Source organism: Burkholderia humptydooensis (assembly GCF_001513745.1).
Lineage (GTDB): Bacteria > Pseudomonadota > Gammaproteobacteria > Burkholderiales > Burkholderiaceae > Burkholderia > Burkholderia humptydooensis.
On record NZ_CP013382.1, the window covers coordinates 1,601,639 to 1,713,599 of the forward strand.

The following is a 111,961-nucleotide window of genomic DNA, read 5'->3' on the forward strand; positions in this document are numbered from 1 at the left end:
TCGGGACACAGCGCAGCGGCGCAGTCGGCGTCGTCGAGCCGAAGCCGACGTCGGCAAACCATGTGTCGCCATCCAGATCGATCCGCAGCAGCATGTGCGTCTGCGGCGTCGACTGTTCCGGCGGACGCTGCCAGCGCACGCGTGCGATCAGCGGCGTCACGCGAAAGCCGAGCTGCACGAGCACCGCGTAAAAGAGCTTGTTCTGCTCGAAGCAGTAACCGCCGCGACGCTGCTCGACCAGCTTGTCGACGATCGATTCGAGATCGAGCGCGACGCGCGCGCCGGTGAACGGATTGAGATTCTCGAATGGAATCGACTGCGGATGCAGCCGTTGCAGTTGGCGAAGGACATCGAGCGTCGGCTCCGCGGGGCCGCGATAGCCGATGCGGGCGAAATAACGGGAAAGATCGACTGCGTCGCGCATAGGGGCAAACTGATGGTGACGGAACGCCACCATAGCATTGCGCGGATAACCTCATTCGACGCAAGGAAAAGCGCGCGCCGGCGAACGCGGCGGCGCGCGCACCGGCCAAGCGCGTTACGGCAGCAGCTTGAGCGCCGAGGATGCGACGGACGGCACCGAAATCCCGTGGCTCATCGCGTACTGCACGGCAGCGCCGAGCGTGCCGCCGATCGACTGGAGCTGGCTCGGCGCGTTCTGCGCGATGTACGACGCGGCCCTCAGATTGTTCGGGTCAAGCCCCGATTGCAACAGCGAAGCCGGATTCGACGCGCCCAGATTCCCGAGCCCCGACTGCAATTGAGAATACTGCGTGACGCCTTCGCCGAGCGACGCGAGGCCCCGCGTGAAGGCCGCCTTGTCGACGCCCGCGCCCGATGCGGCGCCGCTCGCGCCGCCCGACGCGAACGCCTGCGTCAGCGCCTGCGCGACCGATTGTTGCGCGCCGCCGACCTGCGACAGCGCGCCGGGCGTCAGCGCGCTCGCGCCGCCGCCGGTCAACAGGCCCGCGGCGTGCTGCGCCTGCCCGGCCGCGCCCGTGAGCCCCATCGCCGATGCGAGGCTCGCCTGCCCCGCGAGCACCTGCTGGTTCGCGCCGACGTACGACTGCAGCACCTGTGCCATGCCGGATGCGCCGGATGCGCTCGCCTGCTGCGCCGCGCCGCCGCCGAGCAGCGATGCGCCGAGGCTTTGCAGATCGACTTGCGCGAATGCGGCGCCGCTCGCCAATACGCTGCCTGCGCAACAGACGAGCGCGGCTCGCCTGGCGAAGCGATTGATCGTTTTCATCGACACTCCCTGTGAATTCTGCCGTGCGAAATTGTCGAGGCGAGCACACGGCGAATGCAATCACGGATACATATCGAAACGTATTGACAGGCTTCGTTGCGGATACGCGCATGAGAGCGACGATGGGGCGGAAAGCTTCGGCCGAAGCGACGATCGCCCCTTTCCTTCGAAGACCTTATCGAAGCCAATACGACGGTTTTCCGTCATTCGTTCAATCGGGCATCGCAAAAACTTCAATCGACGAATTGACCAATCGCATCAAATTACCTAGGTTAACCACGTCGACACGCTAAAAATTTTATTATGGATACCTCAACAAAAGATGCCGAAGCGATCGCCGCGAAACTCGTCAACGATATCTCGCCTCATCCGCCTCAGTGGGTCATCGATCTGTACGCGGCAACGCTCGTGCAAAGGCATGGCTTCGCGCGGACAGGCGATGAAATCAGGCAGGCGCAAAAGGCGTTTTTCGAATCCAGGCAGGCGATCATCTCGGCACTATCGACGTACCGATCCCGTTCCGGCTGACCCGAACGGAAACCGGAGCCGGGCGACTGCGATCGATCGGCTTCCGACTAACGCCGCCCGTTCGCATTCGGGAATGCGGGCGAACCCGGCGCGGCGCCCGCTCGGCCGCGCCGACGGCGCCGGGCCGATCGCCCCGCGCATGCCGCCTGCTTCGTCAGCCGGCCGCCGCGATGCCGGACCGGCGAAACGCGCTGTCGAGATCGGCGATCAGATCCTCCTCGTGCTCGAGCCCGATCGACACGCGAATCAATCCTTCCGACACGCCCGCCGCCTTGCGCGCCGCCTCCGGCACGCCGGAGTGCGTCGTCGACGCCGGATGGCAGATCAACGATTCGGTGCCACCAAGGCTCACCGCGGACTTGAACAGATGCAATGCGTTGATGAACCGGAACGCTTCGGCGCGGCCGCCGTTCAGCACGAACGCGAACGTCGAGCCGGCGCCAGTGCATTGCCGCTCGTACACGGCCCGATAAGCATCGTCGGCGATCAGCTCCGGGTGGTACACGTCGACCTTCTGATACGAATTCGTCGCGAGCCACTTCGCGACCGCCGACGCGGTGCGCGCCGCCTGCTTCATCCGCAGCACGACCGTTTCCATCGAACGGATCAGCATCCACGACGAATGCGGATCGAGCTGCGAGCCGAACGCGCTGCGCACCGCGCGGACCTTCGCGACGAGATCCCGCCGCCCCGTCACGCCGCCCCCGACGAGATCGCTGTGGCCGCCGACGTACTTGGTCAGCGAGTACACCGACATGTCGACGCCGTGCTCGCTCGGCTTCTGGAAGATCGGCCCGAGCAGCGTGTTGTCGCACACCGAAATCGGACGATAGCCGTGGCGCGCTTCGAACGCATCGAGCTCGCGGCGCATGCCGTCGAGGTCGATCAGCGCGTTCGTCGGATTCGCCGGCGTCTCGACGTAGCAGAGCCGCACGTGCCCCTGCTGCGCGGCGGCCTCGAGCGCCGCGCCGATCGCTTGCGGCGACAGACCGTTGTCGATCGGATGCGCACCGACGCCCCATTCGCGGAAGTATTTCGCGATCAGCGTTTCCGTGCCGCCGTACAGCGGCACCGATTGCACCAGTTGATCGCCCGGCCGCAGGAACGCGAGAAAGATCGCGCTGATCGCCGACATCCCGCTCGACGTGACGACGGCCGCGTCGGAGCCGTCGAGCAGCGCGAGGCGATCCTCGACGATCTCGAGATTCGGATGATTGAAGCGGCTGTAGACGAGGCCCGCCGCTTCGCCTTGCGGCAGCGGCTTGCGGCCCGACACGACGTCGAAGAAATCGGCGCCGTCCTCGGCCGAGCGGAATGCGAACGTCGACGTGAGGAACACCGGGGGCTTCACTGCGCCTTCGGACAAAAACGGATCGAATCCGTACGACATCATCTGCGTTTCCGGATGCAGCGGGCGGCCGTCGATGTCCTTCCTGTGATAGCTCGAATATGTCATGCGGTGGCTCCTTTGTACGATGGATGCGATTCCGGCCGCCGGCATGCGGCAAGCCGCGCGGCGCCGATCGCCAATCGACTCAGTGTAAAAAAGCTAGCAGGAAATATGCTTTCCATTTCATTTCCGCACGCCCCTATAATCAAAAGAATCTTTCCTCTTTCATTCCTTCCATAAAAAGGCGATCGGCATGAAGCTCGACGAAACAGATCTGAAGATTCTGAAGATCCTGCAGGACAATGGGCGCCTCAGCAACGCGGAGCTGGCCGATCGCGTCGCGCTGTCGGCGGCACCGTGCTGGAAGCGCCTGCGCCGGCTCGAAGCCGACGGCTTCATCTCGGGCTATCAGGCGATCCTCGATCGGCGCGCGCTCGGCTACGAGATCGTCGCGTTCGTCAACATTTCGCTCGACAGCCATACCGAGAAAACCTGCCGCGCGTTCGAGGCGGGCGTGATGGCGATGGCAGAAGTGGTCGCGTGCCACAACACGACCGGCCAGCACGACTATCTCGTGCAAATCGTCGCGAAGAATTTCGATACGTTCTCGAGCTTCGTGCTGAATCGGCTCCGGTCGCTGCCGGGCGTGAAGGAGCTGCTCAGCACGATCTCGATGCGCGAATTGAAATCGACAAGCCGGCTGCCCGCTGGCGAATTGAGAACAGCGAAGTAAGTTACGTCGATCTGACGCATCGGCCGGCGTCAATTATTTTGCACCGCGAAACAATTGCCCGACTCGATCCAGCCTTGGTACGCACGCATCCGGCGCGCCTATTCGATACGTGCGCCGGATAGCGCGGGCGGGCGCGCATTCACCCAGTCCCGCTCCTTTTCGTATGCATGCGCAAGCTGCAGCACCGCGAGGTCGTCGCGCGGCCGGCCGATCAGTTGCATGCCCATCGGCAACCCCGCCGCACCGAACCCGACCGGCACGCTGATCGCGGGGCAGCCGGCGAGCGTCCACGGCACGACTGTTTCCATCCAGCGATGATATGTGTCCATCGCGCGCCCGGCGATCGCCTGCGGCCAGCGAAGGTGGACGTCGAACGGGAAGACCTGCGCGGTGGGCGCGGCAATGTAGTCGTAGCGCTCGAAGAACGTCGTCAGCGCCCGATACCATGCGCTGCGCGCCGCGCTCGCATCGTAGATGTCGGCCGCACCGAGCGCGAACAGGCCCTCCGCTTCGTAGATCGCTTCCGGCTTCAGTTGCGTGCGCCGCGACGGCTCGCGGTAAAGCGTCAGCAGATTCCCACCCGAGAGCAGATGACGGTGCGCGAGCCACGTCTGCCAGATCCGTTCCGGAGAGAACGCCGGCAGCGCCGCATCGACGTCGCAGCCGATCGCGCGCAACGCATCGAAGCTCGCCTCGCACAGCTCGAGCACGCCCGGTTCCATCGCGAGATAGCCGTTCCAGTCGCCAACCCACGCGATTCGCTTGCCCCGCAAGTCGGCCTCGAGCGACTGCGCGAAGCGCAGCGGATCCTCGGCGAGCGACAGCGGATCGCGCCGGTCATAGCCCGCCTGGATCGCGAGCAGTTGCGCGACGTCGACGACCGTGCGCCCCATCGGCCCTTCGGTGCCAAGCTGCTGGACGAACACGTCGACGCTCGGCCAGCGCGGCACGCGTCCTTGCGACGGCCGAAAGCCGTAGACATTGCAGAACGCGGCCGGATTGCGCAGCGAGCCGCCGAAGTCGCTGCCGTCGGCAACCGGCAGCATCCTCGCCGCGAGCGCGGCCGCCGCGCCGCCGCTGCTGCCGCCCGCGCTCTTCGATAGATCGTACGGATTGCGCGTCACGCCATAGACTTCGTTGAACGTGTGCGAGCCCAGCCCGAACTCCGGCGTGTTCGTCTTGCCGATGAACACCGCGCCCGCCGCGCGCATCCGCTCGACGACGATCGCATCTGCCGTCGGCGTCATCGTGCGAAAGATCGGCGAGCCGAGCGTCGTCACGATGCCCTTCGTCATCGCAAGATCCTTCGGCGCCTGCGGCATGCCGTGCAGCCAGCCCGCATACTCGCCGCGCGCGAGCGCCGCGTCCTTCTGCGCGGCCTCGGCAAGCAGCGCATCCGGCTCGCGCAACGCGACGATCGCATTGACATCGCCGTTCACGCGCCCGATGTGCGTGAGATATGCGCGCATCGTCTCGACGCACGATACGTCCTTGCGCCGGATCGCCGCGGCGAGCGCGTGCGCGGGCATGTCGACGAGCGGATCGAGCGGCATGGACGTTGAGCGGGGCGATGGAGAAATGCGTTCGGACATGCGGGGCTCCGTGCGAACAGGTGGGCCGGCCGGCGGCAAAGCGCCCCACCGCACGCCGGCGCGCCGGCGCGCCGCCTGTGGCGGGGATGTCGACGATTATATAAACGCAACGGATCGCGCTGCGACACTACCGCGATTCCGCGCCGCGCATGCCGCACCGCAACAAATCAACGAAGCAATCCGGCTACCGATTCAATCGGCGTACCGCGCTCGCTGCGTCGGCGCCGCAATGAACGAAGCCGCGCGTGACGACGCGCCGCGCCGCCGCACCCGTGACATGCGCCGGGCATCGAGCCGGCGTCGCTACGCGAGCCATCCGAAGACCCGGATTCGTCACCAATCGACCCGTCCCTTTATGCGCATAAATTTATATTTCTTATATTTTTTATAAGGTGAGGCGGGGAAGAACGTTTACGACATTTTTATGCCGCCCCCGAATTTCTTTAGACCGCACCGACACTGGCGAGACTAGCCTACTGTCATCGCGTTACCGAACAGGTTTTCCCATGCTCAAACTCCTGGTTCCCGTCGGCCATTCGCAGCGTTCACTGCAGGCCGTGCGGCACGCCGTCTTTCTGTATCACGAGCGATGTGCATCCGAAGTCGTGCTTGTCAACGTGCAGCCCCCACTCGAATCCACCCGCCTCGAAGCCTTCCACTCGCTCGCGAAGCTCCGCCAGATCGAGCATGATTTTTCGGAAAGCGAACTCACCCAAGCCATCGGCATCCTCAAGGACGCCAACGTCAAATATTCGGTCGCGATGAAAGTCGGTCCGATCGCCGACACGATCGCCGCGTGCGCGACCGAGAACGGCTGCGACGAGATCGTCGTCGTCGCGCCGCGCCGCGATCCCGTCCACGCGCTCGCCCATTTCTTCCATCGCAGCATCCTCGATCGCCTCGTGCGCATCGCAAGCGTGCCCGTCACCGCCGTGCGCTGAATCGCACGCCGATGCTCGCCGCAACTCGCGGACGGGCCGGCCCGCGCATCGAACGGCCGTCCGTCGTACTCAGCGCCCGCGCGAAACGCGCAGGTGCCGCGATGGGCGCTGAGGCAGGCGTCAATGCGGCCGACATAGCCGACACAGCCGGCGTCGCAGCCGGCTTGAGCCGCGCCCGCCGCGAGACTAGCGCCGCTCGCCGGCGACGTCGATCCTGACGCGCCGGTCCGGCGCGAGACACGCGATCGCCTCGGCCGACCGTCCGGCGGGGCAGCCACTGCTGACCGGATCGGCCATGCCTAGCCCTTGCGCGACGATCAGATCGCCGGGCAGGCCGCGCGTCGTCAGGTACGCGCGGATCGTTTCGGCCCGCGCGAGCGACAGTTGCCGGTTGTATGTGTCGGTGCCGAGCCGGTCGGTATAGCCTGTGACCCGCACCGAGCGGATGTGCTGGTATTGCTGCTGCAGCGCGGCCGCGATCCGGTCCAGCTCCGCGCGACCGGCCGGCAGCAGGTCGCGCAGCGCCGATTTGTCGAACGGAAACAGCAGTGGGTAATCGAGCGTGAACTGCTTCACGTCGCCGCCCGGCGGCGCCTGCACGGCGGGCACCGGCTTCGGGCCGTCAGCAAGCGCCTTGCACGCCGGCTCCTTCCAGTACGTCGACTTCACGCGATAGTGGTCGTCATACTGGATCTGGTACTGGCACGTCACGACGTCGCTCGCCCCCGGGCCCGTGCGGAAATCGAACACGTAGTTCCACACATGCACGCCGACAATGCCCTCGCTGAAATGCGGCTCACCGATCAGCGCATAGACCTGGTTCTTGTCGAGACCGGGCCCGATCTGGCGCAGGTTCTCGGCATTCACGAACGTGCCTTCCTTCAGCCACGCGCTGTCGCGCGCCGGAAACCCGACCGAGCCGTCCGGCGCGGTCGTCGGCGCCATCCCGCATCCCGCCAGCAGCGCCCCGCAGATCCCGGCGGCCGCCACATATTTCGATATCCTGTTCATTTTCATATTGGATTCCTTATCGTCTCATCGGCCGGACGTACGCCGGCCGTTGCACGCGACTCACGTCACCACTGTCACCACTGATAGCCGGCCCCGAGCACCGCGCCCGTCCCGCCGCGCGTGCTGGTCGTGAGCGCCCCCTTGTACAGCCACTTGCCGTTCTCGGCAATCGTCGATACGCCGAGCGCGAAGCCTTGTTGCCCCTGCCACGTCGAGCCCGCGAGCGCGACCATGCTCTTGCCCGGCGCGGTCGGCTGCGGCAAGCCGGCCACCGCCATCGCCGCCGCCACGCCGCCGTTCATCTCGCGCCGCAGATGGTCGACCTTCTGATCCGTGTACTGATTCGCCTGGCTGAGCGCATTGCCGATGCCGCTGTTCAACTGGTTCACGTTCACCGCATCGGTGCCGTTCACACCCAGCGCGACATTCGAGATCGTCCGCTCGTTGCCGGCCGAGCCGACCGACACCGTGTTCGGCGCGCTCGCAACCGAATGGGCGCCGAGCGCGACCGAGTTGTTGCCGGACGCCGACGCACCGTCGCCGATCGCGACGCTGTTCGCGCCGGACGCGACACTGCCGCTGCCCGCGGCGGTCGAGCCGATGCCGCTCGCCACCGGCGGCGTATAGGTCGACGGGTTGCCCGTGATCCACTGGCCCGACACGGTCTGCCCGGAGTTGTTGCCGTTGTTCCCCGAGTTCGACCCGTTCGTGATGTTCTGGATCGACTGGTTCAACTGCGCAATCGCGCCTTGCAGTTGGCCGACGTTCACCGCGTCCGTCGCCTGCGTGCCCGCCGCGACGTTGGTGATCTGGCGCAGCGATCCTTCGAGGCCGACCGATACCGCGCCGAATGCGGTCGTGAAGCTGCCGCCCGTGATCGGATCGGTGTACGTGCCGGCCGCGCGATTCGCGACCGACCCGGCGCCGAGCGCGACGCCGCCCGCGGCATTGACCGACGCGTTCGCGCCGAGCGCGAGCGAGCGGCCACCCGTCGCTTGCGCGCCGCTGCCGAGCGCGACGTCGCCGGCGACCGCCGGGTTGCCGCTCACGCCCGCCGTCGCGTTCGTGCCTTCGGCGATCGAGTCGTTGCCGTAGGCGAGCGCGGCCGGGCCGACCGCGACGCTGTCCGCGCCCGCCGCCGTCGAATCGGCCAAAGTCGAATTCGCGTGGAAGTACTTGATCCCGCCGCCGTTCACCGCGCTGTCGATCGTGCTCGCAACCGCATACAACTGGCTGCCGTTGACGGCGTCCGTCGACGTCGGCGTGATGCGCCCCGCCGCGACGTTCGTGATCTGGCGTTCGGCGCCGGGCGCTCCGACGCTGACGACGCTCGTCGGATTCGCGCCGGCAAAACCGGACAGCGTCAATTGACCGCCCGACGTCGTCGTGATCGTCGCGCTGCCGGTCGGGTTCGCCGCCGCGACCGCCGCGCCGTTGCCGAGCGCGACCGAGCCGTCGAGTCCCGAGCCGATCCGCACGTTGTTGCCGAGCACGAACGCGTTGTTCGCGTTGATCGTGTTGTTGTTGCCGAACGAATACGAGCCCGTGCCCGTAACTGTCGACGGATCGCCGAACGCGCCGGCGTTCGCGCCCGACACGACGTTGCCCGTGCCGATGCTGATCGACTGGCTGCCCGTCGCCTGCGCGCCGGAACCGACCGCGATTGCGTTGATGCCGCTCGCGCTCGCATAGCCGGACAGTGCGGTCGCGTCGTTGACGCTCGTCGCGCCGCCGATCGCCACCGCGCCCTGCGCGGTTGCTTCGGCGCCGCCGCCCACCGCGACCGCGCCCGCACCCGATGCCTTCGAATACGAGCCTAGCGCATTCGCGTAATAGGCGGACGACGCAGCGCCCTCGCCCAGCGCCACCGCGCCGCTCGCCGTCGCGACCGTGTAACCGCCGAACGCATTCGGCGCGGACACGTGCAGCGGATCGCTGTTGTCGCCCTGCGCGAGCGCGCCCGCGCCGATCGCGATCGTGCCGATGTCTTCGCGGCCGGGGATCGACTGCCCCGTGTCCTTCAGCGCCTGCGCGTTCGTGCCGATCGCGATGCTGAAGTCCGGCAGCGCCCGCGCGCTGGCGCCGATCGCGGTGCCGCCGTCGCCGGCCGCTTCCGAATAGGCGCCGAGCGCGGTGCCGATGCGCCCCTGCGCCGTCGCGTGATCGCCGTAGGCCGAGCTGCCCTCGCCGTTCGCATACGCGTAGTTGCCGACCGCCGTGCCGTACAGCAGCGTGCCCGCGCTGAAGGCCGGGTTGTAGAACGCCCACGGGCCGGTATTGCTGCCGGGGCCGGCATAGGCGTTATAGCCCGCCGCATAGCTGACCTGCGCCGCGGCGTCAGTCGCCATCCAGCCCATCGCCGCGCTCACCGACAGCGACATCAAGCCGAGCTTCACCCACGACGGGCGCGATCGGCGGGAAGCCGCAACATGTGCGGCGACGCCAGGCGCCGCCCTGGCGACTCGCGTCGTCGAACCCTTGCCATTCGATCCGGAAAATTCGGAAACCGCAATCAATTGGCCTCGCACCCGACTCCAGACAACATTGTAGATTTTGTTCACTCAATATCCCCTGTGATTTCAATTCGCACGGGCCGTCAGCAGGGTCATTTCCGAGTGCGCAGTCCGCAGGACGTCGCCGTCGAATACGAAATCATGCATTGCGATTAAATGTCAAAATCATTTATACGATTTCCGGGACATCAATCGCGAACCCCAATCACGCCTCGCAGGCAGGGATATTAATAACTTTCCACCTTGGCAAACCTCAAATACTCAAAAACAGTAATCCATCGAACACTGACGAAAGAATGTGAAAAATGTAATCCAGACAACATTGCCCGAAATGCAATATAAGCGGATTCCTATTCATCAATAAATGTTTTAAACCGGCCATTAATAAATCCAGAAAACACGACTTATCGAATGCGCGCGGAGACACGCCGATGGCCAGCCGGCGCGGAACCGCCGGACGCATCGGCCGGCGTGCTCGATGCCGCCGTCCGGCCGCTTTCGGATGCACGCGCAAAAAAGCCCGGAATATCCGGGCTTTTTCTGCTGCACTACTGCCAAACGTTGCGAAAGCGCCGCGCTATGCCTCGAGTTTTTCGAGCACCTGCCCTTTCGTCTCGATGCCGACGAAGTGCACGGTCAGCGCAGCAATGAGCGGCACCACCGCGAGCAAGTAGAACGCCGGGCTCAGATTGCCGCCGACGATCGCGCGCGGCACCGCCATCGGCGCGACGAACGACGCGATCTTCAGCCACGCGCTGCCGAGTCCGCAGCCGGCCGCGCGGATGCTCGTCGGATACTGCTCGGGCGTGTACACATAGGACGTGATGAAGCCCGACGCCATCAGGCCGAGAGCGAACGAGCAGAACGTCGCGACCACGTACACCGACGACGCGTGAAAGAGCCCCGCGAACACGAGCGACAGCGCGCAAAGCACGAACGACCATACGATCACCGGCTTGCGGCCGACCACGTCGACGGCAAGCGCCGACACGAGCGAGCCCACGACGCCCATCACCGAGCCGATCACCGCAAGGTTCAACGCGAGCTGCAGCGGCGCGTGATAGAAGTTCTTGTAAATCGTCGGCAGCCAGGTCGACAGCCCGTACTGGATGAATCCACACGTCGCCCACAGCGTCGCGACCGCGAGCGTGCGCTTCAGATACGCGGGCCCGAACAGGTCGATCATCCGGCGCTTCGGATGGCTGCGCACGAGCGCGTCGAACTCGCTCGCATGCGCGACGGGCGGCAGCGGCTCCTTCGCCGCGGATTCGAACGCATGCAGCGCGTGCCCCGCTTCGTCGAGCCGCCCGCGCGACGCGAGCCAGCGCGGCGATTCCGGCACGAGCCGCGCAAGCACGAGCGCGAGCACGAGCGGCATCCCGCCGATGAAATACATCACCTCCCAGCCGAAGCGCGGCACGAGCCATGCGCCGAGCGCCATCGACGCGAGCAGGCCGATCGGAAACACGATCTCGTACAGCAGCACGAAGCGCCCACGCCCGTGCGCGCGCGTGATTTCGTTGATGTAGGTCGCGGCGACCGGCAGCTCGCCGCCGAGGCCGAGCCCCTGCACGATCCGCAGCAGCACGAATGCTTCGAACGTCGAAGCGAATCCGCACGCGATGCTCGTCACGCCGATCACGGCCGAGCTCCACGCGATCGCGCGCACGCGGCCGTGCTTCTCCGCAAGCGCCGGGAACAGGAACGCACCGAGCAACTGGCCGATCGCGCCGGACGCGATCAGCATCCCGACCTGATTCGGCGACAGCCCCCACTTGTGGATCAGGAGCGGCAGCGTCGCCGCGATCGTGATCACGTCGAAGCCGTCGAAGAAGGTCGCGGCGCCGATCAGCACGCGTGCGCGGATCTGCATCGCGTTCGCGGGCAGCCGCTCGAGGCGCGCGATGATCGCGCCGGGTGTCGCGGCGCTCGCCGCCGTGTCGGCCGCGGGCGCGCCCGCGATCGCGGTTTCCAGTGTGCTCATGCGTGGGTTCTCCTCCATGTCGTCGTTCTCGTGGTCAGGCAAGCGCCTTCGTCGCGTCCGTCAGCGCGGCGACGTCGATTGCGCGCCCCTGATTCATCCATTTGCGCGCGAGCTTCAGGTCGCGCGCCGAGTTGATCGCGATCACGCCGCGCAGCGCGCCGTCCGTCGCGAAGAACAGCGTCGCGCGTTTCGCGGCGATGTCGCCGCGCACGACGCGCTGCGCGTCGGCGGGCAGATCGCCGAGGATCTGCAGGTTCACGTCGTATTGATCGGACCAGAACCACGGAATCTCCGCATACGGCGCACGCACGCCAAGCACCGCCTTCGCGGCCGCGATTGCCTGGTTCTGCGCGTTCGCCCACGATTCGAGCCGCACGCGGCGCTTGAGCCACGCGTTCGGATGGTTCGCGACGTCGCCGCACGCGAAGATCGCCGGATCGCTCGTCGCTCCGTATTCGTCGACGACGATGCCGTCGTCGACGTGCAAGCCCGCTTCGGTCGCGAGCGACGTATTGAGCGCGAGGCCGACTCCCGCGACCGCGAAGTCCGCGTCGACGGTCGCGCCGCCGGCGAGCGTCGCGCGTACGCGATTCGCGTCGTCCGGATGCGCGCCGAGCGACGCGAGCGACGCGTTCAGCCGCACGTCGACGCCGTTCGCGCGATGCAGATCGAGCAGGAAATCGGACACCTCGCCCGGCACCGAGCGCGCGCAAAGCCGCGGCGCACCCTCGACGACGACCGCGTCTACGCCGAGCTTGCGCGCGGTCGCCGCGACTTCCAGCCCGATCCAGCCGCCGCCGATCACGAGCACGCGGCGGCTCGCGCGCAGCCGCTCGCCGAGCGCGACTGCCTCGTCGAGCGTGCGCAGGTAGTGAAGATGAGGCGTCCCGACGATCGCATCCGGCAGACGTCGCGACGCGCCGCCCGTCGCGATCACGAGCCGGTCGTATTCGATCTCGCGGCCCGATGCGGTGCGCACGATGCGCCGCGCGCGATCGATCGACGCCGCGCGTTCGGGCTGCCACGCTTCGATGCCGAGCGCGCCGAATTCGTCCGGCTGCACGACGCGCACGGTCGAGATGTCGGCATCGCCCGCGAGCACCGCCTTCGACAGCGGAGGCCGCTCGTACGGCGGATGCGCTTCGTCCGCGATCATCACGATGCGTCCGGCAAAGCCCTCGCCGCGCAGCGTCTTCACCACCCAGCCCGCCGCCTGCCCGCCGCCGATCACGACGACGGTGCGCGGCGCGGCACCCGCGTCGGCATTCGCATGCTCAGTCATCCTTGCGCTCCGTCATGAACCTGCCTTCCGGCGCCTGCGCGTTCTTCTGCCGGCGCGTATTGCCGTCGAGGCCGCCGTCGATCGCCCACTCGGCGAACACGGTCGGGCCCGGCTCGAACTCGCGCGGCTGCCATGCGGGCGTCAGCATGTCCTCGTCCGCGTAATACTCGATGAGGCCGCCCGCCGGATTGCGGAAGTACCAGAAGTACGCGGACGACACCGGGTGCCGCCCCGGCCCGAGCTGCGTCTCCCAGCCGCGGCGGCTCACGTGCATCCCGCCGCCGAACACTTCGTGGATGTCGCGCACCGTGAACGCGACGTGGTTCAGGCCGCGCTTGGCCGTAGGCAGCGCGAGCAGGAACAGGTCGTGATGGCCGCCGTGCGGCGCGCAGCGCATGAACGCGCCGCGGCCGGGGTAGCGATCCGACGTCTCGAAGCCGAGCAGCTCGTGATAGAACGCCTCCTGCTCGGCGAGCCGGTTCGTGAAGAACACGACGTGGCCGACCTCGATCGGCTCCGCACGCTCGTAGATAGCGGCCGGCTGGTCGACGCGCAGCGTCTCGCCCCACACGTTCGGCAGCGAGCCCTTCACGTCGACCTGGCGCCTGCGCGTCACTTCGATGCGGATCGCCATGCCGTTCGGATCGATGCAGCCGATCGCGTCGTCGGTCTCGTAGTGGCCCGGCTGGCCCGCGAGCCGGCCGCGCAGCGCGTCGAGCTCCGCCTGCGTGCCGACGCCCCACGTGACCTCGCGCAGCGTCGGGCCTTCCTCGAACGCGGGCGGCAGCGACGGATCGCGCGCGTCGACGACGCGCACCGTGCAGCCATTCATCGTCTCGAAGCTCACGTATGCTTCGCCGCGCGCGACTTCGTTGAGGCCCCAGTCCGCGAAGAAACGGCGGCACGTCGCGAGATCGGTCACGCCGTAGGTAATCTGTTCGATGCCGAGAATGCTCATGCGATGATCCTTTCCGTCAGTTCCATCAGTTCGCCCACGGCAGCGGCGAATCGTTCAAGCCCCAGTAGAGGCTCTTCTGCTGCATGTACTCGCGAATCCCGAGGCTTCCCTTCTCGCGCCCCATCCCGCTTTCCTTGCGGCCCGAAAACGGCGTCGAGATCGAGAACTGCTTGTACGTGTTGATCCACACGGTGCCCGCGTCGAGCGCGCGCGCGACGCGCCATGCGCGCTTGTAGTCGCGCGTCCAGATGCCGGCCGCAAGCCCGAACACGCTGTCGTTCGCTTCGGCGACGAGCGCCGCCTCGTCGTCGAACGGCAGCGCGACGAGCACCGGCCCGAAGATTTCTTCCCGGCAAATGCGGGCCCGGTTCGACAGGCCGTCGAGAATCGTCGGCAGATAGAAGAAGCCTGCGTCGCGGCCTTCGCCCGTCGGCCGCTCGCCGCCGCACAGCACGCGGCCGCCTTCGTCGCGGCCGAGCGCGACGTAGCGCTCGACCGTGCCGCGATGCTGCGCGGTGATGAGCGGACCCATCTGCGTGCGCTCGCTCGCCGGATCGCCGACGCGCAGCTTGCGCGCCGCGTCGACGAGGCGCGCGACGAACGCGTCGTAGATCGCGCGCTGGACGAACAGGCGCGAGCCCGCGATGCACGATTCGCCCGACGAGCTGAAGATCCCGAACAGCACGCCGTTGACCGCGTGATCGAGATCGGCGTCGTCGAACACGATCGTCGGCGACTTGCCGCCCAGCTCGAGCGACAGCGGCATCAGCTTCTCGGCCGCGAGCCGCGCGATCCCGCGGCCGACTTCGGTGCCGCCCGTGAACGACACCTTCTTCACGAGCGGATCGCGCACGAGCGCGTCGCCGATCACCGAGCCCTTGCCCGGCAGCACCGAGATCACGCCGGGCGGCACGCCCGCTTGCTCGCATAGGCGCGCGAGCGCGAGCGACGCGAGCGGCGTCACCTCGGCCGGCTTCAGCACGACCGCGTTGCCCGCCGCGAGCGCGGGGCCGAGCTTCTGCGCGTCGGACGCGATCGGCGAATTCCACGGCGTGATCGCCGCGACGACGCCGAGCGGCTCGTGCACGCTCATCGACAGATAGTCGCCGCGCGATGGCGTCAGCGCGTCGTCAAGCGTCTCCGCGCACGCGGCGAAATAGCGGAACGTGTTCGCCGCGCTCGCGACGAGCGCGCGCGTCTCGCTGATCGGCTTGCCGTTGTCGCGCCGCTGCAACTGCGCGAGCGCCTCGTGATTCGCGTGAATCAGATCGGCGATCCGGTGCAGCACGCCCGCGCGCTGATGCGGCTTCAGGCCCGACCAGTTCGCGCGGCGCCACGCGGCGTCGGCCACCTCGACCGCCTCGCGCGCGTCGGCCGCGTCGGCCATGTGAATCTCGGCGTTGAGCGAGCCGTCGGCCGGATAGAAGTTCGGCGTCGTCGCGCCGCGGCCGCAGCGCCACTCGCCGCCGATCAGGATGTCGCCCGACGGCACGAGCGATGAGTCGAATGCAGTCACGATGGTTGTCCTGACGTTGAGCAGTTCAGATCACGCAGCACGACGCGCGGTTGCGCAGCGCGCGAATCGCGCTGAACGCCGTCAGCGCGGACGTCTTCGGGTTGTCCGGCAGCGGCTTGCCGCTCATCTCGATCGACATCTCGCCGAACGCGCCGCGCGCGACGATCCGGTGCACGTTGCGCGTAACGGCCGGATCGGCGATCAGGCGCACCTTCGTCGCGTCGAGGCCGACGCCCGCGAGCGCAACCGTCGCCGCGACGTTCGCGTTCTTCGGATAGCGCTGCGCCGCGTCGCGCGCGCTTCCTTCGAAGATCGTCTGCTCGGCCGTCATCGCGCGCAGATCGCAGATCGCCTCGGCCGGCGTGCCGAGCCAGCCGAGCGGCGGCTTGCGGCCGATGTACAGCACCTCGTCGAGGCCGCCCTGCTTCGCGGCCGCGAGCGCGTCGATGCCGCCGATCGCGCCCGACAGCAGCGTGAGCGTCGCGCCGCCTTCGTCGGCCGCGTCCGACAGCGCGCCGAGCAGCGCGAGGTCCGACAGCGCGCCGATCGATGCGACCGCGCAATCCGTGCCCGCCTTCAGCAGCGGCACGACGTGGTCGGCAAGCGCGCCGTGCCCCGCGCACTCGAGCGCGAACTGCGGACGGTACGCGAGCGAGCCGACGGACGACACGACGTCGACGCGCTCGCCGAGCGCGCCGCGCACCGCATCGCACTGATGCTCGGGCACGATAACGTGCGCGACGCGCAGCGCCGCGTCGTGCTCGACCGCGCGATAGACGGCCGCGCCGATCGCGCCGAAGCCGATCATCGCGACGTCGACGGGAGCGTGAGCGTTACGCATACTGGCGCTCCGCGGGCGTGTCCTTCTTGACGGGTGGGCCGGCGAACGCGGTCGCGAACGCGCCGACCGACAGCATGTCGACCTCGACGAGCACCGGGCCTTCGTGCGCGAGCCCTTCGCGAACGATGCGCTGCGCGTCGTCGAGCGACGTGAGCCGGTGATGCGCGAGCTTCAGGCTCGCGCAGAACTGCGCGAAATCCGGCTGATGCAGATCGACGTAGCAGCGGCGGCCGCCGTACTGCGCGTCCTGGATGTTGCGGATCACGCCGTAGCACTGGTCGTTCATCAGCACGATCATCACGTTCACGTTCTCCTGCACGGCGGTCGCGAGCTCACCGACGTTCACCATCAGGCCGCCGTCGCCGACGAGGCACACCGTCTTCGCCGCCGCGCCCGCCAGCGCCGCGCCGATCGCCATCTGCATCCCCTGGCCGATTCCGCCGCCCAGCGCATGCACGCCCGCGCGCGGCTCGAAGATCCTCAGCAGGCGGTTGCCCCACGTGCTGTTCGAGATCGTCACGTCGCGCACCCAGTTGTAGTCGCGGCCGAGCGCCTGCTGCAGCGTGTCGACGAGGCGCTTGTACGGGCCGAGCCCCTTGCCGACGTCCTCGACGGCCGCCTCGCGCGCGGCCTCGAGATCTCCGGCGAAGCGCGGATCGGCGGCGAGCTTGCCTTCGAGCCGGTCCGCGAGCTCGGCGAGCACGCGCTTCGCGTCGCCGTGCACGAACAGGTCGTTGCGATAGCCGCGGTTGTCGGCGAGCGCGTCGGCATCGACGCGGAACAGCGGGCTCGGCAGCGCGAGCTTGTACTTCAGCGTCTCGTTGCCGCGCAGCCGCGAGCCGACGACGACCACCGCGTCGCACGTCTTGTAGAAGCGCTCGACGGCCGCGTGCACGTTGAACGCGCCGAGCGTCGCCGGATGATCCTCGGGCAGCACGCCGCGGCCCTGCACGCTCGTGACCACGCCGAAGCCGAGTGCGACGAGCCGCTCGACTTCCGCGCGTGCGTGCCGCGCGCCGCCGCCGAGCCACAGCAGCGGCCGGCGCGCGCTCGCCAGACGCTCGGCGAGCTGCGCGACGCGCGCGCTGTCGTGCTCGCGCACCGCGACGTGCGGCGGCGCGAGATCGTCCGGCCACTCGATCCCGGCCGCCTGGATGTCGATCGGAATCTCGACCGACACGGGGCCGCTCGGCGCGGTCATCGCGACACGCACTGCCTCGCGGATCGTCGGCAGCACGGATTCGACCGTGCGCACGCGATACGCGGCCTTCGAGATCGCATTGAGCATCGACAGTTGATCGGGCGCCTCGTGGATGTACGCGAGATCCTGATCGAGGTACGGCGTCTCGATCTGCCCGGTGACGTGCACGAGCGGGGTGCCGGCCGTCAGCGCCTCGACCATCGCGCCCGCCGCGTTGCCCGCCGCGGTGCCCGTGCTCGTGAACGCGACGCCGAGCCCGCCCGACACGCGGGCGAGGCCGTCGGCCATGTTGACGGCGCCCGCCTCGCCGCGCGCGCCGACATAGCGGATCTTGCCGCGCGTGTGGATCGCGTCGAGGATCGGCATGTTGTGAATCGAGATCACGCCGAAGGCGGTCTTCACGCCGCATTGTTCGAGGAAGGCGGCAATCAGCTCGCCGACCGTGGTCGTGGTTTTGTTAGACATGGCGTGCAAAGCCTCCTGATACGTCGATATGGCTGCCCGTCGTGTACGACGACAGATTCGTTGCGAGATAAAAGAGCGCCCACGCGGCCTCGTCGGGCCGGCCGAAGCGCGCAAGCGGAAGGTTCTTCTGCGCGGCGAGCGCGGCCGTCCACGCTTCCCACGATTCGCCCGGCGCGGCCTGCGCGTGGTAGCGCCGCCGCCACTGCCCCGATTCGACGATGCCGATCAGGATCGAGTTGACGCGGATGCGCTCGGGCGCGAGCTCGTTCGCGAGCGATTTGACGAGGCTCAGCACGCCCGCGCGCGCCGACGACGTCGCGACCATGTGCGGCTCCGGCTGCAGCGCGAGCAGCGAATTCACGCAGGTGATCGCCGGCGCGGCCGACGCGCGCAGCAGCGGCAGAAACGCGCGCGTCGGGCGGATGATGCTGAAGTACTTCAGCTCGAGTTCGTCGCGCCACGCGTCGTCCGTCGTGTCCGCGAACGTCGACACGCGGCCTTGGCCCGCGTTGTTGACGAGCATGTCGGCGCCGCCGAAGCGCTCGGCCACGGCCTGCGCGAACGCAGTCACGTCGGCTTCGTCGAGCACGTCGCAGCGCGCGGCGAGCACGCGCTCGCTCGGGAACTGCTGCGCGAGCCGCGCATGCGCGCTCGCGAGCCGTTCGTCGCTGCGCCCGCATATCGCGACCGACGCGCCCGCGCGCAGAAAAAGCTCGGCGCAAGCGTAGCCGATGCCGGACGAGCCGCCCGTCACCACGGCGACCTGCCCGCTCAAATCGATCTGGATCATCGCAATCCCAATGCCTTCAAATAGGTGTTTTCGTCGTCGGCCCGGTAGTTGAGCCGCCGCGACAGTCCGCCCGCCGCGCGCACGACCTTCTCGATCAGCCCGTCGGCGACGAGCGCCGCATCGATCTCCGGCCGCGGCACCGTCACCGTGACGACCGCGACGATCCGGCTCGCCTCGTTGCGCACGGGCGCCGTGACGACCGAGATATCGCGCTCGAACGCCGAGTTGCCGATGCCGTAGCCGCGCCGCGCATCGGCGCGAATCACGTCGAAGAGCGCGTCGACAGTCTCGGGCGTCGCCTTCGTCACGCGTTCGAGCTCCCGCTCCGGATACAGCGCGCGCAACTCGGCGAGCGACAGGTCGCCCATCAGCACGTGGCCGTGCGTCGTCGCGTGCGCGGGCAGGCGCGTGCCGACGTTCACCCGCACCGAGCCGAACGCGTGCCCCGCGTTCTGCGCCTTCGCGACGAACACCACGTCGCGGCCGTCGCGAATCACGATGTGCGCCGTGAAGCCCGTCGCATCGCGCAAGCCTTCTATCACCGGCAAGCCGAGATCAGTCAGCTCGAGCGAGCTCAGGTATTCGAAGCCGAGGCGCAACACCGCGACGCCGAGGCGATAATTGCGATCCTTGTCCGCGCGCTCGAGAAAGCCGAGCGACTCGAGCGTCTGCAGCAGACGGAACACCGTCGTGCGCGGAATGCCGAGCCGCTTCGACAGCTCCGGCGCGCCGAGCACCGGCTCGCGCGGCGAGAACTCGGCCAGGACCCGCAGCCCGCGCTCGAGCCCCGGTACTACGTAGGTCGAATCATTCTTCGCGTTGTCGGCGTCTTTCAGTAGCGGTTCGCTCATGTCGCGCCTCGCGATCCGTCACATTGACGGCAAAAAGCGTCGATCAACGCGCTGTACGCATCGGGCGCTTCAACGTAGCCGGCATGGCCCGCACGGGGAATCACCTGCAGCCCAACACGCGCCGCGCGCGCAATCCGCTCGCATGCGGCGGGCGGCGTGATCGCGTCGTCGCCGCCGACGGCGACCGCGACGCGGCCGCGGTAATGGACGAGATCGGACGCGAGATCCGCGTTCGCGAGCAGATGCGCCGCTTGCGCATAGCCGGCGGGCGCGATGCGCGCCATGTTCCAGTGCACCCACGCGCGCGCCGTGTCGCTCGCATGCGCGGACAACATGTTTGCGCTGCGCTCGTCGGCGAGCCCTTGCGGGCCGAGCGACGCGAGCAGTGCGAGACGGCTGTCGCGCCGCTCGGCCCGCACGTCGGCGGGCGCGCCGCCGTAGCCGCCGGCAGGAGAAATCAGCAGCAATCCCGCAAGCCGCTCGCTCGCGATCCGCGCGAACGCGCCGGCGACGATCGCGCCGAGCGAATGGCCGACGAGCACGCAGCGTTCGATGCGCAGCGCGTCGAGCCACGCGGCGAGCGACGCCGCGTAGTCGGCCGCGACGGGCGAGCCGGCCGCGACGCGTGACGATGCGCCATAGCCTGGCGCGTCCCACGCGAGCGCGCGACGCGTCGCGCCGAGCGCGTCGAGCTGGCGCACCCACGACGCCGCACCCGATCCGATCCCGTGCAGCAGCACGACGGGATCGCGCCCGGCTTGCTCAGTGCGCTCGCCGTACGATTCGCCCGCCTCGCGGTAGCCGATCGTGCCCGCGTCGCCCGCCGCCGCGTGTCGCTCGGCGAAGCGTTCGAGCAGCGCGGCGAAAGGCATCGCGCTCGCGCCGGCTGTCGTCGTGGAAATCGCGCTCATCGTCGTCGTCCGTGCATCAGCGCTTGATCTTCGAGAGCGGCGAATCCGGCGGATACGTCGGCGTGATCGGCTTCGGCGAGCCGAGCATCACGCACATCAGCGCGTCTTCGTCGCCGATGTTGATTTCGGTCCGATAGACGCCCGGCGGCACCGAGATCAGGTCGCGTTCGCCGAGCACCGCCTCCCACGTCTCGCCGTCGCGCTCGCAGATCACCTTCATCCTGCCGCGCAGCACGAAGAAGATTTCCTCGACGTCGATATGAATGTGGCTCGGGCCGACGTTGCCGGCCGGAATCACCATCGTCGAAAACGTGAAGCCGCCCGCGGGCACCGTGTTCGCATCCTTCGCGACGCCCGTGCCGCCCGTGCCCACGTAGCGCATTTGCGCGCGGCGGTATTTCGGATCGAAATCGGCCTGGAATTTCAGCGCGTCCCAGTCGTAACGGCGCGTCTCGAGGCGCGCGACGCGCCCGTCCATCCATTCGGCGAAGCTCTCGCCCGCCGTCTGGTCCCACGATTTACGCTCGATATCGGCGTCCGCCATCGTCATCTCCTTCAAGAGTGCTAAGTGCTAACAATCGGTCAATGCATCACGAAGCCGCCGTTCACGGGCAGCAACTGCCCCGTGACGAAACGCGCGGCATCGGACAGCAGGAACAACATCGGCCCCGTCACGTCGGCCGGCACTTGCGCGCGCGGCAATGCGCGGCCCTGCAAGTAGTATTGGCGTCGCTCGGCCGGCACGTATGCGGTCGCCTCGACCTCGGTCAGGCCCGGCGCGATCGCGTTGACCGTCACGCCCTGCTCGCCGAACTCGCGTGCGAGCGTGTGCGTCATCGCGATCACCGCGCCCTTGCTCGCCACGTAAGCGAGCAGCTTCGGCGCGCCCCACAACGCAGTGTCGGACGCGAGATTCACGATCGCGCCGCGGCCCGAGCGCGCGAGATGGGGCAACGCCGCGTTGCACGCGAGCCAGACGCCGCGCACGTTGACGTTCATCACCGCGTCCCACGTGTCGATCGAAAGCTCGGTCGCGCGCTTGCCGCCCGAGTTCGTGATCGCCGCGTTGTTCACGAGGCCGTCGATGCCGCCGAGCACCCGCGCGCCTTCGTCGACGAAAGCGGCGACGCTCGCCGGGTCCGCGAGGTCGAGCGCGACGAAGTGCGCGTCATGGCCCGAGTCGCGCAAGCGGTGCGCGAGCGCGCGGCCTTCGGCTTCGAGCACGTCGCCGAACGCGACTTTCGCGCCCGCCGCGACGAGCGCCTCGACGAACGCCGCGCCGAGCCCGCGCGCGCCGCCCGTGACGAGCACTCGGCGGCCGGCGAGCGCGATCGCCTGCACGGGCGCGCTCATGCGCGCTCCGTCGCGGGGGCCTGCGCCGCGCGATGCGCGCCGAGCGCGGCGAGATGCTCCTGCGCGCGCTGGCGCAGCATCCGCCGCACGCGCGTGATGCCGACGTCGTGCTGATACAGGTATTCGTGATCGCGCGCGTTCGGCGCCATGCTTTCGAGCACGTAGCGGTCTTGCTCGAGCACCGCCCAGTGCAGCCCTTCGAGACGGTTCCGATACAGGAAGCGCCACACGTCGCGCTGCCAGCCCGCAACCTTGCGGGTGCGCCAGAAATAGACCTGGCAGTGGTCGTCGTCGATCGGCGTCGCGAAGCCGACGATGCCGAAGCTGCCGCCCGGGCCGAACTTGCGCTGATACGGAATCGCGAGGCGCAGCCAGATGCAGCCCGTCTCGCCGAGCTCCACCCAGTCGAAGTTCACGTCGCGCTGGTTGACCTTCTCGAACATCAGGCCCGTCTCGGTCTTGTGCACGCGCATGTCGGCCTGCTTGTCGCCTTCGGCCATCGAATGCGACGTCGCGTGCAGATACGCGCCGTGCATCGGGTCCATCACGTTGTCGATCGCATACTGGTAATTGCAGGTCCAGTTCGACACGCAGACGAATTGCGCGTACTCGGGCCCGACGAGTTCGTCGGGCAGCACGAGCGGCGCGGGCTCGCGATGCGCGTCATCGCCGAACCACAGGAAGATCGCGCCCGCGCGCTCCTCGACCGGGTACGACTTCACGCACGACTGCCCTTCGAGCGGACAATTCGACACGGCCGGCACCTTCGTCACGGTGCCGCCGCCGTTCACTTCGACGCCGTGATACCAGCACGCGACGCGATCGCCGAGATTCCAGCCGAGCGACAGGCGCGCGCCGCGATGCGGACAGCGGTCTTCGAGCGCGTGCACGTTGCCCTGCCGATCGCGCCACAGCACGATCTGTTCGGACAACCGAGTGATGCCGACGGGCGCGCTCGACACCTGCCAGCTCGGCGCGACGGGATACCAGTAGTTGCGGATGCCGCGGTCGAGATACGCGCGCACCGGATCGGCGCCGGGGTTCGTTTGGGCGGAAGACGTCATCTGTTTGCTCCGGAAGCGTTTGAGGGCGGCTGCGTCATTCGGCGAGCGCGGCGAGTTCCGCGCAGAAGCGCTCAGCCGTCCATTCGGCGCCGTCGGGCGTGCGAAAGCCGATGCGGTTCAGGCCCGCGACGACGTCGGCAAGCTCGGCCGCGCCGCCTTCGAACACACGTTCGAGCGCGTCGCCGAGATCGTTCTCGTACTGCGTCGGCTCGGCCTTGCGCGTCTGCCACACGAGATTCGGCATCTGCCCGGGGATCTCGATCTGCCCCTTGCCCGCGACGTTGTTCGGCTGCGGCGCGCGCCACGGCGTGAGGAACGGATTGAAGTTCACGGTCGTCTCGTTCATGTCATTCCACCTTGATCTGGATTTCCTCGCCGGCGAGCCGCACCGCGTACGTCTTCAGTGCGCGGCCGCCCGGCCCTTTCAGGCACTGGCCGGTCCTGATGTCGAACACGGCCTCGTGCAACGGGCACTCGACCGTGCCGTCGTCGACGAAGCCTTGCGTGAGAAGCGCATACGCGTGCGGGCAGACGTTCTCGAGCGCATGCAGTTCGTCGCCGACGCGGTAGATCCCGATCTCCACGCCGTCGGCGCGCTTGAACTCGATCGGCGAATCCTCGGACAACGCGCCGGCGTGTCCGGCGCAAACCCATTGTTCAGACATCTCACACCCTTTCTTCAAGTCGATCCGCTTGTTTGTTCCAAATAAGGAACGTCAGTTTATAGATGGTGATTATAGGAGCGTGTTTCGAAGATCAAAATAAAAAGCTGCAACGCCTAGGGAAAATACCGAGACCGCGCTTCCGCCCGATGCGATCCAAGCCACGCGGGATGGGCACGGAGTGGAATTTTCAGGCTTTCCGTCGATCTTTCAATGCGTTATCGGCATGTCGTCGGACGAATCGCGGGCTTCGCGCCCATTCGAAAATTTATTTTGTTCCAGCCGATTTCCACCCCTATACTCGATTCCGCCAAAGGCACGAAGTTCCATACATGGAACAAAAGAAAGCCCAATATTCATGCGCGGGAACGCGCGCGATCGGCCGTTTCGCGCATGGCCACCACCCGCGTCATTTGGAGCAAAGGTCAGGAGATCAGATGGTCAAGCATGCGGTAGCAGCATTGCTCGGCGCGGGCGCCGTCGCCGGCGCGTGGGCGCAGAGCAGCGTCACGCTGTACGGCAGCCTCGACGCCGGCGTCGCGTACGTGAACAACGTCGGCGGCGGCGCGAAGTGGTCGATGATTCAGGGCAACACGCAGCCCGATCGATGGGGATTGAAGGGCGTCGAGGATCTGGGCGGCGGCCTGAAGGCGATCTTCCAGCTCGAAAACGGCTTCTATACGAACAACGGCCAGATGGCGGCGGCGGGCACGATGTGGAACCGCCAGGCATTCGTCGGCCTGAATTCGGACAGGCTCGGCACGCTGACGCTCGGCCATCAGACGCCGTTCAACTTCGACTGGCTCGACCCGCTGTCGACCGCGTTCCTCGCGCAGAGCTGGTACGCATTCCATCCGGGCAACCTCGACCAGCTCGCGGACACGAGCTCCGTGCCGTTCAACAACTCGGTCAAGTACCGGTCGCCGACCTACGCGGGCTTCACCGTGGGCGCGATGCTCGGCTTCGGCAACACGACGAACTTCTCGAACGGCCGGACGATGAGCTTCGGCGTCAACTACGCGAATGGCCCGCTCAAGGCCGCCGCCGTCTATTCGAACGAGCACGACCAGGCGTTCTCGATGGCGACCGTCGGCGGCATCGCCGGGCCGGGCGGCACGTTCCAGGGCATGCCCGTCGCGAGCTACGTCGCAAAGAAGGCGGAGAACATGGGCGCGGGCCTGTCGTATCGCTTCGGCCCGCTGCTCGTGCACGGCCTCTACACGCACGTGAAGCTGCAGGCGAATGGTCACTCGGACACGTTCCAGAGCTACGACGCCGGCGCGAACTACCAGAGCTCGCCGTTCAACGTGATCGCGGGCGGCGCGGCAAGCTCGACGCTCGCCGGCCGCCGCTGGACGCAGTTCGAGCTCGGCGACACGTATTCGCTGTCCAAGCGCACGCAGCTCTACGCGAACGTGCTGTACGAGCACGCGAGCGGCAACGCGAAGGCGGCGTTCTTCACGGCGGGCGCGTCGAGCACGGCGAATCAGGTGATCTTTCTGGCGGGAATTCACCACTCGTTCTGAGCGCGGCGCGGCGCATACCGCGCGCATCGATCGACGCGATCAGAACGCCTTCAGAACAACGCGACCTTGTGCCGCGCATGCGCGGCGGTCGGATCGCTGTCGAGCGGCCGATAGTTCAGGCGCTGCGACAGATCGACGGCCGCGCCGCACACGAGCTCGACGAGCCGCTCCTTTTCTTCGGCGGAGCCGATCTCCGAGCGCGGCACCGTCGCGGTGATCGCCGCGACGATCGAGCCGGAATGGTCGCGCACGGGCGCCGTCACCGCCGAGATCCCGCTCTCGAACGCACCCTCGCTGAGCGCGTAGCCGAGACGCGCGTAATGGCGCACACGCTCGTACAGCGCGTCGACGGTCGCGGGCGTATGCTCGGTGAACGCCTCGAGCCGCTTTTCCGGATAGAGCTGGCGCATCGCGTCGCGCGTCAGGTCGCCCATCAGCATATGGCCGTGCACGGTCGCGTGCGCGGGCAGCCGCGTGCCCACGTGCACCTTCACCGAGCCGAACATCGGCGCGTTGCTCTGCGCCTTCGCGACAAATACGACGTCGCGGCGATCGCGGATCAGCAGATGCGTCGACAGCCCGGTCGCGTCGCGCAAGCGCTCGAGCACCGGCGCGCCGAGGTCGGTCAATTCGAGCGAGTTCAGATATTCGAAGCCGAGGCGCAGCACGCCGACGCCGAGCCGGAAATGGCGGTCGCCGTTCGCGCGCTCGATGAAGCCGAGCGCTTCGAGCGTCTGCAACAGGCGGAACGTCGTCGTGCGCGGGATGCCGATTCGCTTCGACAGCTCGGGCGCGCTCAACACCGGCTCACGCGCGGAAAATTCGGACAGGATGCGCAACCCGCGCTCGAGCCCGGGAACGAGATACGACGATGCGCCGCCCGCGGCTTCGTCGTCGGCCGCGTCAGGCGCGGCGGGCGCACCGGCCGGGGCGCGGCGCGGCTTGCCCGATGCGGCGCCGGCGGCATGCTTGCCCGCGGCTGTCGTAGTGGTTTTGGCCATGTCGGCTGCAGTGGACGGAAAGAAATCGAATCATAACGCGAAGGCCGCGCGGTTTCGACGCGCGGACGCGGCCCGCCTTCATCCGCGCGGACGCGGCCTCGCGCGGCGCGCGTCCGCGGGCGGCCCGTTCACCCAGCGAAACGTCAGGTTGATCCGCTCGCCCTGCACGGCGGGCTCCTTCGGCACGCGGTGCCGCCACTCGCGTTGCGTGCGTCCGCGCATCACGAGCAGGCTGCCGTTCGTCAGCCGATACGCGTGCGCGACGCCCGTTTCGTTGTGCCGCAGATCGAACACCCGCGTCGCGCCGAGGCTCAGCGACGCGATCACCGGCTCGGGACCGAGCTCCGGCTCGTCGTCCGCGTGCCAGCCCATGCTGTCGAAGCCATTGCGATAGCGGTTCAGCAGCACGCTGTTGAAGCGCGCGCGGCTCGCCGCCTCGACCATCCGCTTCAGCTCGAGCACGGCGGGCGTCCACGGCGCCGGCTCGTTGCGGATGCCCGAATACACGTAGACCGCGTCCGGCTCACCCTGCCACGCGGTCAGGCGCGGCAGCGGCAACAGGCCGCGCGGCGTGTGCATCGCGTCCTGCCGCCACGCGACCTCGTCGACGAGGCGCGCATGGAACCGGTCTGCATCGGCGGGCGCGAGCCAGTCCGGACGCCAGTCGACATCGGGTTTCGGCAGGTTGTCGAACAAATCGAACATCATCGGTCAAAATCTCGGCATCCGGCTATCATCGCGGAATGGCGCGAACCGCAACCCGCGATCCGCGCCGCCCTGTTCAAATTCTAGCCGCGCGAACGCCAGACCGTTTGCGCGCTCATCCGGATCCCGACATGACTCTTTCCGATTCCGCTCTCGATCAAATTTTTCGCACCGCGCGCACGCATAACGCCTGGCAGCCGAAACCCGTCGACGACGCGCTGCTCCATCAACTGATCGAGCTCGTCAAGTGCGGCCCGACGTCGGCGAACTCGAGCCCCGCGCGCTTCGTGTTCGTGAAGTCGCAGGAGGCGAAGGCGAGGCTCAAGCCCGCGCTGTCCGAAGGCAATCTCGCGAAGACGATGGCCGCGCCCGTCACCGTGATCGTCGGGATGGACATGGAATTCCACGAACATCTGCCGAAGCTCTTCCCGCACGCGGACGCGCGCAGTTGGTTCGCCGGCAACGACGCGCTGATCGAAGCGACCGCGTTCCGCAATTCGTCGCTGCAAGGCGCGTACCTGATCGTCGCCGCGCGCGCGCTCGGCCTCGATGCCGGCCCGATGTCCGGCTTCGACCAGGCAACCGTCGACGCCGCGTTCTTCGCCGGCACGTCGATCAAGTCGAACTTCCTCGTGAACCTCGGCTACGGCGATCCCGCCGGACTGTTCCCGCGCAGCCCCCGCTTCTCGTTCGACGAAATCGCGCGCATCGAATAAGCGCGCAACGGCGGCGCGTTCGCGCGCCGCCGCCCCTCGGCTTCCCCCTGTTTCCTTCCGCCCATGCGACGCGTTTCATCGTTTCTGTTGCGCCTGACGATCATCGGCGTGCTGCTGCATGTGTACGTCGGCTTCCGTCTCCTGCCCGACCTCGCGTCGCCCGCCGCCCGCTACGCGGGCGCGCTGTGGCTCGTCGCGTCGTGCCTCCTGATTCCGCTCGGCATGCTGTCGCGCATGTTCGAGCGGCAGCCGCTCGGCGATCGCGTCGCGTGGGCCGGGCTCCTCGCGATGGGTTTCTTCTCGTCGCTGCTCGTGCTCACGCTCGCGCGCGACGTGCTGCTCGCATCGCTCGTCACCATCGACGCGCTCGCGCCCCGCGCGGTGTCGCTCGCGCACTGGCGCACGCAGACGGCGGCCGGCGTGCCGCTCGCGGCGCTCGCGGTGAGCGTCATCGGCTTCGTCAATGCGCGACGCCGCGCGCGCGTCGTCGACGTCGCGGTGCCGATCGACGACCTGCCCGCCGCGCTCGACGGCTTCACGATCGTGCAGATCAGCGACATCCACGTCGGCCCGACGATCAAGCGCGGCTACGTCGAGGCGATCGTCCAGGCGGTCAACCGGCTCGAGCCGGACCTCGTCGCGGTGACGGGCGACGTCGTCGACGGCACCATCGCGCAGCTCGCGGGCCACGCGGCGCCGCTCGGCCGGCTGCGCGCGCGCCACGGCGCGTTCGTCGTGACGGGCAATCACGAGTACTACTCGGGCGCCGACGAATGGATCGCCGAGTTCCGCCGCCTCGGCCTCGAAGTCCTGCTCAACGAGCATCGGACGATCGACCATGGCGACGGCCAGCTCGTGATCGCGGGCGTCACCGACTACTCGGCGGGCCACTTCGACCCCGCGCATCGGAGCGATCCGGGCGCGGCGCTCGCGGGCGCGCCGGTCGACGTGCGCATCCGCGTGCTGCTCGCGCACCAGCCGCGCAGCGCGAGCGCCGCAGCCGACGCGGGCTTCACGCTGCAACTGTCCGGGCACACGCACGGCGGCCAGTTTTTCCCGTGGAATTTCTTCGTGCGACTGCAGCAGCCGTTCACCGCGGGACTCGCGAGGCTCGGCGGCCTGTGGGTCTATACGAGCCGCGGCACCGGCTACTGGGGGCCGCCGAAGCGGCTCGGCGCGCCGTCGGAGATCACGCGCGTGCGGCTCGTGCGCGACGGCGTCCGCCACGCTGAGCGCTGAACGCAACGTCGACGACGAACGCGCGATGCACCCGCGCGTTCGCCGCGGCCGCCCGCGGGTTGACTCGCGCGACGGGTCGCGCCTAGAATGCCCGCCATCCATTCTTTCAGGAACCGTCGTGGACAGTAGCAGCGCAACGTCCGCACGCCGCTTCGCCTGAACGCCTGCCGGCCGATTCGCCGCCGCGCGCGTTCGTCGGAACGCGTGCGATTTCCCGTTTCACACAATCGCATCGATTCGCGCGCTAAAGTGTCGCGCGAGTACGCAGATGCACGCGCGCCCGCAAGGGTCGCCCGCGCCGCCGCTCCCGTCGCGCGGCGCATTCGGCATGGCAGAACACCAATGACCTTCGAATTCGCACTTCGCCTCTTCACCGCGTTCGCCTGCGGGGTCGCCATCGGCCTCGAACGGCAGATCCGCCAGCGCACGGCCGGCTTGCGCACGATCACGCTCGTCGCGAGCGGCGCATGTCTGTTCGTCACGCTCGGCGTCCTGACGGGCAACGGAATCCCCGGCGTCACGCAAATCGCCGCGTACGTCGTCTCCGGCGTCGGCTTTCTCGGCGGCGGCGTCATCATGCGCGACAAGGGCTCGATCCAGGGCATCAACACCGCGGCGACCCTCTGGTGCTCGGCCGCGGTCGGCGTGCTGTCGGGCGCCGGCCACTACCTGCCCGCGCTCGCGGGCACGGGCGTCGTCCTGCTGACGAACACGCTGCTGCGCGGCGTGAGCCAGGCGATCAACGCGACGCCCGTGTCGAACGCCGATCTCGTGCGCGAATATCAGATCATGGTGATCTGCCTCGCATCGGACGAAGTGCACATCCGGACGCTGCTGTCGAACTCGATGTATGCGAAGCCGCTGTCGTTCCAGAGCCTGACGAGCGAGGACGTGCCGCGCGAAGCCGATGCGCCCGAGCGCATCAAGGTCACGGCGACGCTGAAGCTGCACCCGAAGGATCAGCAGAAGCTCGAGCAGATCGCGAGCCGGATGAGCATGGAGAAAAGCATCTCGAGCGTGAGCTGGACCGCGAAGGAAGCCGAGCCGATGATGGAGTGACGCATCGCGCGCGGCGCGGCCGCGCCGCTCACGGCGCGTCGACGAGCCCCATCGCGATCGCCTTCACGACGGCCTGCACCTTGTTCGTCGCGCCGAGCTTGTCGAGGACGTTGTTGACGTGGAAGTTCACCGTGCGCTCGGAAATGCCGAGGATCTGGCCGATCTCGCACGCGGTCTTGCCTTCGCCCGTCCAGCACAGCACTTCCCGCTCGCGGTGCGTGAGCGCCACGCCCGATTCGGGCGCGAGCTTCGGCACGAGGAAGCGGCTCATCAGCGAGTGCGACATGTTCGCGAGCCAGTTCGTCTGCAGCGTCAGATGGTTGATCTCGGCGATCGTCAGGCGGTCCGTGTGCCGCGCGATCGTCAGGAGGCCGAACACACCGCGCGATGCCCAGCTCGACTGCGCGACGCCCACCGCAAGCCCGTGATCGCGCGCGTCGCTCCACAGCGACGTCGCGTCGCAGGCGCTCGCCTCCGGCCAGACGATCATGTTCGAGCTGAGCGCGCCTTCGCGCACGGTCGGATCGACCTCCAGGTAGTTCATTTCCTGGTAGCGCTCCATCCAGCCGTTCGGATAGGTATCGAAGATCGCGACGACCGGCCTCGAGATGGGCAACGGCACGCGTATGCCATAGCAGCAATATTCGAAGCCGAGCCGCTTCGTATACGCTGCGATCTGTTGGAAGAGCTGCTGCTCGTTCTCCGCGGCGCTAAATTGAAGATAGGCATCTTGCCAGCGCAGTTCCATTCGTTCTCCAGCAGCTTCACGCTGTCATACTTGCTAGGTTTCAGCACGCGCGCGGACTGATACATTCCGCGGCATGAATTCACCATTGCTCCACCGCTTTCGCGGCCCATCCACCGACGGCTACGTGCGCCTTCCCGCGCACGCGTTCGCCGAGCTGCAACTCGTTCACGTATCGTCCGGAATCGATTCCGGACTGCTCGGCGAGCTGCGCGCGAGCGACATCGACGCCCGCATCGCCGGCTACACCGAGTGGGAGCGGCCGTCCGGCATGGGCACGGCGCACCTCACGGTGGGCTGGGACTGGTACATCGACGGCGCCACGGGCGCATTCGTCATCGCATGGAGCGACGTGCGCAGCAACGTGATGGGCATCGACGACAACGGGCGCGACATCGGCATGGATTCGACGTCGGCCGCGCTGTCGCGCCGGCTCGCCCAGTTGAACTGGCCGTCCGCCGTCGCCGCCGCGATGCTTCGTCGCGGCGATTTTTCACATGCGGGCCCTACCCTGCAGTGATGCGCGTCGGCGCAATCGGTGCATATTGTCCAATTTTCCTCGAACATTGCGGATTGACAAGCAAATTATCGAATCTTTGCAGTCCGGCACTGCCGAAATCCATTCCCCCCTCACCCGCTTCGCTTTCCCGACCCTGTAAGGGTTAACAGTTACCTGTCCTCGGAGCGCGCGATGTAATGCGCCCATTCCAAAGCACACGCACGAGGACGACACCATGCGAACTTTCGTTCATGGCGACGGGCGCCTGCCGAGCGACTTGGCGGCTGATCTGGGCCTTTATCGGCACCGCGTTTTCGTCGAGCAGCTCGGCTGGAAACTGCCGTCGGCGAGCGAAGGGTTCGAGCGGGATCAGTACGATCGCGACGATACCGTCTACGTGTTCGCCCGCGACGACGACGGGGAAATCTGCGGCTGCGCCCGGCTGCTGCCGACGACCCGCCCCTACCTGCTGAAGGAGCTGTTCCCGACCCTGGTCGCGAACGACATGCCGCTGCCGCAGTCCACCGCCGTCTGGGAGCTGTCGCGCTTCGCCGCGAACGCCGAGGACCCGGCCGGAACCGGCAATCCGGCGTGGGCGGTGCGGCCGATGCTCGCCGCCGTCGTCGAGTGCGCGGCGCGGCGCGGCGCGAAGCAACTGATCGGCGTGACGTTTCTCAGCATGGAGCGCCTGTTCCGCCGGATCGGCGTGCACGCGCACCGGGCCGGGCCCGCGCAGCAGATCGACGGGCGCATGGTCGTCGCATGCTGGATCGACCTCGATGCGCAAACGCTCGCCGCGCTCGGTCTCGATCCGCTGCTGGGCGCGCCGCGCGCCGAGGCCGCCTGAGAGCGCGCCTGATCGACGGTCCGCGGAACCGGGCTGTTCGTCATCCAAGGAGACTTCTACACCGTGGACCATTCACCGGTATTTCGCGCGATGCTCCCTACGTTCGATGCCGGCGAAACCCGCATCGCCGTCGCGTTCCCGTCGTTCGCCGAACGCCTGCCGCTCGTGCGGCTCGGCAGACAGGGGCTCGTATTCCGCGCGCGCGGCGCGATGCCGCCCGTCTGCGGACTGCCGCGCTCCGCAACCCTGTATCTCGACGACGAGCCGCTCTGCACGCTGCGGCTCGTGATTCGCGAAGTCGAGCATTGCGACGACGGCGCGCATGATCTGACGATGCAGCCGTCCGCCGCGAACGGCGACGCGCTGCTCTGGCACGCGCTGCGCACGCGATGCCGGCGCGCGCACGCCCCGCTCGCGCAGCGAGCGCCGGGCGAGCGCGCGGCAACGGCGGCGCAGGCGGCGAGTCGCCGGCACGACGCCGCGACGCGCTCCGAATCGGGCGCGCCGCATGCGGCCGGCACCGGCATGCGCGTGACGCGCAGCGCCGCGTTTCGCCTCGCGGATCGCGGTGATGCGCTCTTTTTCGCCGATTGGCTCGAATACCACTTCGACGAGTTGCGCGCGCTCGCGCAAGGCCTGTCGCCTCGGCTGCATCTGAACGAGCTCGAGCGGAACCTGGCGGGCGACGAAGTGGACGTGCACTTCGTCTACGACATCGACGGCCATGCGGACCGCCAGATGCTCACCGATTGCGCGCGGCAGGCATGCGACTGGATCGCGGCCGAGGTGCGCCACCGCTTCGATCTGCCGATCGCCGAGCAGCGCTTCGGCGCGCGCAAGCCACGCCGCGCGGCGCGCGCTATTCGTTTTCGTCGAAGTAATAGTGGCCGAACTTGAGCTGCTTCGTGCGAATGTAGCGCTCGTTCTCCTCGCGCACCGGCACGGCAAGCGCAACGCGCTCGCAGACCGGGATGCCGTGCCGCGCGAGCGTGTCGAATTTCTTCGGATTGTTGCTCATTAAGCGCACGGACGTGACTTTCAGGATGCGCAGGATCGCGGCGGCGGAATCGTATTCGCGCGCGTCGTCGGGCAGCCCGAGATCGAGGTTCGCCTCGACGGTGTCGCGCCCCTGCTCCTGCAGCGCATACGCGCGGATCTTGTTGCTCAGGCCGATCCCGCGGCCTTCATGCCCGCGCAGATACAGCAATACGCCGCGCGCTTCGGCCGCGATGTAGCGCAGCGCGAGATCGAGTTGCTCGCCGCAATCGCATCGATATGAGCCGAACACGTCGCCCGTCAGGCATTCGGAATGAAGCCGCGTCAGCACCGACGGCTGCTCGGCGACATCACCCATCACGAGCGCCAGGTGCTCGGCATCGCCGCCCGCGACGCGAAACGCATACGACGTGAAGGTGCCGTAGCGGGTAGGAAGCGTCGCGGTGGCGACGAGCGTCACGCACTCGAGCGCGGCGCCGTCGCCGGGTTGCGGCGATTCGGGATGCGAAGACTTCATGGAATGCATCAAACGAAAGAATTAAGGAATGTTCTGGATGGCGAGTGCACGAAGTTTACCGCTAATCTGAGAACTGGACGCACCCGCCCGCGGACGCCGATCTATACTGGATTTTTGACCCGACGCGGCGGCCGCGCGCCGCTTTCCGTGAATCGCCCAGCCAAGGGAGACAGCGTATGAGCCTCACCGTCGCACAGATTCTCAGGTCGAAGCCCGATTCGGGACGCACGATTCACACGATCGAAAAGTCCGATTCCGTCTACAACGCGATCAAGCTGATGGCCGAAAGGAGCATAGGCGCGCTGCTCGTGATGGATGGCGCGAACATTGCCGGCATCGTGACGGAACGCGATTACGCGCGCAAGGTGGTGCTCCTCGACCGTTCGTCGAAAGCAACGCGCGTCGAGGAAATCATGACGGCGAAGGTGCGCTACGTCGAACCGACGCAAACCAGCGACGAGTGCATGGCGCTGATGACAGAGCACCGGATGCGTCACTTGCCCGTCCTCGACGACGGCAAGCTCATTGGTCTCGTGTCGATCGGCGATCTCGTGAAGAGCGTGATTGCCGACCAGCAGTTCACGATCGATCAACTGGAGCATTACATCCACGGAATTCCGGCCGCCGCGCATTTGCAGTAGTCGCGCGCCGCGACGTCCATCAAAAAATGCCCAAACGCATCGCGTCTGGGCAAAGCCGCCTGAATGCGGCGACGGAGGTTCGGCTCCCGACCCGCGAGCCCTGCACATCGCGCGGGCTCGCGGTTTATGGAATCGACCTCTTCACGTTTGCTGGCGGACGCCCGGCGGCCCCGGGCGCCCATTCGGCCTGACGGCTCGATTCGGTCAGTTGCCGAAGTAGACCGAATGACTGAACGCCGGCGAAGTCGGCGACTTGCTCGCGCGGCCGCCGGATTCCGACGCGCCGGCCGGCTGGACGCCATAGCCGCTCGTGTCGGCGTGCGTGAGCGTCTGCTGCGCGGGTTGCATCCGTTGCGACGCCGCCTGCACGTTCGCCGGGTACTGGGTGTCGCCCGATTCGGGCTTGTAGCCGTTCTGTTCGAGCTGGACGAGTTCAGACTTCACTTGCTCGCGGGTGAGCGGCTGTTGTTGGTCGGCCTGCGCGAACGACGCAAGCGGCGCGGCGAGGATCGAAGCGGCAACGGCTGCGTAGACGAACGATTTCATGGTTGACCTCCGGAATGTTGTATTTGCGTCGCTCCAGGCATCCTTGCCGGAAGCGATTGATTCCAGTCTAGTCACCGGTATAACAAGGGGAAACCCCTAGTTTGAACATACAGCGTTGCGCCAACGACAAAAATAGCAAGTTGCATCTCGACCGAAAGCCCGTTAAAAGCACCATATGGGCAACAATGGAGGAGCGCTTCGCAAAACCGTCTGTCGGCTGTCTGAACGGTCGTTTTGTTGTATATTTGTAAAGTTTATCCCGTCTTTCGCCATTCGTTTTATCGCCTCGCTCATGTGCACGCCGACCTTCCACGCCTTTCTTGCGCACCGCACGCGCGGTTCGCGCGCGGCCGTGGTCGCGGCGGCGGCGCGCTCCCTCCTTCGAAGCACGCTTGCAGCGCCGCTCGCCGCGGCCCGGCGCTTGATCTGACGGCAGCCCCATCCCGGAGCCGCGTCAGCCAGGCTCCGGGCGATCCCGCAGGTTGGCCACGCCACCCAAGCCGATCATTTGGAGACTGTCATGAGAAACAGGATTTACCAACTCACCGAACTCGACGTCGCACGCCTCGAAAAGCATGCGGAACGCAACCCGCGCTATCAGGAAATGCTCGACACGCTGCTCGAGCGCGCCGATATCGTCGAGCCGGACAAGATTCAGGCAAACGTCGTCACGATGAACTCGCAGATCAAGCTGCTCGACGAAAGCGCCGGCCAGGACATGATCTGGACCATCGTCTATCCGGACGCGGCCAATTTCGAGCAAGGCCGGTTGAACGTGTTTTCGCCGGTCGGCATGGCGCTTCTCGGCGCGCGCCGCGGCGAACGGGTGAAAGTGACGCTACCGGGCGCCGCGGACGCGACACTGAAGATCGTCGAGATCGTCTATCAACCGGAAGCGAGCGGCAATTACACGTACTGAGCCTGAACGACGGATCGGCTGATGCGGCAGGGTTGGCCGCCGAATGACCGTCAGCCCGCGTCGCCAGCCGCACCAAAAAAGCGAGGATGCATGCGCAAGCCTCGCTTTTTTGTTTTCGTGCAATGTGCGTCGTGCTGGCACGGCGCATAAAAAAAGGCGCCCGAAGGCGCCTTTTCGAGACTGGACGAGCCAGCCGTCATGCTTAGAAGCGGTGACGCAGACCAACCGTTGCTGCGGTTTGGTTGATCGACGTGCTGAACGGCGTGCTGAGGTCGCCGTTGTAGATCGACGCATTCGCGTTCTTCGACGAACGCTGGTACACAGCTTGTGCGTACACGTCGGTGCGCTTCGACAGCGCGTAGTCGGCCTGGACGCCAACTTGGTTCCAGTGAGCGCTTTCGCCGTTCGCCTTCGCGTTCGTGTACGTGTAAGCAACGCCCAGACCCAGAGCCGGCGTCAGGTTGTACTTCACGTTAGCTTCGTAGTTGTCGGCACGAATGGTCGGCGTGCCGTTTGCCAGGTTGTCGAGACGCGATTGCGTCCAGAGCAGGCCGCCTTGCAGCGGGCCGTAAGCGTAGCTTGCGCCGGCACCGTACACGCGCGAACGGCCCTGGATGCTTGCTGCGTTCGTGCCGCCGATGTTGAAGCCGGTCAGCGGATCCGTTGCGCCCGTGGTGTTCGCGCCAGCGTTGTTAGCTTGCGAGTACGCCGCACCGACCTTCAGGCCTTGGAACTGGTACGAAGCGCCCGCGCTGTATGCACGGTTGTTCGCGAATTGCGAGTTGTTCGAGAACGAGTACGTGCCGCCGAATTGCAGGCCGGCGTAGTTCGCGCTCGTGAACTTGACCGTGTTGTTCACTGCAACGTCGCCGTTCGTGTTCAGGCGGTCGTTGTTGAGCGGGTGCGCGAAGTACGTGCCGCCCCAGGTGCCCGTTGCCGACAGCGGCGACAGGTAGTCTTGGGTTGCGTCGTACTGACGGCCCAGCGTGACGGTGCCATAGTTGCTCGACAGGCCGACGAACGCTTGACGGTTGAACATGCCGCCACCGTTGTTGAAGCGGCCGTTACCGATGTTGAAGCCGCTTTCCAACGTGAAGATCGCCTTCAGGCCGCCACCCAGGTCTTCCGAGCCGCGCAGACCGAAACGGCTTTGGTCGACGCCCGAGCCGACCGACCACAGCGACTTGCCCGAGCCCGACGGCGTCGCGACATTGCTTTGGTACGTGATGCCCGCGTCGAGCACGCCGTACAGCGTGACGCTGCTTTGCGCGTGTGCGACGGTTGCGAACGATGCAGCAACTGCTGCAACAATCAGAGTCTTGTTCATGCGTGGAGCTCCCTTTTAAAAAAGGTAGGCCTTGCGACCTCGTTTCGATAAACGGTCCGCAACCGCCCGGAAGCGCCATATCGGTTTGCAAGACTACCTGCATGGCCGCGCCCGGATGGTTGCCCGTTCTGGGAACCGTGAGTTTAGGGGTGTACCCTAGGGCCGCCATTCGCGAATAAAGAAATAAGCTTTTCCAGAACTAGAAATAATAGAAATGCAATCCTCTTATAAGTATTTGTTTTAATAGACGTTTTTGACCTCTTGACAGGGTCTTTTTGGTGGGATCGACACGATCATTCTTCTGTGTCAGCGTCTTGACGGTTGCGTATAAACAACAAACAGCTTCGCGCGAACTCAGCGAAATCGGCATTTTTTACTTGTCCGATCGAGACCGCCGTCATGAATACGAAAGACTATCGGCAAACAGCCTCCATAGATTTCTTCCATCTCCACGCTCCACTCGACTGTCGGACGCCGTAACAGCCGTTACAGGATTCGTAACGATGGCCGACCACTCAGGGCGTTAACGTCGAACCTGTGCAGCCATATCGGCTCGCGCCGCTTCCGGCCCATCCTTTGGAGCAACCATGAATCGACGTCATTTTCTCCGCACGCTGTCGCTCGCCGGCGCCTCGCTTGCCGGCGGCCTCGGCTTCGGCCGCGATGCGACGGCTCAGCAGCCGCCCGGGCCGCCGCAATCGCCGCCCGGCTATCGACCGCCGATGCAGCCTCAGCCCGCCCGGCCGCCGTATCCCGGCCGCCCGGACCGCCCGCCTCCGCCGCTTCGGCGCGAGCGCCGCCCCGCGCCGCCGCGTCCGCGCGGCTATGTCTGGACGAACGGCTATTGGGGCTGGCGCGGCGGCCGATACGCATGGATACCCGGCCGCTGGATCGCGCAACGCCCTGGCCACCGCTGGGTGCCCGGCTATTGGCAGCAGCGGGGAGGCGCGTGGATCTACATCGACGGACGCTGGAATTGAGTGCGTCGCGCGACGGGCCGCTGCCTGCCGCAAAACCGCGTCGGGTGCGTGAAACGGGGCGGTCGCCCGCTGCCGCTGCGGCGCGACGGTCCTTCACGGGCGTCGCTATCGCATCGATTGCCGGATTCAATCACCCCTAGTCAATAGAGTGTTGCTGTTTATATCGTCATTGGTCGATCTAAGCTTCGGAAAACGACGATTCGCGATTGCACCGCGCCGCCCATGACCTTCGATGCCGACGCCATTCACAAAGCGCTTGCCAGCCCCGTCCGCCGTGCGATCCTTGCGTGGCTCAAGGAGCCCGACAAGCATTTCCCCGCAGCGCACGCGGGGCCCTTTCCGCAAGGCGTCTGCGCAGGCCAGATCGACGCGCTGTGCGGATTGTCGCAATCGACCGTGTCCGCGCACCTCGCCACGCTCGAGCGCGCCGGGCTCGTCACGTCGACCCGCGTCGGCCAATGGGCGTTCTTCAAGCGCAACGACGCGGTAATTCAAGCATTTCTCGATTCACTGCAGCGCGGCCTTTGATTCCGCCCACTCGCCGCAAGGGCTTAGCCACACTCGAAGAGGTCCCCTCATATGCCTTCTCTGTTCGATCCGCTGACCATCGGCGACCTGACGCTTCCGAACCGCATCATCATGGCACCGCTGACCCGCGCCCGCGCCGGCGACACGCGCACGCCCAACGCGCTGATGGCGCGGTACTACGCGGAGCGCGCATCCGCCGGGCTCATCATCAGCGAGGCGACGTCGGTCACGCCGCAAGGCGTCGGCTACGCGAGCACGCCGGGCATCTGGTCGCCGGAACAGGTCGACGGCTGGCGGCTCGTGACGGACACCGTCCACGCCGCCGGCGGCCGCATCTTCCTGCAGCTCTGGCACGTCGGCCGCGTGTCGGATCCTGTGTTCCTCGACGGCGCGCTGCCCGTCGCGCCGAGCGCGATCGCACCCGGCGGCCACGTGAGCCTCGTGCGTCCGCAACGGCCCTACGCGACGCCGCGCGCGCTCGAGCTCGACGAAATCCCGGGCGTCGTCGCCGCGTTCCGCCGCGGCGCGGAAAACGCGCGCGCGGCCGGCTTCGACGGCGTCGAGGTGCACGGCGCGAACGGCTATCTGCTCGATCAGTTCCTGCAGGACAGCTCGAACCGCCGCACCGATGCATACGGCGGCTCGATCGAGAATCGCGCGCGCCTCTTGCTCGAAGTGGTCGACGAGGCGATCGACGTCTGGGGCGCGGCGCGCGTCGGCGTGCATCTCGCGCCGCGCGGCGATGCGCATACGATGGGCGATTCGGACCCTGCCGCGACGTTCGGCTACGTCGCGCGCGAACTCGGCCGCCGCCGCATCGCCTTCCTGTTCGCGCGCGAATCGTTCGGCGCCGATTCCATCGGCCCGCAGCTAAAGGCGGCGTTCGGCGGGCCGTTCATCGCGAACGAGCAGTTCACGCTCGACAGCGCTCAGGCGGCGCTCGACGCCGGACAGGCGGATGCGGTCGCATGGGGCAAGCTTTTTATCGCGAATCCGGATCTGCCGCGCCGCTTCGAGCTGAAGGCGCCGCTCAACGAGCCGAATTTCGCCACGTTCTACGCTGAAGGCGAAGCGGGATATACGGACTATCCGGCGCTGGAAAGCGCGGCGTAAGGGGGTGTCGGGACCGGGGCGTTGCCGTTCGGGGGCGGGTCGGCCCCGGGCCTCGGGCCTCGGCGTCCGGCAAACAATGCCAAGTTCCAGCGCCGGCTCAGACGCTATTCGCAGATCACGCGCGCCATGAACACGCGCTGCGATTCGTCGAGCCCGTGCGCGACATGTGCTGCGCGTATCGCCGCCAACGCGGGATCGAGCGTATCGTCGTCGAGATCGACGAAGCCAAGGCGACGATAATACGGCGCATTCCACGGCACCTGCCGGAACGTCGACAGCACGACCTGCCCCGCGCCCGCTGCGCGAGCGCGCGCCACGACAGCCTCGATCAGCGCGGAACCGATCCGCCGCCCCGCGTGCTCGGGCGCCACGTCGATCTCCTCGAGATAGAGACGCGACGCATCGAGCATCCTGTATATCGCAAAGCCGACGATGCGCGCGTCGTCGGCATCCAAGGCATCGAAGGCGACGAGCGCGCGATCGTCGCCGATCCGCTCGCGCAGATCGGCGAGATCGGTCGGCGGGCTTGACGCGATGTGCGGCATGCCGATGCCGTCGAAGCGGCGCGCGGCGGCGGCTTCGACGGCGGCCATCAGCGGCGCTTCGTCGGCGCGGGCGGCGCGGATGCGGATCGGGGATGGTTGCGTGGCGGGGTCGTGTGCGGTCACGGTCGAATGGCAATTGGTCGGATGCGAATGCGAGTCGCCGCTACTATAATTAATTCCTCATATCGATCGCCATCGCGAATCGCACCGGGAGAGTCGACATGTCGCTGTCCAGCCTCACCATCTTCGCCGCCGCACTGCTGATCGCCGCCGGCTCGCCCGGCCCGAGCATCGCTGCGCTGGTCGCGCGCGTACTGACGAACGGATTCCGAGACGTATTGCCGTTCCTCGCGGCGATGTGGCTCGGCGAAGTGATCTGGCTCACGTGCGCGGTAGCCGGGCTCGCGGTGGTCGCGCACACGTTCGCGGTCGGCTTTCTCGTGCTGAAGTTCGCGGGGATCGCCTATCTGCTGTTTCTCGCGTGGAAGATGTGGTTCGCGCCTGCCGATGCGCCGTCCGGCAACCTCCCGAGCGGACAGTCGCCGTTGCGCATGTTTCTGGCCGGCCTCGCGGTGACGCTCGGCAACCCGAAGATCATGATCTTCTACGTCGCGCTGCTGCCGACGATGGTCGACCTGTCGCGGGTGGGCGGTGTCGCGTGGCTCGAATTGACGTTGACGCTGCTGACCGTGTTGATCGCGGTCGACTGCGCATGGGCGTTGCTCGCGGCACGCGCCCGCAAGCTGCTGACGAGCCGCCGCGCGGTGAAGGCGGCCAATCGCGCGAGCGCGGCCGCGATGGCGGGCGCGGCCGTCGCGATCGCAACGCGTTAGCCGGCCCGGCGGCACGTCAGAAATCCACCTTCACCCCCGCTATCACCGCGAGTTGCCGGTTCGAATCGCTGCTCGCCAATACGGGAATCTGCGCGTAATTCGCGGGATCGCCGTTCGAGTCGCTGCCGAGCCCGCGCCCCGACGCGATCTGTCCGATCGCGACCGCATACAGCGCGGTCCGTTTCGACACACTGTAGTTCGCGCCGACGTTCAGTTGATGAAAGCGCGTTGACCCCCGGCTATCGGCCTTCGCGTTGTTGAAGATGTAAGCAACGCCGCCACGCAGCATCGGCGTGAACGCGTATGTCGCGTTCAGTTCGGCAATGTCGAACCCGATCGACGCTCGCTGCGGATGCGCGGCGGTCGCGAAATACGCGCTGTCGTCGAGGCGGGTGTGCGTATAGGTCAGCGCGACGGTCGCGTCGCCGAGCGCAACCGATCCGCCGACGCCAAACGCCTTCATCGACACCGCATCCTGCAACAGGCAGTACATCGCGCCCGCGTTGCTGCACGCGAAATCGCCGATGTATCCGTTCGCGCCGCCGAGCGCCGCGTCGAGCGGCTGCCGCAGGTTCAGATAGCCGATGCCGAGCGAAATCGGCGCACGGCTGTAGGCGGCGGCGACCGAATAGCCGCGACGCGCGGAGAAATCCCCCGCCTGCCCCCCGAAGCTGAACGTGCCGCCGAACGTCAGCCCCTGGAAATCGGCGCTCGTGAACTTGACCGCGTTGTTGAAGTTGAATGCCGCATTCAGATTGTCAACGTCGCCGAGATGCGAGCCATACGGCGTCGCCCAGCCGTTGCTCGACACGTACGCGCCGAGCATATCGGTGTACGAATCGTATTGGCGCCCGACGCCGAGCGTGCCGTATGCGTCGTGGCGCAGGCCGATCCACGCCTGGCGGCTGAACGCCGCGCCGCCCTGCAACGCCTGGCCGCTCGCCGACAGGAATTGCTGCTCGAGCGCGAACACCGCCTTCAATCCTCCGCCGAGCGCCTCCGCGCCCTGCAATCCCCACCGCGAAGGCACCAGGTTTCCGCCGCCCATCTGCCACGCATGGCCGCCGCTCACGCCGCCGTCCGCATGCGTGACCTGCTGGTTCGTCGAATAGATGACGCCTGTATCCACCGTGCCGTACAACGTGACGCTGCTTTGCGCGCAAGCAGGCGCGACGGCTGCGCCGGCGACGCCGGCCGCGATCCAGATTCCGACTTTCATGCTCCACCCACTCCCGTCATTGATTTGGATTGCAATCGATCGGCCGAACCACCTCGATCGGCAGCAGTGGAGGAACTCTATCCAGCGAAAATTTTGGCCCTGTATCCCAAATCGGCAAATGCGTCAGCGCCGCGCGCAACGCATTCAGGATCGCGAACGAACCCGTCGCTTCGCGCGTGCGGCGCGCAACGCGCGGGCTTCACGGCAGGACATGCGCGATGCCGGCACTCAGGACAGACGGCGCGTCTGTGACGGCAGCTCGCCGAACAGGCCGCGATACTCGCGCGCGAAATAGCCGAGATGCGTGAAACCCCAGCGCGCCGCGGCCTCGCCGACGCCCAGCGCATCGGCGGACGTCGTGCGCAGCAGACGGCGCACGGCGTTCAGACGGATCGTGCGCAAGTACGTGACGGGCGTCACGTCGGCGACGCGCTGGAAGCTCGTCTGCAGCGTGCGCCGGCTGCAGCGCAGCGCACGGCACAGCTCGAGCACCGTCACGGGCTCTTCGGGGCGCGCCCACAGATAGCGCTCGCAACGTCCGACGATGTCGCTGTACGTCGCGTGCGTGATGTCGCGCCGTTCGTCGCCGACCGCGCCCGCGAGCGCATCGAGGAACACGCCGAGCATCGCGTCGCGAAACATCTTGCGGGTTGCGTCGTATTCGAGCCACGCCGGGTTGCGCTGCGCATCGTCGATATGCGACGACAGGCGCGCGCCGAGCGCCGCGCCCTGCTCGTCCGTCAGCCGGATCACATGCCGCGGCGCGCGATTGTCGCGCGTGCCGAATTCGGCTTCGCACAGCTCGTCGATCATGTCCGGCGCGGCGCTGATGCCGACGAGCCGCATCCCTTCGGGCGTGTGGAACTCGAAGTCCTCGCCGGGGCGCAGCGCGAGCAGCGCGTAGCCGTCGACATGCCGCCGCTGGAACGTCCCGGACAGCGGCGCGAGCACCGGCACCGCAAGCGACGTGCGCCCCTCCGGGGACACGCCCGTCTGCGCGACGCGGCGGTTCGTCGTTTCGCGGAAGAAATGGAAATCGTCGTACAAGACCTGCGTGACCGTGCCCTTGAAGCGGCCGGGCGTCATCTGCCGGTAGACCTGCCGCCAGCCGGCGATGGCGAGCCCGTGATCGTGGACGTCTTCGAGCGAACGCGACTGGAACAACATGGATGCCTCCAGAGAATTCCGATGCGGCGCGACGGCCGGCGCCCACGGCAACGCGGCGCGGCCGCCAGCCGCTCGTGCGGCGTCAATCGCCCGGCGGCAGGCGCGCAAGCGCGGCCTCGAAGCCGGCGAACGCCGCGCGCAGCGCGTCGCGCTGCGTATCGGCAAGACGCACGTAACGCCGGAACGACGGCATCCTGCCGGCCACTTCGCTGCCGCCGAACGGCGCGATGCGCAGCGTCCAGCATGGGCCGCGCGCGACGATCGCACAGTATGTCAGATCGAGCGCCGCCAGCGGCGCGCCGAGCGCGGGCGCGGCGAGCAGCGCCGGGACGAGCGCGCCGAATCGCGCGTCGGCATTGCGCTCGACCGCCGCGACGGCCGGCCCGCGACGCACCCAGCCGCTCGCGGCGATCGATGCCAAGCCGTGCGCGTCGGGCCCCGCGAGCGTCCGTTCCAGTTGCACGCTGACCGTATGCAGCAGAAATTGCCGGTCGACGCGCTCGGTCGCACGCAACTCGACGCCGTCGTCGAGCGCCATTCGCGCGGCCCCGCCGTCGTCCGCCGCAGCGAGCGCCGCGCCCAGATCCGCGGCGACGCGCGCGAGCGTCGCGCCGCGCCGATAGCCGGGCGCGGCCTCCGGCGCGAACCGGCGCCGCCATCCGGCCATCGATGCCACCATCGATGCAACGCGGCCGATGGCCGTCGATCGCCCGCTCATCGCACGTGCTCGTTGCGCAGCACCTCTTCGACGGGCACCGGCCGGAACGGATGCTTGCGCTGCACGACCACCGTCCAGAACAGCGCATAGAGCGCAGTGAGCCCGAGCATCGTGCCGAACGGCACGTAGATGTCGCGGCTGTTCATCCCCGGCGGCGCGATGTACCAGATCGCGAGCACGATGCCGACGCTCGACACGATCTGCGGCAGCGGAAACCAGGGCGACCGGTACGGCCGCGGCAGGTCCGGGCGGCGAATCCTGAGCATCACGACGGACAGCGTGACAAGCAGGTACGCGGTGCCCCACGCGCAGGTCGCGGCGAGCACGAGGTGCATGATGCTGTCGAGATCGCCGTGGATGATCCACGCGTGCGCGATCGGCACGACGGCCGCCGCGACGATGCCGACGACCGGCGTGCGAAAGCGCGGATGCAAATACGCGAAGCATTTAGGCAGCGCGCCGTCGACGGCCATGCCATACAGGATCCGCGGCAGTCCGGCCATCAGCGTGTTGATCGTCGCCGCGCCGGCGAACAGGAACGCGACGCCGAACCACACGCGCCCGAACGGGCCGAGCACCTGCAGCGCGAACGCGGGAATCGCGCCGGGCGTATCGAGCAGATGCGTGAGGCCGTCGGCCGTCACCGCGACGTTCGGCACCTGGCGCTTGATCGCCGCGCCGTAGAGAAACATGCAGACCGCAACGCCCGCGAGCCCGAGCGCCATCGCGCGCGGAATCGTCTTGCCAGGCGCCTTCATTTCCGGCGCGAGCGGCGTGACGAACTCGCAGCCGACGAACATGAACATCGCCATCCCGACGAGCGACAGCACGGCGGGCGCCGACGCGCCGGCCTCCGAGCGTCCGAACCAGCCGTCGAGCTGCACGGCGGGCGCGGCCGCGAGCCCGAGCACGCCGAACGTCATCAGCGACAGCCACATGCCGATCGTCAGCACGATCTCGAGCTTGCTGAACACCTTGATGCCGATGATGTTGGTGAACGCGAAGGTCGCGACGAGGCCGACGCCGACGAGCCACGCGCTGTTGTGCCGCTCGAACGCCGCGTTCAGCGATTCGAAGTTGACGAGCGCCATGATGCCGCTCAGGATCGTCTCCGCCGTGCCGGCGAACACGTGGACGAGGAAGTACGCGGAGATCGTGCCCGTGATCGCCCAGAAGCGGCCGAGCCCGCACGACAGGTAGTCGTAGACCGAGCCGGCCGTCGGCAGCATCGCCGCCGCCTCGGAAAACGTCGTCGCCTGCGCCTGCATCATCACGAACGCGATGACCATGGCGACCGCGAACGCCCAGCCGCCCATCCCGAAGCCGGACGTCGCGGTCAGGATCACCGGGCTCGCCATGATGAGGCCGACCGCGCTCGCGAGCGCGGTCGGAAAGCCCACCGCGCCCGCCGCCAGCGCGGGCCGGCCGTTCGCGTCGCCGGGCGGCGTTCCCGCCTGCGCATTCGAATACTCCGACCAATCCGACATCCTCGTCTCCTTTGCGATGCGTCAATGTCGAGAAAATACGGAGGCCAAAATTCCCGCATGTAGCGCAAATCGGCAAAACGGCCGGGGCCGCGCGCATGCCGCGCCGGCCGTCAGCCGTTCCGCAAAAGTTCGTCAGGCATTCGTCAGCGGATCTTCAGCCGCGCGTCATCGGCCGCCCGGAAACGGCGTCGCGTCAAAGCCGGCCTCGAGGCCCGCAACGATCCGGTCGATCTGCTCGCGACGGATCACGAGCGGCGGCGACAGGATGATCTTCGTGCCGACCGGCCGCACCAGCACGCCGTTTTCTCGCGCGACTTCGGCGACCGCGTTCGCGTAGCCCGACATCGGATCGATCGGCGTGCGCGTCGCCTTGTCGGCGACGAGGTCGAGCGCGACCATCAGCCCCTTGCCGCGCACTTCGCCAACCGCGTCGAAGCGCTCGACGAACGGCCGCAGCGCGTCGATCAGATGCGCGCCCTGCTTCGCCGCGTTCGCGGGCAGGTCTTCGCGCAGCACGATGTCGAGGCTCGCGAGCGCCGCCGCGCACGCGACCGGGTGCCCCGAGTACGTGTAGCCGTGCATGATCGCGCCGCTGAAGTCCGCGTTCGACGCGAACGCGTCCTCGATCCGCGCGTTCACCGCGGTCGCGCCAAGCGGCACGTAGCCGGACGAGATGCCTTTCGCGAGGCACATGATATCGGGCTTCACGCCCCAGCCGCGGCTGCCGAACAGGCTCCCGCTGCGCCCGAAGCCCGTCACGACTTCGTCGGCGATCAACAGCACGCCGTAGCGGTCGCAGACTTCGCGCACGAGCGGCCAGTAGTTCGCTGGCGGCACGATCACGCCGCCCGCGCCCTGGATCGGCTCGGCGATGAATGCGGCGACCGTGTCCGGGCTCTGGAACAGGATCTCGCGCTCGAGCAGCTCCGCGCAGATGCGGCCAAGCGCTTCGGGATCCTGCGTGAACGGATTGCGGTAGAGCCACGGCGTCTCGACATGGAAGCAGCCTGACAGGTTCGGTTCGTAGTTGCGCCTGAACACCGTGTTGCCGTTCACCGACGCGCCGCCGAAATGCGTGCCGTGGTAGCCCTGCTTCAGCGAGATGAACTTCGTGCGGTCGGCCTGCCCGCGCACTTTCCAGTACTGGCGCGCGATCTTGAGCGCGGTCTCGACCGAATCCGAGCCGCCCGAGCTGTACAGCACGCGGCGCATGCCTTCGGGCTCCATCATGTCGATCAGCTTCTTCGACAGCTCCTCGGCGCGCGGATGCGTGACGCCGTCGAACAACTGGAAGTATTCGAGCTCGTCGAGCTGGCGCACGATCGCTTCCTTGACCTCGGCGCGGTTGTGGCCGACGTTGACGTTCCACAAGCCCGCGACGCCGTCGACGAGCTGACGCCCGCGCTCGTCGTACACGTGGCAGCCGTCGCCGCGCACGATGCGGATCGGCGCGCGGCGCTTCATGTCGTTCGGGTGCAGCATCGGGTGCCAGAAACGGGAATCGTTGTAGCTCATTGCATTGCTCCGGGGAAAAATCGAACGGTCCGCGCGTTCAGTGCGCGATGCAGACGGATTTGGTTTCGGTGAAGCCTTCGATCGCGTATTGGCCGAACTCGCGGCCGATGCCCGATTGCTTGTAGCCGCCGAACGGCATCGACGGATCGAGCGGAATGTGGCAATTGACCCAAACGGTGCCCGCCTCGATCCGCGGCACGAGATCCAACACCGCCTTCAGGTCGTTGCTCCACAGGCTCGCGGCGAGCCCATACGGCGACGCGTTCGCGAGCCGCACCGCGTCGGCCGGATCGTCGAACGGCAGCACGACGACGACCGGCCCGAACACTTCGTCGCGCACGATCGCGCTGTCGTGCGCCGCATCGGCGATCACGGCCGGGCGCACGAAGTAGCCGGGCAGATCGTCGGCGCGCGTGCCGCCCGCGAGGAACGTGAGGCCGTCGCGGCGCGCTTCTTCGATGTGCTGCACGACCTTGTCGCGATGGTGCGCGGACACGAGCGGGTTGATCTGCGCGGCCGGGTCGAGCCCCGGGCCGAGCCGCATGGCCGAGGCGACGCCGGCGAGCCCGTCCGCGAGCCGGCGAAACTTGCTGCGGTGCACGTAGATGCGCGACGCGGCCGCGCACACTTGCCCCTGATTGAAGAACGCCCCCGCCGCGACGCCGCCGAGCGCCGCGTCGACGTCGACGTCCTCGAGCATTACGATCGGATTCTTGCCGCCGAGCTCGAGCGAGAAGCGCGTCATGTTCTGCACGGCGGCCGCGCCGACGAGCTTGCCCGTGGCGGTCGAGCCGGTGAACGATATCTTGCGCACCGACGGATGGCTCGCGAGCGCGGCGCCGCACTCGCGCCCGCCCGTCACGACGTTGAACACCCCCGCCGGCACGCCCGCTTCGAGCGCGAGCTCGGCGAGCCTGAACGCGGTGAGCGGCGTCTCGGGCGACGGCTTGAGCACGACCGTGCAGCCCGCCGCGAGCGCCGGCACGAGCTTCCAGACGGCGATCATCAGCGGAAAATTCCACGGCACGATCGCGGCGACGACGCCGACCGGCTCCTTGCGCGTGTAAGCGGTGTAGCGCGCGCCGGGCGGAAACGGAATCGACACGTCGAGCGTCTGCCCGGTGATCTTCGTCGCCCAGCCCGCCATGTAGCGGACGTATTCGATCGTCGCGCCGACCTCGACGCCGCGCGACACGAGAATCGACTTGCCCTGATTCAGCGTTTCGAGCTGCGCGAGCGCTTCGGCATGCGCTTCGAGCAGGTCGGCGAGCTTCAGCAGGATGCGCTCGCGATCGGCCGGCCGCAGCCCGCTCCATGCGCGCGAGTCGAATGCGCGCTTCGCGCTAGCGACGGCGGCCTCGACGTCGTGCGCATCGGCGTCGGGCACGCGCGAAAGACGCTCGCCGGTGGCGGGATCGAATACGTCGAGCCGGCGCGGCGAATGCGCGGCGCGCATCGCGCCGTCGATGAAGATGCCGAATTCGCGTTCGGTGAACGTGCGCACCGTGTCGGCCACGGCGACGAGGTCGGTCTGTGTCATGTGCGTCTCGTGTTGGGATGTGATCGTTCATGTGATCGCTCGGCCCGCGCCGGACGATGGCGGCGCGGATCGGTCGCACCACTGTAGCGACGCGGTTTCGCGGCGGGTTAGCGCAAATTGGCAGCTTGGCGGGCGGGACCGGCGCGCGGCGGCGTCGCCCGCCCGTCACAGGAACAGCGCGCCGACGAGTTCGGTCCGGTTCGACACGCCGAGCTTGCGAAACATCCGCAGCAGATGCGTCTTGACGGTCGGCTGGCCAAGCGCGAGATCGCGCGCGATCGCCTTGTTCGACCGCCCGTCGCGCACGAGCCGCGCGATCTGCTCCTCGCGATGCGTGAGCCGCGCGCCGCACGCGATCCGGCGAATTCCGCGCACCGCGCGCAGCGGCGGCAGCAGCGCGACCTCGACGACCGGCTGGACCGCATGCAGCGCCGCGATCTCGGCCGCCGAGTAGCGGCCGTCGCCCGCCAGACGCAGCAGCGAGAACGCGGCGACCGCCGCGCCGCAGTCGCGCAGCAGCACCTCGACGACATCGGCGACGCCGTGCCGCCGCAGGAAGCCCGTCCAGTACGACGACGCGTCGCGCCGCTCGTCCGGCAACTGCGACGCGAGCGTGACGACCGCGCCCGGCTGCGACGCGCAGCGCGACGGGTGCAGCGGATCGAGCGGCCGGTAACGGCTCACATACGCGCGATGCATCGCGGCCGTCATCCCGAACAGCTCGAAATCGACCGGCTCGCCGCTTGCGTCGATCCGGTAGAACACCGTGGCCGTCGGCCGCGCGAGCGCCTGCAGCGACGCCACGCAGGTTCGCAGCGCGTGCGCATACGACGCGGGATCGGCGTCGGCATCGGGTCTGGCTGGGTCGTGCGTCATGGCGGCGGGCATCTCGATCGCGATCGGGCGGCCCCGGCAGCGTAGCCGCGCCGCCGACGCCGCGATGAGCCCGAATCGGCAAATCGTGCAGGCGCCCATTCAGCCGAACGGCCGATACCGCGACGAACGCGCGGCCCGTACACTCGTTCCGCATCCCCATGCCGGACGCCGATGGACGGCTTCGGCGCGGCAGCCGGCGCGCCGGCTTCCATGCCGGCCCCGCTATCCGGTCGCCGCCGCGGTCTCCGGCAGCGTCGCGCCGCCGTCGACGACGATCGTCTGCCCGGTGATATAGCCCGCCGCGTCGGACGCGAGGAACAGCATCGCGGCCGCGATGTCCTCCGGCTCGCCGAGGCGGCCGAGCGGCACGCCGCGCGCGATCCGCTCGCCGTGCGCCGCATCGCCGAGATTGCCGGCGGCCGGCGTGCGGATCATCCCCGGCTCGACGCCGTTGACGGTCACGTTCCGCTGCGCGAGTTCGAGCGCCGCCGCGCGAATGAAGCCGTTCACGCCGGCCTTCGACGCCGCGTAGTGCGCAAGCCCCGGGTACGCGACGCGCGGCCCCGTCACCGACGACGTCGCGAGCACACGCCCCTGCCCCGCGCGCTCGAACGCCGGCAACGCCGCCTGCGTGAGCCAGAACAACGCGGACAGATTGACGGCGAGCGTGCGCTCGAGCACGTCGGGCGCGATCGCGTCGAACGGCGTCAGCGGGAAGTACGCCGCGTTGTGAACGACGATGTCGAGCCGCCCGGTATCCGCCTCGACCTGCGCCACGAGCGCGAACAGTTCGTCGCGCCGCGCGGCGTCGACCCGGTGCGCACGCACCGTTTGCCCGCCGGCGGTGCCGCGTGCGGCCAGTCGCGCGGCGAACGCGGCGGCCGCGTCGCCCTGCAAGTCTGCGATCGCGACGCTCGCGCCGGCAGCGGCGAACGCATCGGCGATCGCCGCGCCGATGCCTTGCGCGCCGCCCGTCACGAGCGCCGTGCGGCCGCGAAAATCGGCGACGAGCCGGCCGCTCGGCGGCGCCGCGCGCGTCGAACCGGCGCCGTTCATCGCGCGAGCGGATGCACGGTTTCGTTCAGCACCTGGGCATGAGCGCCGATCGGGAAATTCGACAGCGCGCCGAAATCTCCCTCGCGGTAGCCGAAGATCTTGCCGTCCGTCCTGCACCGGTCGAGATCGATCAGCACGACGCCGAGCGTCGGCACGATCTTCTCGCGCCAGACGAACAGGTACAGCGCGTCGGCGAGCTTGAAGCAATGGCAGCGGTCGACGTCCGCGAGCCCGCGCTCGACGCCGGCGAGGCAATGCCACGCGTAGAACTCGTCGTTCAGGTAGATGTGCTCGTAGCACTCGGTCGCGCTGTAGCGGTACATCGTCCGCTTGCCGACCAGCTCGCGCGTCGGCGCGTGCAGCGGGCCGGGCGCGGCCGCGCCCACGATCGCGCCGTGACGGAACGTCGCGTCGACGCCCGTCAACGGCAAGCCGCGGGCGACGCGCGAAAACGAATCGACGCGCACGTCGTCTTCGGCCGGCAGCACGCCTTCGACCGACGTCCAGACGCCCCGCGGCAAATCGAGCACGAGGCTGACCGATGTCGCGCGCCGGGTCGGATCGACGTAGTCGACGAAATAGATGCCGTCGCGCAGTTGCGTCGCGCGGTACGCGGCCTCGCCGCTCGCGCCCCCCGCATCGCGCGCACGCCCCGCATCGCGCGCCGCTTGCCGCTCGCGCCAGCGCAGCGTCGATCGATCGGCGAACGTGTATTCGCGCGTCGCGCCGTCTGTCGCGGCGAGCGCGAGCGTGCGTCCCGCGAGATCGTCGACGGGCGCGAGTATGTGGCTGCCGGGCGCGAAACCTTCGGCCAGCGCGCCGACTTGAATGAAAACCGGATCTGCTCCCATGCTTTCCTCCGATTGGGCGACGGCGCGAACGAGCGCAATCGCGAAACAGGCGTCATGGTGCCCGCGCGCCGGACCGCGCGGTATCGACCGAAAGGTTGAATGGCGTCGGCGAGATCGGACGCGAACGTCCACGCCGCACGGGCGGCGTGGACGCGACGCGGAAAACGCTCCCGCTTACGGCGCGCTCGCGTCGTCGAGCTGCCGGATGTCGTCCGCGTCGAGCTGCAGCCGGATCGCCGCGCCTAGCGCGCTCAACTGCTCGATCGACGTCGCGCTCGCGATCGGCGCGGTGATGCTCGGCCGCGCGATCTGCCAGGCGAGCGCGACCGACGTCTGCGTCGAAGCGTGCTTCGCCGCGACCACATCGAGCGCCGCGAGAATCCGCAAGCCGCGCGGGTTCAGATATTGCTCGACGCGCCCGCCGCGCGCACTCTTCTTCAGGTCCGCCTCGGACCGGTACTTGCCCGACAGGAAGCCGCTCGCGAGCGCGTAATAGGTGACGACGCCGAGCTTCAGCTCGGTCGCCACCGGCTCGAGATCGCGCTCGTATTCCTCGCGGTCGTACAGGTTGTATTCGGGCTGGATCACCTGATACGCGGGCAGGCCGGTGCGCCGGCTCAGTTCGGCCGCCTCGCGCAGCCGCGCGCCGCTGTAGTTCGACGCGCCGATGATCCGCACCTTGCCCTGCTCGATCAGCGTCTGATACGCGCCGAGCGTTTCCTCGAGAGACGCGGTGTCGGCGAGATCGCGGTGCGAGAAATAGAGATCGATGTAGTCGGTCTGCAGGCGCCGCAGCGAATCGTCGGCGGCCTTCAGGATGTTCTCGCGCGACAGGCCGGCCCGCGCTTCGAGCAGCCCGACCTTCGTCGCGATCACGACCTGGTCGCGCTTGCCCGAGCGCTTGAGCCACTTGCCGATGATCGTCTCCGATTCGCCCCCCTGGTTGCCGGGCGCCCATGCCGAATAGACGTCGGCCGTGTCGATGAAATTGATGCCGGTATCGGCGAGCGCGTCGAGCAACGAGAACGACGTGTTCTCGTCGGCGGTCCAGCCGAACACGTTGCCGCCGAACACGAGCGGCGAAACTTGAATCGCCGAGGTGCCAAGTGAGCGTAGTGCCATCTTTTCTCTCCGTTCGATGATGAGCGTCCGGCCGGCGCGCGTGGCGCGTGGCGCGTGGATTCAATCGTCGATGCTAACGCGCGGCCGGCGCGGCTCAAACCGATTAAACCTGATTTCGAAAGACCCTGCGCCGACCAGGGGCCGGCAAGCTGACGGCGGCCGCCGTCACGCGGCGTCGCCCGCCCACGGCGGCGCCGGCGTGAAGCGCCCGACGAGCGCGTCCACCGTCACGCGCACCTTCGGCGCGAGCGCGCGCGAATGCGGCCACAGCACGTTGATCGGCATGTCGTCGATCGCGCGCTCCGCCAGCACGGTTTCGAGCCGCCCGGCGCGCAACGCGTCGGCCGCGAGCCACGTCGACAGATACGCGATGCCCAGGCCCGCGACGGCCGCGTCGAGCAGCGCGTCGCCGTGGCCGATGGTGTGCGCGGCCCGCACCGCCGCCGCCAGCGGGCTGCCGTTGTCGTCGGCGAGCAGCCACGGCGCGACGCGGCCGCCGCGCGCGAACACGATGCAGTCGTGCTCGCGCAGTTGCTCGGGCGTTCGCGGCCGGCCGCGCCGCGCGAAATACGCGGGCGACGCGCACGGCACCGAACGCTGCCGGCCCAGGCCGCGGCACGCGAGGCTCGCGCTGTCGCCCGGGTCGCCGATCCGCACCGCGAGATCGATCCCTTCGTCGACGAGATCGACCGGCCGATCGGTGAACGACAGATCGAGCCGCAGCAACGGATGCCGTTCGGCGACGTCGAGCAGCACGGGCAGCACCCAACGCCGCCCGAACGACACGGGCAGGCTCACGCGCAGCGGGCCGCTCGCCTGCTGGCGGCGGTGCGCGAGCGCGGATTGCGCGTGCGCGAGTTCGTCGAGGATCTTCGCGCAGCTCGCGTAATAGAGACTGCCTTCCGCCGTCAGGCCGAGCGAGCGCGTCGTCCTGTCGAACAGGCGCACGCCGAGCTGCGCCTCGAGCTTCGCGACGCTCTTGCCCACCGCCGATTTCGACACGCCCATCCGCGCAGCCGCGGCGGTGAAGCTGCCCGCACTCACCGCATGAACGAAGGCCAGCATGCCTTGCAAATGATTCAGCCGCGTGATGTTCATCCGGTATCCGATTGGAGACTTTGGAGATCCAGTGTTGCGAAAACATAGCGCAACTGGAGCGCAGATGTCCTCAATAGAATGCGTCATCGCGACTCGCTCCGCGGCGAGCCCATTCAATCGATCCAGCGAGGGGAACATGACGGACACCATGCGCGTATGGCAATTGCCCGAATTCGGCATCGACAGGCTCGAACAGGCCGAGCGCCCGATTCCGTCGCCAGGCGCGGGGCAACTGCTCGTGCGCGTCGCCGCCGTATCGCTGAACTACCGCGACAAGCTCGTCGCGAACGGCGAGTTGCTGCCGCAGCGGCCGCCGATGCCGTTCGTGCCCGCATCCGACATGTGCGGCGAGGTGGTGGCGACAGGCGCGCGCGTCGCGCGCTTTCGCGCGGGCGACCGCGTGATCGGCAACTTCTGGACGCAATGGCTCGACGGCGCGCCGCCCGCCGAGATGCACGAGCACGGCCTGTCGCTCGGCGGGCCGCTGCCCGGCGTGCTCGCCGACTACGTCTTGCTGCACGAATCCGCGGCGGTGCGCGCGCCCGACACGCTGTCCGACCTCGACGCGTCGACGCTGCCGATCGCCGCGCTGACCGCGTGGGTCGCGCTCGTCGAGGACGGCGCGTTGCAGCCGGATCAGACGGTGCTGGTTCAGGGCACGGGCGGCGTCGCGCTGTTCGGCTTGCAGATCGCCGCCGCGCTCGGCGCGCGCGTGATCGTCACGTCGCGCGATGCGGCGAAGCTCGCGCGCGCCGAAGCGCTCGGCGCGTGGGCGACGATCGACACGGCCCGCACGCCGGCGTGGGCCGAACGCGCGCTCGAGCTGACGCGCGGCCGCGGCGTCGACCACGTGATTGAGCTGATCGGCGGCGATAACGTCCGGCAGTCGGTCCGCGCGCTCGCGGACGGCGGCCGGATCACGCAGGTCGGGCTGCTCGCGTCGCCGGAGATTCGGCTCGACGCGGTGCCGCTGATGTTGCGGCGCGCGACGCTGCACGGAATTTCAGTCGGCAGCCGGCGCGCGCTCGAAGCGCTCGTTGCGGCCATCGACGCGCATCGGCTGAAGCCGGTCATCGATACGGTCTACGCGTTCGGCGACGCGCGGCGCGCGTTCGCGCATCTCGAGCGCGGGCCGTTCGGCAAGATCGTCGTCCGCGTGCGCGACTGAGCGGATGTCGCCCGCGTCGGCGCGCCGGCCCTCGGGCGGGGCGGCGAACAGCCGATCAGGCAATCGGCCGACTACCCGACGCCCGACGCCCGCGTCAAGCCTCCCGCAGCACGCGCTCGACCGCCGCGACGGCCGCCTGCGCGCCGCCGTACAGGGTCGCACCGTGCAGCACGTAGCCGCGCTCGCCCACCGTCAGCAGCAGTTGCGGCACGCCTGACGCGCCGAGCCGCTGCATCGCCTGCTGCGTGCGGGCGATGCGTTCGGCCGTCGCGCTCGCGAGCGCGGCGTCGGTGTCGATCCGGCGCGCGAGCGCGTCGGCGTCGATCGTCACCCCGCCCGCCCGCGCCGCGACGTCCGCCGCGACGCGCGCGAGCACGTCCGGGCGCGCGGTGTCGAGGCCGTCGACGTAGCGCGCGAGCTGGATCGCTTCGAGCAGCGGCCGCTCGAGCCGCGCGTCGATGCCCCCCAGCGCGGTCAATGCGCGGTTCGCGGGCCCGGAATCGAAACGCACGCCGCCGCGCTGCAGCACCTGCTCGCGATACGCGTGCGTGAAGCGCTGGCCCGTCATCTGCGCGATGCGCTGATCGTTGCGCCACGCGTACTCGCCCCATTCGGGCGTCAGCTCGCGCGCGCCTTCGCCGGTGAAGAGCCCCGACGGCATCAGCTCGAGCACGCCGGGGTGCGCGGCGTCGAGCCCGGCGAGCGCGGGCGCGCTCGCATAGCACCAGCCGCACAGCGGATCGAAGAAATACTGAAGCAGGAATTGGTTCATCGCGGTCGCTCGTTTGCCAAGACAAGGAAAGTGGAGCGAGTCTATTCGATATCCATTCGATCAAATAGAATGTACGAGTCGACAATTTGTTGCATGGATTGAGCGAATATGGACCGAATCACCGCGATGCGGGTGTTCGTCGAAACGGCCGAGCGCGGCAGCGTATCGGCCGCCGCGCAGCATCTGGACATGTCGCGCGCGATGGCGTCGCGCTACGTCGCGTTCATCGAACAATGGACGGGCGCGCGGCTGCTGCACCGGACGACGCGGCGCCTGACGCTGACCGCGGCGGGCGCGCAGATGCTGCCGCTCTGCCGCGACATGCTCGGGCTCGCCGATCACGTCGCGACCGTCGTCGCGGAGCCGGGCGACGCGCCGCGCGGCGCGCTGAGGATCACCGCGAGCGCGATCTTCGCGCAGACGCACGTGACCGACGCGGTGCTCGACTACCTGGCCCGCTACCCGGCCGTGTCGGTCGATCTGCTCGTCACCGACCGCACCGCCGATCTCGTCGACGAACGGATCGATCTGGCCATCCGGATCACGAACGAGGTCGACCCGAGCCTGATCGCGCGGCGGCTCGGCACGTGCCGCTCGGTGCTGTGCGCGTCGCCCGGCTACCTGGCCGAGCACGGCGCGCCGAAGCGGCCGCACGATCTCGCGCGGCACAACTGCCTGACGTATGCCTATTTCGGGCAGAGCCTGTGGCACCTGACGCGCGACGGCGAGCCGGCGACGGTGCCCGTGCAGGGCAATCTGAGCGCGAACGACGCGCTCGTGCTGTTGCGCGCGGCGATCAAGGGCGGCGGCGTCGCGCTGCTGCCGACGTTCGCGGCGGCCGAGCCGGTCCGCGCGGGCGCGCTCGTGCGCGTGCTGCCCGACTGCGCGGCGCCCGATCTCGGCATCTACGCGGTCTACGCGTCGCGCAAGCAGATGCCGCTCGCGATGCGCACGATGATCGATTTCCTCGCCGAGCGTTTCGGCGACACGCCCGCGTGGGACGCGTAGACGCGCGGCACCGCGTCCCGGCGGTACGGCGGCGTGAAGCGGCAAGGTGACGCGGCAACGTGAAGCGGGACGAATCATCGCGAACCGGGCAAGCGCCGACGCAAGGCCCGGCCGCGTCCGCACGGCGTCGGAGCATCGACAAAACGCGCGACGACACCAAAACGAAAAACGGCGGCCACGCGCACTACCGCCGCGCGTGGCCGCCGCCGAGACGAGACGCCAAGGCTCGCACCGCGCGAACCCCGGTCTTCCCGCAGGAGCGCAGTACACCGGGCCTTGCCCGCCGCGCCCCCGTTCGCGTCACTTGTTGTTCGCGAGCGCGCCCGAGCTGTTCGCGCCGCCGAACAGTTGCGTCAGATAGTTGGTGTTCTGCTGCATCCGCGCCATCAGCGCGTCGAGCGCGGTGAACTGCGCCTTGTACTGCGCGGTCAACTGCGTGGCGTAGGTCTCGAGCCGCGCCTGCCGCTGCGCGATGCTCTTCATGTCGCGGTCGATCGCATTCGAGCGGATGTCGAACGAACCGTCCTTGCGCAAATGCACGTCGAGCGCCTTCGTGACCTGCGCGCCGATGCCGTTCGTCTTGTTGAAGAGCGCCTCCACCGCCTGCGGATCGTTCTGCAGCGCTTCGTTCAGCTTGGCCTTGTCGACGATCAGCGCGCCTTCCGGCTGCTTGTCGCCGGGGCGCGCGAACGTGATGCCGAGCGCCGCGAGCGACGCGCGCTTGTTGTCGCCGTGCGGCACGCCGCCGCCGACGATGTGCGCAAGCGAATTGCGAATGCCGTTGAGCATCGAATCGCCGATCATCGGGCCGCCCTGCTGCCCCGGCTTCGCCGTCTTGTCGAACGACGTGAGCTGCCCCATCGTGCCGATCATCGAGTTGTACAGGTCGACGAAGTTCGTCACCGTGCGCGCCTGGCCGTCGATGTCGCGGGCGATCGACAGCGTCTGCGGCGCGCCGATCGCCTCCTCGGTCACGTTGATCGTCACGCCCGCGATCACGCCCTTGACCGCGTTGTCCGCGCTGCGCGCGGTGATCACGCCGCCCACCGTGACGATCGCATCCTGCGCGAAGTCGCTTTGCTTCCATGCGTCGCCCGCCGACGTGATCGCCGACTTGCCGCCCTTGCCGTCGGCCGTCGACTGGACCGCGAGCCCCGACAGGCCCGCGTCGTCCTTCACGTTCGCCACGCTCACGTTGATCACGTTCGCGCTGCCCGACGCGCTCGAGCGCAGCACGAGGTGCGCGCCGTCGGTGCCCGTCACGACCGTCGCGGTCACGCCGGGGTTGTTCTTCGCCGAGTTGATCGCGGCCGCGATGCCGGCGGGGGTGTTGTTCGCCGCGTCGATGTCGATCGACGTCGAGCGGTCGCCGACCTTGAGCGTCAGCGTGCCTGAGCCGAGCTGCTGCTTCGGATCGAAGCCGGCCGACACGAGCGTCTGCGAGCGCGCGATCTGCTTGACCTCGACCTGATAGCTGCCGGCGACCGTGCCCTTGTCCATCGTCGCGGCGAGCCCCTTGCCGCTCGCCTTCGACGTGAATTGCTGCGCGAGCATGCCGTCGGACAGCGGCTCGACGCCCGTCTTCAGGTTGCTGAGCGCGAGCTTGAGCGCACCGAGCGCCGAGATCTGCGTGCTGTTCCAGGCCGCCTGGTTCTTGATCTCCGCGGCCTGGCCCGCCGTCTTCGCGTTGACGAGCACTGACACGAGCCCGCTCACGTCCATTGCCGTCTTGCCCGTGGCGCCGTTGATCAGCGACTGCGCGGCATCCTGTATTTGCGACCAGACATCGCTTTGCGTACTGGCCGCCAGCAGCGCATTGGTCCCCGTTTGGGTGATCGCCATCGAATTACCCCCGTTTGTGTGGTTGGTTTATTTCATGGTCATTCGTAATATGAAAGCATATCGCAATTATTGGAATCAGTTTGTGAAGATTGTTGTAAGCGTTGATTCAGGCGGTCACCGCGCCGCATCGCTTGCCCCCGGGTTCGCGCGCGCGCCGGCGGGCGACGATGCGGCGGCATCCCGATCGGGCGTCGGCGGGGATGAGGGACGAGCGCCCGGCGCGTCGCCGGCCGCCCGGGATTCCGGCGAAGACCTCGTTCGAAGCCCCGGCGACGACTCCGTCGGCCCGGTCGACTCGCGCGTCTGCGTCTGTGCCTCCGTCTGCGCCTGCGCTTCGCCCGCGCCGCCCCGCCCCGGCTCCGCCATCCGGTAGCGAAAATCGCAATGCGTGCCGCCCTGCATCAGCGTGCGCGTGCGCGTCAACGCGATGCGCGGGTCGTAGCCCTCGATGAACACGCTGTCGCGCGCGCAGCTCAGCAGATGCCCGATCTCGGCAAGGCCCATCTCGCGATACATCTGCGCATACGCGCAGCGGCGCACGTCGTAGTCGTAATGCGTGTCGTCCGCGTGGCGCACGTCGACGTCGAGCGCATCGTCCTTCTCCCACAGCGCCTGCAGCGCGGCGAACGACGCGATGCTCGTGCCGCCCAGCTCCTTCGCTGCGAACGCGCGACCCGCGTCGAGCGCCGCGCCGCGCACCGCCTCCGCGATCACCGCCTGCGCGCGCTCGACGCCGAACTCGCGCTTCATGATCTCGTAGATCGGCTTGATGATCTCCGCCTCGATGCGCCGCCGCGCGAGGATGCCGAGCGGCTCGCCGTCCGCCGCGCCGCCCGCGGCCGGATGGATGGGAATGATCGTCATCGGTGTGTCTCCTGGATTGCCGTCATTTCGATGCGTTCGCGACTTTCGTCGAGTCCGTCGAGTCCGTCGAGTCCGTCGAGTCCGTCGAACCGGGCGAGCCCGATTGCGCGCCGCCCTCAGCGTTGCCGTTCGCGCCGACGCCGCCCAGCACATCGACCGCCCCCCACTTGCCGCCGCCCGCGCGATAGATCGTGAACGCCGGGTCGCGCAGATTGCCTTCGGCGTCGAACGCGATCGCGCCGCCGTTCGCGTCCACGCTCTTCACGAACCGATCCGCGAGCCCCGCGCCGAACGCGGTGCGCTCGTCAATCACGGCGATCCGTTTCGCGCCCAGCGTCTTCACGACGTACGCGCCCGCATACGCGCCGCTCGCGTCGTCATGGCCGACGATCCGGAACGCGGTCGGATAGCCTTGCCGCGTGTACTGGCGCCCCGTCGACGCCGATCACCCGCCGCTCGACGAGCTGCTGCGCAACCGTCACCGCGGCGCGCGGGTCGGACTGGTCGTCGGCGGCGACGAGCCGGTACACGACCGGCTTGCCGCCGAGCGTCGAATGGCGGCTGTTCGCGTCGTCGAGCGCGAGCTGTGCGCCGTTCTGCAGATCCTTGCCGATGCGCGCCGACGGGCCGGTCAACGGCGCGGCGAGGCCGATCAGCACCGTCTGCGGCGCGAGCCGGCCGACCTCGCCGGATTCAGCGGATTCGGCTGCGCGGGCAGGCGCTTGCGCTTGCGCGGCGGACGCGGAAAAGACGGCGGCGCCCCAAAGCGCGACGCCGGGCGACAACATGGCGGGAAATTTCATCTGGGAGCGGAACCTGGAGATCGAAGAGAAATAAGAAGAGCGCGCACCACACATGAAAAATATTAAATATCTGGAATCAATGTCTGCAAATATTCAATTGTTCGATATTTATGCCGATACCGCGCCAGCGCATTAAGACATTGTATTCAAGCCAGTTTTTTTCATTTTCGCAACGAAAGACGTTTCGATAAAATTCGATACATGAAAAAATATCGAACGATTGACCAATGATCCGCCATTGCGCGCCGTGCGCGCGTTCGAGGCGTTCGCGCGGGTCGGCTCGGTCACGGCCGCGGCGGCCGAGCTCGACATCACGCCGTCCGCGGTCAGCCACCAGTTGCAGTTGCTGGAGACTTTCGTGCAGACGCCGCTCACGCTGCGCGACGGCCGCACGCTCAGGCTCACCGACGAAGGGCGCGACTACTACCGGTCGATCAGCGCCGCGTTCTCGGTGCTGCGCAGCGCGACCGGCTCCGTTCGCGACCGCTCGTCGCTGCGGCAGATCACGATCAGCCTGATTCCGCTGTTCGGGACCGGCTGGTTCGTCCCGCGCCTGCACGCGTTCCTCGCGGAGAACCAGGACGTCGACGTGACGGTGCTGTACGCGCACCACCGCAACTACCTGAGTGACGCGTCGGACCTGTCGATCCGCTTCGGCGTCGGCGACTGGCGCGGCTATCGGTGCGAGCGGCTGGTGTCGGGCGCGGTCGTGCCCGTATGCAGCCCCGCGTTCGCGCGCCGCCAAGGGCCGTTCAGGCGGCCCGCCGACCTCGCCGCCGCGCCGCTCGTGCACGACGAGGATCGCAATACGTGGGTCAACTGGTTCCAGCGCGCGGGCGTGAAACACGTCACGCGCACGGTCGGCCCCCTGTTCGAGGATGGTCAGTTGACGCTCGCCGCAGCGCGCGCGGGGCTCGGCGCGGCGCTTTTGCGCGTGCCGCTGATCGAGCGGGAACTGGCGAACGGCGAACTCGTCACGCTGTTCGACCACACGCTCGACGACGGCCGCGACTACTATCTGTGCACGCGCGCGAATGCGGACCTGCCGGACGGCGCGCAGCGGCTCGCCGACTGGTTGAGGCAATCGATGGGAAAGCGCGAAGCGGGTTGAGACGCCGGGCAGCTCGAACGATGCCGCGCATGCCGCACATGCCGCACGATGGGCGATCCGCGCGGCCGTCGCGTCAGCTCAGCCGCCACCAGCGCGGCAGCAGCAGCCGCACTTCGCCGCGCCGGAAGCGGTCGTCGATCAGATGCAGCACGCCCTCGTCGTGCTCGGTGCGAATCACCCGCCCCGCCGCCTGCACGACCTTGCGCAAGCCCGGAAACAGGTAGACGTAGTCGTAGCCGCGGCCGAAGCGCGCATCCATCGCGCGCCGCATCTCCTCGTTGACGTCGTTGACCTGCGGCAGCCCGAGCGTCGCGACGAACGCGCCGATCAGCCTGTCGCCGGCAAGATCGACGCCCTCCGAGAACGCGCCGCCCAGCACCGCGAAGCCGATGCCCTGCCCGTTCGGCTCGAAGCGCGCGAGAAACGCGTCGCGCGCGGCCTCGTCCATGCCGGGCGCCTGCTCCCAGACGGGCAGCGCCGGATGGCGCTCGCGCAGCCGCGCGACGACCTGCTGCAGATACTCGAAGCTGCTCAGGAATCCGAGATAGTTGCCCGGCCGCGCCGCGTACTGCGCGGCGATCAGCGCGACGATCGGCTCGAGCGAGCGCTCGCGGTCGCGCCAGCGCGTCGACACGTGCGACGCGACCTTCACCGTCAGTTGCTCGGCGCGAAACGGCCCGTCGACGTCGAGCGTGCCGGTGTCGTCCGGCAACCCAAGCGTGTCGCGGTAGAAATCGAACGGGCTCAGCGTGCCCGAGAACATCACGGTCGCGCGCGCGGCTTCGTGGCGCGGCGCGAGGAAGTCGGCGGGAATCACGTTGCGCACGCAGAGGATCGACGCGTTGCCGCCGCGGCGCGGCGCCGGCGCGCGCACGCGCGTCGCATCGAAGATCGAATGCGTGCCGAACTGCTCGGCGAGCGCGACGAAATGAATCGCGTCGAAACAGAAGCGCAGCACCGCATCGTCGAGCGCGAGCGGCACTTGCGCCGCGAGCTCCGAGAAGCGCCCGATCAGGTTCTGCGCGGCCGACAGCACGCGCGGCGGCACGTCCGGATGCACGACGTACGCCCCCGCCTGCTCGCGATTGAGCGCATTCCATTCGCGGTTCAGGCGCTCGAGCGCCTTCGCGAGCGGCGCGGGCGCGAGCTTGCGCACGCCGGCGAGCTCGCGCTGGTCGAGCGCCGCGCTGTACATCCCGCGTGCGCGGTCGAGCAGGTTGTGCGCCTCGTCGACGAGCACGCCGACGCGCCACTGGTTCTGCTGCGCGAGCGCATGCAGCAACGCGCTGCCGTCGTAGTAATAGTTGTAGTCGCCGACGACGACGTCGCACCAGCGCGCGAGCTCCTGCGCGAGATAGTACGGGCAGATGTCGTGCGCGAGCGCGGCCGCGCGCACCGTCGCGCGATCGAGCCGGCCGTGTTCGAGCGCGGCGGCGCGCGCGGCCGCGAGCCGATCGTAGAAGCCGCGCGCGAGCGGGCACGATTCGCCGTGGCACGCGGCGTCCGGATGCTCGCACGCCTTGTCGCGCGCGACGAGCTCCAGCACGCGCAGCGGCAGCGCGCCGTCCGCGGCCGCGCGCAGCGTGTCGGCCGCGTCGAGCGCGAGCGCGCGGCCGGGCGTCTTCGCGGTCAGGAAGAAGAGCCGGTCCAGATGCGCTTCCCCGCACGCCTTCAGCAGCGGAAACAGCGCGCCGAGCGTCTTGCCGATGCCCGTCGGCGCCTGCGCGAGCAGCGCGCGGCCGTCGCGCGCGGCGCGATAGGCGGCGACCGCGAGCTCGCGCTGGCCGCTGCGAAAGCGCGCGTGCGGAAACGCGAGCGCGCGCAGCGCCGCATCGCGCGCGACGCGATGCGCGTCCTCGCGCGCCGCCCAGTCGACGAAACGCTCGCATTGCTCGGCGAAGCACGCGTTCAGCGTCGCGGCCGTGTGCGTTTCGGTCAGCACCGTCTCGCGCAGCGTCCCGACATCGAAATAGACGAGCGCGACGCTCAGCTCCGCGAGCCCTCGCGATTCGCACAGCAGATGCCCGTACACGCGCGCCTGCGCCCAATGCAGCGCGCGCTGGTTCGCGGGCATCCTCGCGAGATCGCCGCGATGCGTCTTGATTTCCTCGACGCGGTTCAGCGCCGGATCGTAGCCGTCCGCGCGGCCGCGCACCGTGAGGCCGCGATGCTCGCCCGACAGCGCGATCTCCTTCTCGTAGCCGGCGCCGCGGCGCGCCGCGACCGTCGCATGCCCGGCGATGCCTTCGAGCGCGCTCGGCGCGGGTGTGAAGCGCAGATCGAGATCGCCCTCGCGCGCGGTGAATTCGCACATCGCGCGCACCGCGACGACGTAGCTCACGCGAGCGCCTCCTCGTCCTGCGACGACGCTTGCGCGTCGCCGCTCCAGCGCACGTCGATCACGCGCACCGGCATTCGGTGCCGCACGCAGTAGTCGAGCCAGCGAATCTGATTGTCCTGCAGCCTGTCGCCCGGGCCCTTCACTTCGATCAGCTCGTAGCGGCGCTCGGCGGGCCAGAAGCGCACGAGGTCGGGCAGCCCCGAGCGGTTGCCGCGCACGTCGTCGAGCAGCCGCTCGAACCACAGCCGCAGGTGCTCGGCGGGCAGGCACGCGAGCGCGTGCTCGAGCAGCGTGCCGTCGAGCACGCCCCAGAACACGAACGGCGACTGCACGCCCATCTTCTGCCTGTAGTGCCGACGGATCGTGTCGCGGTATCGCGCGCCGTCGAGCTGCGCGAGGCATGCGTCGAACTGCGCGGCGCGGCGCGCGCGGAAATCGGGCGCGTGCAGGTCGGCCGGCCCGCGCTGGAACGGATGGAAGAACGCGCCCGGCACCGCGGCGAACACGGGCTCCCAGCACAGCAGCCCGAACAGCGAGTTGATCAGCGCGTTCTCGACGTAGAAGACGGGCGCGTCCGCGCGGCTCAGGTGATCGCGCGCAACGTATTCGACCGGATACGGCACGCCCGGATGCGCGAGCTCGATACCGTCGCGCGGAATCTCCTGCGCACGCGCGGCGCGCACGGCCGGCAAGCCGACGCGCCGCCGCAGCCGCGGCAGCATCCGCGCGATCTGCTGCGCCTCCGCTTCGTTTTCGGGCGTGCGCGCCGCTTCGTCGGCGAGCGCGAGCGCCGCGCCGAAGCGCTCGCAGCGTTCGAGCACGCGCACGCGCCGCTGCCGGCTGCCGGGCCACGCGCTCGAGGCATACGCGGCGAGCGCGCCGCCCCAGTCCGCGCGGCGCTCGCACGCCTGGCCGATCGCAAACGCCAGCTTCGCGCGGCGCATCGCGAGCCACGCGTTCCCGCAGTCGACCGCGGCCGCCGCGTCGACGAGCGGCGCAAGCGGCGCGTCAACGGGCCAGGCTTCGAGCTGCTCGCGGCATGCGTGCAGTTGCAGATACGCGTCGACGTCGCCGCGCCGCTGGAACGCGCGCGACGACGGCGCGAACGCAACCGTCTCGTACTGCAGCAGCCCAAGGTCGGCAAGCACGAACTCCGACCAGTCCTGATGCAGATTGCCGAAGAACATCAGCCGCAGCCGGTTGCAGAGCGCATCGACCGTCACGCGCAGCACGCGATCGTCGATCGACGGCAGCCATCGCGCCCACGGGCGCTCGCCGTCGTAGCGCGCGCGCAGCGCGTCGAGCCAGTCGGCCTTGCGGATCGCGCCGCTCATGGGCGCATCGGGAAACGCGTCGCGCAGCTCGGGCTTCGTCGCGAGCGCGAACAGCGCGTCGAGCGAAAGCGCCGGCTCCGGATCGATCCAGCCGAGCGCGACGAGCGGCGCCGCAGCCGCGTGCGGACAACCGATCTCGTCATAGACGAGCTTGCTCGCACGAAACATCGGCCCCTTGCGCATCAGCATCCGCACGAGCAGCGCGCGCGACGCGCGCGGCAGCGTGCCGAACGCGGCGACGAACGCGTGCTCGTCGGCGTCGAGCACGTCGTCGTAGCGCTCGACGAGCCACGCGAGCGCACGCTCGAAGTTCGACAGGTAATAGAACGCGGGAGGAGACGACGGATCAGGCGGCACGGGCTTCGGCGGTCAGGATCGGCCAATGGCGCCGCCCCGATTACGGGGACGGAAAACCTCGGCCAGACGGGGCATCCGCGAATGATAGCGCACGGCCGGCCGCCGGCGCGCGCGTGCAATCGCTTCGCGTCGCGCGGCTTCGCGAAGCGCACCCGCGATGCGGCGCCCGATGCGGCGAGCCGTTCAGAACCCCCGTGCTGCACCCGATCGAACTGTCCGAGCCGCTCGCGCATGTGACGCCCGGCACCGGCTTCTCGATCGCGATGCCCGGCCGGCCCGGCGCGCCAGGCGACACCGTCCGGCTCGGCCATCGGCCACGTCGAGCCGGCGCGCCCCGCTCGCCCAACCGGCCGCCGCACGCGTCTCCGACAGGCGAATGCGAGCGCCCGCATCGATCGCTCCGCATCGCGTTCGCAAAAACAATTGAGCGCGCGCCGTCGATGTGATTCCATTCGAATGCGACCGCCGCAAGGCGCCCGCCCGACGCGCGTTCGACGCGCGTTCAACAATCACGACAACACTTCCCTTCCGAGGACACGACTGATGGAGACGATCACCGTCATCGGCAGCAACATGGTCGATCTCGTGACCTACGTCACGCGGATGCCCGCCGACGGAGAAACGCTCGAAGCGCCGAACTTCGAGCTCGGCTGCGGCGGCAAGGGTGCGAACCAGGCGGTGGCCGCGTCGAAGCTGGGCGCGCGCGTCGCAATGGTGTCGAAGGTCGGCGACGACCTGTTCGCCGACGACACGCTGCGCAACTTCGAGCGCTTCGGCGTCGACATCGAGCACGTGCGCCGCGTGCCCGGCGTATCGAGCGGCGTCGCGCCGATCTTCGTGAGCCCCGATTCGCGCAACCGGATCCTGATCGTCAAGGGCGCGAACCGGCACCTGCAACCGGCCGACATCGACGCGGCCGCCGCGCAGATCGAGGCGAGCCGCCTCGTCGTGCTGCAACTCGAGATCGACATCGAGACGGTCTACTACGCAATCGATTTCGCCGCCGCGCGCGGCATCCCGGTGCTGCTGAATCCCGCGCCCGGCGTGCCGGATCTCGACTTCGCGCGGCTGGCGAAGCTCGAGTTCCTCGTGCCGAACGAGACTGAGCTCGCGCTCGTGTCGGGCATGCCAACCGATACGCCCGACGCGATCGAGCGCGCAGCGGGCTCGCTCGTCGAGCGCGGGGTGAAGCACGTGATCGTCACGCTCGGAGAAAAGGGTTCGCTCCTCGTGTCGCGCGCGGGCGTCGTGCGCGTGCCGCCCGTTGCCGTCGACGCGCGCGACACGACGGGCGCGGGCGACGCGTACATCGGCTGCTTCGCACGCCACTACGCGGCGGCGCTCGACGTGCCCGCCGCGATGCGGCTCGCGTCCGCGTACGCCGCCCATTCGGTGACGGGCTTCGGCACGCAGAAGTCGTACGCGGATGCGGCGACGTTCGAGCGCTTTCTGCAGGCGATCGGCTTCGGCGCGTGACGGGCGGCGGATCGCGCGCCGCCCGTCAGCCGATTAGCGTCTTGCGGTAGAGCGCGAGCATCGCGTCCGCGTCGACGCCGATGCACACATCGCGCGACGGCCGTCCGTCCCAGTCCGGCGCGGGCACGGTCATCGTCGCCGGCTTCTGGATCGTCTCGCCGGCCGCGATGCCGCTCGTCAGCACGCGCACCGGGCCCGTGCGCGTCCTGTACAACTGGGGCGCGACCACGTATGCAACCGCCGACGAATCGTGCACATAGATCCCGGCGAGCCCCGCGCTCGCGCGATGGAACGCCTCGTAGTGGCGCGACACGTCCCACACGAAGCGGCCGGCGTCGCCCGCTTCGTCGCGCAGCGCGGCCAGATACTCGGCCGTCATGATCGTGGCCTGGGTGACGTCGAGCCCGACGATCGCGAGCGGCCACGACGCCGACATCACGATGTCCGCCGCGTCGGGGTCGCCCGCGATGTTCGCCTCGGCGGCGGGCGACACGTTGCCGAGCACGCCCGCCGTGCCGAACGCGCCGCCCATGATGACGACCTGCTTGACGAGCGTCGCGACTTCCGCATCCTCGGCGAGCACGTGCGCGAGGTTCGTGAGCGGCCCGACCGCGAGCAGCGTGACTTCGTGCGGATGCGCGCGCACCGTGTCGATGATGAAGCGATGCGCGGGCCGGGCGTCGAGGTTCGGCGCGCGCGCGGCGTCGACGGACAGGGCGAGGCCCGTGTTGCCAAGGCCGTCGTCGCCGTGGATGCCGCCGAGCGGCTCGGGCGCCGGCCGCCGCAGCGGCGCGGCCGCGCCGCGCGCGACAGGCACGCCGGGCGCGAAGCGGCCCGCGAGATAGAGCGCGTTGCGGGTCGTCGTGTCGATCGTCGCGTTGCCGAACACGCTCGTCACGCCGAGCAGCTCGATGTCCGGATGAAGCGCCTGGAACACGAGCGCCATCGAATCGTCGACGCCCGGGTCCGTGTCGTAGATGATCTTCTGCAGGCTCATGGGTATCTTGTAGTGAGCGCGGCATGCCGCCGCCGCACGAGGGTGGGAAGCGTCGAATGATACCCGTGCCGCCGTTTCGCTGCGCGACGGTTTGCGCGCCGCGCGGCGAAACGGCGAAACGGCGAAACGGCGAAACGGCGCACGCGGAAACGGTCAATGAACAAAGGCCCGCCCGGGCGAGCCGAGCATCACGCGCGTTCGCGCGCCCCCGCGCTCACCGGCCGAGAAAGACCGAGATGGTCGCGCAGCGTCGCCCCTTCGTATTCGGCGCGAAAAAGCCCGCGCCGCCGCAGGATCGGCACGACGCCGTCGACGAAATCCTGCAGCCCGCCCGGCAGCACGTCGGGCATCAGGTTGAAGCCGTCGGCCGCGCCGGCGTCGAACCAGTGCGCGATGTCGTCGGCGATCTGCTCGGGCGTGCCGACGATCACCCGATGCCCGCCGCCGCCCGCCATCGCGCGGATCAGCTCGCGCACCGTGTAGCCGTGCCGCCGCGCGCTCGCGAGCGTCGCATGAAAGAACGTGTGGTTGCCGTTGCCGCCGTCCGGCAGCACGAGATCGCCGGGCAGCGGCGCATCGGGCGCGAGCCGCTCGACCGGCACGCCGAGCGTGCCCGCGAGCCGGTTCAGGCCGTAGCGCAGCGGGATCAGATCGATGAGCTCGTCGCGGCGGCGCTGCGCATCGGCCTCGGTCGCGCCGACGATCGTCGTCAGGCCCGGCAGCACCTTGATGTCGTCGCGGCCGAACCCGGCCGCCGCCGCCTTCAGCTCGCGCGCGTAGCCGAGCGCCTCGTCGAGCGATTGCGATGCCGAGAACACCGCCTCCGCGTGCCGCGCCGCGAACGCGCGCCCGTCGGCCGAGCCGCCCGCCTGCACGAGCACCGGATGCCCCTGCGGCGGACGCGGCAGGTTCAGTGGCCCCTGCACGCGGAAATGCGCGCCGCGATGCGCGATCGGCCGCACCTTCGCCGTATCGACGAAGCGGCCGCTCGCCTTGTCGCCGACGAGCGCGTCGTCGTCCCAACTGTCCCACAGCGCCTTCACGACATCGACGAACTCGGCCGCGCGCGCATAGCGCGCCGCATGGTCGGGCACCGCGTCGAGGCCGAAATTGCGCGCGGAGCCGGCGTCGGCCGTCGTCACGACGTTCCAGCCGGCGCGTCCGGCGCTCGCATGATCGAGCGACGCGAAGCGGCGCGCGAGATTGAACGGCTCGTTGTAGCTCGTCGACGCGGTGCCGATGAGGCCGATGTGCGTTGTCGCCGCGGCGATCATCGCGAGCAGGATCGTCGGTTCGAGCGCGGTGATCGGGCGGAAGTCGATCTGATCGACGATCGATGCGTTGTCCGCCAGAAACACCGCGTCGAACTTCGCGGCCTCGGCGATCCGCGCAACGCGCACGTAATGCGAGACGTCGACGAACGCGCGCGGATCGGCTTCGTCGATCCGCCACGCGGACGGCACGAAGCCCGAGTGCAGGATGTTGACGTTCAGATGCAGTTGACGGCGCGGCGGCCGCGTCAAGACGTATGTCATCGATGAAGGCGAGCAGCGGCGCCGGGACGACGGCGCCGTGGCGACACGCGGAGCCGGATGCCGCGACGCGGGCAAGGCGGCCGCGGCCGGGCTGCGGTCGAGGATGCCGCAACGCCGTCGGACCGCGGCGCGGCGGCGCCGTTCAGTGCAGCTTCGGAAAGCCGTGCCGTTCGGCGAGCAGTTCGAGAATGCGGCGCGAATCGGTGACGAAACGCTTGCCGCCGAGCGCGAGCGCGTCGTCGGGCGGCGGCGCGTCGTCGCCGAGGACGAGCACCGGCAGCCCCTGGTGATCGGCATCGAGCGCAGCGATCGCCGCTTCGCGCGGCCGCGCGAACGGCAGCCGGCGAATGTCGAGGCGTGCCTGCCTCGACGGATCGCTCGCAAGCAGGCCCTCGATCGGCACGCTGCCGGGACAGACGAAACGCTCGCCCGGGTGTTGGGGATCGGCGAATCCGGGTTCCAGCAGGAGCAGCAGATCTCGGCTCATCGGCGGTCGGCCTCGCACGCGAGGCAAGTCGTTGGGAATGCAGGCGATTCTCGGCCGATCGAATGCGCGTCGCCACGAATTTATCCGCAGATCGATATGCGCGGCGGCGCTAAGCGCGCGGCGGCGGGATCGCCTGCAACGGACGACGTGGCGCGACGCCGGAATTCGTCCGGCGCCTCGCGCGGATTCGCGAGGCGCGACGCGACGTCGTGCGCCGCACGCTGCGCTGCCGTGTTGCAACGCAATGCGATGGACCGCGCATCGCTGCCTGGCGAATGCGGCAACGCACCATGCACCGGCCGCGCGCCGATACGCGCGAGCGTTCTATTTCGCGCCGGCCCACGAGTCGCCCCCGAGCCGGCCACCCGCCCGCCACCGACCGCCAGCCTTGCTTCTGCGCCGCAAATAATTACATCAAACACTGATTCAGTTGACAGAGATCAAATCGCGGCGTAGCGTTCGTTGAATAACGATCGTTATTAAAAAGAGCCGCCACGATTCCGCGAACGGAACGTGGACGGCTCTACCGTCCGTGTCCGCCCGCGATGCGCCGCATCGATGCGGACGCGCCGTCGATTCGTATTGATATGGAGAGACCCGATGCCTGCCATTGTCCGCCGTGACGTTCGCTTCGCCCTTCCGCCCGATCGCATTGGCGATTGGCACGTGAACGGCGTGGCCAACACGCATTACTTCAACGCGCTGTCGCTGATGTTCCCCGCGGGCGAGCGCTTTTTCATCGACTCGGTCCGTCACTACCGCGACCGCATTCAGGACCCCGAACTGCTGAAGCAGGTTCAGGGCTTCATCGGGCAGGAAGCGATGCACAGTCGCGAGCACGTCGAGTTCAACGACGTCGCCGAAGCGGCCGGTTATCCCGCGCATCGGCTCGACCGCGGCTTCTGGAAATTCACGGGACTGATGCGCAAGCTCTTGCCGCCGCCGCTGCAGCTCGCACAGACGATCGCATTCGAGCACTACACGGCGATCATGACCGACATGCTGCTCAGCAACTTCGAGCATTTCCACGACTCGGCCGACGCATACGCGAACATGTGGCTGTGGCACTCGATGGAAGAGACCGAGCACAAGGCGGTCGCGTTCGACGTGTGGAACGCGGTGATGAAACCGGGGCCGACGCGCTATCTGATGCGCGTCGGTTCGATGCTGCTCACGAGCGCCGTGTTCTGGGGCACGAACTTCTATTTCCACATGGCGTTCATGAACGCGCACCGGCGGATGCACGGCAAGGTCACGGGCAAGTGGGCGTTCGCGCGGTTCTTCGTGAAAGGCTTCATCCATCTGGTGCCGAGCACGCTCGCCTACTTCAAGCCCGGCTTCCATCCGTGGCAGCACGACAACCGCAGGCACTTCGCGCAGCTCGAACGGCTGCTCGCGAACATCGATGCCAGCAACGCGCGATATGCGGCGCAAGCGGCGCCGCGGCGCATCCCGCTGCATCCGATGACCATGCAGGCGAGCTGAACGCCGCGTCTTTCGCAGTCGCGAGCGCATCGGCCGCGCGCCGAAACGCTCGCGCCTCGAACGATCTCACCCAAACGGTGCATTTCATGTCTTCGACTTCGTCTCAGGGGCGCGGCCGGCCGCAAGCCTCACCTTGGCTATCGCTGATCACCCGCCTGCTCGGCGTCAGCTTCGTGCTGTTCTTCGGCACGGCGATCGTCACGATCCTGCTCGGCATCGACCATCGGATCGCGAGCGATCCCATCGGCCTGCTGGCGCTGCGCCTCGTGCGCTGGGGCGGCGCGCACGGCGGCGGCGAGCACTACGAACTGATGATCTCGGCCGTCTATGTCGCCTGGGGCGTCTTTCTGTGGGAAGCCGCCAGCGATCCGTTCGAGCACAAGCTGTTTCTCGACTTCACGGTCGTCGCGAACGCCGCCCACTTCGGGCTGATGTTCGTGCAGGGCCTGGTGATGCCGGGCGAGCGCATCCACCTGGTCAGCGACGTCGCGCTCGGCTGGTTCGCCCTCGCGCTCTTCGCCGCGACGTGGATTCCTGCGCGAAGCAAGGCGGCGAAGCGGCACGCAGCGAGTTTCAGCCGTTGATCGCTGCCGTGGGCGCGCAGTCGCGCACCTTGCACGCGCGAGCGAAAGCGCGGCATGCCGCGCGCGCCCGTTCGCGCCGCATAAGCATCGCACGATTCGTTCGTTGTCCGGGCGGGCGCGCTCCGTTTAACGTGGTTGTTTTTCGCGCCCATCCCTGCCAGGACCTCCGATGGCCATTTCCAGCCCCGATTCCACGCTGCGGCGGACCACGACGCCCGCCGCCCCGTCGCACGCCGACGCGCACGACAGCAAGATCGCCGACGCCGCGCGCCTGTTCGACGACGATCCGCTGATCCGCCGCTTCGCCCCGATATTCGACCGGATCGCGCAAGGCGCGGTCGCGCGCGACCAGCATCGCGAGCTGCCGTACGAACCTGTCGAGTGGCTGCGCGCGGCGGGCTTCACGAAGCTGCGCGTGCCGACGGCCGCGGGCGGCGACGGCATCGGCCTCGCGCCGTTCTTCGCGCTGCTCTCGCGGCTCGGCGAAGCCGATCCGAATCTGCCGCAGATCCTGCGCGTGCACGGCGGCTTCGTCGAGATGCTGCACGAGAGCGCCGACGACGCGCTGCGCGACCGCTGGTTCGCGCGCATCGCGCGCGGAACGATCGTCGGCGGCGCGACCGCGGAGCGGGCCGCCGTCACGAGCAACACCGTGCGGCTGTCGCGAGAGAACGGCAAGCTGTATCTCGACGGCGAGAAGTACTACACGACAGGCACGCTGTACGCGGACTGGATCGACGTGACCGCGAACGACGGCGATACGGACCTGCGCGTGCTCGTGCCGGCCGGCGCGCCGGGCGTCGAGCGCCTCGACGATTGGGACGGCTTCGGCCAGCGCCTGACGGGCAGCGGCACGACGCGCTTCACGCGCACCGAGGTCGCGCCGGACGACATCTATCGGCGCTTCGATGCATCGCAGCCGCGCAGCAACAGCCTGCTGACCGCGTATTTCCAGACGCTGCATCTCGCGAATCTCGCGGGCATCACGCGCGCGGTGCTGCGCGACGCGGTCGCCTTCACGCGCGACCGCACGCGCACGTTCGGCGTGCCGGGCGCGTCGAGCCCGCGTCACGATCCGCTCGTGCAGCGCGTGATCGGGCGGCTCGCGAGCCTCGCGTATTCGACGCAGAGCCTCGTCGCGGCGATCGCACGCACGCTCGACGACCTGTCCGCCGCGCGCGCAGCGGACAGCGCGACCGAAGATGCATACGTGCGCGTCGACATCCAGGCATTCCAGGCGCAGCAGATCGTGCTCGCGCAGACGCTCGAGGCCGCGACGCTGCTGTTCGAAGTGGGCGGCGCATCGGCGACGAGCGAGACGCGCCGCTTCGATCGCCACTGGCGCAACGCGCGCGTGCTCGCTTCGCACAATCCGGCGATCGTTCGCGAAGCGGCGATCGGCAACTACTATCTGAACGGCGTCGGGCACAACGAGCGCTTCGGGATCGCACATGCGGACGCCGCGCGCTGACGCCGGCGACGCCGTGCGATCGCAGCCGGCGCGCTAATCGACCAGGAACCGCTCGCGGTCCTGCCCGGCGATCCAGGCGGGTGCGCGGCCGCGCCCTGTCCATGTCGCGCCCGTGTCCGGATCGCGATAGCGCGGCCTCGGCAGCGCGTCGACTTTCTTCGGCCGCCCGAGGCGAGGCGGGAACAGATCTTTTTGCGTGAGACCGTACGCGACGATCTTCTTGCGCAGTTCGACAAGCACGTCGGGCAACTCGACCGCGCGTGCGGTCTTCGCCTGCTGCTTCAAATCATCCAATTGGGCAAGCAATTCCTTGTATGTTGCCATTACCATTTCCCCGTATGATTCCACTGCCTCTTTTCGACCGACAATCGAAAACCATGTTGTTATGTTAAAGAGTGCCGAAGTCAGTTTTCGGCTATCATAGCGCAATTAGGCCAAGGTGGACTATTTCGATTCAGCAGGGAGCATTCGCCCATGCTCCCTTCCATTCATCACCCTCGTTATGTCGTGCTGCGCACGCATTTGCGCGCGCTGAGAAGAGCAGCCGGCCTCACGCAGACGCAATTGGCCGAGCGCCTGAGCATCGACCAATCCTATCTCTCCAAGATCGAACGCGGGGAACGCTATGTCGATATTCTCCTTTATCTCGATTGGTGCCGTCATTGCGGCATCGAGCCCAACCACGCCGTATCTGAATTAATCGACGCGGGCGTTTGAATGGCTCATGCGGCTGCATTTCGTCATTTGAAACGATTTGAATGCCGCGCGGCGTGCGCCGCTTCGTTTGACCGCGCGTTCGTTCGCCTGTGTTCATCGCGTCGCGCGTCGTGCGGCGTATCGGCCGCCCGTCGCGAGCGCAGTGGCGCGCCGGTCCGCCTGGCTCGCGTAGTAGTGCACGGTAGGCGCGGCGCTCCACAGAGCGTCTCGCGCAGCGGCAACCGCGCGACACCGCGCGGTCGCGGATCGGATCGACGCTCGCGCGATCGGTCACGCACCGGAATCGAATCGCTTCATTCTTCCGTCGCATCGAAACGATGCGGCGAGGCACTTCGCTCCCGTATCGCCTCGCGACGCGTCGCCCGCTGCCGGGCCGTCCGTTCGCCGATCGCGGCGACGCGCACGCGTAGCGTCGACTGCTCACGAGCCCGAATGCGCACGCGACGGCAATGGCGGCGAACGGCGAATGCATGCGACGCCGCAGCGCGTGGCCGGCCCCGATCGGTCGACCGAAGTTCTACTCCATTCGCCGCATCGTCATCGCCGCACGCGCGCCGCCTCGCGCACGCCGGCCGCCCGGCTTACTGCCCGGCCTCGGCCGCCGGCCAGAACACGAGCGCCCGCACCTCGATGCTACGGCGCGGCGCGGCCGTCTCGGGCGTCGTCGGATCGTCGAACGCGGTATGCGCGGTGAGACGCGCGCGGCCATCGTCGAGCGAATCGTAGATCTTCAGCAGCAGCACCTCGTCGCGGCGCAGCCGCGGAAAGTAGAACCAGCGGTGCGCGGGATTCGCGACGACCGAATAGGTCTCGCCGACCTTGTCGCGATAGACGAGATCGCTCGGCACCAGGTCGTCCGGCGCGATCGTGCGCGCATCGCACAGCGCGAGCGGCAGCCGTTCGACGACGTCGAGCGGACGCCAGACGTTGACGATCGCGAAGCGGTGCCGCAAGCGCGCGGCGGCCTCGTCGGCGCCCAGATGGTCGCGCACGCGGCGCGGCGCCGACACGAACGTCTGGTCGTTGTGCACGCGGCGCACCGGCTCGCGCAGCGTGGCCGTCGCGCGCGAGCCGTGCGCGCTGTCGCGCAGCGTGTGATCGAAGATGACGACCTTTTCCGCGCCCGTCGCCGCGCGCAGCAGCGCATCGACTTCCGCGTAGTAGGTCGAGCGGATCGCCGCGTCGTCGGCGAAATCCGCGAGTGCGGTGCGATGCGCAACGAGCTCGAAGCCGCTCGCATCGAGCCCGAGCGCGCCCGCCGCCGCGAGCGGCCGCGCGTCGCGGATCTTCACGCGGCGCGGCGCGAGCTCGCCCGTCGCCCACGGCGTGCCGGGCGGCGGCTCGAACGTATACGACACCGGACGCGCGGCGCCCTTCGCCAGGTAATTGACCTCTGCTTCGATCTCGCCGCCTTCCTGCACCGGCGGCCATTCTTCGATGACCGTGCTCATTGCGACTGCTCCTCGTCAAAACGCTTCGTTGTACGGACGCAGATCGAGCTCCTGCGTCCACGCGCTGCGGTGCTGCACGTGCAACTGCCAGTAACTGTCGGCGATCGCGTCGGGCGACAGCAGCCCGTCGGCGCCCGCTTGCGCGGCGCGCTCGGGCGCCGCGCTGCGCAGCCGCTCGCCGTCGATGCCGCCGTCGATCACCGCATGCGCGACATGAACGCCGCGCGGGCCGAACTCGCGCGCGAGCGTCTGCGCGAGCGAGCGCAGCCCCGCCTTCGCCGACGCGAACGCGGCGAACGGCGGGCGGCCGCGCAGCGACGCGGTCGCGCCCGTGAACAGCAGGCTGCGGGGCGTGTCGTCGCGCCGCGCGTCGTCGCCTGCGTCGAGCAGTTGCGCGAGCGCCGCCTTCGCGAACAGGAAGCCGCCGATCACGTTCGTGCGCCACGCGTTCTCGAATTGCGCGACGCTCAGTTCGAGCGTCGGCGCACGGAGCGCGTTGCCCGCGTTGAACACCGCGGCCCGCAGCGTGCCGAGCGTGCGCACCTCGATCGCGAGGCGCTCGACGTCGGCCTCGCTCGCGATGTCGCCGCTCGCGACGTGCGCGACGCCGCCCTGCGCGCGGATCTCGCCCGCGACCGCGGCGAGACGCTCGTGCGTGCGCCCGGTCAGCACGACGGCGTAGCCGCCGCGCGCGAAGCGCCGGCCGACGGCCGCGCCGAGCCCGGCGCTCGCGCCGACGCCCGCGATCCACGCGAGCGGAATGGAACTGGATGACACCGTATCGATCGTCATATCGGCGAACCCTATATCGTCTGTTGCGCGTGCGAAACGAAGAAAACGAGATATGTTTATCGGAACGACTGCGAACGCGCTCGTTGGTGGAGCGTTGAGCATAGTGCCTTTTTAAAACCCTGTCGGTCGCGCAGTTTTGTCGATGTTTTGCCGGTTCTTGACGGGGGTCTGGCAGGTGAATGGCAACGCAAGCGGACGAGCGAGCGGCGGCCTTCGCCCACCGTCAGGCCGCCCGCCGCGGCCGCCGCCGAACGAACCCGCACATCGCGAGCGCGACGGCCGCGAGCGCCGCGCCGGTGAAGAACGTCGTCGGCGCGCCGTGGTGCTCCCACAGCCAGCCGGCGAGCGCGCTCGCCGCCAGCATCGCGATCCCGCCCGCGAGATTGAACACGCCGAACGCGGTGCCGCGCAGTTCCGCCGGCGCGGTTTCCGCGACGAGCGCGGCGAGCATCCCCTGCGTGAAGCCCATGTGCAGCCCCCAGACGGCGACGCCCGCGAACAGCGCCGTCGGCGACGCGCTCGCGCCCAGCAGCAGATCGGCCGCGATCAGCAGCAGCATGCCGGCCGCGAGCGGCGCGCGCGCGCCGAACGTGTCGGACACGATGCCGACCGGATACGCGGACGCCGCATACGCGACGCTCATCACGACCATCACGGCCGGAATCCACGCGATGTCGAGCCCCGCCTGCTGCGCGCGCAGCACGAGGAACGCCTCGCTGAAGCGTGCGAGCGTGAACGCGGTGCCGATCAGCACGACGAACCAGTAGCGTCCGGAAAACGCGCGCAGCGCGCGCCAGTGAAGCGGCGAGCGGAATGTGCGCGCGGCGGCGGGCGCGGCGGCGGGCTCGTCGACGCCGAACAGGATCAGCACGATCGCGGCGAACGCCGGCACGACCGCGAACCACAGCACCGCGCGGATGTGATCGGCGAACGCGAGCATCAGCACGATCGCGAGCAGCGGCCCCGCGAACGCGCCGACGGTATCCATCGACTGGCGCAGCCCGAAGCACGCGCCGCGGATCTCGGGCGGCGCGACGTCGGCGACGAGCGCATCGCGCGGCGCGCCGCGGATGCCCTTGCCGACCCGGTCGAGCAGCCTCGCGGCGGCAACCGTCGCCGGCCCGGACGCGAGCGGAAAGAGCGGCTTCGTCAGCGCGGCGAGCCCGTAGCCGAGCAGCAGCAACGCCTTGCGCCGGCCGAGCCAGTCGCTCAGCGCGCCGGAGAAGATCTTGACGATCATCGCGGTCGCCTCGGCCGCGCCTTCGAGCACGCCGAGCGCCGCGACGCTCATGCCCATCGTCGTCACGAGATAGATCGGCAGTAGCGCATGGATCAGCTCGGACGACACGTCCATGCACAGGCTGACGAAGCCGAGCGCCCACACGGTGCGCGGAATCGGAGGACGGCGGGAAGGAACGGAATGCGCGGGCATTAGCAGGCTCTCGGGCAACGATCGGGACAAAACGGGAAAGAATGCGTGCGATACGTCGAAGCAATATATCGAAGTATCGAAGCAATGCGCCGAAGCGATGCATCAACGCAATGCGGCGCCGGAATCTCCGGGCGGGCGCGGCAGGATCGATCCGCCATGCCGCGCCGATCGACGCGCGGCTAGTCGGTCAGGCCGGCGCGCATCGGATAGCCGCCGCCGTCGGCGGGCTCGGCGGGCGGCGGCGCGACGTAGCGCGCGGCGTCGAAGTCCGCGGGCAGCGGCTCGACCGGATAGCCCTGCTTCTCCCACGCGTCGAGGCCGCCCTTCAGCGCGAGCGCGTGGCGGATGCGCTTGCGCTGGAGCTGGCTGACGATGCGCTTCGCGGTGGCTTCGTTCGGGCATACGCAGTACACGACGACCGGGCGCGTCATCAGATCGGGATGCAGCGACTCCGGCGAATCGAGATCGAGCGGATACGCGCCCGCGATCCGGTACGCCTCCTTCTCGCGCACCGCGCGCGGCCGCGCGTCGAACACGACGGGCGGCGCCGCCGACTTCAGCATCGCATCGAGCTGCTGCGGGCTGATGCGAATCTTCGCGAGCCAGCGGCGAAAGCGCATGCGCATCGCCGAGCGGTACAGCAGGAACGTGACGAAGATCGCGGCGAACGCGTCGAACAGCGTGCCGCCGCTCGCGCTCACCCACTGCATCAGCCGCACGATCTCGTCGTGCAGCACCGCGCCGCCGAAGAGCCACACGCTCGCCCATAACGACGCGCCCGCGACGTCCCAGAACAGGAACACCCACACGGCGACGGCCGTCGTGCCGAGCAGCGGCGCCGACACGAGCCCCAGGCCCGGCAGGAACTTCGCGAGCACGAGAAGCGGCGCGCCGTGCTTTTCGAACACCTTGCGCGCGACGCGCAGCGTCGCGTCGAGCGACAGCGAGAAGCGCACGAGCGCGTTGAGGAGCCGCCGGCCGCGCGCGCGTCCGGCGAAGAACCACATCGAATCGGCGAGCACCGTCGCGGCGACGGCCGCGACGAGCATGCTCGCATAGGACGCCTGCCCCATCGCCGCCATCGTGCCGCCGACGATCAGCATCGGCACGGCCGGCACGGGCATGCCGAGCTGCGTGACGAGCACGCTGGCGAACACGGCCCACGGACCGAGCGACGCGGGAACAGCCTGCGGAAAATGCCACACGAAACGCACCTCGAACGCGACGAATGCCGAGCCGGGTGGCGTCGGCGCCCGCGGAGAACCGCGGCGCCCGCCGCGGCGCGTGCGCGGCGTGGATCGGCATCCCGCATTCTAAACGCGTTTCGTGACGGGCTCGCGCGAGGGCGCGAGCGCATGCCGCCCGGGCGCGCCTACCCGGGCACCCGGTGCACGCCTACTCGGACACTTCGACGATGACCTTCAGCGCGCGCGTGTTCGCCGCATGACCGAACGTCTCGTATGCCTGCTCGATGCCGGCGAGCGGAAAACGGTGCGTGATCAGCCGCTTCGGGTCGAGCCGCCCCGCGCCGACGGTCTTCAGCAGCATCGGCGTGCTCGACGTGTCGACGAGCCGGGTCGTGATCGTGATGTTGCGGTCCCACAGCGTCTCGAGATGCAGATCCGCCTTCACGCCGTGCACGCCGACGTTCGCGATCACGCCGCCCGGCGCGATGATCTGCTGGCACAGCTCGAACGACGCCGGAATGCCGACGGCTTCGATCGCGCAGTCCACGCCGTCGCCCGTCAGCGCCTTCACCTCGGCCACCGCGTCGACCTGGCCGTTGTCGATGCACGCGGTCGCGCCGAAGCGCTGCGCGACGGCGAGCCGGTTCGGGTCCGGATCGATCATCACGATCTGCGCGGGCGAATAGAACTGCGCGGTCAAGAGCGCCGCGAGCCCGATCGGCCCCGCGCCGACGATCGCGACCGTGCCGCCCGGCTGCACGCGGCCGTTCAGCACGCCGCACTCGAAGCCCGTCGGCAGGATGTCGGACAGCATCACGAGCGCCTCCTCGTCGGCGCCGGGGGGAATCCGGTACAGGCTCGTCTGCGCGTGCGGGATCCGCACGTATTCGGCCTGCGTGCCGTCGATCCGGTTGCCGAGAATCCAGCCGCCCGTCGCGCAGTGCGAATACATCCCGCGCCAGCAGTATTCGCACTGCCCGCACGACGAGATGCACGAGATCAGCACGCGGTCGCCCTCCTTCAGCGTGCTCACCGCGGCGCCCGCGCGATGCACGACGCCGACGCCCTCGTGGCCGAGAATGCGCCCGGGCTCGCAGCTCGACACGTCGCCTTTCAGGATATGCAGGTCGGTGCCGCAGATCGTCGTGCGCGTGACGCGCACGATGACGTCCGTCGGTGCGACCAGCTCGGGCATCGGGCGCTCGTCCAGCGACTTGCGGCCGGGCCCGTGATACACCAGCGCTTTCATGTCGTGTTCTCCGCTCGCGGGGCGTGGAATGCCCCTCGCGCCTCACTCTAGGCGCGCCGCGCGCACGCCGGTTGACGCGCATCAAGCGCCGCGGCCCACGCGGATGCGACGCACGCGCGCAGCACGCGGGCCCGGCCGGGCGGCCTGACGGGCTTTGATCTGAGTCAAGCGCGCCGCCCGCGCGCTTCATAGACTGGGGACATACGTCCAAAACGGCGCGCGACGCGCCGGAACCTAGGAGAACGAGCGATGAGCTACAAGAGCATCCTGGTCCACCTCGACACGAGCGATCGCGCGCGCACGCGGCTCGAAACGGCGCTGACGCTCGCGCGCCAGTTCGGCGCGTACCTGAGCGCGATCTTCTCGATCTACACGCCCGAGCCGACGTCGTTCTACGTGATGGCGGGCAGCGCCGACTACTTCGCCGACCAGGAAAAGCGGCGCGGCGAGAAGCGCGCGGCGCTCGAGCGCCTGTTCCATGCGGAACTCAAGCGCGCGAACGTCGAGGGCCAGTGGATCGTCGCCGAAGCGCGCGCGAACGAAGCGGTGCCGCACTACGCGCGCTACGCGGACCTCGTGATCGCCGGCCAGGCCGATCCGGACGACCCGGAAACCTACGTCGACGACAGCTTCCCCGACACGCTCGTGCTGTCGGCGGGCCGCCCGGTGCTGCTGTTGCCTTACGCGGGCATGCCGTCCGCGATCGGCACCCGCGTGCTCGTCGCGTGGGACGGCAGCCGCGAGGCGACGCGCGCCGTCCACGACGCGGCGCCGTTCCTCGCGCTCGCGACGAAGACGACGATCGTCACCGTGAACGGCGCCGGGCAGGAGCCGCCCGGCGCGCGGATTCCGGGCGCCGACATCGCGCTCACGCTCGCGCGGCATCACGCGAACATCGACGTGCGCGACCTCGAACGCTCGCGCGACGCGTCGATCGGCGACGTGCTGCTGTCGCACGCATACGAATCAGGCACCGACCTGCTCGTGATGGGCGCATACGGCCACGCGCGCTGGAAGGAGCTGATCCTCGGCGGCGTGACGCGCACGATCTTTGCGTCGATGACGGTGCCGGTCCTGATGTCGCACTGAGCGGCACGACGGCGCGCGCGTCCGATGCCGCCCGAAGAGGCGCGCGGGCGGCGAGCCGAGCCGAGCCGCGCGGTGCGCGGTGGGCGCGGGCCGAACGAAACGGGTGTTGGGAGACAGACATGTATTCGATCATTCTTGTCGCGCTCGACGGCAGCGAGACCGCGTCGCATGCGCTCGACTCGGCGCTGCAGCTCGCCGTCGACACGGGCGCGCGGCTCGTCCCCGTCTATGTCGTCGACATGCCGGTGTTCGCATTCGACACGCCGGGCTACGATCCGTCGATCCTCATCGATGCGTTTCGCGAGGAAGGCCGGCGCGTGCTCGACGATGCGCAGGCCCGGATGACGCGGCGCGGCGTCGCCGGCGCGCCTCGGCTCGTCGAGGTCGAGCCGCCGGGCGAGGACGTCGCCGAACGCCTCGAGCGCGCGGCGCGCGAGATCGGCGCGAGCCTGATCGTGATGGGCACGCACGGCCGGCGCGGCGTTCGCCGGCTGATGCTCGGCAGCGTCGCCGAACGGCTGCTGCGGCACGCCCGCTGCCCGGTGCTGATGATTCCGGCCCGCGGCGCGCCGGCCGCCGACGCGAACGCCACTCATCCGACGGAGACTGCGTGATGAAATTCAAGACTTTGCTCGTTCATGTCGACGACAGCCGCCAGAGCGGCGCGCGCACCGAGTTCGCGCTCGACCTCGCGCGGCGCTGGGACGCACACGCGATCGGCCTGTACGCCGTATGCCAGGACCTGATGCGGCCGCTCTTTCGCCGCGACGAGAGCCTGCGCCTCGCGGCGAACGAGGCGCAGCACGCCGCGAGACGCGACGCCGCGCAGGCGCGCTTCACGGCCGCCGGCGAACGCGCGGGCGTCAACTTCGAGTGGCGCGCGCCCGCCGGGCCGCCCACCGACGTCGCGACGCTGCACGCGCGCCATGCGGACCTCGTCGTGCTCGGCCAGCCCGATCCGGGCGACGACGCGGCGTTCATCGAGCAGCACTTCGTCGACGACGTCGTGATGAGCTGTGGCGTGCCGGCGATCGTGCTGCCGTTCACGGGCGCGATGCACACGTTCGGCGAGAACGTGCTGGTCGCGTGGAACGGCAGCCGCGAGGCGGCGCGCGCGGTCGCGGATGCGCTGCCGATCCTGAAGCGCGCGCGCTTCGTGACCGTCGAAAGCGTGATGTACCGCCGCAAGACGGGCGCCGATCTCGCGCCCGCGGGCATCGACGTCGCCGCGTATCTCGGCCGGCACGGCATCCAGGCATCGTTCTCGACGTCGGCGCACGTGCCGGGCGTCGAGACCGGCGCGGCGCTGTTGAACCGCGCGGCCGACCTGCACGCGGACCTGCTCGTGATGGGCGCTTACGGCCATACACGCGCGCGCGAACGCGTGCTGGGCGGCGTGACCCGGACGATGTTCGAATCGATGACGGTGCCCGTGCTGCTGTCGCATTGAGCGACACCGCGGCGGCGGCGTCGTCGGGCGGAACCGGTGCCAGCGCGGGCCGGCCGCGCCCGTCTCGGGCGCCTTCCCTTCGTTGCTGCCGGGTGAACCCGCGCGTCGATCACGCGACGGTCGCTCCGCCCGAAGGCCGGCGGCGATCGCGACCGCCGCCTCGTGGCGTCAGGATATCGCCGCGTGGCGACCTCCGCGCTTCGCCGATCTCGATTGCCGCGCCCGCTTGCCGCAACGCAGCATGCGGACGCCGTGCGCCGCGTGCGCCGCGTGCGCCGCGTCAGGCGGCGGATTCGTCGTGGCGGCGCAGCAACACGGGCCGGTCCGCGATCCGCAGCAGCGATTCGGCGACGCTGCCGAGCAGCAGCCGACGTATTCCGTGGCGCCCGCGGGTGCCCATCACGATCAGATCGGCGCCGCACTCGGCGGCCGTGCGCATCAGCACCGCCGCGACGTCCTCGCCATACGAATCGATCGCGCGCACCGAGCCCTCGATGCGATGCTGCGCGAGCCGCGCCTTCGCGTCGGCGAGCACGCGGGTCGCGATGTCGGTCGCCGGGCCGCCGTCGTCCTGCGGCTCGAGGTACGCGGCGTCGACGTCGACGAGCTGCGGCTTGTGCTCGACGACGCACACGGCCGTCACCGTCGCGCCGAACGTCTTGGCGACCTTGATCGCTTCGTCGAGCGCGACGCTCGCGCTGCGGCTGCCGTCGAGCGCCGCGAAGATTCTTTTGTACATGGTCGACACCTCCGGAAAACACCGTTCGATCGCGTGCGGGCACGCCCTGCCGAGAGTCTCGCGCGCCACGGACGGCCCACCGTTGACGAGGATCAAGCGTGCGCTCGGGCGGCGCGGCGCGCATGCGGCGGCGCCGCAGCCGCCACGTGCGCGCTTCGATCCCATTGGCCAAAAGCAGCCAAATCGAGCACAATTTCATCTCAATATTGATGATAAGAGGCTGCGGCCCACTTGCGGGCGTCCGCGCGTTCGGGACGCCGCGTCGCGGCCGCCTCGACCGGGGAGCAAGACCTTGAAGACCGCTCTGACGACGGCTCGAAACGAACGCGCACGCGCCACGCCACGCGCCGGCCCGCCCGCACGGTTGCACGCCGCCGCGCCCGCGGCGGCCGGCGCGCGCGGCGCCGGTTCGGCCGCCCGCCGGTCGACCTCCCCGATGCAATCGACTCGACAGGAAGATTTCCACCCATGATCAAGGTTCTGATTGCCGACGACCACGCGCTCGTGCGCGACGGTCTGCGCCATATCCTGCAGAATGCGTCCGGCTACGAAGTCGCCGGCGAAGCGTTCGACAGCGCGACGACGATCGCGCTCGTGCGCTCGACGCCCGCCAATGTGCTCGTGCTCGACCTGTCGATGCCGGGCCGCAACGGCGTCGAGCTGATCAAGCAGATCAAGGAAGAGAAGCCCGCGCTGCGGATCCTGGTGCTGACGATGCACGCGGAACAGCAGTACGCGGTGCGCGCGTTCCGCGCGGGCGCATCCGGCTATCTGACGAAGGAAAGCGCGAGCTCGGAGCTCGTCGGCGCGGTGACGAAGGTCGCCTCGGGCGGCGTCTACGTGAGCCTCGCGATGGCCGAGCGCTTCGCGCAAAGCCTGAACGAGCCGGCGGAGACGCTGCCGCACCATCGGCTGTCGGACCGCGAGTTCGACGTGTTCCGCCGGATCGCGTCCGGCCAGACGCTCACGCAGATCGCCGACGAGCTGTGCGTGAGCGCGAAGACGGTCAGCACGTACAAGACGCGGATTCTCGAAAAGATGCAGATGCCGCACGAAGCGGCGCTCGTGCGCTACGCGTTGCGGCACAAGCTGATCGACGATCCGGACGAGGATTGACGCACGCCCCCCGTGGCCGCGCGCCTCGATGAGCGACGCAGCCGGGCGGCCGGCCTGCGGGCGCGCGGCGCGGCCGCCTTACAAATTGAATGCTTTCGACATCTTCAGCTCGATCCAGGTCATGCCCGCGCGCAGCCCCTCGATCATCGCGTCGCGCTCGGCCGGATACGTGCCGCCGTGCCGGAACGCGTGCCTGAACACGCCGCCGCCCGGCGCACTGTGCATCACCTTGATGTCGCACACGTAACCGCCCTGCACCGGCGACGTCGTCACTTCGACCGTCCAGTCGCCGTCCTTGATGTTGCCTGACAACGTCATGTCGCTCTCCAGCCGGATCGGCCGACGCGGCGCCGCGCGACGCCGCGCGGCATGCGTGCGCTATTCGTAAAGGAATCGAAAGAACCCGCTGTGCAGCAGGACCGGCTTGCCGCCGATCTCGTCGAGCATCCGGCGCGCCGCATGCTCGATCTTGCCGCGATGCAGGTCGAACGCCGCGAGCAGATCGTCCTCCTTCAGCGACGCCGCGCCGAAATGATCTTCGAGCGCCTCGGCCGTGATCGCGCATTGCACGTACTCGCCGTCGACGAGCGCCGGAAATGCGACGACGAGATCGCGCGCGCAGTACTCGGGCGGCGGATCCAGAGGAAACGAAATCTTCATGACGGGCATGACAATCTCCTGTAGCCACTGCCGGCACGCGCAGCGGACCATCGATGCTTCAGCATAGAGCCGCGCCGCGCCGCCCGCTTGACCCACGTCAACCGGCCGCGCGCGGCGCGCGGTTGATCTGCGTCAACACGCCGGCGGGCAACGGGGCGATGATCGTTTCGTCGCGTGCGCCGTCGTGCCCTTCGTGCCGGCCTCGCACGCGCCGAACGATGGGGCGGGCCATGACACTGAAAGCGAATCTCGAAGGCGTGCGCGACACCTATCGCCTCTGCTTCGTGCGCAATCCGTGGGCCTACTTCACGTGCTTGCCGCTCGATCGCCAGTGCGGCGACCGCTGGAGCGAGGCGCCTTACGAACTGTACGCCGGACCACCCTACGGCGACAGCCCCGACCAGATCCTGCGCGTCGCGTTCGACGGCCCGCTGCTGCCGCCCGAGGCCGGGCGCGGCGGGCTCACGTGCAGCGTCGTCGACATCAACGAAGGCCTCGCGCCGTGGCTTCGGACCGAAAGCTACTTCGGCGGCGAGCCGCTCGCGATCGCCGCGGGCGCGACGCTCGGCGCGTTCGTCGAGACGATCGAAAAAGCGGGCGGCACGGTGTTCGTTCCGCTCACATGGGGCGCATTGCCGGACGCCGGCAAGCGCGCGCATGCAATGGTGGTGACGAACTGAGCGATATGCGGGCGCGGCCGTCGCGGTGATCGCCGTGCGCGCGCACGCGGCGCAAACGCGCGCGATCGGATCGCGCCTCCCCATCCGCGAGCGAACCTGCCGACCGATCGGGCCCGCGCGCCGCGACGCCGTCAGCGCTCGTCCTTCGCCGTCGGATTCAGCAGCACGACGAACGCGGCGACGCCGACCGACAGCGCGATCACGCCATAGAAAAACTCGGCGCTGCTGTCGAACAGCAGGCCGCGAACGGCTTCCATCATCCCCGCTAGCGAAATGAACACGGCGATGGTCGCGAGAACGACCCGATATTTGCGCACCATGACGGTCTCCTGGCTTTCGTGTATGCGGCCGCCGTCCAATGTCGACACCGCGCGCCGGCGTCGTCACGCGCGATCGACGCTCGTGCTTCCCGTCCAGCCTTTCGGTATGATCGCCCGTCGCACGATCGCGGCCTTGACCTGAGTCAAGCGCCGCCCGCCGTTGCGAGCTGCGCGAACGACGCACCGGCGCCGCGTAGAAGTGCGCTTCCACACGCGCAAAAAGCCAAAAGCGTCGCTGTACAATGCTCGGGCATCACCGCCGCGCCGCGCCCGCGCAACGGGCACGGCCGACGCAATCGCAGGCGCCGCGCGCCTTGCGTCGAACGGCAACCGTAGCCTCGTGGGAGATTCATGGATTCGGACATCATGCATATCGGCGGACGCATCCGCCGCCTGCGCCGGGAGCTGAAAAAAACGCTGCTCGAAGTCGCCACCGAGGCAAACCTGTCGGTCGGATTCCTGTCGCAAGTCGAACGCAACCTGACCGGCATTTCGATTTCTTCGCTCGTCAACGTCGCCAAAGCGCTGCGCGCGCCGCTCAGCGCGCTCATCGACCAGCCCCGTCAGGATCGGCCGGATTCGCACGAGGGCAGCCGCGAGTCGTACTCGATCCGTCCGACGCAGCAGCGCTACGAGCGCCTGTCGACGACCTTCGCGGGCAGCCAGCTCAACGCGGTCAAGGTATCGATGATGGAAGGCTATTCGTCCGAATGGGTCGCGCATGCCGGCGACGAATTCGTGTTCGTGCTGTCGGGGCATGTCCGCTACACGGTCGGCAAGCAGGACTATCCGCTCGGCCCCGGCGATTCGCTGCACTTCAATGCGCACGAGCGGCATCGCGTCGTGAACGTGGGCAACGAGCCCGTCGAGCTGATCGCGGTCGGCACGCTGCCGCTCTTCGGCGACGGGCGGCCCGCGTTTCCGTCGCTGCCGGGCGGACAGAAGCCGCCGCGCACGCGCGCCGCGCGCAAGAAAATCGAGCCGCCGCCTTCGGCGCAAAAAAACGAACGGCGCAAGGAGGCGCCCGTTCCGCGCGCGGTCCCGACGAATGACGCCGCACACCGCGTCGCGAAAAAAACCACGCGTTGAATGCCGCGCAAGCGACGCCGGCGCGCCGGTCCGCGCCGCCGCTGCGGCTCCCGCCATCGCACGCATCAATTCAATCAGCACATTCGTTTCAACGCGGCGGAAATGAATGGATTGAATTTTCAATAAATCAAAACAAATAAATCCCCCGCCGAAACGCCTCGCCCATCCATTTACAATCATATTTATTTGCGTATTTTTTGCATCTTTAATACGATTTCTGGCGCGGCCGGCGAGCGCCGCCGACGATGCATTTCCTTCGCGACGCCCGATGATTTGGCGACTCAAAATCCACGAATAAATCAATGGAAAAATCGAAGCGGCCCATCAATCTCTTTCATAGACCTGCGTTGCAATTCGCCTGACCGGGCCCATCCGGCGTCGGGACCAACCGTCGACGGCGACCACTGGAATCAAACGAACCCACTATGAAAAACAATCAAGTCGATGTACTGATCAACGGCAGCGGCATTGCGGGCGTCGCACTCGCGCACCTGCTCGGAACGCGGGGCCACAGCGTCACGGTGGTCGAGCGTGCGGCGCGCAACCGCGCGCAGAACGGCGCCGATTTGCTGAAGCCTTCCGGCATCGGCATCGTTCGCAAGATGGGGCTGCTCGACGACGTGTTCGCCGCCGGCGGACTCAGGCGCGACGCGATGAAGCTGTTCCACGACAAAGAGCCGATTGCGTCGCTCGACTACCGGGCGTCCAGCGCGCTCGGCTTCTTCATCCTGATTCCGTGCGAGCAATTGCGCCGCTTGCTGCTCGCGAAGCTCGACGGCCTGCCCAATGTGCGCCTGCGCTTCGAGACGTCGATCGAGCGGATCGAGCAGGACGCCGACGGCACGGTGACGTCGCTCGCGTTGAGCGACTGCGAGACCGTCGCGCCGACAGTGCTGATCGGCGCGGACGGCGCGCGCTCGATGATCCGCAGCGACGTGCTGCGCGCGCATGCCGAGCGCGTTCCGTATGCGGCGCCAATGGCGTTCGGCACGATCGCGCTCACCGACAGCGTTCGCGAATGCAACAGGCTGTACGTCGATTCGAACCAGGGGCTCGCCTATTTCTATCCGATCGGCAACGAAGCGACGCGTCTCGTCGTCAGCTTTCCGGCGAGCGACATGCAAAATTATCTCGCCGACGCGACGCGCACGAAGCTGGTTGCGCGTCTGGCCGAATTCGTCGGCGACGAGAGCGCCGACGCGATGGCGGCGATCGGCCCGGGCACGGAATTTCCGTCGATCCCGCTCGGGCGAATGAATCTCGACTGCTATCACAAGCGCAACGTCGCGCTGCTCGGCGACGCCGCGCACAGCATCCATCCGATCACGGGCCAGGGCATGAACCTCGCGATCGAGGACGCGGGCGAACTCGGCGAGTGCCTCGACCTGCACCTGAGCGGACAGATCGCGCTCGCCGATGCGCTCGACCGGTTCGAGCGCATCCGGCATCCCGTCAACGAAGCGGTGATCTCGTACGGCCATGCGCTGGCGACCACGTACCACGATCGCGCCGCGCTCCTCGCCAACTTCCGGTCGCAATTGCAGACGAGCGGACGCGACGCCGCGTTGCTGGGCACCGACGCCGAAGCGTGATCGCCAGCGTTCCGCGCGATCGGATCAGCACGCTGCCGCGGGGCCGCGGCGGCGGCGAAGCTGAAACAAGTTGTATCGACGGTCCGTGCGGCCGGGCGCGGCGCAAACGGGACGCGGCCCCGCGCCCGGCGCTCGTCGAGCCGGCCGGTTGCGCGGCGCGCGATCGTGGATCGCCGCGCGTCGCATCATACACCGCAACATCCGATACGATGCCGTTAACCCTCTCTTAAGGCGGATTTGCCAAGCTTGAGTCACCGGCTGCGAGCATGTTCGCCCGCGGCGGGACAGATGGAGGTACGCATCATGAAAACCGCTCTGCAAATGGCCGCGCTTGCCCTGGCGCTCGCCGTTCCGGCCCTGTCGTTCGCGCAGCCGTCGACCGATGCGCCGATGACGCGCGCGCAAGTGCGCGACGAACTGATCCGGCTCGAAAAGGCCGGCTACCAGCCTTCGAAGAACCAGTATCCGGCCAACATCCAGGCGGCCGAGGCCCGTCTCGCGCCGGCGAACGGCGCGGACACCTCCGGCTATGGCAGCGGCGGCGGCGGCGCAATGCAGTCCGGCCAGCGCGTATCGCCGACGTCGGGCGGCTGGGACACGCCGTATCGTCACCGTTGACCGATGATGCGGGCCTGCGTGCGCAAATCGCGCACGCAGGCCCGCATCGAAAGCGATCGATCGTCATGCCGATCGCCATCGCGCGCTGAAACCGCCGCACGCCGTTCGCATCGCGGCCATCGCGCGTTCGCGCGCGGAACGGCCGCGTTCGCTCAGCGCTTCGCCGGCAGCGGCGGCTCGCCCGCCGTCGTCGCATTGCGCGCCCAGTCGACGAACTCGCTGTCGTAGCGGTTGCCGATGTACGCGACATAGTTCGCGTAGCCGTCGTAATCGCCCACCCGGAAGCGCGACACGATCGTGTCGACGTCCGCGCGATGGCGCTCGAACATGAAGCGCGTCGCCATGTAGCCCCACCGGTATGCGCGCGCGACGTAGTCGCTCGACGAATACAGCGTGCCGAGCACGTCCGAGAACCGGTACGCGCCCGTGTGCGCGGCGTCGATCGATTCCTGGTTGTCGTTCTTTCTCGACAGATATTCGGCGACGCCCTCGATCCACCAGACCGTCGGCTTCGCGGTGCTCGCCGTGAAGTCGCCCGCCATGTCGTAGCGGCCGTCGAGATAGTGCGTGAACTCGTGCTCGAGGTTCCAGACCTTGAACTCGGGCCGCAGCCACGACGCCTCGTGCGCGATGAAGCGCGCCTGGTTGCCGGGCGCGGACGGATCGCCTTCGAGATACATGCCGCCGTTATCGGTGCTGATTCCGTAGATCACCGAAGCATATTTGCGATAGTTCGCGTAGTCATCGAAGATGACGAGCTCGATCGTGTCGTTGCGATCGCCCGCCACCGGCTTGCGCCCGGTCTGCATCATCCGGTGGAAGTAATCGTCCTGCTGCGCGACCGCCGTGCATACCGACTGCAACTGCGGCACCGTCATGTCCTGCGCGAGAATGCGCACGCTCGCGCTGCACGCGTAACGATACTTGAGCACCGCATCGGTCAGCCGCTTCTTGTAGTCGCACGTGCCGTAGTCCGAGCAGTCGCCCGCGTCGCCGTAGTCGACCGCTTCCGCCGCCGCGAGCCACAGATCGCTGTCCGCGCCCGTCATGCTCGTCGACGCGAGCATGTCCTGGATCATCTTCTTCACGCGCGGCTTCTGCGCCGGATAGCGGAGAAAACGAAACGTTTCGCGCGCCGCGTCGGCAAGCTGATACGCGGCGCTCGTGTTCGACAGGCTCGCGCGGTTCGCGGTGACGAAGCGGTTGAGCGTCTCCGGCAGCGTCGCGTCGCTGTCGAGCATCGGCTGCGCGCCGCTGCGCTGGTGCGCGTAGAAAAACACCGTCAGCAAGCCGGTGAAGCCGCCCGCCGCGCTGCGCTGCAGCAGCGGCGCCGCCGCCTGCGGATTCGTCGCGCTCACGGTGTACGACGCGATGCGGCTCTTCAGCGTGGGCAGGTAGTACGCCTCGTCCTTCATGTTCGTGATGAGCTTCATCAGCTCGTTCGCGGTGCTCGGCGCGCGCGCGTTCTCACGGTAGAGCGCCTCGCCTTCGAGGCTTTGCTTGATATACGGACGCAGCCACACCGCGAGATTCGGAATCGGATCGGCAATGCCCGATACATCATATTGGTAATACGCAGCGCGCAGATAAATCAGCGAATTGACCAGAATCAAATTGCTCGCATCGTACCGATATATATCCTGCACGAAGCGACTCGCGACGGCATGCACGTTTTCGGCATTGAAAATCTGCGTGGCCAGCGTTTTATCGACTGAGAACAGGCCGTAATGGCATTCGTAATCGGGCAGGTTCGCGACGTAATCGGCGAGCGCCGCGCCGTGATACTGGGCCATCACCGACATGTCGCGGCAATCGGCGCCCGGCGCGCTGCGTTTGCTGCGCCTGGCCGGCTGCTTGCGCTGCGAAGGCTTGGTCAGCGCTGCGCGATCCTGCTCGCTCAGCGGCAGGTTGTATTCGGCCTGCTCGGGCGAAACCGGCAGATTCTGCGGCACGCGCGGCATGCGCGCCTGCTTTTGCTGCGCCGGCTGCGTATTGGCCGACGCCGTGCCGATCAGCCCCGCGAATACCGACAACATCACGGTGGCCGACCAGCGACAGGTTTTGCGAGACAGCTCCACTATTGGCATTTGATTTGCCCTCGGTTATTTTGGAGCGCCGAAGATATAACATCGCCCATCAACAAGTCAATTTAATGAAAGGAAGACAGGTCAATTCAGGTTGATTGAATTATTTACCCGTTGGAATCGATTTTTACAATAATTCGATTAACCGCCCGAATTTCCAGAGCGACATCCGCAATACGTCCGCGATTCGCGACGGACCGGCGCGCCAGGTCGTGACGACGGCGTGACGCAGGACATCGAAAAAAATCGGGGGGAGTTTCGCGTCGCCGTGCTGGCCGCGCATGCGGCGCGGCGACGTGAGCCGAGACGACCGCCTGCGCGGCCGCCTCGGCGTCCAGGGCGTCAGTTCCAGGGTGTCGAATCCAGGGCATCAGGCATTGCGCCGAAACTCAGCCGTCCACGCCACTCGGCCCGATCAGGTCCGCACTGGCTGCGACAGGGCTGGAATCGACTGCGAGACCAGTGGCGCCGCGAGCGCAACTGGCGCCGCGTGCGCGCTCAACTGCGTCGCAAGCTGCACGCCGGCCGGTGGCGCCGTCGCGAGCGGCACCGCCGCCGGTGGGGCCGTCGCCGGTGGGGCCGTCGCGGGTGGAACACCCAGCAATGGCACCGCGCTGCTCGCCAGCGTCGCCGAGGCTTCGCTCAAGCGCTCGACGACTGGCGCCAGCGACGCATGAACCGCCTTCAACTGCTCGTCATCTAGCATTCCCATAGCATCATCACCTCCTTTATTTGTCGACGGACAAATGGTGGCGCACCTGACGGGATTCGAACCCGCATTCCCCAGCCCCCAAAACTGGTACTTTTGAAGCCTGCGATTCACGGCCCTCGGCCCGGCTCACTGCCTGCATTGACGCCCTGGAAAGCTGCAGGCGGGTATCGCCCGGCCTACTTCCGCTTCACGTTCGGCCCCATTGTCCGATTAAGCTACAGGTGCAATTCCCGAATCCTTCAATGCCGCAGCAGTTGCTTCAGACTGCTCAGCAATCGATCGACATCGTCCGGGCCGTTGTAGCCCTGGATCGAAATCCGCATGCGAGGCCGGCCGCCGAAACGGTCGACCGATACATCGATCCCGCATTCGTTGCGCAACCGGTACAAGAGCGCGATGTCGTCCGTTTCCGGCGGCAGTTGTGCGCAGACCATCTGGCCATGCCATTCATGCGCGCCCGGCGGATGGTAGAGCGGCTCGCGCGTCAACGCGGCCACCTCGCGCTGCGCGTCGCTCGCGAGCGCGATGCAGCGCCTGCGCACGCTGTCCCAGTCGTGCTCGCGCTGGAACGCGATCGCGCTCGGCACGCTCAGGAAGGCGGAGATGTCGCGGCTGCCCTGCCACTCGTGATACTCGACGAACTTCGACGGCCCCGGGTTCTTCGGCTCCCAGCCCCAACTGACGACGAGCGGTTCGACGAGCGGCTGCACGTCCGGTCTCGCATACAGGAACGCGCTGCCCTTCGGCGCGCAAACCCATTTGTGCAGGATGCCGACATAAAAATCCGGATCCATCGCGCGCAGCGACAACGGCAATTGCCCGGGCACGTGCGAGCCGTCGACGATCGTCAGGATGCCGCGCGCACGCGCCCGCGCGCAGATCGCCGCGACCGGAAACACGAGCGCGGTGGGCGACGTCAACTGGCTGATCAGGATCGCGCGCGTGCGCGGCGTGACGTCGCGCCAGAAATTCTCGACGAACTGCGCGTGCGTCGTCACCGGCAGCGAAACCTTGTGCCGGACGATCCCGAAACCCCGCTTTTGCGCGGTGAAGCGCCACAGTCGCTCGATGCCGCCATGTTCGTGATCGGTGGTGAGCAGTTCGTCGCCCGGGCCGAGCGGGATGCTGCGCGCGATGATGTTGACGCCCGTGGTGCCGTTGCTGACATATACTAGGTTGTCGCGTTCGGTATCCACGTATTCGGCCAGTATCGCTCTCGCCTGCGCCATGCGTTCCGTGAAACGGCGCGACAGGAAATCGACCGGCTCGCGCTCGAGCTCGTACTGCCATTGCACGTGACGCTCGAACACCGGCCGCGGCGTCGCGCCGTACGCGCCGTGGTTCAGATAGGTCACGCCCGGGTCGAGCAGAAACAACGATTTCAGTGAGTCTGTCATGGCCTTGTCCGATGTTCGAAAATCCGGTCGGCAATCTGGCGGCCGAAGCTCGCCGCCTCGCGCGCGCATGGCGCCGAGGCGGCCCGGGCCTCGCGATCCGCGTCGCGCTCGACCGGCTGTGCGACGCGACGCTCGAACGGCGCCTGAACATCCGTAGCGGCGGCCTCGTGCCGATCGAGTCGCTCGTCGCCGAATGGCAGGACTGCCACGACTACTACCCGAGCTCGATCCGCGCATTCAACCGCGTGCTGCGCGACCTCCATGTCGCGCGCGACGACGTGTTCGTCGACTACGGCTCCGGGATGGGGCGCGCGATCGTCCTCGCCGCGCGCTTTCCGTTTCGCGAACTGATCGGCGTCGAAACGTCCGATCGCCTGCATCGCGCTGCGCAGGCGAACGTCGGCCGCGCGCTGCCCGACGCCGATCGCCGCCGCATCCGTCTGCTGCATTGCGACGCGCGGCGCTTTCGCTTGCCCGACGCCGCGTCGGTGCTGTACTTCTACAATCCGTTTCATGGCGACATCCTCCGCGCCGTGTTCGCCGACATCGAGCGATCGCTGCGGCAACATCCGAGACGGCTGAGAATCGTGTTCAACAATCCGTCGCATTTCCGGGTCATCGAGTGCGATTACGGCTGGCTGCGCAGGCACCGGGAATACGCATTCGAATATCCGATCGCGGTCTACGAAACATCCTCCTGCGCGCGCTCGCGCGCATAGAACGGCCGGTCTCCCGCGATCGTCGTCCGATACATCGTGCGCCGGTAGCGCGCCATGTCGTAGTCGGTCGCGCGATGCGCGAGGCAGCGGTTGTCCCACATCAGCAAATCGCCCGCGCGCCAGCGGTGGCGGTAGCCGAACCGCGCCTCGTCGAATGCGATCGCGTGCAGATGCGCCATCAGCGCTTCGCCGTAGCGCCGCTCCATGCCCACGATGCGCCACGGCACGACGCCGCCGATGTAGAGCGCGTTCTGCCCCGTTTCCGGATGCGTCCTGACGACGGGCTGCAGCATGTCCGGCCACACCCGCTTCTGGTCCGGCGGCGGGGCCGGCCGCCGCGGATAGTGGAACGGCAGCGTCTGCACGCGATCCATCACGAACGTGCGGCCGTCGATCCGGGCGCGCAGCCACGCGGGCAGCGCGCGATAGGCGGCCGTCATGTTGACGAAGCACGTGTCGCCGCCCTCGGCCGGTGTCTCGTCGCCGAACAGCAGCGTGCCGGCGGGCGGGCACGCGAGGAAATGGCCGTCCGTGTGCCAGTAGCGGCCGCTGATCGCCGCGCCGATCGGCTTGCCGTCCTTCACGATGTTCGACAGCACCAGCACGTCCGGTTGCCCGTCGCACGCGTTCTCCGCGCGCGTATAGACGACGGGCTCGCCGAAACGGCGCGTGAACGCGACGAGCCGCGCCGGATCGAGCGCCTGGCCGCGAAAGACGAGCAGTCCGAAACGCAGCCACGCCGCGCGGATCGCGCGCACGGTGTCCGCATCCAGATCGGCGCGCGCGTCGACACCGTCGATCTGCGCGCCGAGCGCCGCGGACAGCGGGCGGATGCAAAGCGTCGAGCCGTCAGACATGGATCGCTCCGAGGTGCGCGGGCACCGCTTGCACGGCGAGCTCGCGCATGCGCGCAAGCCGCGCCGACGCCTGCGCGACGTCGAGATTGATCGCGAGCGCATCGTGACCGTCGCGGCGCGCGAGATTGGGCAGGATGACGAAGCCCTGCGGCCGCTCGCGGCTGAAGATCAGGCCCGCGCGCGACCATGTGTCGACGCACGCGCGAATCTCCGGAATCTCGAACTCGCCCCGGTAGCCGAAACTGCTCACCGAGCGCACGTCGATGCCGGCCGCGCGCAGCCAGGCCCGCACGGCGAGCGGCACATAGACGGCCGTCAGCCGCGGATTGCAGTCGCCGACGAACCAGTACCGCCCGTCCGCGCCCATGCATCCGTCGAAATTGACGGGCCCGCGGTAGCCGCGCGCCGCCAGCGCGTCGAGCAGCGCGCCGCATCGCGCGACCCACTCGCGCGCGCGGCAATCGTCGAGCAGGCCGTCGTCGACATGCAGGCCGAGAAACTGGCGCCGCTGCGCATCGCGATACAACTGCGCCGCCACCGCAACGACGCGATGGCTGCCGTCGTCTTCAATGTAGAAGCTCGCGCCGACGCTCGCCGGCCTGCCCCACGCGCCGGCGGGAGGCTGCAACGCCGGCTGCACGATCAGCGGCAGGCCGGCGCGGCGCCGCGCCTGGCGCCGCCGCAGGTCGACGAGCGTCGCATCGCTCAACGCCACCGTCTCCATCGACGGCGGCAGCGCGCACTCCGAGCGCAGCTCGCGCACGTGTGCCGGATCGTCGAAGCCGTCGGCGAGGAGCCAGCGCCGCACCTCGGCGGCGAACGCCGGCGCGCGCTCGGCGAAGTTCGCCTCCGACAGGATCGCCGATACGTTGCCGCTCGAATCCTGCGACGACTTCAGAAAGAGCCCGCTCGAGGGCGCGCGCCGATCGCATTGCGCGGCGAAACGCGCCGCGAGCGCGGCCCAGTCGCGCATGCGCAGGAACGCGTCGGGCGCGAGCACGGCGCTCGGTGCGAGCGGCGGCCCGCCGCGTATCGCCGCGTCGCGCACGAACGCGAGGAAGCGCGCCTTGTTGTGCCACGCCTGCGCGAGCGCGGCGACGCGCTCGCAGCCCGCGCGATCGAAATCGACCGCGACGCCGCGGCCGCGCAGCAGATCCGCCAGTTCGCCCAGCATGCGCGCGGTGGTCGGCGCCATCTGGTTCGCGACGAAGCCGATTCGCGCGCCGTCGCGCGCGAGCGCATGCGCCGCGCGATCGAACGAGTCGGTCGCCGACAGCGACAGCGTCCGCAAATCGCATCGCACGTGGACGGGCGCCGGCAAGCGCGGCGCCGCGACGCCGTGCGCGGCGGCGAGACGCTGCAGCCGCTCGTCGAGCGTCGCGAGCAGGCGCGCGTAATGCCGCCCGTGCGCGTCGTCGAGCACCAGCAAGACGCTCGGCAAGCCGAGCAGGCCCGTGTAGACGAGAAAGCGGTCCTGGCAACGGAACGCGAACGTGTTTTCGGCCTCGCCGCTGTCGAGAATCAGGCCGCCGCCGACGAGAGCGAGTGGCCGCTCGCCGCGCCCGAACGCGAAGCCGGGAAACGCGTGCGTGCCGGCGGCGCTCATGCGCCCCCCGGCGCGACGGCGGCCGATTCGCATGCGTCGAGCGCGCCCGCGACGCGCAGCGCATGCAGCGTCTGCCGGGTCGACTGCGCGCGGCGGCGATGCATCGCGTCCGGCGCGCTGCACGCCGACATCGCGCGGTCGATCTCGCACGCGGTGAGGCCGGCGTCTTCGAGCGCATCTGTCGTGATGCGCGCGTCGGCAAACAGGAACGCGTCGATGAGCCCCGGCCACTGCGGCCGCAGCGCGTCGCGAACGCCGGCCGGCCATTGCGGCCACAGCAGCGTCAGCAGCCGCGAGAAATATGCGCTGTGCCGGGCTTCGTCCAGATAGTGCCGGCGGAGAAACGTCCGCACGTCCGGCTGCAGGCCGTCGTCGCGCCAGTCGTCGCGAAGCGTGTGCGTGATCAGCGTCTCCGCGACCACGGCCGCACAGAAGCGCAGCACCGGCGCATCGACGCTGGGCAGCGTCGCCACGAGCCGGTCGACGTGCCGCAGGAAGCCGGGCGCGCGACGCGGCCTGTCCGCGCCCGTCGCCGCCCGAACCCGCGTCATCAGCTCCTGCGCGAGCAGCGCATGATATGCCTCGTCGCACTGCACGCGCAGCGCGTCGGCCACGACTTCGTCGCCGTAGTCCGCGTGCAGCGCGCGAGCCGCGATGTCGCGCGCCACCTGCGAGATCAGCGCGTTCTCGAGCGCGACGGTGAAGCTCAGGTGCGCGATCAGCAGACCGCCCGCCGCGCGCTCCCGTCGCGCATCGCGCGCGGCGAGACCGGACAGCGCGCCGCCCGCTTCGTCCGCGATCCATGCGCCCGCGCCGCCCGTCAGCCACGCGCCGGCCGGCATCGACCGCACCGACGCCGCCCGATGCCAGTCGTCGAACGGCGAGCGATAAGCGGCGTCCATGATCACGCCCGATCCCGCATCGACGTGCGCATGCCGACGCCGACGCCTTCCGTCGTCGGGCATTCGACGAAGCAGTCGTACTCGCGCGCGACGAGCTCCACGAACGGCGCGAGCTCGTCGCGATTGCGGGCGATCACGTCGTCGAAGAACGCGCAGCCCGAATGGTCGCGAAAGAGGATGTTGTGGCAGACGAGCAGCGAGCGCGGCGCGAGCCGCGGCAGCACCGCGCGCAGCAGATGCGCGTAGATGCCCTTGCCGCGCCGCGTCGGGTCCCGGTGATCGCGCGGCAGCTCGGCGTCGAGCACGACGAGATCGAACGGGCCGCCGCCGCGCGCGAGATAGTGCTCGCCGGTGTCGCAGACGACTTCGACGCGCGCGTCCGCGTCCGGATAGAGCCGCGCGAGGCTGCGGCGCGCGACGTCGGCGACGCGCGGATCGGGATCGACGAGCACCGCGCCGCCCCCGCATGCGACGATCGCGGGCAACGCCCACGCGGCCCAGTAGCCGTAATAGCTGCCGAGAAACACGGCGTTGCGCGGCCGGAAAGCCAGCGCGACCGCGAGCAGCAGGCGCCCTTCCTCCGGATAGATATAGGTGCCGAGGCCCTGATGATCGAAGCCGCGCCCGATGCTCGCCGCGACCTGCGCGCACACCGCCGGAAATTCGGCCGGCCACGCGAGGCCCGTCGGGGCCAGCCCGGCGAACGCATGCTCGACGGCCGCATCGATCGACGCGGGAAAGCGCTTCGCGAAATGCACGTCGTTGGACGGCACGCCGCGGCCGACGAGTTGCGTTCGAACGCGCTCGAGAAACGCCGCGAACTCGGCGCGCGACTGCGCGCCCGCACGAAAGCCGCGATACTCGGGCGCGTCGCGCAGCACGTCGTCGACGAGATCGAATAGGGGACCACTGAACGTAGTCGTCATGCGAGGGCCTCCCCTTGCTGTTTCGCCGCCTCGGCGGGCGATTGCGCGGCGCACGCGCCGGGCCATGCGGCGCCCGCCACCATTCCCGCGCCGCCGAGCGCCTGCCAGAGCGCCTCGGCGACGTGCGGCGCGAACGGCCCGAGGTACAGCACCAGTTGCCGGGTCGCGTCGGCGAGGATCGCGAGGTCTTCGGCGCGCGGCGGCTCGCGCTTGCGCATCGCCGCATCGAACGCCTGCAGGCGCTCGAACAGGAACGCGAGATTCTTGAGCGCGAGGTGATAGTCGTGCCGCCGGAAGTCGTCCGCGATCCGGCGGCCGCCCGTCGCAAGCCAATCCCTCATCCGCCGATGCAGCGGATCGGGCCGGCCCGTGGCCGGCGGATCGCCCGCATCATGCGCGGCGGCGACGCCGGCTTCGGTCTCGACGACCCGGTGGACGAACGCCCACAACCGTGCGAGGAACGCGCGCTGCCGGCGCACGAGGTCGTCCGACCAGTTGACGTCGTTCTCGGGCGCGGCCGCGCCGATGATTGCGAGGCGCAGCGCATCGGCGCCGTAGCGCTCGACGATCGACCGCAGGCTCACCGCATTGCCCGCGCTCTTGCTCATCTTGCGGTCGTCCTGCTTGACCATGCCGAGCGCGAGCAGCGTCGTCACGGGCTCCTCGACATCGGCGATGCCCATCCTGCGCAACGCCCGCGCGATCATCCGCACATGGAAGAAGCAGGTTCGCACCTGGTCCGCGCCGCCGATCATCAGATCAACCGGCAGCCACGCGTTCGCGTCCTCGCGGTCGAACGGATCGTCGGCATCGACGCGCTTGCATATCCAGTGGTACCACCACGGGCTCGAATAGGCTTCGAGCGTTTGCGCATCGCGCCGCGCGCTCGCGCCGCAGCGCGGACACCGCACGTCATGGAAGGCCGCGTGGCGCTCGAGCGGATTGCCGGGCCGGCTCAGATCGACATCGTCAGGCAGCCGCACGGGCAATGCGTGCTCGGGCACCGCGACGGGGCCGCACGCCGCGCAATGCACGATCGGCACGGGCGGCCCCCAGTAGCGGTTGCGGGCGATGTTCCAGTCCTGCAGCCGGTAGCCGACGAAGCGCTCGGCCTGCCCCGCGGCGAGCATCGCATCGATGTCGCAGACAGCGTGCGCGGCGATCGCGTGCCGCTCGGCCAGCGCACGGTCCGCCGCCACCGCATCGGGACGGCCGGCGCGCGCCGTATCGTCGGGCGTGTCTTCGACGACGATCGGCAGATCGACGACGCCCGTCGCGCCCGCCGCCTGCGCGCGCTCGGCCAGCACGATCGTCTCGCCGGGCCGGGCCCCTTCGCGCATCGCGGCGGCGGCCAGCGGATGCCGCCGCCCCACGACGACGAACTGCAGCCCGGGCAGCCACGCGGCATCGTCGAGCTGCAATTCGAGCCCTTGCGCGCGGCCGCGAACGGGCAGGCGCAAGCGCAGACCTTCGCGCCGGCCGATCCAGTCGCGATGGATCTTCTTCACATCGTCGGGCCAGCCCGCGAGCCGATCCAGCCCGTCGAGCATCTCGTCCGCGAACGTCGATTCGCGCACGAACCACTGCGGCCGCACGACCGTGCTCACGAGGCTCTTGCAGCGCCAGCAGCGCCCTTCGTCGACGAGGCTCGCGGCGAGCGTCACGTCGCACTGCGGGCACCACGCGGCGGGCGCGTCGCGCCGGAAGCAGTGTCCGGCCTCGAACAGCCGCAGGAACACCCACTGGACCCAGCGGTAGTACGCCGGCACGTGGTATTGCGTGATGCGCCGGCTGTCGTGCCCGAGCCCCAGCCGGACGAATTGCGCGGCCATCGCCTCGCTGCATTCGCGCGCGAGGCGCTCGGGCGCGCAGCCCGCCTCTCTCGCCGCCAGCTCGGTCGGCAGGCCGAACGTGTCGAAGCCGGTCGTGTACAGCACGTTGTAGCCCTGCATCCGCCGAAACCGCGCGTCGGCGTCGGCGAGCACGTAATTCCGCGCGTGCCCCATGTGCAACTGGCCCGTCGCGAACGGCGGCAACTCGACGATGAACCACTTCGGCCGCCCCGGCCGCGGGTCCGCGTCGAACAAACGCGCGTCGCGCCACGCGCTCTGCCAGCGCGGCTCGAGCGTCTGCGGCCGATACGGCGGCGCGTTGCGCGCACCGGCCGCGCGCGGGGCGCTCATGTCCAGCACTCCACGGCGCGCACGTCGTCGAGATACGCGCGCGGCAGCAGGTCGGCCGCGGCGAGCAGATGATCGAGATAGTCGCGCGTCGGCCTCAGGTTCGGGCGCACCATCGCCGGATTCGCGACGTAGGTGACGGCGCGCGTCAGGCGGCCCGTCGCGCCGTCGCGCACGAGCACGCCGGCGCGACGGTAGTGAAGCGGAACGAGCTCGATCGAATCGAGCGCATCGAGCGCGCGCTCGCTCATCGCGTTCAGCGTGCCCTCGACGCGGCCGTCCGCCGCCGCCTCGATGTTGGCGAAGCCGATCCAGTCGTGCCGCGACGAGACCTTGTTGAAGATCAGCCGGTAGCCTTCGACGACGCCGGGCCGCCGGTCGATCAGCGCCTCGCCGAAACGGGACAGCCGCTCGCTCAGCCGCGCAAGGCTCATGTTGGAACCGTAAGCGAAGTAGCAAACCTGGCTCATCGTGTCCCCCGCGCTGATCCGACCGGTTCGTCACGGGCGGATGCCCGGCTCACCTTCGCATCGCGCCCTTCGCCGCCAGGCGGGCGGCCTCGCTCGCTTCACCGCTGCGTCGCGACGCGATCGCGCTTCACGCGCCGCATGTGTGTCGGGCCGGCGTGCTGCCAGCCGCCGCGCGAACGGAGGCGGTGATAGAAAAAGAAAATGGGATCGAAGCTCGCGATCTCGGATGCGCCGCGTTCGCCATCGGCTTGCGGCAGCGGCGCGCGCGCCTGCCTCGATGTGCGCGCACGCCCGATCGCGCCGCGCACGCCGTCTCGCGCGCCATCCGGCGGCATCGCGCCAACCATGACGATCGGGACGACCGGGACGATCGCCGGGCATCGGGCGTGCCGATGGCCGGCGCGCGTCGCGTTCGAAGCGCTCGCGCGGCTTCGCGCGCTCGGATAGTTGCGGCATTCGGTGTCCGCGCCGGCGCGGAGCGCGTCGCCGTTCGCGACGCTGCGCATGCGCGGGCGCTTTGCGGCGACATCGTCGCGCCGCCGCGCGCTTGCGTTGCAATCGGGGAGCCGCGTGTCGTCGTTCTTGTCGCCGCCTCCGCGCTCGCATGGCGGCGCGTCGAGCGGCGGCCGATTCCCGTCCTGCCTGGTCGTGTTCATGATCTGCCCTTGTCCCCGTGGCTTTTTGCGTCGGACCACCGGACACAAGCTAGATCGGCAAAATGCGCAAATCCAGCTACCAGTTCTGGTAGGCCGCGCGCGCATTCCACCGCAGGAAACGTCTTGCGCGGCTTCTCAACCGAAATCGACGATCAGCGCGTGATATTCGCGCTCGCCGGACGTGAAGCGGCGAACGGGCCGATATCCGAGCTTGGCGACCGCATTGACGGAGCGCGCATTATCGACGGCAATGAAACTGATCGCATTTCCGAATTGCGGTTTCGCCGATGTGATCGCGAGTGCGATCATTTTTTCGAGCAGGCCTTTTCCGCGCGCCACCCGGCTCAGGCACATCGGCCCGAACAGGCACACGGTTTCCGCTATGTTTTTCGACGCATATTCACCGCTCCGTTCGAACGATTCGACCAGCGCATCGATGATCGCGTTGCCGCGCCACGCAGCGAGACGGGAAATGCAGAAAAACCCGGCGAATTCGGCCTGCTCGTACGCGACGACGATGCCGGTGTCGGACGCGAGCGCGCCGATCCGATCCTCGGGAATCTCGGCGGACAAAAAGCCGTTCTTGCGCTCGGCTTCGCTGAGATTGCCGATTTGATTCGCTTTTTGCAGAGAAAGAATATTCGGATAATCGTCGGCACGAGCCATTCTGACTACGGTCGTTTCGGTCATTTCGCCTGTTTTTTGTTTTAAGGAAGGACTGCGATTCTATAGACGATTTCACTTCGCAATTTAGAATGTTCATACGAATTCAACGATTGCGGATAGGTCTTCGCGTCGATTGCTTGCCGCGGGAAAAAAGCCAACCCGAAACGCCGGGCCGTTGATTCGATTGCCGTTTGCCTAAACCGCCGATGCGATGCGCATCCGGCATGCGGACCACATTCACGCGCACGTAAGCGTGTAAAAGTGTTTTTCATTCGGCGTGGCGGACATCGGCCAGCGATTCCGGGCGCGCGCGCGAGCGCCGGCTCGCCGCCCCTTTTCGCGCCGTTTTCGTTCACCCGGCTCGGTTAGAATTCCGTGCAATCAAACCGAAAGCTTCCGTCAGAGGGCAATCGAGCGATGAAGCACGACGACAAGCGGAACAAGCCAAACAAGCCGAACCCACCGATCCTCCGGCTGCTCTCGCGCATCGGCGCCGTCGCGGCGCTCGGCGCCGCCGCCGCGCTGTCGCTGCAGGCCGACGCGGCGCGCACGACGAGCGTGTCGCCGCAAGGCACCGTTGCCGAAGTCCGGCAGACCGTCGTCAAGTTCGACGAGGCGATGGTCGCGTTCGGCTCGGCATCCGCGCCGGACCCCGCGCGCGTCGCGTGCGCCGATCCCGCCGCCGCGCGCGGCCACGGCCGCTGGCTCGACGACAAGACCTGGGCCTACGATTTCGAGAGCGACCTGCCGCCCGGCGCGCGCTGCACGGTCGCGCTCAACGACACGCTGCGCTCGGTCGCCGGCAACGCGGTGACGGGCCCGCGCCGCTTCGCCTTCCAGACGGGCGGCCCGTTCCCGGTGTCGGTGCGGCCGGGCGCGCGCGAGATCGAGGAGCGGCAGGTGTTCGTCGTCAAGCTGAACGGCCCGGCCGACGAGCGCTCGGCGCTCGCGAACATCTGGTGCGAGGCGGCCGGCATCGGCAACCGCATACCGGTCGCGGCCGCCGACGCGCTGACGCGCGCCGCGCTCCTCGATCACTTCCACTGGAAAAAGGACGCCGCGCGCGTGCTGACGCTCGCGTGCGCGCAGGCGCTGCCCGCGAGCGCGAAGATGCAGCTCGTCTACGGCCGAGGCGTCGCGAGCCCGAGCGGCGTCGCGAACGACACCGAGCGGCGCTACGATTTCACGGTCCGCGCGCCGTTCGCCGCGAGCTTCTCGTGCGAGCGCGAGAACGCGAAGGCGCCGTGCACGCCGCTGCGCCCCCTCACGCTGTCGTTCAACGCCCCCGTCGCGCGCAGCGCCGCCGACAAGATCCGGCTGCACGGCCCGGACGGCGCGATCGCGCCGCGCTTCAAGCCCGACGATCGCTCGGAGGAGGTCACGAGCGTCCAGTTCGCCGCGCCGCTGCCCGCGCAGGCCGCGCTGACGATCGAGCTGCCGCCGGCGCTGCGCGACGTGACGGGCCGCGCGCTGTCGAACGCCGACCTGTTCCCGCTCGCGACGCGCACCGCGCCGATGCCGCCGCTCGCGAAATTCCCGTCGGGCACGTTCGGCATCGTCGAGCGCTTCGCCGAGCCGGATTCGCCCGCGCTCGTGCCCGTCACGCTGCGCAACGTCGAGGCCGATCTGCGCGTCGCGGGGCTGAACGCGGGCGGCGCGCAGTTCTCGAACCTGAAGGTCGAGAACGACAACGAGATCCGCCGCTGGATGCGGCTCGTCGAGCGTTTCGACGGCCGCGCGATGACCGTCGAGTCGATCGACAAGCTTCGCCCCGGCCTGCTCGCGCGCGGCCAGCATCCCGTCTACGCGCCGCTCGCCGCGGGTGAGAGGCCGCCGAAGCCGCAGCACCGGCAGATCGACATCCGCTCGCTGTCGCTGCTCGCGGGCGAGCCCGGCGTACAGACGCTGACGCTGCCGAAGGCCGATCCGAAGGCGCTGCGCCCGTTCGAGATCGTCGGCGTGCCGATCGACAGGCCGGGCTTTCACGTGCTCGAGCTCGCGTCGCCCGCGCTCGGCCGCTCGCTGCTCGCGAAGCCCGCGAAGATGTACGTGCGCACCGCGGTGCTCGTCACGAACCTCGGCGTGCATCTGAAGCTCGGCCGCGAGAACAGCGTCGTCTGGGTGACGACGCTCGACAAGGGCAAGCCCGTGCCGAACGCGCAGGTGCGCGTGTCCGACTGCAATGGCGACGAGATCGCGGCCGGCAAGACGAACGCACAAGGGCTCCTCACGATCGACACGCCCTTCGAGCCGAAGCGCGCATGCGATTATTCGAAGGGCGACGGCGACTATTTCGTATCGGCCCGCGTCGACGATCCGAAGACGGGCCCGGACATGGCGTTCGTGCGATCGAGCTGGAACCGCGGCATCGAATCGTGGCGCTTCGACGTGCCGACCGACATGAGCGGCACGCCGACCGTGCGCGCGCATACCGTGTTCGACCGCACGCTCTTGCGCGCGGGCGAGACGGTGTCGATGAAGCACTTCGTGCGCGCGCAAACGCTGCAGGGCCTCGCGTTCCCGCCGCGCTATCCGTCGCGCGCGACGATCCGCCATCTCGGCAGCGGCCAGACCTATCGCGTGCCGCTCGCGTGGGCCGCCGATCACACCGCCGACACGCGCTTCGCGCTGCCCGCCGCGGCGAAGCTCGGCGAATACGGCGTCGAGCTCGAGGACGGCCCCGAGGACGCGCCGAGCGCGAGCTACTACGGCGGCAGCTTCCGCGTCGAGGCATTCCGGCTGCCCGTCTTCAAAGGCTCGATCGGCGTGCGCGACGCGCAGGCGCGCCCGCTCGTCGGCGCGAAGGACGCGCCGCTCGCGGTGCAGATCGATTACGTATCGGGCGGCGGCGCGTCGAACCTGCCCGTGCAGGTGTCGGCGCTCGTGAAGAGCGCCGCGCCGCCGTTCGCCGAGCGCTACCCCGACTTCGGCTTCGCGCCGTACCGCCCGGAAACGGACGACGCCGCGGCCGACGACGACGCGCAGGACGGCGAGGACGGCGGCAGCGCATCGCGCGGCAACGATCCCGACGCGACGAAGCTCGTCGCCGACAAGATCGCGCTGACGCTCGATCGAACCGGCTCGGGCGCGCTGACGTTGAAGGGCCTGCCCGCCGTCGACGCGCCGAAGCGCGTCGCGCTCGAAGCGACGTTCGCCGATCCGAACGGCGAAGTGCAGACGATCCGCGGCGACGCGATGCTGTGGCCGGCCGCGGTCGTCGCCGGCATCAAGGCGGGCCACTGGGTGTCGGTCGGCCAGCGCGTGCCGGTGCAGGCGCTCGTCGTCGATCTGCAGGGCAAGCCGCGCGCGTCGGCGGCCGTCGAGATCAAGGGCGTCGCGCGCGTGACGACCTCCTCGCGCAAGCGGATGGTCGGCGGCTTTTACGCATACGACAACCGGAGCGACACGCGCGAGCTCGGGGTGCTGTGCTCGGGCAAGACCGATGCGCAGGGCCGGCTGTCGTGCGACGCGACGCTTTCGCAGGCGGGCGACGTGCAGTTGATCGCGGTCGCGAAGGACGGCGACGGCCGCGCGTCGAACGCGTCGACGTCGGTATGGGTCACGCGCGAGGACGAACTCTGGTTCGGCGGCGAGAACACCGACCGGATCGACGTGATCCCCGAAAAGACTTCATACGAGCCGGGCGAGACCGCCCGCTTCCAGGTGCGCATGCCGTTCCGCTACGCAACCGCGCTCGTCGCCGTCGAGCGCGACGGCGTGATCGAGACGCACGTCGTCGAGCTGAACGGCAAGAATCCGACCGTCGATCTGAAGGTCGGCGACACGTGGGGGCCGAACGTCTACGTATCGGTGCTCGCGCTGCGCGGGCGGCTGCGCGAAGTGCCGTGGTACTCGCTCTTCACGTGGGGCTGGAAGGCGCCGCTCGAATGGGCGCGCGCGTTCTGGCGCGAAGGCCGCCATTACGAGGCGCCAACCGCGCTCGTCGATCTGTCCAGGCCCGCGTTCCGCTACGGCCTCGGCGAAATCAAGGTCGGCACGGGCGCGCACCGGCTCGGCGTCGAGGTGACGACCGACGCGGCCCGCTACCCGGTGCGCGGCACCGCGCACGTGCGCGTGAAGGTCACGCTGCCCGACGGCAAGCCCGCGCCCGCCGGCACGCAGATCGCGCTCGCCGCGGTCGACGAGGCGCTCCTCGAGCTGATGCCGAACCGCAGTTGGGACCTGCTCGACGCGATGCTGCAGCGGCGCGCGTACGGCGTCGAGACGGCCACCGCGCAAATGGAGATCGTCGGCCGCCGCCACTTCGGGCGCAAGGCGGTGCCCGCGGGCGGCGGCGGCGGGACGGCGCCGACGCGCGAGCTGTTCGACACGCTGTTGCTGTGGAATCCGCGCGTCACGCTCGACGCGAACGGCGGCGCGAGCGTCGACGTGCCGCTCAACGATGCGCTCACGCGCTTTCGGATCGTCGCGATCGCGGCGGCGGGCGCGGACCGCTTCGGCACCGGCAGCGCGACGATCCGCAGCACGCAGGACCTGCAACTGATCTCGGGCCTGCCGCCGCTCGTGCGCGAAGGCGACGCGTTCCGCGCGCAGGTGACGGTGCGCAACACGACCGGGCGGAAGATGGACGTCGTCGTGACGCCGCGCGTGCCGGGCGTCGACGTCGCGCCGCAGAAGGTGTCGCTCGCGCCCGATTCCGCGCGGGAAATCGCGTGGACGGTCACGGCGCCCGAAGCGGCGGCGGGCGGCGGCGCGGCGGCGGGGGCGCTGAACTGGCGCATCGAGGCGGCCGAGCAAGGCGGCCCGCGCGCGGCCGACGCGCTCACGCTCGCGCAGAAGGTGGTGCCGGCGCTGCCCGTGACGGTCCAGCAGGCGACGCTCGCGCAAGTCGACGGCACGCTGGCCGTGCCCGTCGCGCCGCCCGCCGGCGCGGCGCTCGACGCGCACGGCGCGCCGGCGGGCGGCGTGGCCGTCTCGCTGCAATCGAGGCTCGCCGACGGCCTGCCGGGCGTGCGCCGCTGGTTCGAGCGCTATCCGTACCGCTGCCTCGAACAGCAGGCGTCGCGCGCGATCGGCCTGCGCGATCCGGCGCAATGGCAGGCGCTCGCCGCACGGCTGCCGCTCTATCTCGACCGCGACGGGCTCGCGAGCTACTTCCCGCCTTCGTCCGACGATGCGCACTACGGCAGCCCGTCGCTGTCCGCGTATCTGCTCGTGCTCGCCGACGAGGCGAGCCGCGCCGACGCGCGCTTCGCGCTGCCCGAGGACGTGCGCGCGCAACTCGAATCCGGGCTCGCGCACTTCGTCGAGGGGCGCATCGAGCGCGATGCGTGGGCGCCGCGCCAGGATCGCGACCTGCGCAAGCTCGCGGCGATCGAGGCGCTGTCGCGCCACGGCGCCGCGCAAGGCCGGATGCTCGGCTCGATCGAGATCGCGCCGAACCAGTGGCCGACGTCGGCCGTCCTCGACTATCACGCGATCCTCGCGCGCGTGAAGGACATCGCGCAGCGCGACGAGAAGCGCGCGCAAGTCGAGCAGATCCTGCGCGCGCGGCTGACGTATCAGGGCACGCAGCTCGTGTTCTCGACCGCGCGCGACGACGACCTGTGGTGGCTGATGACGAGCAACGAGACGAACGCGGCGCGCCTCGCGCTCGAGTTCGCCGGCGACGCGGGCTGGAAGGACGAGATGCCGCGCGTCGCGGCCGGCCTCCTCGCGCTGCAGAAGAACGGCGCGTGGCAGACGACGACCGCGAACGCGCTCGGCCTGCTCGCGATCGAGCGCTTCTCGCGCGCGTACGAGAGCGCGAGCGTCGCCGGCACGACGAAGATCGCGCTCGGCGGCGATGCGCGTTCGGTCGCGTGGTCGCAGCCCGCGGGCGCGAAGCCCGCCGTCGCGACGCGCGCCGCCGCCGCGCGCGGCGTGACGCTGCCGTGGCCGCGCGGCGCGCGCGCGCCGGGCACGCTGTCGATCGTGCAGGAAGGCAGCGGCCGCCCGTGGGCGACGATCGAAAGCCTCGCCGCGGTGCCGCTGCGCGCGCCGTTCGCGGCCGGCTACCGGATCGCGAAGACCGTCACGCCGGTGTCGCCCGCGGTCAAGGGCGTGCTCACGCGCGGCGACGTGCTGCGCGTGCGCGTCGACATCGACGCGCAAAGCGACATGACGTGGGTGGTCGTCAACGATCCGATTCCGGCCGGCGCGACGATCCTGGGCTCCGGGCTCGGCCGCGATTCCGAGGCCGCCACGCAAGGCGAGGGCGAAAAGTCGCCCGATGGCGCGCGGCCCGCGTTCGTCGAGCGCGACTTCGACGGCTATCGCGCGTACTACGACTATCTGCCGAAGGGCAAGCTCACGGTCGAGTACACGGTGCGCGTGAACAACGCCGGCACGTTCGGGCTGCCGCCGACGCGCGTCGAGGCGTTGTATGCACCGTCCGTGTACGGGCTGTGGCCGAACCCGCCGATGACGGTCAAGCCGGCCGACGCGGGCAAGCCGTGAGCGGGCGATGAACGGGTTCGCACCGATGCTCGCGCGGCTGGCCGCGCCGTCGGCCATGCGCCGCGCGCTCGCCGCCGCGATGCTCGCCGCGCCGCTCGCCGCGCATGCGCTGCCGGCCTACGACGACGTGCGGCGCGACTGGCGCAGCTCCGACTGGGTGCTGCTCGCGCGCGACGGCGCGCCGCTTCAGCGCACGCGCGTCGACCTCGCCGAGCGGCGCGGCGACTGGATCGCGCTCGCCGACGTGTCGCCCGCGTTTCGCGAGGCGATCGTCGTATCGGAAGACAAGCGCTTCCATGCGCACAGCGGCGTGGACTGGCGCGGCATCGCGGGCGCCGCGTGGGGCAATCTGTGGAACGAGCGCACGCGCGGCGCGTCGACGGTGACGATGCAACTGGCGGGCCTCCTGAGCGACACGCCGCGCCGCTCGGGCCAGCGCTCGCTGCCGCAGAAGGCCGTGCAGGCGATGAACGCGCTGCGGCTCGAACGCGGCTGGCGCAAGGACCAGATCCTCGAGGCGTATCTGAATCTCGTGCCGTTCCGCGGCGAAACGGTCGGGCTCGACGCGATGTCGCACGCGCTGTTCGGCAAGGCGCCGTCGGGGCTCGACGTGCGCGAATCGGCGGTCGCCGCCGCGCTCGTGCGCGCGCCGAACGCGTCCGCCGCGAAGGTCGCCGAGCGCGCGTGCCGTATCCTGCGCGACATGCGCGCCGAGCAGCCGTGCGAATCGCTCGACGGCTACGTGCGCTTCGTGACGTCCGCCCCGCCGCCCGCCGCGCGCGACGACGGCGAAGCGCTCGCGCCGCACTTCGCGCGGCGCGTCGCGGCCGAGGTGAGGCCCGGCGCGGGCGCGCGCGTGCGCTCGACGCTCGACGCGCCGCTGCAGCGCTTCGCGCGCGACACGCTCACGCGCGCGCTCGCCGAGCTGAACGCGCCGACCCATCGGCGCAACGTGCAGGACGGCGCGGTCGTCGTGATCGACAACGCGACGGGCGAGATCCGCGCGTGGGTCGGCTCGTCGGGCGCGCTGTCCGCCGCGCGCGACGTCGACGCGGTGCTCGCGCCGCGCCAGGCCGGCTCGACGCTCAAGCCGTTCCTCTACGCGCAGGCGATCGACGAGCGGCGGCTGACCGCCGCGTCGCTGCTCGACGACGCGCCGATCGATCTCGCCGCGGGCGGCGGCCTGTACATCCCGCAGAACTACGACAAGCACTTCAAGGGCTGGGTCAGCGTGCGCACCGCGCTCGGTGGGTCGCTGAACGTGCCGGCCGTGCGCACGCTCGTGCTCGTCACGCCGCACCGCTTCGCGCGCACGCTGACGGCGCTCGGGCTGCCGCTCGCCGAAGAAGGCGACTACTACGGCTTCAGCCTCGCGCTCGGCAGCGCCGACGTCACGCTGCTGTCGCTCGCGAACGCGTATCGCGCGCTCGCGAACGGCGGCGTCGCGCGCGCGACGCTCGACGTGCCGGGCGGCGGCGGAAACGATGCCTTCAGGTCGCCGCGCTCCGCGTCGAGCGTGTCGAAGTCGGCGATTGCGACGTCGGCGGCTACCAGGTCGGCGGCTTCCACGGCGGCGGTTTCCACGACAGCCGCTTCGAAGCCGGCCGCGTCCAGGCCTGCCGCGCCGCCCGCGCGCGCCACGGCCGGCACGCGCGTATTCAGCGAGGCCGCGAGCTACATCGTCACCGACATCCTCGCCGACAACAACGCACGCGTGCGCACGTTCGGCTTCGACAGCCCGCTCGCGACGCGCTTCTTCTCCGCGGTCAAGACGGGCACCAGCAAGGACATGCGCGACAACTGGGCGGTCGGCTACACGTCGCGCTACACGGTGGGCGTATGGGTCGGCAACGCGGACGGCTCGCCGATGTGGGACGTGTCCGGCGTCACGGGTGCGGCGCCCGTGTGGGCCGCGATCACAGGCTACCTGCACCGCGATCTCGCGAGCCGCGCGCCGCGGCCGCCCGCGGGCGTCGAGCAGCGCCGCGTCGCGTTCGAGCGCGACGTCGAGCCCGCACGCCCCGAGTGGTTCGTCGCCGGCACCGCGCTCGACACGGTGCGCCTCGCCGCGCCCGCGACGACCGGCGCCGGCGGGCCGCGCGCGCCGCTTTCGATCGGCGCGCCGACCGACGGTACAATCTTCGCGATCGATCCGGACATTCCGCCGAAGCATCAGCGGATCTGGTTCGAGCGCGCGGCGGGGCGCGCGGCGCGCTTCTCGTGGCGGCTCGACGGCAAGGTGATCGGGCACGGCGACCGGCTCGCGTGGATGCCGTGGCCGGGATCGCACCGGCTCGAGCTCGTCGACGCGCGCGGCGATGTCGCGGACGCGGTCGGCTTCGAGGTGCGCGGCGCGTTCGCGAGGACGTCGGCCAATCCGAAGCCGTGACGCGGCGAGCGGCCGTTCTCGTGGCAACGCATGTGCGTTCCGTATGTCAACAGACCCTGGGATGGCCGCGAGCAATGCGCCGCGGAGGCCGCCATGAACCGACCAGATTCCTATCGTTCGCTGCTGAACATCCCGGGCTTGCCGCCGCTGCTCGTCGCAGCGATCTTCTCGCGCCTCGCCGGACGGATGTTCGTCCTGACGCTGGTGCTTTTCGTGCTGACGCGGTTTTCGTCGCCCGAGTGGGCCGGATGGCTGACGTTCGCCGCGATCGCGCCCGGGCTGATCGTCAGCCCCGTCGCCGGCGCGATCCTCGATCGCGTGGGACCGACGGCCGCCGTCGGGATCGACTTTGTCGC

Annotated in this window: 104 protein-coding genes and 1 pseudogene (2 of these 105 cut by a window edge); 36 read left to right on the top strand and 69 right to left on the bottom strand. The window is 68.7% G+C overall.

Annotated elements, in window-relative coordinates:
- Together AQ610_RS26095 and AQ610_RS26100 are read right to left on the bottom strand one after the other, a co-directional pair.
- On the bottom strand, positions 1-424 hold the 5' end (the start) of the coding sequence (locus AQ610_RS26095) for an arylamine N-acetyltransferase family protein (RefSeq protein WP_006027407.1). It extends 446 nt beyond the left edge of the window; only the first 424 of its 870 coding nucleotides appear in the window; it begins with the start codon at positions 422-424; the stop codon falls past the left edge of the window.
- A gap of 114 nt (positions 425-538) precedes the next feature.
- The gene (locus AQ610_RS26100) at positions 539-1,249 is read right to left on the bottom strand and encodes a hypothetical protein (RefSeq protein ID WP_043282767.1); all 711 of its coding nucleotides are present in this window, start codon (positions 1,247-1,249) and stop codon (positions 539-541) included.
- Positions 1,250-1,552: 303 nt separating this feature from the next.
- Between AQ610_RS26100 and AQ610_RS26105 the strand changes: the two genes are divergently transcribed.
- Entirely contained in the window at positions 1,553-1,777 is a 225-nt protein-coding gene (locus AQ610_RS26105; RefSeq protein WP_009914845.1) for a hypothetical protein, read from the top strand.
- 154 nt (positions 1,778-1,931) lie between these two features.
- Here the strand turns inward: AQ610_RS26105 and AQ610_RS26110 are convergent, their stop codons facing one another.
- Entirely contained in the window at positions 1,932-3,233 is a 1,302-nt protein-coding gene (locus AQ610_RS26110; protein ID WP_006027409.1) for a cystathionine gamma-synthase family protein, read from the bottom strand.
- Between AQ610_RS26110 and AQ610_RS38240 the strand changes: the two genes are divergently transcribed.
- Both AQ610_RS38240 and AQ610_RS26115 read left to right on the top strand, forming a co-directional pair.
- Entirely contained in the window at positions 3,213-3,407 is a 195-nt protein-coding gene (locus tag AQ610_RS38240; protein WP_009914844.1) for a hypothetical protein, read from the top strand. The two genes, AQ610_RS26110 and AQ610_RS38240, sit on opposite strands and share 21 nt — an antisense overlap.
- A 13-nt stretch (positions 3,408-3,420) precedes the next feature.
- Entirely contained in the window at positions 3,421-3,900 is a 480-nt protein-coding gene (locus AQ610_RS26115) for an Lrp/AsnC family transcriptional regulator (RefSeq protein WP_006027410.1), read from the top strand.
- Between the two features lie 98 nt (positions 3,901-3,998).
- Here the strand turns inward: AQ610_RS26115 and AQ610_RS26120 are convergent, their stop codons facing one another.
- Positions 3,999-5,453, bottom strand: coding sequence for an amidase (locus AQ610_RS26120; protein ID WP_006027411.1), 1,455 nt, complete (start codon positions 5,451-5,453; stop codon positions 3,999-4,001).
- Between the two features lie 545 nt (positions 5,454-5,998).
- On the opposite strand from AQ610_RS26120, the gene AQ610_RS26125 reads away from it, so the two are divergent.
- Complete coding sequence (locus AQ610_RS26125) at positions 5,999-6,433, top strand: universal stress protein (protein ID WP_009914843.1); 435 nt, start codon at positions 5,999-6,001, stop codon at positions 6,431-6,433.
- Positions 6,434-6,619: 186 nt separating this feature from the next.
- Here the strand turns inward: AQ610_RS26125 and AQ610_RS26130 are convergent, their stop codons facing one another.
- From AQ610_RS26130 to AQ610_RS26205, 16 genes are all read right to left on the bottom strand, one after another.
- Entirely contained in the window at positions 6,620-7,450 is an 831-nt protein-coding gene (locus tag AQ610_RS26130; RefSeq protein WP_009914842.1) for an OmpA family protein, read from the bottom strand.
- A 68-nt stretch (positions 7,451-7,518) separates the two neighbouring features.
- Positions 7,519-9,972, bottom strand: a complete 2,454-nt coding sequence (locus AQ610_RS26135) for a YadA family autotransporter adhesin (protein ID WP_045554741.1) — start codon at positions 9,970-9,972, stop codon at positions 7,519-7,521.
- A gap of 562 nt (positions 9,973-10,534) precedes the next feature.
- A complete protein-coding gene (locus AQ610_RS26140; RefSeq protein WP_009914836.1) occupies positions 10,535-11,941 on the bottom strand; it encodes an MFS transporter in 1,407 nt (468 codons plus the stop codon).
- Between the two features lie 34 nt (positions 11,942-11,975).
- Positions 11,976-13,223, bottom strand: a complete 1,248-nt coding sequence (locus tag AQ610_RS26145; protein ID WP_006027416.1) for an NAD(P)/FAD-dependent oxidoreductase — start codon at positions 13,221-13,223, stop codon at positions 11,976-11,978.
- Positions 13,216-14,181 (bottom strand): VOC family protein, encoded by a 966-nt coding sequence (locus AQ610_RS26150; RefSeq protein ID WP_006027417.1) that lies wholly within the window; start codon positions 14,179-14,181, stop codon positions 13,216-13,218. Before AQ610_RS26150 ends, AQ610_RS26145 begins: the two co-directional genes overlap by 8 nt.
- A 25-nt stretch (positions 14,182-14,206) precedes the next feature.
- On the bottom strand, positions 14,207-15,697 hold the full coding sequence (locus tag AQ610_RS26155) for an aldehyde dehydrogenase (RefSeq protein WP_006027418.1): 1,491 nt from the start codon (positions 15,695-15,697) through the stop codon (positions 14,207-14,209).
- 25 nt (positions 15,698-15,722) lie between these two features.
- Positions 15,723-16,538, bottom strand: a complete 816-nt coding sequence (locus AQ610_RS26160; protein ID WP_006027419.1) for an aspartate dehydrogenase — start codon at positions 16,536-16,538, stop codon at positions 15,723-15,725.
- Positions 16,531-18,204, bottom strand: a complete 1,674-nt coding sequence (locus AQ610_RS26165; RefSeq protein WP_043282768.1) for a thiamine pyrophosphate-binding protein — start codon at positions 18,202-18,204, stop codon at positions 16,531-16,533. The genes AQ610_RS26160 and AQ610_RS26165 overlap by 8 nt, the downstream gene beginning before the upstream one ends.
- Entirely contained in the window at positions 18,197-18,994 is a 798-nt protein-coding gene (locus AQ610_RS26170) for an SDR family oxidoreductase (RefSeq protein WP_006027421.1), read from the bottom strand. Before AQ610_RS26170 ends, AQ610_RS26165 begins: the two co-directional genes overlap by 8 nt.
- Positions 18,991-19,845 (bottom strand): IclR family transcriptional regulator, encoded by an 855-nt coding sequence (locus tag AQ610_RS26175; protein ID WP_006027422.1) that lies wholly within the window; start codon positions 19,843-19,845, stop codon positions 18,991-18,993. The genes AQ610_RS26170 and AQ610_RS26175 overlap by 4 nt, the downstream gene beginning before the upstream one ends.
- Positions 19,842-20,756, bottom strand: coding sequence for an alpha/beta fold hydrolase (locus AQ610_RS26180; protein ID WP_006027423.1), 915 nt, complete (start codon positions 20,754-20,756; stop codon positions 19,842-19,844). The genes AQ610_RS26175 and AQ610_RS26180 overlap by 4 nt, the downstream gene beginning before the upstream one ends.
- 16 nt (positions 20,757-20,772) lie before the next feature.
- On the bottom strand, positions 20,773-21,300 hold the full coding sequence (locus AQ610_RS26185; protein ID WP_009914832.1) for a cupin domain-containing protein: 528 nt from the start codon (positions 21,298-21,300) through the stop codon (positions 20,773-20,775).
- A gap of 38 nt (positions 21,301-21,338) precedes the next feature.
- Complete coding sequence (locus AQ610_RS26190) at positions 21,339-22,109, bottom strand: SDR family oxidoreductase (RefSeq protein ID WP_006027425.1); 771 nt, start codon at positions 22,107-22,109, stop codon at positions 21,339-21,341.
- Positions 22,106-23,173 carry an aromatic ring-hydroxylating dioxygenase subunit alpha gene (locus tag AQ610_RS26195; RefSeq protein ID WP_006027426.1) on the bottom strand — a complete coding sequence of 356 codons (1,068 nt, stop codon included), beginning with the start codon at positions 23,171-23,173 and terminating at the stop codon, positions 22,106-22,108. Before AQ610_RS26195 ends, AQ610_RS26190 begins: the two co-directional genes overlap by 4 nt.
- Before the next feature lie 34 nt (positions 23,174-23,207).
- Positions 23,208-23,519: a recombinase-like helix-turn-helix domain-containing protein gene (locus AQ610_RS26200; protein ID WP_006027427.1), complete on the bottom strand. Its 312-nt coding sequence runs from the start codon at positions 23,517-23,519 to the stop codon at positions 23,208-23,210.
- A gap of 1 nt (position 23,520) precedes the next feature.
- A complete protein-coding gene (locus tag AQ610_RS26205) occupies positions 23,521-23,838 on the bottom strand; it encodes a non-heme iron oxygenase ferredoxin subunit (protein ID WP_009914826.1) in 318 nt (105 codons plus the stop codon).
- A 434-nt stretch (positions 23,839-24,272) separates the two neighbouring features.
- On the opposite strand from AQ610_RS26205, the gene AQ610_RS26210 reads away from it, so the two are divergent.
- A complete protein-coding gene (locus tag AQ610_RS26210) occupies positions 24,273-25,361 on the top strand; it encodes a porin (protein WP_009914825.1) in 1,089 nt (362 codons plus the stop codon).
- 50 nt (positions 25,362-25,411) lie between these two features.
- Here the strand turns inward: AQ610_RS26210 and AQ610_RS26215 are convergent, their stop codons facing one another.
- Both AQ610_RS26215 and AQ610_RS26220 read right to left on the bottom strand, forming a co-directional pair.
- A complete protein-coding gene (locus tag AQ610_RS26215; protein WP_006027430.1) occupies positions 25,412-26,362 on the bottom strand; it encodes an IclR family transcriptional regulator in 951 nt (316 codons plus the stop codon).
- A 78-nt stretch (positions 26,363-26,440) separates the two neighbouring features.
- Positions 26,441-27,067 (bottom strand): alpha-ketoglutarate-dependent dioxygenase AlkB family protein, encoded by a 627-nt coding sequence (locus tag AQ610_RS26220; protein ID WP_043282871.1) that lies wholly within the window; start codon positions 27,065-27,067, stop codon positions 26,441-26,443.
- Positions 27,068-27,198: 131 nt separating this feature from the next.
- On the opposite strand from AQ610_RS26220, the gene AQ610_RS26225 reads away from it, so the two are divergent.
- The 3 genes from AQ610_RS26225 to AQ610_RS26240 all read left to right on the top strand — a co-directional run bounded on the left by AQ610_RS26225 (position 27,199) and on the right by AQ610_RS26240 (position 30,081).
- Positions 27,199-27,783: a malonic semialdehyde reductase gene (locus tag AQ610_RS26225; protein ID WP_009914821.1), complete on the top strand. Its 585-nt coding sequence runs from the start codon at positions 27,199-27,201 to the stop codon at positions 27,781-27,783.
- A 63-nt stretch (positions 27,784-27,846) separates the two neighbouring features.
- A complete protein-coding gene (locus tag AQ610_RS26230; protein ID WP_043282770.1) occupies positions 27,847-29,022 on the top strand; it encodes a metallophosphoesterase in 1,176 nt (391 codons plus the stop codon).
- Positions 29,023-29,364: 342 nt separating this feature from the next.
- Positions 29,365-30,081 (top strand): MgtC/SapB family protein, encoded by a 717-nt coding sequence (locus AQ610_RS26240; protein WP_009914820.1) that lies wholly within the window; start codon positions 29,365-29,367, stop codon positions 30,079-30,081.
- A gap of 28 nt (positions 30,082-30,109) precedes the next feature.
- On the opposite strand, the gene bpsR is transcribed toward AQ610_RS26240, so the two are convergent.
- Positions 30,110-30,829, bottom strand: coding sequence for an autoinducer-binding transcriptional regulator BpsR (gene bpsR, locus AQ610_RS26245; RefSeq protein WP_006027435.1), 720 nt, complete (start codon positions 30,827-30,829; stop codon positions 30,110-30,112).
- Between the two features lie 73 nt (positions 30,830-30,902).
- Here bpsR and AQ610_RS26250 point away from each other — a divergent pair, with 73 nt between their 5' ends.
- The 3 genes from AQ610_RS26250 (at position 30,903) to AQ610_RS26260 (ending at position 33,069) form a co-directional block, all read left to right on the top strand.
- Positions 30,903-31,346, top strand: a complete 444-nt coding sequence (locus AQ610_RS26250; protein WP_043282771.1) for a DUF4902 domain-containing protein — start codon at positions 30,903-30,905, stop codon at positions 31,344-31,346.
- A gap of 214 nt (positions 31,347-31,560) precedes the next feature.
- Positions 31,561-32,172, top strand: a complete 612-nt coding sequence (gene bspI1 / locus AQ610_RS26255) for an N-acylhomoserine lactone synthase BspI1 (protein ID WP_006027437.1) — start codon at positions 31,561-31,563, stop codon at positions 32,170-32,172.
- A 90-nt stretch (positions 32,173-32,262) separates the two neighbouring features.
- A complete protein-coding gene (locus tag AQ610_RS26260) occupies positions 32,263-33,069 on the top strand; it encodes a hydroxymethylglutaryl-CoA reductase (RefSeq protein ID WP_006027438.1) in 807 nt (268 codons plus the stop codon).
- Here AQ610_RS26260 and ribA read toward each other — a convergent pair.
- On the bottom strand, positions 33,032-33,685 hold the full coding sequence (gene ribA, locus AQ610_RS26265) for a GTP cyclohydrolase II (RefSeq protein ID WP_006027439.1): 654 nt from the start codon (positions 33,683-33,685) through the stop codon (positions 33,032-33,034). The genes AQ610_RS26260 and ribA overlap by 38 nt on opposite strands.
- 176 nt (positions 33,686-33,861) lie before the next feature.
- On the opposite strand from ribA, the gene AQ610_RS26270 reads away from it, so the two are divergent.
- Positions 33,862-34,326 carry a CBS domain-containing protein gene (locus AQ610_RS26270; RefSeq protein WP_006027440.1) on the top strand — a complete coding sequence of 155 codons (465 nt, stop codon included), beginning with the start codon at positions 33,862-33,864 and terminating at the stop codon, positions 34,324-34,326.
- Between the two features lie 204 nt (positions 34,327-34,530).
- Here the strand turns inward: AQ610_RS26270 and AQ610_RS26275 are convergent, their stop codons facing one another.
- Positions 34,531-34,872, bottom strand: coding sequence for a DUF4148 domain-containing protein (locus AQ610_RS26275; RefSeq protein ID WP_006027441.1), 342 nt, complete (start codon positions 34,870-34,872; stop codon positions 34,531-34,533).
- Between the two features lie 520 nt (positions 34,873-35,392).
- Here AQ610_RS26275 and AQ610_RS26280 point away from each other — a divergent pair.
- Positions 35,393-35,791, top strand: coding sequence for a GreA/GreB family elongation factor (locus AQ610_RS26280; protein WP_006027442.1), 399 nt, complete (start codon positions 35,393-35,395; stop codon positions 35,789-35,791).
- A gap of 202 nt (positions 35,792-35,993) precedes the next feature.
- On the opposite strand, the gene omp38 is transcribed toward AQ610_RS26280, so the two are convergent.
- Positions 35,994-37,118 carry a porin Omp38 gene (gene omp38, locus AQ610_RS26285; protein WP_006027443.1) on the bottom strand — a complete coding sequence of 375 codons (1,125 nt, stop codon included), beginning with the start codon at positions 37,116-37,118 and terminating at the stop codon, positions 35,994-35,996.
- A gap of 587 nt (positions 37,119-37,705) precedes the next feature.
- Between omp38 and AQ610_RS26290 the strand changes: the two genes are divergently transcribed.
- From AQ610_RS26290 to AQ610_RS26300, 3 genes are all read left to right on the top strand, one after another.
- A complete protein-coding gene (locus AQ610_RS26290) occupies positions 37,706-38,098 on the top strand; it encodes a twin-arginine translocation signal domain-containing protein (RefSeq protein ID WP_006027444.1) in 393 nt (130 codons plus the stop codon).
- 222 nt (positions 38,099-38,320) lie between these two features.
- The gene (locus tag AQ610_RS26295; RefSeq protein WP_006027445.1) at positions 38,321-38,626 is read left to right on the top strand and encodes an ArsR/SmtB family transcription factor; all 306 of its coding nucleotides are present in this window, start codon (positions 38,321-38,323) and stop codon (positions 38,624-38,626) included.
- A gap of 51 nt (positions 38,627-38,677) precedes the next feature.
- Positions 38,678-39,739 (top strand): alkene reductase, encoded by a 1,062-nt coding sequence (locus AQ610_RS26300; protein ID WP_006027446.1) that lies wholly within the window; start codon positions 38,678-38,680, stop codon positions 39,737-39,739.
- Positions 39,740-39,843: 104 nt separating this feature from the next.
- Here the strand turns inward: AQ610_RS26300 and AQ610_RS26305 are convergent, their stop codons facing one another.
- Entirely contained in the window at positions 39,844-40,332 is a 489-nt protein-coding gene (locus tag AQ610_RS26305) for a GNAT family N-acetyltransferase (protein WP_006027447.1), read from the bottom strand.
- Between the two features lie 173 nt (positions 40,333-40,505).
- On the opposite strand from AQ610_RS26305, the gene AQ610_RS26310 reads away from it, so the two are divergent.
- Positions 40,506-41,117, top strand: coding sequence for a LysE family translocator (locus tag AQ610_RS26310; protein ID WP_006027448.1), 612 nt, complete (start codon positions 40,506-40,508; stop codon positions 41,115-41,117).
- Positions 41,118-41,133: 16 nt separating this feature from the next.
- On the opposite strand, the gene AQ610_RS26315 is transcribed toward AQ610_RS26310, so the two are convergent.
- The 11 genes from AQ610_RS26315 to AQ610_RS26365 all read right to left on the bottom strand — a co-directional run bounded on the left by AQ610_RS26315 (position 41,134) and on the right by AQ610_RS26365 (position 53,766).
- Positions 41,134-42,336: a porin gene (locus AQ610_RS26315; protein ID WP_006027449.1), complete on the bottom strand. Its 1,203-nt coding sequence runs from the start codon at positions 42,334-42,336 to the stop codon at positions 41,134-41,136.
- A gap of 228 nt (positions 42,337-42,564) precedes the next feature.
- The gene (locus AQ610_RS26320; RefSeq protein ID WP_009914811.1) at positions 42,565-43,503 is read right to left on the bottom strand and encodes a helix-turn-helix domain-containing protein; all 939 of its coding nucleotides are present in this window, start codon (positions 43,501-43,503) and stop codon (positions 42,565-42,567) included.
- An 82-nt stretch (positions 43,504-43,585) separates the two neighbouring features.
- On the bottom strand, positions 43,586-44,221 hold the full coding sequence (locus AQ610_RS26325) for a DUF3156 family protein (protein WP_043282772.1): 636 nt from the start codon (positions 44,219-44,221) through the stop codon (positions 43,586-43,588).
- Complete coding sequence (locus tag AQ610_RS26330; protein ID WP_006027452.1) at positions 44,218-45,708, bottom strand: APC family permease; 1,491 nt, start codon at positions 45,706-45,708, stop codon at positions 44,218-44,220. Before AQ610_RS26330 ends, AQ610_RS26325 begins: the two co-directional genes overlap by 4 nt.
- 165 nt (positions 45,709-45,873) lie before the next feature.
- Complete coding sequence (locus AQ610_RS26335; RefSeq protein WP_006027453.1) at positions 45,874-47,223, bottom strand: aspartate aminotransferase family protein; 1,350 nt, start codon at positions 47,221-47,223, stop codon at positions 45,874-45,876.
- 37 nt (positions 47,224-47,260) lie between these two features.
- On the bottom strand, positions 47,261-48,763 hold the full coding sequence (locus AQ610_RS26340; protein ID WP_043282774.1) for an aldehyde dehydrogenase family protein: 1,503 nt from the start codon (positions 48,761-48,763) through the stop codon (positions 47,261-47,263).
- Positions 48,764-48,928: 165 nt separating this feature from the next.
- Complete coding sequence (locus AQ610_RS26345; protein ID WP_043282873.1) at positions 48,929-49,639, bottom strand: response regulator transcription factor; 711 nt, start codon at positions 49,637-49,639, stop codon at positions 48,929-48,931.
- Positions 49,640-49,861: 222 nt separating this feature from the next.
- Complete coding sequence (locus tag AQ610_RS26350; RefSeq protein ID WP_006027456.1) at positions 49,862-50,695, bottom strand: SDR family oxidoreductase; 834 nt, start codon at positions 50,693-50,695, stop codon at positions 49,862-49,864.
- Positions 50,692-51,546: a molybdenum cofactor biosynthesis F family protein gene (locus AQ610_RS26355; RefSeq protein WP_006027457.1), complete on the bottom strand. Its 855-nt coding sequence runs from the start codon at positions 51,544-51,546 to the stop codon at positions 50,692-50,694. Before AQ610_RS26355 ends, AQ610_RS26350 begins: the two co-directional genes overlap by 4 nt.
- 174 nt (positions 51,547-51,720) lie before the next feature.
- Positions 51,721-52,668 carry an aldo/keto reductase gene (locus AQ610_RS26360; RefSeq protein ID WP_043282777.1) on the bottom strand — a complete coding sequence of 316 codons (948 nt, stop codon included), beginning with the start codon at positions 52,666-52,668 and terminating at the stop codon, positions 51,721-51,723.
- A 165-nt stretch (positions 52,669-52,833) separates the two neighbouring features.
- Positions 52,834-53,766 carry a LysR family transcriptional regulator gene (locus tag AQ610_RS26365; protein ID WP_006027459.1) on the bottom strand — a complete coding sequence of 311 codons (933 nt, stop codon included), beginning with the start codon at positions 53,764-53,766 and terminating at the stop codon, positions 52,834-52,836.
- 136 nt (positions 53,767-53,902) lie between these two features.
- Between AQ610_RS26365 and AQ610_RS26370 the strand changes: the two genes are divergently transcribed.
- Positions 53,903-54,934 carry a zinc-dependent alcohol dehydrogenase family protein gene (locus tag AQ610_RS26370; RefSeq protein WP_006027460.1) on the top strand — a complete coding sequence of 344 codons (1,032 nt, stop codon included), beginning with the start codon at positions 53,903-53,905 and terminating at the stop codon, positions 54,932-54,934.
- Between the two features lie 94 nt (positions 54,935-55,028).
- On the opposite strand, the gene AQ610_RS26375 is transcribed toward AQ610_RS26370, so the two are convergent.
- Positions 55,029-55,706: a DsbA family protein gene (locus tag AQ610_RS26375; RefSeq protein WP_006027461.1), complete on the bottom strand. Its 678-nt coding sequence runs from the start codon at positions 55,704-55,706 to the stop codon at positions 55,029-55,031.
- 108 nt (positions 55,707-55,814) lie between these two features.
- Here AQ610_RS26375 and AQ610_RS26380 point away from each other — a divergent pair, with 108 nt between their 5' ends.
- Positions 55,815-56,714 carry a LysR family transcriptional regulator gene (locus AQ610_RS26380; protein ID WP_006027462.1) on the top strand — a complete coding sequence of 300 codons (900 nt, stop codon included), beginning with the start codon at positions 55,815-55,817 and terminating at the stop codon, positions 56,712-56,714.
- Positions 56,715-57,014: 300 nt separating this feature from the next.
- Here AQ610_RS26380 and fliD read toward each other — a convergent pair whose 3' ends face one another.
- The 3 genes and pseudogenes from fliD to AQ610_RS37010 all read right to left on the bottom strand — a co-directional run bounded on the left by fliD (position 57,015) and on the right by AQ610_RS37010 (position 60,277).
- On the bottom strand, positions 57,015-58,556 hold the full coding sequence (gene fliD / locus AQ610_RS26385; RefSeq protein WP_006027463.1) for a flagellar filament capping protein FliD: 1,542 nt from the start codon (positions 58,554-58,556) through the stop codon (positions 57,015-57,017).
- Between the two features lie 114 nt (positions 58,557-58,670).
- Positions 58,671-59,420, bottom strand: a complete 750-nt coding sequence (locus AQ610_RS26390) for an L-2-amino-thiazoline-4-carboxylic acid hydrolase (RefSeq protein WP_006027464.1) — start codon at positions 59,418-59,420, stop codon at positions 58,671-58,673.
- Between the two features lie 22 nt (positions 59,421-59,442).
- Positions 59,443-60,277: pseudogene (locus AQ610_RS37010) on the bottom strand (ABC transporter substrate-binding protein).
- A gap of 184 nt (positions 60,278-60,461) precedes the next feature.
- On the opposite strand from AQ610_RS37010, the gene AQ610_RS26405 reads away from it, so the two are divergent.
- Entirely contained in the window at positions 60,462-61,334 is an 873-nt protein-coding gene (locus tag AQ610_RS26405; RefSeq protein ID WP_009914795.1) for a LysR substrate-binding domain-containing protein, read from the top strand.
- A gap of 73 nt (positions 61,335-61,407) precedes the next feature.
- Here the strand turns inward: AQ610_RS26405 and AQ610_RS26410 are convergent, their stop codons facing one another.
- The gene (locus AQ610_RS26410) at positions 61,408-63,675 is read right to left on the bottom strand and encodes an ATP-dependent DNA helicase (RefSeq protein ID WP_006027468.1); all 2,268 of its coding nucleotides are present in this window, start codon (positions 63,673-63,675) and stop codon (positions 61,408-61,410) included.
- Positions 63,672-65,366, bottom strand: coding sequence for a VRR-NUC domain-containing protein (locus AQ610_RS26415; protein WP_006027469.1), 1,695 nt, complete (start codon positions 65,364-65,366; stop codon positions 63,672-63,674). The genes AQ610_RS26410 and AQ610_RS26415 overlap by 4 nt, the downstream gene beginning before the upstream one ends.
- Positions 65,367-65,909: 543 nt before the next feature.
- On the opposite strand from AQ610_RS26415, the gene rbsK reads away from it, so the two are divergent.
- Positions 65,910-66,842 carry a ribokinase gene (rbsK, locus tag AQ610_RS26425; RefSeq protein ID WP_006027471.1) on the top strand — a complete coding sequence of 311 codons (933 nt, stop codon included), beginning with the start codon at positions 65,910-65,912 and terminating at the stop codon, positions 66,840-66,842.
- Between the two features lie 25 nt (positions 66,843-66,867).
- On the opposite strand, the gene AQ610_RS26430 is transcribed toward rbsK, so the two are convergent.
- The 3 genes from AQ610_RS26430 to AQ610_RS26440 form a co-directional block, all read right to left on the bottom strand.
- The gene (locus AQ610_RS26430; RefSeq protein ID WP_006027472.1) at positions 66,868-67,839 is read right to left on the bottom strand and encodes a nucleoside hydrolase; all 972 of its coding nucleotides are present in this window, start codon (positions 67,837-67,839) and stop codon (positions 66,868-66,870) included.
- Positions 67,840-68,027: 188 nt separating this feature from the next.
- Complete coding sequence (locus tag AQ610_RS26435; protein WP_043282778.1) at positions 68,028-69,374, bottom strand: LLM class flavin-dependent oxidoreductase; 1,347 nt, start codon at positions 69,372-69,374, stop codon at positions 68,028-68,030.
- Positions 69,375-69,516: 142 nt separating this feature from the next.
- Entirely contained in the window at positions 69,517-69,861 is a 345-nt protein-coding gene (locus AQ610_RS26440) for a DUF3088 domain-containing protein (RefSeq protein WP_006027474.1), read from the bottom strand.
- A gap of 600 nt (positions 69,862-70,461) precedes the next feature.
- On the opposite strand from AQ610_RS26440, the gene AQ610_RS26445 reads away from it, so the two are divergent.
- From AQ610_RS26445 to AQ610_RS26455, 3 genes are all read left to right on the top strand, one after another.
- Positions 70,462-71,346 carry a metal-dependent hydrolase gene (locus AQ610_RS26445; protein WP_009914778.1) on the top strand — a complete coding sequence of 295 codons (885 nt, stop codon included), beginning with the start codon at positions 70,462-70,464 and terminating at the stop codon, positions 71,344-71,346.
- 86 nt (positions 71,347-71,432) lie between these two features.
- Positions 71,433-71,930, top strand: coding sequence for a DUF6632 domain-containing protein (locus tag AQ610_RS26450; protein ID WP_043282779.1), 498 nt, complete (start codon positions 71,433-71,435; stop codon positions 71,928-71,930).
- Positions 71,931-72,099: 169 nt separating this feature from the next.
- Positions 72,100-73,401 (top strand): acyl-CoA dehydrogenase family protein, encoded by a 1,302-nt coding sequence (locus AQ610_RS26455; RefSeq protein ID WP_006027478.1) that lies wholly within the window; start codon positions 72,100-72,102, stop codon positions 73,399-73,401.
- Positions 73,402-73,434: 33 nt separating this feature from the next.
- Here AQ610_RS26455 and AQ610_RS26460 read toward each other — a convergent pair whose 3' ends face one another.
- Positions 73,435-73,725, bottom strand: a complete 291-nt coding sequence (locus AQ610_RS26460) for an H-NS histone family protein (RefSeq protein ID WP_043282781.1) — start codon at positions 73,723-73,725, stop codon at positions 73,435-73,437.
- Between the two features lie 150 nt (positions 73,726-73,875).
- Here AQ610_RS26460 and AQ610_RS26465 point away from each other — a divergent pair, with 150 nt between their 5' ends.
- Positions 73,876-74,118 carry a helix-turn-helix domain-containing protein gene (locus tag AQ610_RS26465; RefSeq protein WP_009914773.1) on the top strand — a complete coding sequence of 81 codons (243 nt, stop codon included), beginning with the start codon at positions 73,876-73,878 and terminating at the stop codon, positions 74,116-74,118.
- Positions 74,119-74,699: 581 nt separating this feature from the next.
- Here AQ610_RS26465 and AQ610_RS26470 read toward each other — a convergent pair.
- The 5 genes from AQ610_RS26470 to AQ610_RS26490 form a co-directional block, all read right to left on the bottom strand.
- Entirely contained in the window at positions 74,700-75,569 is an 870-nt protein-coding gene (locus AQ610_RS26470) for a CmcJ/NvfI family oxidoreductase (protein WP_045554738.1), read from the bottom strand.
- Positions 75,570-75,584: 15 nt separating this feature from the next.
- The gene (locus AQ610_RS26475; RefSeq protein ID WP_006027482.1) at positions 75,585-76,361 is read right to left on the bottom strand and encodes an SDR family NAD(P)-dependent oxidoreductase; all 777 of its coding nucleotides are present in this window, start codon (positions 76,359-76,361) and stop codon (positions 75,585-75,587) included.
- 223 nt (positions 76,362-76,584) lie between these two features.
- Positions 76,585-77,793 (bottom strand): MFS transporter, encoded by a 1,209-nt coding sequence (locus AQ610_RS26480; RefSeq protein ID WP_009914767.1) that lies wholly within the window; start codon positions 77,791-77,793, stop codon positions 76,585-76,587.
- 179 nt (positions 77,794-77,972) lie between these two features.
- Positions 77,973-78,998: a VTT domain-containing protein gene (locus AQ610_RS26485; protein WP_006027484.1), complete on the bottom strand. Its 1,026-nt coding sequence runs from the start codon at positions 78,996-78,998 to the stop codon at positions 77,973-77,975.
- 190 nt (positions 78,999-79,188) lie between these two features.
- Positions 79,189-80,229: a zinc-dependent alcohol dehydrogenase family protein gene (locus AQ610_RS26490; protein ID WP_006027485.1), complete on the bottom strand. Its 1,041-nt coding sequence runs from the start codon at positions 80,227-80,229 to the stop codon at positions 79,189-79,191.
- A 249-nt stretch (positions 80,230-80,478) separates the two neighbouring features.
- Here AQ610_RS26490 and AQ610_RS26495 point away from each other — a divergent pair, with 249 nt between their 5' ends.
- The 3 genes from AQ610_RS26495 (at position 80,479) to AQ610_RS26505 (ending at position 82,768) form a co-directional block, all read left to right on the top strand.
- Positions 80,479-81,318, top strand: a complete 840-nt coding sequence (locus AQ610_RS26495; protein ID WP_006027486.1) for a universal stress protein — start codon at positions 80,479-80,481, stop codon at positions 81,316-81,318.
- Between the two features lie 119 nt (positions 81,319-81,437).
- Complete coding sequence (locus tag AQ610_RS26500; protein WP_006027487.1) at positions 81,438-81,932, top strand: universal stress protein; 495 nt, start codon at positions 81,438-81,440, stop codon at positions 81,930-81,932.
- The gene (locus AQ610_RS26505) at positions 81,932-82,768 is read left to right on the top strand and encodes a universal stress protein (RefSeq protein WP_006027488.1); all 837 of its coding nucleotides are present in this window, start codon (positions 81,932-81,934) and stop codon (positions 82,766-82,768) included. The genes AQ610_RS26500 and AQ610_RS26505 overlap by 1 nt, the downstream gene beginning before the upstream one ends.
- Positions 82,769-83,048: 280 nt before the next feature.
- Here the strand turns inward: AQ610_RS26505 and AQ610_RS26510 are convergent, their stop codons facing one another.
- Positions 83,049-83,507 (bottom strand): universal stress protein, encoded by a 459-nt coding sequence (locus AQ610_RS26510; RefSeq protein WP_006027489.1) that lies wholly within the window; start codon positions 83,505-83,507, stop codon positions 83,049-83,051.
- 468 nt (positions 83,508-83,975) lie between these two features.
- Here AQ610_RS26510 and AQ610_RS26515 point away from each other — a divergent pair, with 468 nt between their 5' ends.
- Positions 83,976-84,623, top strand: coding sequence for a response regulator (locus AQ610_RS26515; RefSeq protein WP_006027491.1), 648 nt, complete (start codon positions 83,976-83,978; stop codon positions 84,621-84,623).
- A 78-nt stretch (positions 84,624-84,701) separates the two neighbouring features.
- Here AQ610_RS26515 and AQ610_RS26520 read toward each other — a convergent pair whose 3' ends face one another.
- Complete coding sequence (locus AQ610_RS26520) at positions 84,702-84,941, bottom strand: hypothetical protein (protein ID WP_009914763.1); 240 nt, start codon at positions 84,939-84,941, stop codon at positions 84,702-84,704.
- Positions 84,942-85,001: 60 nt separating this feature from the next.
- Complete coding sequence (locus AQ610_RS26525; RefSeq protein ID WP_009914761.1) at positions 85,002-85,292, bottom strand: DUF1488 family protein; 291 nt, start codon at positions 85,290-85,292, stop codon at positions 85,002-85,004.
- 221 nt (positions 85,293-85,513) lie between these two features.
- Here AQ610_RS26525 and AQ610_RS26530 point away from each other — a divergent pair, with 221 nt between their 5' ends.
- Complete coding sequence (locus AQ610_RS26530) at positions 85,514-85,963, top strand: hypothetical protein (protein WP_006027494.1); 450 nt, start codon at positions 85,514-85,516, stop codon at positions 85,961-85,963.
- Positions 85,964-86,094: 131 nt separating this feature from the next.
- Here AQ610_RS26530 and AQ610_RS26535 read toward each other — a convergent pair whose 3' ends face one another.
- Entirely contained in the window at positions 86,095-86,283 is a 189-nt protein-coding gene (locus tag AQ610_RS26535) for a DUF2964 family protein (RefSeq protein ID WP_009914759.1), read from the bottom strand.
- Between the two features lie 351 nt (positions 86,284-86,634).
- Here AQ610_RS26535 and AQ610_RS26540 point away from each other — a divergent pair, with 351 nt between their 5' ends.
- The 3 genes from AQ610_RS26540 to AQ610_RS26550 all read left to right on the top strand — a co-directional run bounded on the left by AQ610_RS26540 (position 86,635) and on the right by AQ610_RS26550 (position 89,582).
- Positions 86,635-87,372: a helix-turn-helix domain-containing protein gene (locus AQ610_RS26540; protein WP_006027496.1), complete on the top strand. Its 738-nt coding sequence runs from the start codon at positions 86,635-86,637 to the stop codon at positions 87,370-87,372.
- A 425-nt stretch (positions 87,373-87,797) separates the two neighbouring features.
- The gene (locus AQ610_RS26545) at positions 87,798-88,964 is read left to right on the top strand and encodes an FAD-dependent monooxygenase (protein WP_006027497.1); all 1,167 of its coding nucleotides are present in this window, start codon (positions 87,798-87,800) and stop codon (positions 88,962-88,964) included.
- 303 nt (positions 88,965-89,267) lie between these two features.
- A complete protein-coding gene (locus tag AQ610_RS26550) occupies positions 89,268-89,582 on the top strand; it encodes a DUF4148 domain-containing protein (protein ID WP_009914755.1) in 315 nt (104 codons plus the stop codon).
- A 152-nt stretch (positions 89,583-89,734) separates the two neighbouring features.
- Here AQ610_RS26550 and AQ610_RS26560 read toward each other — a convergent pair whose 3' ends face one another.
- The 3 genes from AQ610_RS26560 to AQ610_RS26570 all read right to left on the bottom strand — a co-directional run bounded on the left by AQ610_RS26560 (position 89,735) and on the right by AQ610_RS26570 (position 93,775).
- The gene (locus tag AQ610_RS26560) at positions 89,735-91,669 is read right to left on the bottom strand and encodes a collagenase (RefSeq protein WP_043282784.1); all 1,935 of its coding nucleotides are present in this window, start codon (positions 91,667-91,669) and stop codon (positions 89,735-89,737) included.
- Positions 91,670-92,081: 412 nt separating this feature from the next.
- Positions 92,082-92,378, bottom strand: coding sequence for a hypothetical protein (locus AQ610_RS37015; RefSeq protein ID WP_009914751.1), 297 nt, complete (start codon positions 92,376-92,378; stop codon positions 92,082-92,084).
- Between the two features lie 239 nt (positions 92,379-92,617).
- Entirely contained in the window at positions 92,618-93,775 is a 1,158-nt protein-coding gene (locus AQ610_RS26570) for an aminotransferase class V-fold PLP-dependent enzyme (protein WP_009914749.1), read from the bottom strand.
- An 11-nt stretch (positions 93,776-93,786) separates the two neighbouring features.
- Here AQ610_RS26570 and AQ610_RS26575 point away from each other — a divergent pair, with 11 nt between their 5' ends.
- Positions 93,787-94,494 (top strand): class I SAM-dependent methyltransferase, encoded by a 708-nt coding sequence (locus tag AQ610_RS26575; RefSeq protein ID WP_006027501.1) that lies wholly within the window; start codon positions 93,787-93,789, stop codon positions 94,492-94,494.
- Here AQ610_RS26575 and AQ610_RS26580 read toward each other — a convergent pair.
- From AQ610_RS26580 to AQ610_RS26615, 8 genes are all read right to left on the bottom strand, one after another.
- Positions 94,458-95,351 (bottom strand): TauD/TfdA dioxygenase family protein, encoded by an 894-nt coding sequence (locus AQ610_RS26580; RefSeq protein WP_006027502.1) that lies wholly within the window; start codon positions 95,349-95,351, stop codon positions 94,458-94,460. The two genes, AQ610_RS26575 and AQ610_RS26580, sit on opposite strands and share 37 nt — an antisense overlap.
- Entirely contained in the window at positions 95,344-96,957 is a 1,614-nt protein-coding gene (locus AQ610_RS26585; RefSeq protein WP_006027503.1) for a hypothetical protein, read from the bottom strand. The genes AQ610_RS26580 and AQ610_RS26585 overlap by 8 nt, the downstream gene beginning before the upstream one ends.
- Positions 96,954-97,865, bottom strand: coding sequence for a diiron oxygenase (locus AQ610_RS26590; protein ID WP_197417881.1), 912 nt, complete (start codon positions 97,863-97,865; stop codon positions 96,954-96,956). Before AQ610_RS26590 ends, AQ610_RS26585 begins: the two co-directional genes overlap by 4 nt.
- Entirely contained in the window at positions 97,862-98,785 is a 924-nt protein-coding gene (locus AQ610_RS26595) for an O-methyltransferase (RefSeq protein WP_009914745.1), read from the bottom strand. The genes AQ610_RS26590 and AQ610_RS26595 overlap by 4 nt, the downstream gene beginning before the upstream one ends.
- The gene (locus tag AQ610_RS26600) at positions 98,782-100,968 is read right to left on the bottom strand and encodes a class I tRNA ligase family protein (protein ID WP_009914744.1); all 2,187 of its coding nucleotides are present in this window, start codon (positions 100,966-100,968) and stop codon (positions 98,782-98,784) included. The genes AQ610_RS26595 and AQ610_RS26600 overlap by 4 nt, the downstream gene beginning before the upstream one ends.
- The gene (locus AQ610_RS26605) at positions 100,965-101,435 is read right to left on the bottom strand and encodes a gamma-glutamylcyclotransferase family protein (RefSeq protein WP_006027507.1); all 471 of its coding nucleotides are present in this window, start codon (positions 101,433-101,435) and stop codon (positions 100,965-100,967) included. Before AQ610_RS26605 ends, AQ610_RS26600 begins: the two co-directional genes overlap by 4 nt.
- A gap of 98 nt (positions 101,436-101,533) precedes the next feature.
- On the bottom strand, positions 101,534-102,091 hold the full coding sequence (locus AQ610_RS26610; RefSeq protein ID WP_006027508.1) for a hypothetical protein: 558 nt from the start codon (positions 102,089-102,091) through the stop codon (positions 101,534-101,536).
- 135 nt (positions 102,092-102,226) lie between these two features.
- Positions 102,227-102,781: a GNAT family N-acetyltransferase gene (locus AQ610_RS26615; RefSeq protein ID WP_063840032.1), complete on the bottom strand. Its 555-nt coding sequence runs from the start codon at positions 102,779-102,781 to the stop codon at positions 102,227-102,229.
- Between the two features lie 393 nt (positions 102,782-103,174).
- On the opposite strand from AQ610_RS26615, the gene AQ610_RS26620 reads away from it, so the two are divergent.
- Positions 103,175-109,216 (top strand): alpha-2-macroglobulin family protein, encoded by a 6,042-nt coding sequence (locus AQ610_RS26620; RefSeq protein WP_006027510.1) that lies wholly within the window; start codon positions 103,175-103,177, stop codon positions 109,214-109,216.
- A 7-nt stretch (positions 109,217-109,223) separates the two neighbouring features.
- Positions 109,224-111,605: a transglycosylase domain-containing protein gene (locus AQ610_RS26625; RefSeq protein WP_043282785.1), complete on the top strand. Its 2,382-nt coding sequence runs from the start codon at positions 109,224-109,226 to the stop codon at positions 111,603-111,605.
- A 110-nt stretch (positions 111,606-111,715) separates the two neighbouring features.
- Here the strand turns inward: AQ610_RS26625 and AQ610_RS26630 are convergent, their stop codons facing one another.
- Positions 111,716-111,961, bottom strand: the 3' portion of a protein-coding gene (locus AQ610_RS26630; RefSeq protein ID WP_231748995.1) for a hypothetical protein. Its footprint extends 54 nt past the window's final position; the window shows 246 of its 300 coding nt (coding positions 55-300); its start codon lies beyond the right edge, outside the window; the stop codon is at positions 111,716-111,718.

Excerpts from the sequence above, each read along its gene's own strand:
- AQ610_RS26150 (WP_006027417.1), bottom strand. The coding sequence starts at position 14,181 with ATGAGCATTCTCGGCATCGAACAGATTACCTACGGCGTGACCGATCTC.
- AQ610_RS26260 (WP_006027438.1), top strand. The coding sequence starts at position 32,263 with ATGCTCCCTACGTTCGATGCCGGCGAAACCCGCATCGCCGTCGCGTTC.
- AQ610_RS26230 (WP_043282770.1), top strand. The coding sequence starts at position 27,847 with ATGCGACGCGTTTCATCGTTTCTGTTGCGCCTGACGATCATCGGCGTG.
- AQ610_RS26195 (WP_006027426.1), bottom strand. The coding sequence starts at position 23,173 with ATGACGTCTTCCGCCCAAACGAACCCCGGCGCCGATCCGGTGCGCGCG.
- AQ610_RS26380 (WP_006027462.1), top strand. The coding sequence starts at position 55,815 with ATGGACCGAATCACCGCGATGCGGGTGTTCGTCGAAACGGCCGAGCGC.
- ribA (WP_006027439.1), bottom strand. The coding sequence starts at position 33,685 with ATGAAGTCTTCGCATCCCGAATCGCCGCAACCCGGCGACGGCGCCGCG.
- AQ610_RS26120 (WP_006027411.1), bottom strand. The coding sequence starts at position 5,453 with ATGCCGCTCGATCCGCTCGTCGACATGCCCGCGCACGCGCTCGCCGCG.
- AQ610_RS26360 (WP_043282777.1), bottom strand. The coding sequence starts at position 52,668 with ATGGCACTACGCTCACTTGGCACCTCGGCGATTCAAGTTTCGCCGCTC.
- AQ610_RS26430 (WP_006027472.1), bottom strand. The coding sequence starts at position 67,839 with ATGAGCCTGCAGAAGATCATCTACGACACGGACCCGGGCGTCGACGAT.
- AQ610_RS26465 (WP_009914773.1), top strand. The coding sequence starts at position 73,876 with ATGCTCCCTTCCATTCATCACCCTCGTTATGTCGTGCTGCGCACGCAT.
- AQ610_RS26595 (WP_009914745.1), bottom strand. The coding sequence starts at position 98,785 with ATGACGACTACGTTCAGTGGTCCCCTATTCGATCTCGTCGACGACGTG.
- AQ610_RS26210 (WP_009914825.1), top strand. The coding sequence starts at position 24,273 with ATGGTCAAGCATGCGGTAGCAGCATTGCTCGGCGCGGGCGCCGTCGCC.
- AQ610_RS26455 (WP_006027478.1), top strand. The coding sequence starts at position 72,100 with ATGGCCATTTCCAGCCCCGATTCCACGCTGCGGCGGACCACGACGCCC.
- fliD (WP_006027463.1), bottom strand. The coding sequence starts at position 58,556 with ATGGCGATCACCCAAACGGGGACCAATGCGCTGCTGGCGGCCAGTACG.
- AQ610_RS26525 (WP_009914761.1), bottom strand. The coding sequence starts at position 85,292 with ATGCCCGTCATGAAGATTTCGTTTCCTCTGGATCCGCCGCCCGAGTAC.
- AQ610_RS26450 (WP_043282779.1), top strand. The coding sequence starts at position 71,433 with ATGTCTTCGACTTCGTCTCAGGGGCGCGGCCGGCCGCAAGCCTCACCT.
- AQ610_RS26560 (WP_043282784.1), bottom strand. The coding sequence starts at position 91,669 with ATGCCAATAGTGGAGCTGTCTCGCAAAACCTGTCGCTGGTCGGCCACC.
- AQ610_RS26475 (WP_006027482.1), bottom strand. The coding sequence starts at position 76,361 with ATGACGATCGATACGGTGTCATCCAGTTCCATTCCGCTCGCGTGGATC.
- AQ610_RS26365 (WP_006027459.1), bottom strand. The coding sequence starts at position 53,766 with ATGAACATCACGCGGCTGAATCATTTGCAAGGCATGCTGGCCTTCGTT.
- AQ610_RS26145 (WP_006027416.1), bottom strand. The coding sequence starts at position 13,223 with ATGACTGAGCATGCGAATGCCGACGCGGGTGCCGCGCCGCGCACCGTC.
- AQ610_RS26345 (WP_043282873.1), bottom strand. The coding sequence starts at position 49,639 with ATGACGCACGACCCAGCCAGACCCGATGCCGACGCCGATCCCGCGTCG.
- AQ610_RS26160 (WP_006027419.1), bottom strand. The coding sequence starts at position 16,538 with ATGCGTAACGCTCACGCTCCCGTCGACGTCGCGATGATCGGCTTCGGC.
- AQ610_RS26585 (WP_006027503.1), bottom strand. The coding sequence starts at position 96,957 with ATGAGCGCCGCCGGCACGCACGCGTTTCCCGGCTTCGCGTTCGGGCGC.
- AQ610_RS26185 (WP_009914832.1), bottom strand. The coding sequence starts at position 21,300 with ATGGCGGACGCCGATATCGAGCGTAAATCGTGGGACCAGACGGCGGGC.
- AQ610_RS26535 (WP_009914759.1), bottom strand. The coding sequence starts at position 86,283 with ATGGTGCGCAAATATCGGGTCGTTCTCGCGACCATCGCCGTGTTCATT.
- AQ610_RS26610 (WP_006027508.1), bottom strand. The coding sequence starts at position 102,091 with ATGAACACGACCAGGCAGGACGGGAATCGGCCGCCGCTCGACGCGCCG.
- AQ610_RS26225 (WP_009914821.1), top strand. The coding sequence starts at position 27,199 with ATGACTCTTTCCGATTCCGCTCTCGATCAAATTTTTCGCACCGCGCGC.
- AQ610_RS26375 (WP_006027461.1), bottom strand. The coding sequence starts at position 55,706 with ATGAACCAATTCCTGCTTCAGTATTTCTTCGATCCGCTGTGCGGCTGG.
- AQ610_RS26190 (WP_006027425.1), bottom strand. The coding sequence starts at position 22,109 with ATGAGCGCGCCCGTGCAGGCGATCGCGCTCGCCGGCCGCCGAGTGCTC.
- AQ610_RS26175 (WP_006027422.1), bottom strand. The coding sequence starts at position 19,845 with ATGAGCGAACCGCTACTGAAAGACGCCGACAACGCGAAGAATGATTCG.
- AQ610_RS26325 (WP_043282772.1), bottom strand. The coding sequence starts at position 44,221 with ATGAGCGGGCGATCGACGGCCATCGGCCGCGTTGCATCGATGGTGGCA.
- AQ610_RS26115 (WP_006027410.1), top strand. The coding sequence starts at position 3,421 with ATGAAGCTCGACGAAACAGATCTGAAGATTCTGAAGATCCTGCAGGAC.
- AQ610_RS26335 (WP_006027453.1), bottom strand. The coding sequence starts at position 47,223 with ATGAGCTACAACGATTCCCGTTTCTGGCACCCGATGCTGCACCCGAAC.
- AQ610_RS26500 (WP_006027487.1), top strand. The coding sequence starts at position 81,438 with ATGTATTCGATCATTCTTGTCGCGCTCGACGGCAGCGAGACCGCGTCG.
- AQ610_RS26100 (WP_043282767.1), bottom strand. The coding sequence starts at position 1,249 with ATGAAAACGATCAATCGCTTCGCCAGGCGAGCCGCGCTCGTCTGTTGC.
- AQ610_RS26515 (WP_006027491.1), top strand. The coding sequence starts at position 83,976 with ATGATCAAGGTTCTGATTGCCGACGACCACGCGCTCGTGCGCGACGGT.
- AQ610_RS26305 (WP_006027447.1), bottom strand. The coding sequence starts at position 40,332 with ATGGCCGCCGTCGAAGCCGCCGCCGCGCGCCGCTTCGACGGCATCGGC.
- bspI1 (WP_006027437.1), top strand. The coding sequence starts at position 31,561 with ATGCGAACTTTCGTTCATGGCGACGGGCGCCTGCCGAGCGACTTGGCG.
- omp38 (WP_006027443.1), bottom strand. The coding sequence starts at position 37,118 with ATGAACAAGACTCTGATTGTTGCAGCAGTTGCTGCATCGTTCGCAACC.
- AQ610_RS26250 (WP_043282771.1), top strand. The coding sequence starts at position 30,903 with ATGAATTCACCATTGCTCCACCGCTTTCGCGGCCCATCCACCGACGGC.
- bpsR (WP_006027435.1), bottom strand. The coding sequence starts at position 30,829 with ATGGAACTGCGCTGGCAAGATGCCTATCTTCAATTTAGCGCCGCGGAG.
- AQ610_RS26545 (WP_006027497.1), top strand. The coding sequence starts at position 87,798 with ATGAAAAACAATCAAGTCGATGTACTGATCAACGGCAGCGGCATTGCG.
- AQ610_RS26470 (WP_045554738.1), bottom strand. The coding sequence starts at position 75,569 with ATGAGCACGGTCATCGAAGAATGGCCGCCGGTGCAGGAAGGCGGCGAG.
- AQ610_RS26550 (WP_009914755.1), top strand. The coding sequence starts at position 89,268 with ATGAAAACCGCTCTGCAAATGGCCGCGCTTGCCCTGGCGCTCGCCGTT.
- AQ610_RS26620 (WP_006027510.1), top strand. The coding sequence starts at position 103,175 with ATGAAGCACGACGACAAGCGGAACAAGCCAAACAAGCCGAACCCACCG.
- AQ610_RS26320 (WP_009914811.1), bottom strand. The coding sequence starts at position 43,503 with ATGTTGTTCCAGTCGCGTTCGCTCGAAGACGTCCACGATCACGGGCTC.
- AQ610_RS26330 (WP_006027452.1), bottom strand. The coding sequence starts at position 45,708 with ATGTCGGATTGGTCGGAGTATTCGAATGCGCAGGCGGGAACGCCGCCC.
- AQ610_RS26370 (WP_006027460.1), top strand. The coding sequence starts at position 53,903 with ATGACGGACACCATGCGCGTATGGCAATTGCCCGAATTCGGCATCGAC.
- AQ610_RS26575 (WP_006027501.1), top strand. The coding sequence starts at position 93,787 with ATGTTCGAAAATCCGGTCGGCAATCTGGCGGCCGAAGCTCGCCGCCTC.
- AQ610_RS26280 (WP_006027442.1), top strand. The coding sequence starts at position 35,393 with ATGAGAAACAGGATTTACCAACTCACCGAACTCGACGTCGCACGCCTC.
- AQ610_RS26355 (WP_006027457.1), bottom strand. The coding sequence starts at position 51,546 with ATGGGAGCAGATCCGGTTTTCATTCAAGTCGGCGCGCTGGCCGAAGGT.
- AQ610_RS37015 (WP_009914751.1), bottom strand. The coding sequence starts at position 92,378 with ATGGGAATGCTAGATGACGAGCAGTTGAAGGCGGTTCATGCGTCGCTG.
- AQ610_RS26615 (WP_063840032.1), bottom strand. The coding sequence starts at position 102,781 with ATGACCGAAACGACCGTAGTCAGAATGGCTCGTGCCGACGATTATCCG.
- AQ610_RS26205 (WP_009914826.1), bottom strand. The coding sequence starts at position 23,838 with ATGTCTGAACAATGGGTTTGCGCCGGACACGCCGGCGCGTTGTCCGAG.
- AQ610_RS26130 (WP_009914842.1), bottom strand. The coding sequence starts at position 7,450 with ATGAAAATGAACAGGATATCGAAATATGTGGCGGCCGCCGGGATCTGC.
- AQ610_RS26220 (WP_043282871.1), bottom strand. The coding sequence starts at position 27,067 with ATGTTCGATTTGTTCGACAACCTGCCGAAACCCGATGTCGACTGGCGT.
- AQ610_RS26495 (WP_006027486.1), top strand. The coding sequence starts at position 80,479 with ATGAGCTACAAGAGCATCCTGGTCCACCTCGACACGAGCGATCGCGCG.
- AQ610_RS26445 (WP_009914778.1), top strand. The coding sequence starts at position 70,462 with ATGCCTGCCATTGTCCGCCGTGACGTTCGCTTCGCCCTTCCGCCCGAT.
- AQ610_RS26440 (WP_006027474.1), bottom strand. The coding sequence starts at position 69,861 with ATGAGCCGAGATCTGCTGCTCCTGCTGGAACCCGGATTCGCCGATCCC.
- AQ610_RS26140 (WP_009914836.1), bottom strand. The coding sequence starts at position 11,941 with ATGAGCACACTGGAAACCGCGATCGCGGGCGCGCCCGCGGCCGACACG.
- AQ610_RS26480 (WP_009914767.1), bottom strand. The coding sequence starts at position 77,793 with ATGCCCGCGCATTCCGTTCCTTCCCGCCGTCCTCCGATTCCGCGCACC.
- AQ610_RS26200 (WP_006027427.1), bottom strand. The coding sequence starts at position 23,519 with ATGAACGAGACGACCGTGAACTTCAATCCGTTCCTCACGCCGTGGCGC.
- AQ610_RS26290 (WP_006027444.1), top strand. The coding sequence starts at position 37,706 with ATGAATCGACGTCATTTTCTCCGCACGCTGTCGCTCGCCGGCGCCTCG.
- rbsK (WP_006027471.1), top strand. The coding sequence starts at position 65,910 with ATGGAGACGATCACCGTCATCGGCAGCAACATGGTCGATCTCGTGACC.
- AQ610_RS26530 (WP_006027494.1), top strand. The coding sequence starts at position 85,514 with ATGACACTGAAAGCGAATCTCGAAGGCGTGCGCGACACCTATCGCCTC.
- AQ610_RS26600 (WP_009914744.1), bottom strand. The coding sequence starts at position 100,968 with ATGAGCGCCCCGCGCGCGGCCGGTGCGCGCAACGCGCCGCCGTATCGG.
- AQ610_RS26270 (WP_006027440.1), top strand. The coding sequence starts at position 33,862 with ATGAGCCTCACCGTCGCACAGATTCTCAGGTCGAAGCCCGATTCGGGA.
- AQ610_RS26215 (WP_006027430.1), bottom strand. The coding sequence starts at position 26,362 with ATGGCCAAAACCACTACGACAGCCGCGGGCAAGCATGCCGCCGGCGCC.
- AQ610_RS26295 (WP_006027445.1), top strand. The coding sequence starts at position 38,321 with ATGACCTTCGATGCCGACGCCATTCACAAAGCGCTTGCCAGCCCCGTC.
- AQ610_RS26165 (WP_043282768.1), bottom strand. The coding sequence starts at position 18,204 with ATGTCTAACAAAACCACGACCACGGTCGGCGAGCTGATTGCCGCCTTC.
- AQ610_RS26570 (WP_009914749.1), bottom strand. The coding sequence starts at position 93,775 with ATGACAGACTCACTGAAATCGTTGTTTCTGCTCGACCCGGGCGTGACC.
- AQ610_RS26390 (WP_006027464.1), bottom strand. The coding sequence starts at position 59,420 with ATGACGATCATTCCCATCCATCCGGCCGCGGGCGGCGCGGCGGACGGC.
- AQ610_RS26625 (WP_043282785.1), top strand. The coding sequence starts at position 109,224 with ATGAACGGGTTCGCACCGATGCTCGCGCGGCTGGCCGCGCCGTCGGCC.
- AQ610_RS26540 (WP_006027496.1), top strand. The coding sequence starts at position 86,635 with ATGGATTCGGACATCATGCATATCGGCGGACGCATCCGCCGCCTGCGC.
- AQ610_RS26110 (WP_006027409.1), bottom strand. The coding sequence starts at position 3,233 with ATGACATATTCGAGCTATCACAGGAAGGACATCGACGGCCGCCCGCTG.
- AQ610_RS26505 (WP_006027488.1), top strand. The coding sequence starts at position 81,932 with ATGAAATTCAAGACTTTGCTCGTTCATGTCGACGACAGCCGCCAGAGC.
- AQ610_RS26460 (WP_043282781.1), bottom strand. The coding sequence starts at position 73,725 with ATGGCAACATACAAGGAATTGCTTGCCCAATTGGATGATTTGAAGCAG.
- AQ610_RS26125 (WP_009914843.1), top strand. The coding sequence starts at position 5,999 with ATGCTCAAACTCCTGGTTCCCGTCGGCCATTCGCAGCGTTCACTGCAG.
- AQ610_RS26300 (WP_006027446.1), top strand. The coding sequence starts at position 38,678 with ATGCCTTCTCTGTTCGATCCGCTGACCATCGGCGACCTGACGCTTCCG.
- AQ610_RS26435 (WP_043282778.1), bottom strand. The coding sequence starts at position 69,374 with ATGACATACGTCTTGACGCGGCCGCCGCGCCGTCAACTGCATCTGAAC.
- AQ610_RS26520 (WP_009914763.1), bottom strand. The coding sequence starts at position 84,941 with ATGACGTTGTCAGGCAACATCAAGGACGGCGACTGGACGGTCGAAGTG.
- AQ610_RS26350 (WP_006027456.1), bottom strand. The coding sequence starts at position 50,695 with ATGAACGGCGCCGGTTCGACGCGCGCGGCGCCGCCGAGCGGCCGGCTC.
- AQ610_RS26510 (WP_006027489.1), bottom strand. The coding sequence starts at position 83,507 with ATGTACAAAAGAATCTTCGCGGCGCTCGACGGCAGCCGCAGCGCGAGC.
- AQ610_RS26315 (WP_006027449.1), bottom strand. The coding sequence starts at position 42,336 with ATGAAAGTCGGAATCTGGATCGCGGCCGGCGTCGCCGGCGCAGCCGTC.
- AQ610_RS26605 (WP_006027507.1), bottom strand. The coding sequence starts at position 101,435 with ATGAGCCAGGTTTGCTACTTCGCTTACGGTTCCAACATGAGCCTTGCG.
- AQ610_RS26240 (WP_009914820.1), top strand. The coding sequence starts at position 29,365 with ATGACCTTCGAATTCGCACTTCGCCTCTTCACCGCGTTCGCCTGCGGG.
- AQ610_RS26340 (WP_043282774.1), bottom strand. The coding sequence starts at position 48,763 with ATGACACAGACCGACCTCGTCGCCGTGGCCGACACGGTGCGCACGTTC.
- AQ610_RS26105 (WP_009914845.1), top strand. The coding sequence starts at position 1,553 with ATGGATACCTCAACAAAAGATGCCGAAGCGATCGCCGCGAAACTCGTC.
- AQ610_RS26180 (WP_006027423.1), bottom strand. The coding sequence starts at position 20,756 with ATGAGCGCGATTTCCACGACGACAGCCGGCGCGAGCGCGATGCCTTTC.
- AQ610_RS26275 (WP_006027441.1), bottom strand. The coding sequence starts at position 34,872 with ATGAAATCGTTCGTCTACGCAGCCGTTGCCGCTTCGATCCTCGCCGCG.
- AQ610_RS26580 (WP_006027502.1), bottom strand. The coding sequence starts at position 95,351 with ATGTCTGACGGCTCGACGCTTTGCATCCGCCCGCTGTCCGCGGCGCTC.
- AQ610_RS26170 (WP_006027421.1), bottom strand. The coding sequence starts at position 18,994 with ATGATCCAGATCGATTTGAGCGGGCAGGTCGCCGTGGTGACGGGCGGC.
- AQ610_RS26490 (WP_006027485.1), bottom strand. The coding sequence starts at position 80,229 with ATGAAAGCGCTGGTGTATCACGGGCCCGGCCGCAAGTCGCTGGACGAG.
- AQ610_RS26310 (WP_006027448.1), top strand. The coding sequence starts at position 40,506 with ATGTCGCTGTCCAGCCTCACCATCTTCGCCGCCGCACTGCTGATCGCC.